The sequence below is a fragment of the Aliisedimentitalea sp. MJ-SS2 genome, from assembly GCF_032586155.1.
Lineage (GTDB): Bacteria > Pseudomonadota > Alphaproteobacteria > Rhodobacterales > Rhodobacteraceae > JAWHTC01.
Map to the genome: position 1 here is coordinate 113,350 of NZ_JAWHTC010000002.1, position 111,946 is coordinate 225,295.

The 111,946-nt window shown below is 61.1% G+C and carries 112 protein-coding genes and 2 tRNA genes (2 of these 114 running past the window's edge); 59 read left to right on the forward strand and 55 right to left on the reverse strand.

The window, feature by feature from the left end:
* Positions 1-437: the beginning of a tripartite tricarboxylate transporter substrate-binding protein gene (locus tag RXV86_RS06970; RefSeq protein ID WP_316298660.1), read on the reverse strand. The gene continues 511 nt to the left of window position 1, outside the view; only the first 437 of its 948 coding nucleotides appear in the window; its start codon is at positions 435-437; its stop codon lies off the left edge, out of view.
* A 121-nt stretch (positions 438-558) separates the two neighbouring features.
* Here RXV86_RS06970 and RXV86_RS06975 point away from each other — a divergent pair, with 121 nt between their 5' ends.
* The 3 genes from RXV86_RS06975 to RXV86_RS06985 are packed head-to-tail and all read left to right on the forward strand — an operon-like array spanning position 559 to position 3,315.
* The gene (locus RXV86_RS06975; RefSeq protein ID WP_316298662.1) at positions 559-1,023 is read left to right on the forward strand and encodes a MarR family transcriptional regulator; all 465 of its coding nucleotides are present in this window, start codon (positions 559-561) and stop codon (positions 1,021-1,023) included.
* Between the two features lie 7 nt (positions 1,024-1,030).
* Positions 1,031-2,470 (forward strand): sulfatase-like hydrolase/transferase, encoded by a 1,440-nt coding sequence (locus RXV86_RS06980; RefSeq protein ID WP_316298663.1) that lies wholly within the window; start codon positions 1,031-1,033, stop codon positions 2,468-2,470.
* On the forward strand, positions 2,467-3,315 hold the full coding sequence (locus tag RXV86_RS06985) for an MBL fold metallo-hydrolase (protein WP_316298665.1): 849 nt from the start codon (positions 2,467-2,469) through the stop codon (positions 3,313-3,315). Before RXV86_RS06980 ends, RXV86_RS06985 begins: the two co-directional genes overlap by 4 nt.
* Before the next feature lie 308 nt (positions 3,316-3,623).
* Here RXV86_RS06985 and RXV86_RS06990 read toward each other — a convergent pair whose 3' ends face one another.
* Positions 3,624-4,328, reverse strand: a complete 705-nt coding sequence (locus tag RXV86_RS06990) for an HAD family hydrolase (protein WP_316298667.1) — start codon at positions 4,326-4,328, stop codon at positions 3,624-3,626.
* A gap of 20 nt (positions 4,329-4,348) precedes the next feature.
* Entirely contained in the window at positions 4,349-4,633 is a 285-nt protein-coding gene (locus RXV86_RS06995) for a DUF3572 domain-containing protein (protein WP_316298668.1), read from the reverse strand.
* Between the two features lie 105 nt (positions 4,634-4,738).
* On the opposite strand from RXV86_RS06995, the gene RXV86_RS07000 reads away from it, so the two are divergent.
* A complete protein-coding gene (locus RXV86_RS07000) occupies positions 4,739-6,157 on the forward strand; it encodes a diguanylate cyclase (RefSeq protein ID WP_316298669.1) in 1,419 nt (472 codons plus the stop codon).
* Between the two features lie 42 nt (positions 6,158-6,199).
* Here the strand turns inward: RXV86_RS07000 and RXV86_RS07005 are convergent, their stop codons facing one another.
* The 4 genes from RXV86_RS07005 to RXV86_RS07020 form a co-directional block, all read right to left on the reverse strand.
* Positions 6,200-6,721 carry a periplasmic heavy metal sensor gene (locus RXV86_RS07005; protein WP_316298670.1) on the reverse strand — a complete coding sequence of 174 codons (522 nt, stop codon included), beginning with the start codon at positions 6,719-6,721 and terminating at the stop codon, positions 6,200-6,202.
* Entirely contained in the window at positions 6,718-7,101 is a 384-nt protein-coding gene (locus RXV86_RS07010) for a hypothetical protein (RefSeq protein WP_316298671.1), read from the reverse strand. Before RXV86_RS07010 ends, RXV86_RS07005 begins: the two co-directional genes overlap by 4 nt.
* The gene (locus RXV86_RS07015; protein ID WP_316298672.1) at positions 7,094-7,696 is read right to left on the reverse strand and encodes an RNA polymerase sigma factor; all 603 of its coding nucleotides are present in this window, start codon (positions 7,694-7,696) and stop codon (positions 7,094-7,096) included. Before RXV86_RS07015 ends, RXV86_RS07010 begins: the two co-directional genes overlap by 8 nt.
* Before the next feature lie 119 nt (positions 7,697-7,815).
* Positions 7,816-8,313 carry an EF-hand domain-containing protein gene (locus tag RXV86_RS07020; protein WP_316298673.1) on the reverse strand — a complete coding sequence of 166 codons (498 nt, stop codon included), beginning with the start codon at positions 8,311-8,313 and terminating at the stop codon, positions 7,816-7,818.
* A gap of 234 nt (positions 8,314-8,547) precedes the next feature.
* On the opposite strand from RXV86_RS07020, the gene RXV86_RS07025 reads away from it, so the two are divergent.
* From RXV86_RS07025 to RXV86_RS07035, 3 genes are all read left to right on the forward strand, one after another.
* The gene (locus RXV86_RS07025) at positions 8,548-9,006 is read left to right on the forward strand and encodes a DUF983 domain-containing protein (protein ID WP_316298675.1); all 459 of its coding nucleotides are present in this window, start codon (positions 8,548-8,550) and stop codon (positions 9,004-9,006) included.
* A 36-nt stretch (positions 9,007-9,042) separates the two neighbouring features.
* The gene (locus tag RXV86_RS07030; protein ID WP_316298676.1) at positions 9,043-9,780 is read left to right on the forward strand and encodes an NUDIX hydrolase; all 738 of its coding nucleotides are present in this window, start codon (positions 9,043-9,045) and stop codon (positions 9,778-9,780) included.
* Positions 9,781-9,951: 171 nt separating this feature from the next.
* A complete protein-coding gene (locus RXV86_RS07035; protein ID WP_316298677.1) occupies positions 9,952-10,284 on the forward strand; it encodes a hypothetical protein in 333 nt (110 codons plus the stop codon).
* A 35-nt stretch (positions 10,285-10,319) separates the two neighbouring features.
* Here RXV86_RS07035 and RXV86_RS07040 read toward each other — a convergent pair whose 3' ends face one another.
* From RXV86_RS07040 to RXV86_RS07050, 3 genes are read right to left on the reverse strand one after another with little or no spacing between them, the layout of a single operon-like run.
* On the reverse strand, positions 10,320-11,216 hold the full coding sequence (locus tag RXV86_RS07040) for a DMT family transporter (protein WP_316300198.1): 897 nt from the start codon (positions 11,214-11,216) through the stop codon (positions 10,320-10,322).
* 13 nt (positions 11,217-11,229) lie between these two features.
* Positions 11,230-12,129, reverse strand: coding sequence for a fatty acid desaturase (locus tag RXV86_RS07045; protein ID WP_316298679.1), 900 nt, complete (start codon positions 12,127-12,129; stop codon positions 11,230-11,232).
* Complete coding sequence (locus RXV86_RS07050) at positions 12,122-12,325, reverse strand: DUF2061 domain-containing protein (RefSeq protein WP_316298680.1); 204 nt, start codon at positions 12,323-12,325, stop codon at positions 12,122-12,124. Before RXV86_RS07050 ends, RXV86_RS07045 begins: the two co-directional genes overlap by 8 nt.
* A 104-nt stretch (positions 12,326-12,429) precedes the next feature.
* On the opposite strand from RXV86_RS07050, the gene RXV86_RS07055 reads away from it, so the two are divergent.
* Positions 12,430-13,293, forward strand: coding sequence for a helix-turn-helix transcriptional regulator (locus RXV86_RS07055; protein ID WP_316298681.1), 864 nt, complete (start codon positions 12,430-12,432; stop codon positions 13,291-13,293).
* Positions 13,294-13,409: 116 nt separating this feature from the next.
* Here the strand turns inward: RXV86_RS07055 and RXV86_RS07060 are convergent, their stop codons facing one another.
* Entirely contained in the window at positions 13,410-13,607 is a 198-nt protein-coding gene (locus tag RXV86_RS07060; protein WP_316298684.1) for a heavy metal-associated domain-containing protein, read from the reverse strand.
* Between the two features lie 129 nt (positions 13,608-13,736).
* Between RXV86_RS07060 and RXV86_RS07065 the strand changes: the two genes are divergently transcribed.
* The 3 genes from RXV86_RS07065 (at position 13,737) to glpD (ending at position 18,251) form a co-directional block, all read left to right on the forward strand.
* Positions 13,737-16,205 (forward strand): heavy metal translocating P-type ATPase, encoded by a 2,469-nt coding sequence (locus tag RXV86_RS07065; protein WP_316298686.1) that lies wholly within the window; start codon positions 13,737-13,739, stop codon positions 16,203-16,205.
* Positions 16,202-16,597 (forward strand): Cu(I)-responsive transcriptional regulator, encoded by a 396-nt coding sequence (gene cueR, locus RXV86_RS07070; protein ID WP_316298688.1) that lies wholly within the window; start codon positions 16,202-16,204, stop codon positions 16,595-16,597. Before RXV86_RS07065 ends, cueR begins: the two co-directional genes overlap by 4 nt.
* Positions 16,598-16,712: 115 nt before the next feature.
* Entirely contained in the window at positions 16,713-18,251 is a 1,539-nt protein-coding gene (glpD, locus tag RXV86_RS07075) for a glycerol-3-phosphate dehydrogenase (protein WP_316298690.1), read from the forward strand.
* A gap of 21 nt (positions 18,252-18,272) precedes the next feature.
* On the opposite strand, the gene RXV86_RS07080 is transcribed toward glpD, so the two are convergent.
* A complete protein-coding gene (locus RXV86_RS07080; RefSeq protein WP_316298691.1) occupies positions 18,273-19,577 on the reverse strand; it encodes an FAD-dependent oxidoreductase in 1,305 nt (434 codons plus the stop codon).
* Positions 19,578-19,836: 259 nt separating this feature from the next.
* On the opposite strand from RXV86_RS07080, the gene RXV86_RS07085 reads away from it, so the two are divergent.
* On the forward strand, positions 19,837-20,562 hold the full coding sequence (locus RXV86_RS07085; protein ID WP_316298692.1) for a Crp/Fnr family transcriptional regulator: 726 nt from the start codon (positions 19,837-19,839) through the stop codon (positions 20,560-20,562).
* 5 nt (positions 20,563-20,567) lie between these two features.
* Here the strand turns inward: RXV86_RS07085 and RXV86_RS07090 are convergent, their stop codons facing one another.
* Both RXV86_RS07090 and RXV86_RS07095 read right to left on the reverse strand, forming a co-directional pair.
* On the reverse strand, positions 20,568-20,948 hold the full coding sequence (locus tag RXV86_RS07090; protein WP_316298694.1) for a hypothetical protein: 381 nt from the start codon (positions 20,946-20,948) through the stop codon (positions 20,568-20,570).
* A gap of 155 nt (positions 20,949-21,103) precedes the next feature.
* Positions 21,104-22,990: an acyl-CoA synthetase gene (locus tag RXV86_RS07095; RefSeq protein WP_316298696.1), complete on the reverse strand. Its 1,887-nt coding sequence runs from the start codon at positions 22,988-22,990 to the stop codon at positions 21,104-21,106.
* 526 nt (positions 22,991-23,516) lie between these two features.
* On the opposite strand from RXV86_RS07095, the gene infA reads away from it, so the two are divergent.
* The 5 genes from infA to RXV86_RS07120 all read left to right on the forward strand — a co-directional run bounded on the left by infA (position 23,517) and on the right by RXV86_RS07120 (position 25,693).
* The gene (infA, locus tag RXV86_RS07100; protein WP_008186030.1) at positions 23,517-23,735 is read left to right on the forward strand and encodes a translation initiation factor IF-1; all 219 of its coding nucleotides are present in this window, start codon (positions 23,517-23,519) and stop codon (positions 23,733-23,735) included.
* 12 nt (positions 23,736-23,747) lie between these two features.
* A complete protein-coding gene (locus RXV86_RS07105) occupies positions 23,748-24,323 on the forward strand; it encodes a nucleoside triphosphate pyrophosphatase (RefSeq protein ID WP_316298702.1) in 576 nt (191 codons plus the stop codon).
* The gene (locus RXV86_RS07110) at positions 24,320-25,342 is read left to right on the forward strand and encodes a ribonuclease E/G (protein WP_316298703.1); all 1,023 of its coding nucleotides are present in this window, start codon (positions 24,320-24,322) and stop codon (positions 25,340-25,342) included. The genes RXV86_RS07105 and RXV86_RS07110 overlap by 4 nt, the downstream gene beginning before the upstream one ends.
* On the forward strand, positions 25,339-25,533 hold the full coding sequence (locus tag RXV86_RS07115; protein ID WP_316298704.1) for a DNA gyrase inhibitor YacG: 195 nt from the start codon (positions 25,339-25,341) through the stop codon (positions 25,531-25,533). The genes RXV86_RS07110 and RXV86_RS07115 overlap by 4 nt, the downstream gene beginning before the upstream one ends.
* An 85-nt stretch (positions 25,534-25,618) precedes the next feature.
* Positions 25,619-25,693, forward strand: a tRNA-Phe gene (locus tag RXV86_RS07120).
* Positions 25,694-25,839: 146 nt separating this feature from the next.
* On the opposite strand, the gene RXV86_RS07125 is transcribed toward RXV86_RS07120, so the two are convergent.
* The 3 genes from RXV86_RS07125 to RXV86_RS07135 all read right to left on the reverse strand — a co-directional run bounded on the left by RXV86_RS07125 (position 25,840) and on the right by RXV86_RS07135 (position 27,890).
* Positions 25,840-26,730, reverse strand: a complete 891-nt coding sequence (locus RXV86_RS07125; protein WP_316298705.1) for a DNA/RNA non-specific endonuclease — start codon at positions 26,728-26,730, stop codon at positions 25,840-25,842.
* Positions 26,731-27,143: 413 nt separating this feature from the next.
* On the reverse strand, positions 27,144-27,569 hold the full coding sequence (locus RXV86_RS07130; RefSeq protein ID WP_316298707.1) for a hypothetical protein: 426 nt from the start codon (positions 27,567-27,569) through the stop codon (positions 27,144-27,146).
* Between the two features lie 246 nt (positions 27,570-27,815).
* Positions 27,816-27,890, reverse strand: a tRNA-Thr gene (locus RXV86_RS07135).
* 112 nt (positions 27,891-28,002) lie between these two features.
* On the opposite strand from RXV86_RS07135, the gene RXV86_RS07140 reads away from it, so the two are divergent.
* Genes RXV86_RS07140 through RXV86_RS07150 form a run of 3 tightly spaced genes read left to right on the forward strand, consistent with a single transcriptional unit; the run spans position 28,003 to position 29,901 of the window.
* Positions 28,003-28,161, forward strand: coding sequence for a hypothetical protein (locus RXV86_RS07140; protein WP_316298709.1), 159 nt, complete (start codon positions 28,003-28,005; stop codon positions 28,159-28,161).
* Positions 28,162-28,165: 4 nt separating this feature from the next.
* On the forward strand, positions 28,166-29,434 hold the full coding sequence (murA, locus tag RXV86_RS07145) for a UDP-N-acetylglucosamine 1-carboxyvinyltransferase (RefSeq protein ID WP_316298710.1): 1,269 nt from the start codon (positions 28,166-28,168) through the stop codon (positions 29,432-29,434).
* Positions 29,431-29,901: a DUF2948 family protein gene (locus tag RXV86_RS07150; protein ID WP_316298713.1), complete on the forward strand. Its 471-nt coding sequence runs from the start codon at positions 29,431-29,433 to the stop codon at positions 29,899-29,901. The genes murA and RXV86_RS07150 overlap by 4 nt, the downstream gene beginning before the upstream one ends.
* Before the next feature lie 119 nt (positions 29,902-30,020).
* On the opposite strand, the gene RXV86_RS07155 is transcribed toward RXV86_RS07150, so the two are convergent.
* The gene (locus RXV86_RS07155; protein WP_316298715.1) at positions 30,021-30,341 is read right to left on the reverse strand and encodes an antibiotic biosynthesis monooxygenase family protein; all 321 of its coding nucleotides are present in this window, start codon (positions 30,339-30,341) and stop codon (positions 30,021-30,023) included.
* 171 nt (positions 30,342-30,512) lie between these two features.
* On the opposite strand from RXV86_RS07155, the gene RXV86_RS07160 reads away from it, so the two are divergent.
* On the forward strand, positions 30,513-31,223 hold the full coding sequence (locus RXV86_RS07160; protein ID WP_316298716.1) for a hypothetical protein: 711 nt from the start codon (positions 30,513-30,515) through the stop codon (positions 31,221-31,223).
* A gap of 63 nt (positions 31,224-31,286) precedes the next feature.
* Here the strand turns inward: RXV86_RS07160 and RXV86_RS07165 are convergent, their stop codons facing one another.
* Both RXV86_RS07165 and RXV86_RS07170 read right to left on the reverse strand, forming a co-directional pair.
* Entirely contained in the window at positions 31,287-33,569 is a 2,283-nt protein-coding gene (locus RXV86_RS07165) for a glycosyl hydrolase family 28-related protein (RefSeq protein ID WP_316298717.1), read from the reverse strand.
* Between the two features lie 338 nt (positions 33,570-33,907).
* Positions 33,908-34,369, reverse strand: a complete 462-nt coding sequence (locus tag RXV86_RS07170; RefSeq protein WP_316298719.1) for a GatB/YqeY domain-containing protein — start codon at positions 34,367-34,369, stop codon at positions 33,908-33,910.
* A 408-nt stretch (positions 34,370-34,777) separates the two neighbouring features.
* Between RXV86_RS07170 and carA the strand changes: the two genes are divergently transcribed.
* Together carA and RXV86_RS07180 are read left to right on the forward strand one after the other, a co-directional pair.
* Positions 34,778-35,938: a glutamine-hydrolyzing carbamoyl-phosphate synthase small subunit gene (gene carA / locus RXV86_RS07175; RefSeq protein WP_316298721.1), complete on the forward strand. Its 1,161-nt coding sequence runs from the start codon at positions 34,778-34,780 to the stop codon at positions 35,936-35,938.
* 201 nt (positions 35,939-36,139) lie between these two features.
* On the forward strand, positions 36,140-38,098 hold the full coding sequence (locus tag RXV86_RS07180) for a glycosyltransferase family 2 protein (RefSeq protein ID WP_316298724.1): 1,959 nt from the start codon (positions 36,140-36,142) through the stop codon (positions 38,096-38,098).
* On the opposite strand, the gene RXV86_RS07185 is transcribed toward RXV86_RS07180, so the two are convergent.
* Positions 38,045-38,692 (reverse strand): GntR family transcriptional regulator, encoded by a 648-nt coding sequence (locus tag RXV86_RS07185; RefSeq protein ID WP_316298726.1) that lies wholly within the window; start codon positions 38,690-38,692, stop codon positions 38,045-38,047. The two genes, RXV86_RS07180 and RXV86_RS07185, sit on opposite strands and share 54 nt — an antisense overlap.
* Positions 38,693-38,806: 114 nt before the next feature.
* Here RXV86_RS07185 and RXV86_RS07190 point away from each other — a divergent pair, with 114 nt between their 5' ends.
* From RXV86_RS07190 to RXV86_RS07200, 3 genes are all read left to right on the forward strand, one after another.
* Positions 38,807-39,454, forward strand: a complete 648-nt coding sequence (locus tag RXV86_RS07190; RefSeq protein ID WP_316298728.1) for a pyrimidine 5'-nucleotidase — start codon at positions 38,807-38,809, stop codon at positions 39,452-39,454.
* Positions 39,455-39,571: 117 nt separating this feature from the next.
* The gene (locus tag RXV86_RS07195; protein ID WP_316298729.1) at positions 39,572-39,787 is read left to right on the forward strand and encodes a hypothetical protein; all 216 of its coding nucleotides are present in this window, start codon (positions 39,572-39,574) and stop codon (positions 39,785-39,787) included.
* A gap of 83 nt (positions 39,788-39,870) precedes the next feature.
* Entirely contained in the window at positions 39,871-41,073 is a 1,203-nt protein-coding gene (locus RXV86_RS07200; protein WP_316298731.1) for a UbiH/UbiF family hydroxylase, read from the forward strand.
* Positions 41,074-41,097: 24 nt separating this feature from the next.
* Here the strand turns inward: RXV86_RS07200 and RXV86_RS07205 are convergent, their stop codons facing one another.
* Positions 41,098-42,225 carry an aminotransferase class V-fold PLP-dependent enzyme gene (locus tag RXV86_RS07205; RefSeq protein WP_316298733.1) on the reverse strand — a complete coding sequence of 376 codons (1,128 nt, stop codon included), beginning with the start codon at positions 42,223-42,225 and terminating at the stop codon, positions 41,098-41,100.
* Between the two features lie 202 nt (positions 42,226-42,427).
* Between RXV86_RS07205 and RXV86_RS07210 the strand changes: the two genes are divergently transcribed.
* Positions 42,428-43,516, forward strand: a complete 1,089-nt coding sequence (locus RXV86_RS07210; RefSeq protein WP_316298735.1) for a Hint domain-containing protein — start codon at positions 42,428-42,430, stop codon at positions 43,514-43,516.
* Positions 43,517-43,519: 3 nt separating this feature from the next.
* On the opposite strand, the gene RXV86_RS07215 is transcribed toward RXV86_RS07210, so the two are convergent.
* Entirely contained in the window at positions 43,520-43,978 is a 459-nt protein-coding gene (locus RXV86_RS07215) for an Lrp/AsnC family transcriptional regulator (protein WP_316298736.1), read from the reverse strand.
* A complete protein-coding gene (locus tag RXV86_RS07220; RefSeq protein ID WP_316298738.1) occupies positions 43,975-44,430 on the reverse strand; it encodes an Lrp/AsnC family transcriptional regulator in 456 nt (151 codons plus the stop codon). Before RXV86_RS07220 ends, RXV86_RS07215 begins: the two co-directional genes overlap by 4 nt.
* Before the next feature lie 130 nt (positions 44,431-44,560).
* Between RXV86_RS07220 and ilvC the strand changes: the two genes are divergently transcribed.
* Positions 44,561-45,583, forward strand: a complete 1,023-nt coding sequence (gene ilvC / locus RXV86_RS07225) for a ketol-acid reductoisomerase (protein ID WP_316298740.1) — start codon at positions 44,561-44,563, stop codon at positions 45,581-45,583.
* Between the two features lie 99 nt (positions 45,584-45,682).
* Positions 45,683-46,600, forward strand: a complete 918-nt coding sequence (locus RXV86_RS07230) for a DMT family transporter (protein ID WP_316298741.1) — start codon at positions 45,683-45,685, stop codon at positions 46,598-46,600.
* 23 nt (positions 46,601-46,623) lie between these two features.
* On the opposite strand, the gene RXV86_RS07235 is transcribed toward RXV86_RS07230, so the two are convergent.
* Positions 46,624-47,127, reverse strand: coding sequence for a hypothetical protein (locus RXV86_RS07235; protein WP_316298742.1), 504 nt, complete (start codon positions 47,125-47,127; stop codon positions 46,624-46,626).
* A 194-nt stretch (positions 47,128-47,321) separates the two neighbouring features.
* Here RXV86_RS07235 and RXV86_RS07240 point away from each other — a divergent pair, with 194 nt between their 5' ends.
* The gene (locus tag RXV86_RS07240) at positions 47,322-47,585 is read left to right on the forward strand and encodes a hypothetical protein (protein ID WP_316298744.1); all 264 of its coding nucleotides are present in this window, start codon (positions 47,322-47,324) and stop codon (positions 47,583-47,585) included.
* Between the two features lie 269 nt (positions 47,586-47,854).
* Here the strand turns inward: RXV86_RS07240 and glmM are convergent, their stop codons facing one another.
* From glmM to RXV86_RS07280, 8 genes are all read right to left on the reverse strand, one after another.
* A complete protein-coding gene (gene glmM / locus RXV86_RS07245) occupies positions 47,855-49,204 on the reverse strand; it encodes a phosphoglucosamine mutase (protein WP_316298746.1) in 1,350 nt (449 codons plus the stop codon).
* Positions 49,201-50,244 (reverse strand): dihydropteroate synthase, encoded by a 1,044-nt coding sequence (folP, locus tag RXV86_RS07250; RefSeq protein WP_316298747.1) that lies wholly within the window; start codon positions 50,242-50,244, stop codon positions 49,201-49,203. Before folP ends, glmM begins: the two co-directional genes overlap by 4 nt.
* Before the next feature lie 38 nt (positions 50,245-50,282).
* A complete protein-coding gene (locus tag RXV86_RS07255) occupies positions 50,283-51,215 on the reverse strand; it encodes a dihydroneopterin aldolase (protein ID WP_316298748.1) in 933 nt (310 codons plus the stop codon).
* A gap of 92 nt (positions 51,216-51,307) precedes the next feature.
* Positions 51,308-52,102 (reverse strand): extensin family protein, encoded by a 795-nt coding sequence (locus RXV86_RS07260; RefSeq protein WP_316298750.1) that lies wholly within the window; start codon positions 52,100-52,102, stop codon positions 51,308-51,310.
* Positions 52,099-53,016 carry a prephenate/arogenate dehydrogenase family protein gene (locus RXV86_RS07265; RefSeq protein ID WP_316298752.1) on the reverse strand — a complete coding sequence of 306 codons (918 nt, stop codon included), beginning with the start codon at positions 53,014-53,016 and terminating at the stop codon, positions 52,099-52,101. Before RXV86_RS07265 ends, RXV86_RS07260 begins: the two co-directional genes overlap by 4 nt.
* Positions 53,016-54,098: a histidinol-phosphate transaminase gene (gene hisC / locus RXV86_RS07270; protein WP_316298754.1), complete on the reverse strand. Its 1,083-nt coding sequence runs from the start codon at positions 54,096-54,098 to the stop codon at positions 53,016-53,018. Before hisC ends, RXV86_RS07265 begins: the two co-directional genes overlap by 1 nt.
* Before the next feature lie 95 nt (positions 54,099-54,193).
* Positions 54,194-54,814: a 30S ribosomal protein S4 gene (gene rpsD, locus RXV86_RS07275; RefSeq protein ID WP_316298756.1), complete on the reverse strand. Its 621-nt coding sequence runs from the start codon at positions 54,812-54,814 to the stop codon at positions 54,194-54,196.
* A gap of 164 nt (positions 54,815-54,978) precedes the next feature.
* On the reverse strand, positions 54,979-55,563 hold the full coding sequence (locus tag RXV86_RS07280) for a TetR/AcrR family transcriptional regulator (RefSeq protein ID WP_316298757.1): 585 nt from the start codon (positions 55,561-55,563) through the stop codon (positions 54,979-54,981).
* Positions 55,564-55,674: 111 nt separating this feature from the next.
* Between RXV86_RS07280 and RXV86_RS07285 the strand changes: the two genes are divergently transcribed.
* The gene (locus tag RXV86_RS07285) at positions 55,675-56,136 is read left to right on the forward strand and encodes an antibiotic biosynthesis monooxygenase (protein WP_316298759.1); all 462 of its coding nucleotides are present in this window, start codon (positions 55,675-55,677) and stop codon (positions 56,134-56,136) included.
* A gap of 83 nt (positions 56,137-56,219) precedes the next feature.
* Here RXV86_RS07285 and RXV86_RS07290 read toward each other — a convergent pair whose 3' ends face one another.
* Complete coding sequence (locus RXV86_RS07290) at positions 56,220-57,284, reverse strand: Hint domain-containing protein (protein WP_316298761.1); 1,065 nt, start codon at positions 57,282-57,284, stop codon at positions 56,220-56,222.
* 512 nt (positions 57,285-57,796) lie between these two features.
* Entirely contained in the window at positions 57,797-59,032 is a 1,236-nt protein-coding gene (locus RXV86_RS07295; RefSeq protein ID WP_316298763.1) for an NnrS family protein, read from the reverse strand.
* A gap of 176 nt (positions 59,033-59,208) precedes the next feature.
* Between RXV86_RS07295 and RXV86_RS07300 the strand changes: the two genes are divergently transcribed.
* From RXV86_RS07300 to RXV86_RS07350, 11 genes are all read left to right on the forward strand, one after another.
* Positions 59,209-60,840, forward strand: coding sequence for a cytochrome D1 domain-containing protein (locus RXV86_RS07300; RefSeq protein ID WP_316298764.1), 1,632 nt, complete (start codon positions 59,209-59,211; stop codon positions 60,838-60,840).
* Positions 60,841-60,938: 98 nt separating this feature from the next.
* Positions 60,939-62,744: a NapC/NirT family cytochrome c gene (locus RXV86_RS07305; protein ID WP_316298766.1), complete on the forward strand. Its 1,806-nt coding sequence runs from the start codon at positions 60,939-60,941 to the stop codon at positions 62,742-62,744.
* Positions 62,745-62,829: 85 nt separating this feature from the next.
* The gene (locus tag RXV86_RS07310) at positions 62,830-63,246 is read left to right on the forward strand and encodes a plastocyanin/azurin family copper-binding protein (RefSeq protein WP_316298768.1); all 417 of its coding nucleotides are present in this window, start codon (positions 62,830-62,832) and stop codon (positions 63,244-63,246) included.
* A gap of 205 nt (positions 63,247-63,451) precedes the next feature.
* The gene (gene cobA / locus RXV86_RS07315; protein WP_316298770.1) at positions 63,452-64,237 is read left to right on the forward strand and encodes a uroporphyrinogen-III C-methyltransferase; all 786 of its coding nucleotides are present in this window, start codon (positions 63,452-63,454) and stop codon (positions 64,235-64,237) included.
* Positions 64,230-64,634, forward strand: coding sequence for a cytochrome c (locus tag RXV86_RS07320; protein ID WP_316298772.1), 405 nt, complete (start codon positions 64,230-64,232; stop codon positions 64,632-64,634). Before cobA ends, RXV86_RS07320 begins: the two co-directional genes overlap by 8 nt.
* Entirely contained in the window at positions 64,631-65,785 is a 1,155-nt protein-coding gene (locus RXV86_RS07325; protein ID WP_316298774.1) for a cytochrome D1 domain-containing protein, read from the forward strand. Before RXV86_RS07320 ends, RXV86_RS07325 begins: the two co-directional genes overlap by 4 nt.
* A 3-nt stretch (positions 65,786-65,788) precedes the next feature.
* On the forward strand, positions 65,789-66,787 hold the full coding sequence (locus RXV86_RS07330) for an Lrp/AsnC family transcriptional regulator (protein WP_316298776.1): 999 nt from the start codon (positions 65,789-65,791) through the stop codon (positions 66,785-66,787).
* Positions 66,784-67,236: an AsnC family transcriptional regulator gene (locus RXV86_RS07335; protein ID WP_316298778.1), complete on the forward strand. Its 453-nt coding sequence runs from the start codon at positions 66,784-66,786 to the stop codon at positions 67,234-67,236. The genes RXV86_RS07330 and RXV86_RS07335 overlap by 4 nt, the downstream gene beginning before the upstream one ends.
* The gene (locus RXV86_RS07340) at positions 67,233-67,718 is read left to right on the forward strand and encodes an Lrp/AsnC family transcriptional regulator (RefSeq protein WP_316298780.1); all 486 of its coding nucleotides are present in this window, start codon (positions 67,233-67,235) and stop codon (positions 67,716-67,718) included. Before RXV86_RS07335 ends, RXV86_RS07340 begins: the two co-directional genes overlap by 4 nt.
* A gap of 5 nt (positions 67,719-67,723) precedes the next feature.
* Complete coding sequence (gene nirJ / locus RXV86_RS07345) at positions 67,724-68,938, forward strand: heme d1 biosynthesis radical SAM protein NirJ (protein ID WP_316298781.1); 1,215 nt, start codon at positions 67,724-67,726, stop codon at positions 68,936-68,938.
* A complete protein-coding gene (locus RXV86_RS07350; RefSeq protein WP_316298782.1) occupies positions 68,913-70,469 on the forward strand; it encodes a cytochrome D1 domain-containing protein in 1,557 nt (518 codons plus the stop codon). Before nirJ ends, RXV86_RS07350 begins: the two co-directional genes overlap by 26 nt.
* A 296-nt stretch (positions 70,470-70,765) precedes the next feature.
* Here RXV86_RS07350 and RXV86_RS07355 read toward each other — a convergent pair whose 3' ends face one another.
* Positions 70,766-71,617 (reverse strand): bile acid:sodium symporter, encoded by an 852-nt coding sequence (locus tag RXV86_RS07355; protein ID WP_316298784.1) that lies wholly within the window; start codon positions 71,615-71,617, stop codon positions 70,766-70,768.
* 122 nt (positions 71,618-71,739) lie between these two features.
* Between RXV86_RS07355 and RXV86_RS07360 the strand changes: the two genes are divergently transcribed.
* Complete coding sequence (locus RXV86_RS07360) at positions 71,740-72,354, forward strand: SCO family protein (RefSeq protein ID WP_316298786.1); 615 nt, start codon at positions 71,740-71,742, stop codon at positions 72,352-72,354.
* The gene (locus RXV86_RS07365; RefSeq protein ID WP_316298788.1) at positions 72,351-72,884 is read left to right on the forward strand and encodes a TlpA disulfide reductase family protein; all 534 of its coding nucleotides are present in this window, start codon (positions 72,351-72,353) and stop codon (positions 72,882-72,884) included. The genes RXV86_RS07360 and RXV86_RS07365 overlap by 4 nt, the downstream gene beginning before the upstream one ends.
* A gap of 234 nt (positions 72,885-73,118) precedes the next feature.
* Here RXV86_RS07365 and RXV86_RS07370 read toward each other — a convergent pair whose 3' ends face one another.
* The 8 genes from RXV86_RS07370 to RXV86_RS07405 all read right to left on the reverse strand — a co-directional run bounded on the left by RXV86_RS07370 (position 73,119) and on the right by RXV86_RS07405 (position 84,267).
* On the reverse strand, positions 73,119-75,536 hold the full coding sequence (locus RXV86_RS07370) for an FAD-dependent oxidoreductase (RefSeq protein WP_316298790.1): 2,418 nt from the start codon (positions 75,534-75,536) through the stop codon (positions 73,119-73,121).
* 26 nt (positions 75,537-75,562) lie between these two features.
* Positions 75,563-77,164: a trimethylamine methyltransferase family protein gene (locus RXV86_RS07375; protein ID WP_316298791.1), complete on the reverse strand. Its 1,602-nt coding sequence runs from the start codon at positions 77,162-77,164 to the stop codon at positions 75,563-75,565.
* A gap of 44 nt (positions 77,165-77,208) precedes the next feature.
* Complete coding sequence (gene gcvA / locus RXV86_RS07380) at positions 77,209-78,126, reverse strand: transcriptional regulator GcvA (RefSeq protein WP_316298793.1); 918 nt, start codon at positions 78,124-78,126, stop codon at positions 77,209-77,211.
* A gap of 187 nt (positions 78,127-78,313) precedes the next feature.
* Positions 78,314-79,813, reverse strand: a complete 1,500-nt coding sequence (locus tag RXV86_RS07385) for an AMP-binding protein (protein WP_316298794.1) — start codon at positions 79,811-79,813, stop codon at positions 78,314-78,316.
* On the reverse strand, positions 79,810-81,213 hold the full coding sequence (locus tag RXV86_RS07390; protein WP_316298796.1) for an aldehyde dehydrogenase family protein: 1,404 nt from the start codon (positions 81,211-81,213) through the stop codon (positions 79,810-79,812). The genes RXV86_RS07385 and RXV86_RS07390 overlap by 4 nt, the downstream gene beginning before the upstream one ends.
* A gap of 60 nt (positions 81,214-81,273) precedes the next feature.
* Positions 81,274-82,236, reverse strand: a complete 963-nt coding sequence (locus RXV86_RS07395) for a tripartite tricarboxylate transporter substrate binding protein (RefSeq protein WP_316298797.1) — start codon at positions 82,234-82,236, stop codon at positions 81,274-81,276.
* 52 nt (positions 82,237-82,288) lie between these two features.
* A complete protein-coding gene (locus tag RXV86_RS07400) occupies positions 82,289-82,759 on the reverse strand; it encodes a tripartite tricarboxylate transporter TctB family protein (protein WP_316298798.1) in 471 nt (156 codons plus the stop codon).
* Positions 82,756-84,267 carry a tripartite tricarboxylate transporter permease gene (locus tag RXV86_RS07405; protein ID WP_316300200.1) on the reverse strand — a complete coding sequence of 504 codons (1,512 nt, stop codon included), beginning with the start codon at positions 84,265-84,267 and terminating at the stop codon, positions 82,756-82,758. Before RXV86_RS07405 ends, RXV86_RS07400 begins: the two co-directional genes overlap by 4 nt.
* A 99-nt stretch (positions 84,268-84,366) precedes the next feature.
* Between RXV86_RS07405 and RXV86_RS07410 the strand changes: the two genes are divergently transcribed.
* The 3 genes from RXV86_RS07410 (at position 84,367) to RXV86_RS07420 (ending at position 88,355) form a co-directional block, all read left to right on the forward strand.
* Entirely contained in the window at positions 84,367-85,401 is a 1,035-nt protein-coding gene (locus tag RXV86_RS07410; protein ID WP_316298799.1) for a LacI family DNA-binding transcriptional regulator, read from the forward strand.
* A gap of 574 nt (positions 85,402-85,975) precedes the next feature.
* The gene (locus RXV86_RS07415) at positions 85,976-87,649 is read left to right on the forward strand and encodes a sulfatase-like hydrolase/transferase (protein WP_316298801.1); all 1,674 of its coding nucleotides are present in this window, start codon (positions 85,976-85,978) and stop codon (positions 87,647-87,649) included.
* Positions 87,650-87,755: 106 nt separating this feature from the next.
* Positions 87,756-88,355, forward strand: a complete 600-nt coding sequence (locus RXV86_RS07420; protein ID WP_316298802.1) for a hypothetical protein — start codon at positions 87,756-87,758, stop codon at positions 88,353-88,355.
* A 119-nt stretch (positions 88,356-88,474) separates the two neighbouring features.
* Here the strand turns inward: RXV86_RS07420 and RXV86_RS07425 are convergent, their stop codons facing one another.
* The 9 genes from RXV86_RS07425 to RXV86_RS07465 all read right to left on the reverse strand — a co-directional run bounded on the left by RXV86_RS07425 (position 88,475) and on the right by RXV86_RS07465 (position 96,539).
* Positions 88,475-89,998, reverse strand: coding sequence for a malonyl-CoA synthase (locus RXV86_RS07425; protein WP_316298803.1), 1,524 nt, complete (start codon positions 89,996-89,998; stop codon positions 88,475-88,477).
* An 11-nt stretch (positions 89,999-90,009) separates the two neighbouring features.
* Complete coding sequence (locus RXV86_RS07430) at positions 90,010-91,278, reverse strand: malonyl-CoA decarboxylase (protein WP_316298804.1); 1,269 nt, start codon at positions 91,276-91,278, stop codon at positions 90,010-90,012.
* Positions 91,279-91,415: 137 nt separating this feature from the next.
* On the reverse strand, positions 91,416-91,805 hold the full coding sequence (locus RXV86_RS07435; protein ID WP_316298806.1) for a carboxymuconolactone decarboxylase family protein: 390 nt from the start codon (positions 91,803-91,805) through the stop codon (positions 91,416-91,418).
* Positions 91,802-92,518 carry a glutathione S-transferase family protein gene (locus RXV86_RS07440; protein WP_316298808.1) on the reverse strand — a complete coding sequence of 239 codons (717 nt, stop codon included), beginning with the start codon at positions 92,516-92,518 and terminating at the stop codon, positions 91,802-91,804. The genes RXV86_RS07435 and RXV86_RS07440 overlap by 4 nt, the downstream gene beginning before the upstream one ends.
* Before the next feature lie 6 nt (positions 92,519-92,524).
* Positions 92,525-93,265, reverse strand: a complete 741-nt coding sequence (locus tag RXV86_RS07445; protein ID WP_316298809.1) for a sulfotransferase family protein — start codon at positions 93,263-93,265, stop codon at positions 92,525-92,527.
* Between the two features lie 24 nt (positions 93,266-93,289).
* Positions 93,290-94,126 (reverse strand): hypothetical protein, encoded by an 837-nt coding sequence (locus RXV86_RS07450; protein WP_316298810.1) that lies wholly within the window; start codon positions 94,124-94,126, stop codon positions 93,290-93,292.
* A gap of 4 nt (positions 94,127-94,130) precedes the next feature.
* Positions 94,131-94,529, reverse strand: coding sequence for a GFA family protein (locus RXV86_RS07455; RefSeq protein ID WP_316298811.1), 399 nt, complete (start codon positions 94,527-94,529; stop codon positions 94,131-94,133).
* A 34-nt stretch (positions 94,530-94,563) separates the two neighbouring features.
* Complete coding sequence (locus RXV86_RS07460) at positions 94,564-95,655, reverse strand: aromatic ring-hydroxylating dioxygenase subunit alpha (RefSeq protein ID WP_316298813.1); 1,092 nt, start codon at positions 95,653-95,655, stop codon at positions 94,564-94,566.
* Positions 95,652-96,539, reverse strand: coding sequence for a MurR/RpiR family transcriptional regulator (locus RXV86_RS07465; RefSeq protein ID WP_316298814.1), 888 nt, complete (start codon positions 96,537-96,539; stop codon positions 95,652-95,654). Before RXV86_RS07465 ends, RXV86_RS07460 begins: the two co-directional genes overlap by 4 nt.
* A 141-nt stretch (positions 96,540-96,680) precedes the next feature.
* Between RXV86_RS07465 and RXV86_RS07470 the strand changes: the two genes are divergently transcribed.
* From RXV86_RS07470 to RXV86_RS07490, 5 genes are all read left to right on the forward strand, one after another.
* Complete coding sequence (locus tag RXV86_RS07470; protein ID WP_316298816.1) at positions 96,681-99,125, forward strand: FAD-dependent oxidoreductase; 2,445 nt, start codon at positions 96,681-96,683, stop codon at positions 99,123-99,125.
* Between the two features lie 68 nt (positions 99,126-99,193).
* A complete protein-coding gene (locus RXV86_RS07475; protein WP_316298818.1) occupies positions 99,194-100,276 on the forward strand; it encodes an alcohol dehydrogenase family protein in 1,083 nt (360 codons plus the stop codon).
* Positions 100,273-101,022: a hypothetical protein gene (locus RXV86_RS07480; RefSeq protein WP_316298820.1), complete on the forward strand. Its 750-nt coding sequence runs from the start codon at positions 100,273-100,275 to the stop codon at positions 101,020-101,022. Before RXV86_RS07475 ends, RXV86_RS07480 begins: the two co-directional genes overlap by 4 nt.
* Positions 101,019-101,618, forward strand: coding sequence for a dimethylsulfonioproprionate lyase family protein (locus RXV86_RS07485; RefSeq protein WP_316298822.1), 600 nt, complete (start codon positions 101,019-101,021; stop codon positions 101,616-101,618). The genes RXV86_RS07480 and RXV86_RS07485 overlap by 4 nt, the downstream gene beginning before the upstream one ends.
* Before the next feature lie 130 nt (positions 101,619-101,748).
* Positions 101,749-102,858 (forward strand): enolase C-terminal domain-like protein, encoded by a 1,110-nt coding sequence (locus RXV86_RS07490; protein ID WP_316298823.1) that lies wholly within the window; start codon positions 101,749-101,751, stop codon positions 102,856-102,858.
* A gap of 89 nt (positions 102,859-102,947) precedes the next feature.
* Here the strand turns inward: RXV86_RS07490 and RXV86_RS07495 are convergent, their stop codons facing one another.
* Together RXV86_RS07495 and RXV86_RS07500 are read right to left on the reverse strand one after the other, a co-directional pair.
* Positions 102,948-103,391 (reverse strand): hypothetical protein, encoded by a 444-nt coding sequence (locus tag RXV86_RS07495; RefSeq protein WP_316298825.1) that lies wholly within the window; start codon positions 103,389-103,391, stop codon positions 102,948-102,950.
* Positions 103,388-103,711, reverse strand: a complete 324-nt coding sequence (locus tag RXV86_RS07500) for a hypothetical protein (RefSeq protein WP_316298827.1) — start codon at positions 103,709-103,711, stop codon at positions 103,388-103,390. Before RXV86_RS07500 ends, RXV86_RS07495 begins: the two co-directional genes overlap by 4 nt.
* A gap of 160 nt (positions 103,712-103,871) precedes the next feature.
* Here RXV86_RS07500 and RXV86_RS07505 point away from each other — a divergent pair, with 160 nt between their 5' ends.
* From RXV86_RS07505 to RXV86_RS07535, 7 genes are all read left to right on the forward strand, one after another.
* Entirely contained in the window at positions 103,872-104,984 is a 1,113-nt protein-coding gene (locus tag RXV86_RS07505) for a mandelate racemase/muconate lactonizing enzyme family protein (protein ID WP_316298829.1), read from the forward strand.
* Positions 104,985-105,024: 40 nt separating this feature from the next.
* Complete coding sequence (locus tag RXV86_RS07510) at positions 105,025-106,128, forward strand: mandelate racemase/muconate lactonizing enzyme family protein (RefSeq protein WP_316298831.1); 1,104 nt, start codon at positions 105,025-105,027, stop codon at positions 106,126-106,128.
* 55 nt (positions 106,129-106,183) lie between these two features.
* A complete protein-coding gene (locus RXV86_RS07515; protein ID WP_316298833.1) occupies positions 106,184-107,458 on the forward strand; it encodes an aminotransferase class III-fold pyridoxal phosphate-dependent enzyme in 1,275 nt (424 codons plus the stop codon).
* A 120-nt stretch (positions 107,459-107,578) separates the two neighbouring features.
* A complete protein-coding gene (iorA, locus tag RXV86_RS07520; RefSeq protein ID WP_316298835.1) occupies positions 107,579-109,402 on the forward strand; it encodes an indolepyruvate ferredoxin oxidoreductase subunit alpha in 1,824 nt (607 codons plus the stop codon).
* On the forward strand, positions 109,399-110,307 hold the full coding sequence (locus tag RXV86_RS07525; RefSeq protein ID WP_316298837.1) for a 2-oxoacid:acceptor oxidoreductase family protein: 909 nt from the start codon (positions 109,399-109,401) through the stop codon (positions 110,305-110,307). The genes iorA and RXV86_RS07525 overlap by 4 nt, the downstream gene beginning before the upstream one ends.
* Positions 110,304-111,443 (forward strand): 2-oxoacid:acceptor oxidoreductase subunit alpha, encoded by a 1,140-nt coding sequence (locus RXV86_RS07530; RefSeq protein ID WP_316298838.1) that lies wholly within the window; start codon positions 110,304-110,306, stop codon positions 111,441-111,443. Before RXV86_RS07525 ends, RXV86_RS07530 begins: the two co-directional genes overlap by 4 nt.
* On the forward strand, positions 111,440-111,946 hold the 5' portion of the coding sequence (locus RXV86_RS07535; protein ID WP_316298840.1) for a thiamine pyrophosphate-dependent enzyme. 339 nt of this gene lie beyond the right edge of the window; the window shows 507 of its 846 coding nt (coding positions 1-507); it begins with the start codon at positions 111,440-111,442; its stop codon lies beyond the right edge, outside the window. Before RXV86_RS07530 ends, RXV86_RS07535 begins: the two co-directional genes overlap by 4 nt.

Genomic DNA, 111,946 nt, shown 5'->3' on the forward strand with positions numbered 1-111,946 from the left:
CTGGCTGCGGCGATCATTTCGTCAAAGGTTTTCCAGCCCTTTTCACTGCGTGACACAACACCCATCTGGAACCCGGCAGTGGTGGTGATGGCGGTGAAGTCCGACGGGGTTACACCCGCATTTGCCACCTTCATGTTGTAACCAAGGGTTTCGGTCACGACCATGCCGATCACGCTACCATCGTTGGGCTGATCCTTGATCGCCATGGCAAGGTTCATGCCGCCCTTGCCAGTCACCTGCTCGGGGATGAACTTCCAACCCATCTTGGCCTCGAGGTCTTCGGCGATCAGCCGTGCCTGGGTATCTGCCCCGCCGCCTGCCTTGAACGCGATCATCAGCTTGATCGGGCCCGGCGGGGTCCAATCGGATGCGAAGGCCGAGCCGGCCAGAACGACCGCGGCAGCCGTGGATATGGCGGTTTTGAAAATGCGTTTCATGGTGTGTCCTCCCTGTTTGCGTGCTTGGCCTCATGGAACGATAAATATAGTTGACCGGTCAACAAAAAAGTTGACCTATCAACTAAATTCATGCAGCGATAGGCTGTAGGAGGACCCGAAAATGAGCGCCAATCCCGCCCCGAAACCCGGCATTTACGACGTGCCGCTGCGGCAGATGCTGACCTACAGGCTGACCCGCCTGAATGCCAAGATGAATGCCCAAGCCATTCGAGTCCTTGGTGAAAATGGTGGCCTGTCGCAGACGCAATGGCGCGTTCTGGTGCTGATCGACTACCTTGGACCGACAACGCCGGCGCGTGTCGGGCGCGAGATCGTGATGGACAAGGGACAGCTGAGCCGCGCCATCAAGACGATGTCGGCCAGAGGGTTGATTCGTGTCGAGGCCAGCGAATCGGATCACCGCGCCCATATCGTCAGCATGACCGATGAGGGGCGCGAGATGTTCGAACGTGCGCGGCCCGCGATGCGCCAGAGGCAGCTGGATTTCTCCGAGGGGCTGACCGCGCAGGAACGCGAGGTCCTGTTCCGGGCGATGGACAAGCTTGAACAACTGGCGGAACGGTAGGTCCGCAATGACGCAACCCAACCTCCTGATCATCATGTCCGACGAACACCAGGCGCGCGCCATGGGCTGTGCCGGGCATCCCTTCGTGCAAACGCCCAATCTGGATGCGCTGGCGGCGCGCGGCATGCGCTTTACCGACGCCTATACGCCGTCGCCGATCTGTGTGCCGGCAAGGGCGGCGTTTGCCTCGGGGCGCTATGTGCATGTGAACCGGCTGTGGGACAACGCGATGCCCTATACCGGCGAACCCAAAGGTTGGGGTCACAGGCTTCAGGATGCGGGCGTGCCGGTGGAGAGCATCGGCAAGCTGCACTACCGGCATCACGAAGATCCGGCGGGGTTTGATACCGAACATATCCCGATGCAGGTTGTGAATGGCGTCGGCATGGTCTGGGCCTCGATCCGCAAGGAGGATGAACGGGTCGGCCCACCCGGAGGTGGCCGGATGCTGGGCGAATACATCGGGCCGGGACAGTCGAAATACACCGAATACGATGCCGCCGTGACCGAACGCACCGGGCAATGGTTTGCCCAGCGTGCCGCATCGGGGGATGACCGCCCGTGGTGTCTTTATGTCGGTCTGGTCGCGCCACATTTCCCGTTGATCGTGCCGCAGGAATTCTATGACCTCTACCCGCTGGACCGCCTGCCACCGGTCAAACTGCACCCTGACGCGGGCCATGCCCGCCACCCTTGGGTTGAGAAGCAGAACGTCATGATGGACAGCGAAACCCGGTTCAAGGATACCGAAGAACGTCTTTCGGCGATGGCGTCCTACTATGGGCTGTGCAGTTGGCTTGATCACAATGTTGGCCAGGTCATTGGGGCGCTGGGCGCTGCGGGGTTTGGTGACAACACCACGGTGATCTACACCTCGGATCATGGCGACAATGTCGGTGCACGCGGGCTTTGGGGAAAATCGAACCTTTACCAGGAGAGCGTTGCGGTTCCATTGATTATGGCCGGACCGGGAATTGCGCCGGGGACATGCGAGACACCGGTATCGCTGCTCGACATTTCGGCCACGGTACCGGATCATTTTGGGTTGAAGTTCGAAGGGGATGGGGTTTCGCTGGCAAGGATTGCAGAGGCAGAGGACGACCCAGAGCGCCCGATCCTGAGCGAATACCACGCGGCGGGTGCGGTGTCGGGCGCGTTCATGCTGCGCAAGGGGCGTTGGAAGCTGAACTACTATGTCGGCTTTGCCTCCGAGCTTTACGATATGCGGGACGATCCAGAAGAGCTGACCGATCTGGCGGCTGATCCGATCCATGCCGAAACGCTGACCGAGATGGAGACTGCTTTGCGCGCCATTCTCGATCCCGAAGCCGTCGATGCCCAGGCCTTTGCTGATCAGGCTGAATTGATTGCCAGCCATGGCGGGCGCGAGGCGGCATTGAAACTTGGCGCGCCGGGGGCGACGCCACCACCGGAGGCCAAATCATGAAATTGACCATTCTCGGATCGGGATCCCCCGAGGCCTACGCTCGGCGCGCGTCGTCGGGGTACTTGCTGGAAATCGGCGACGATGTGATCCTGTTCGATTGCGGTGGCGGGGTGTTCGACAACCTCGTGCGGTCGGGGCGAACCCCGTCGGATATCACGCACCTGTTCTTTACCCACTATCACACCGATCACATGATGGATTACGCCCGTCTGGTCCATGCCGCGTGGGATGAGGGGGCGGCGCCGATGAAAGTGTTTGGTCCCAAACCGCTGATAGACATCACCGAGGGGTATTTCGGTCGCAATGGGGTGCTGAACAACGACCTGCGCGCCCGCACCGAACTGCCGCAGAGTCAGCAGGTCTGGGTTGCACGTGGCGGGACCTTGCCGCGCCCGTGGCCCGCGCCGGAAGTGACCGAAATCGAACCAGGATTCACGTATCAGGGCAATGGCTGGCAGTTGTCATCGGCGCGCGCCACCCACGCACAGCCGATCTTGGAATGCCTGGGCTTTGCGGTCGAGACCGCGGGGCGAAAGTTCGTCTACTCCGGCGATACGGGCATCAACCCCGAGATTGCCGAGTTGTGCCGCGACGCGGATTTCCTGTTGCACTGGTGCTATCGCGGGTCAGGCGAGGAGCTGCACCCCGCCCTAATGGCCTTTAGCCCGGACCCGGGTCAGGTGGCGGACATGGCAGAAAGTGCAGGTGTCAAACGGCTCTTCCTTAGCCATTTTCGAATTCACATGGATAGCGAGGACGGACATGCAAAGGCCCACGCCGACCTGACTGCGCGCTTCAGCGGCGAGACCGGCATTGTCGAAGACCTGCAAACATACGAGATTTGATTTTGATTGATTGGTTTGAAACACAAACCTACCGACCAGTTGCACGGAAATACCCGACCAGCCGATTTCTCTGCCTGGGGACTTGTCCTGTCTGCATTGGGCTCCACCCGGACCCTCACTGCACATGAGCGGTATGGCTGCTTTGGGTCCATTGTCTCTGCGAACGCCACGTTAACTTAACAACCGCTTAAAACCATACGCATGCGAATGCCCGACGGATAGCCGACAGGTACCAGACGGATACCAGCACCGCAGTGGTATTCCCGAACGTCATGATTAACCGCTTGGGCCGTTGCGCATACCCGGCGTTAACTCAACCCGAGCAACTCGGGAATATGCCCGATATCCGGCAGAACCACATCCGCCAACCCTTCGAGATCGGCCCATTGCGCCATGCCCGTCAGCACCGCGATGGTGCGCATCCCCGCCCGCCGCCCGGCCTCGAGGTCATGGGTACTGTCGCCGACCATCGCCACCCGCTCGGCTGCCAGTCCCGTGGTCTCGAGGAACGCATTCAACTGCCCCGGCGCGGGCTTGCCACCAAAACCGCTGTCGAACCCGGCGACGAATTCGAAAAGCCCGTCCACCCCGGCCTTGCCCAAATGGGCTTTGGCCGGCATTTCCGCATCATTGGTCGCCACGCCCAGCCGTAATCCGGCTTGCTTCAAACGCTCAAGGTAGGGTACCAGCGGCACCGCCTCGGCCTGTGGCGCCTGGGCCGCTTCCTCGTTCAGGATGGTCAACAACCCGCCCTTCTCCACCCCCGGCAACCCCGGCAAAAGCGCGTCGGCGATTTCTCCGGCGGTGCCGGCGATCACGATACTGTCGGTTGCAAAGCGTTGATTTTCAAAATCAAAGCCGATCAGCGTGCCCAACTCGCGGGCCCGGTCCCGATCCCCGCCACAGGCCCGGCTCAGAAACGCTGCCGCCCAGGCCTCCCAGGTGGCGGCGAACTCGAATAGGGTCCCGTCCTTGTCGAAAATCAGCCCGTCCAGCTCCATGCGCGTCCCCATCCGCTACCGCCCCGGACCGTTCAGGTCCAATAGACCTTCTTGCCGCCGGGCAGCACCGCCCGGGCCATCATCGGCATCTCGTAACTCAACCCCGCCGTGTCGCAGAACTGCGTCACCCAGGCGTCGTCCATCATCACGAAATCCAGTATCGATCCCAGGAAATCCGCGTCCCCTACCCGTTCGCGCAGGTCATCCACCACCGCGCCGGTCGAGCCCAGGAAAACCGGCAACAAATCCGCGTTGCCGGCCAGCCAGCCCAGCGCCTGCAGTGCGATCGTTTCGGCAGCTTCCTGCGACATCGACATTTTGATTGGTCCCGGAAAGGATTTGTTAACCACTGTGGTGGAATGATGTGCCGGACACAAGAGACACGTAACTGAGCAAAGATCAAGCACGGAGGAGAACTGTCGATGCCGGGAAAGGTTCTCATCGTCGACACAATCGCGACCAATCGGGTCGTGATGAAGGTCAAGCTGGCCAAAGCATGTTACCAGGTCGTGCAAGCCACGACCGGTGTGTCCGGGCTGCAAGCGGCACGACAACTGCGCCCGGACCTGGTGATCTGTGCCGGGCATCTGCCCGACATGACCGCGGCCGAATTTGCAGCCGCCTTGCGCCAGAATTCGCAAACGCGGGCAACCTCCCTGCTCGTCGAAACCGTCGAACGCGACCCCGATTTTCGCTATGGCATCCTGGCGGCAGGGGCAGATGACATCCTGCTGAAACCCTATGCCAACCACCTGCTTTTGGCCCGCATGCGCAGCCTTCTGCGACACCGGGAAACCGCCGAAGACCTTACGCTTCGGGAAGGCGCCAACCGCGCCCTTGGCCTGTCCGAGGACCCCGAACAGTTTGCCCACCCTGACCGCGTCGCCGTAATCGGGCCCAATGCACGATGCGCCGTTGCCTGGCGCTACAAGCTGGAGCGGGCTTTGCCGGGTGCGTTCACTGCATTGCATTTCAAGGATGCATTGCGACACTTGGCCGAAGCCCCGCCGCCTGAAGCCGTGGCGCTGATCCTGTCGCCGGACACGGTCGAACCCGGCCTACAGCTTCTGGCCGACCTTCGGGCCAAACCCGATACCCGCCATGCCGGTATCCTGGTGCTGATCGAGGAGGGCTCCGTGGCGCCCGAGAAGATCGAACGGCTGGCTTCGGACGCGCTCGACCGAGGCGCCAGCGGGGTCATGACCGAAGGGTTCCAACCGCGCGAAATTGCCTTGCGCCTGCACCGGCAGGTCACCCGCAAACGCACGCTTGAACGATTGCGCGCGGATATGCGCGACGGGCTGCGCGCGGCGTTGACCGATCCGCTGACCGGATTATACAACCGCCGCCATGCGATGCCGCACATGCGGGCCATTGCAGACCGCGCCGCGCAAACCGGAAGCGATTTTGCCGCAATGGTGATCGACGTGGACTATTTCAAGGCAATCAATGACCGCTTTGGCCATGCCGCCGGGGACACTGTTCTGATGCGGCTGGCTCGGCTCCTGGAAAAATCTGCCGGCCGCGATGATCTCGTCGCCCGGATCGGTGGGGAGGAATTCCTGATCGTCATGCCCGATACCACACGCAGCGCCGCCCAGATGGCCGCCAAGCGGATCTGCCGCGCTGTCCGTGATACCGGATTTCCTGTCAACACCCACGCCCAACCGTTGCGGGTCACGGTCAGTATCGGTGTGGCGCTGGCCTCGGATCTCGCGGCGGGCGCGACCGTTCCTGCGCTGCATCAGCGGGTGCTCGACCAGGCCGACAAAGCGCTTTACGGTGCCAAGGCCCATGGTCGCAACCAAGTCACACTCTCTGACGCACGTTCGGCGGCCTGACCCTTTCGGGGATCAGGCCTATCTTTTGATTTCGAATGAATGTCAGTCCCGATGACCGCCCGGCTTGCCCCACTCTCGGCGTGGGCCGCGTTCCAGAACCTCGCGCAATCGCTGGGCATAGGCCTTGCGTTCCTCGAGGCTCATCGCCTCCAGCCGCGCCAGCAATTTGTCGCGGCCCATCTCGGCGCGATCCTGTAACCGTCGGATCGGGATATCTACCGCTGCACGAACCACGTCCGGTTCATAGGGGTCCGCCGTCAGCGCCGCAATCACCGCGTTGTAATCAATCCTCTTGGCTCCATCCTGCCCCCGCGCGTCGCGCAGGCTCCGGCGCATTTCCTTACCCAGCGCCCGGCGCTCTTGGCGGTCGAGCGCGGCAATCATTGCGCCGCCCGGCCGGTCGAAATGCCCCCCGCGCCCATCCGGGCCAAAGCGGTGTTTCATTCCGGCGCCCACCACCAGACCCACGACCAGAAGGTTCAGCGCCAGCGATACAAAGAGAACCACCCGCAGCTTGCGGCTCAGTTTCGGCTTCGCACCGTTGTCTTGCGATTTTTCACTCATCCCGCATCCCCTTCTTCAAAGGCAAAATCATAGCCGGTGGCATAATCGCCGAACAAGGTATCGGTGCTTTGCACCCCCAACGCGGTGTTGACCGCATCGCCCAGGCCCAACGCCGGGCTGAACCCGATCCACAGGCCCGCTACCGCCGCCGTGCCAAGGCCCGCCATCGCCGGCCATCCGCCCAGCGCGGCAAACAGCCCGGTGAACACACCCGTCCGACCGCCCCGCGACGGGACACCTGCCGGGGCCGCGTTTTCCGCCTGCACTGCCAGAGCATCCTGCATCACCCGCGCCATCAGCGCCTCGGATGCCGGAGCCTGTGCGCTTTGCGCTGCCTGAAAGAAATCGTCCAAGTCGTGTTTGTCGTTCATCTCAGTCATCCCCATACCCCAGTTCGTCTCGTCGCCCGGCCAGTGCCGCACTCAAGCTCCGTTTGCCCCGTGCGGTCAGGCTTTCCACTGCCTCGGTGCTGATCGCCATGACCTCGGCAATCTCCGGATTGCCCAAACCCTCAATATGGCGCAGCACCACCGCCTGGCGTTGCCGTTCGGGCAGCTTGTCCAGCGCGCCCTGCAATGCATCGGCCCTGGCTTGCGTCTGCAAGCGCTCCTCGGCACTCATTGCCCCGTCAACCGGTTCGGGCACGTCATCCAGCGCCGGGCCATGACCATCCGCGCCGCGCCCGCGTTTGCGCAATCGATCGGTGGCCAGGTTCGCCACCACGCGATAGAGCCAGGTTGTCACCTTTGCCTCGCCGCGCCGCCACTCGGGGGCGATCTTCCATAACCTTAACATGGTCTCCTGCGCCACGTCTTCGGCCTCGGCCCGGTCGCCAAGCAACCGAAAGGCATGGGCCATGACCACCGGCGTGAACCGATGTGTCAACGCCTGCGCCGCCGCCCCGTCACCATTGGCGAACAGCGTCAGCAGCGCCTCGTCGGGCACGTCAGCATGAGTGTCAAGCGGCATTGTCATTCCAACCGTGACGTATCCCGTTCCCCGCCTTCCCGCAATTGCCCGTCATGAACAGCCGCGGCCAACTCTACCCCGGGCCAGCCCCATGCCGGCCCGGAACCCTGTCTCGATCACCTGGGTCAGTTGCAGTTCTTGCGCAGTTGCTGCTTGCCGCGCTTGCCCATCTTGCCGCCCATATCGGCCATCTCGTCCTTGGTGATGGCACCATCACCGTCGGCATCGGCCCGGTCGAACATCTTGCCGGCGCGATCACCCTGACCCGGCATTTCCTCAAAGCTCAGCGCGCCATCGCCATCAGTGTCGAACTTCTCCAGCATCCGCGTCTGACGCTTGGCCATGCGTTCCGCCTTGCGGGTTTCGGCGGCGGCAGTCATTTCCTCGGTCGACAGCTTGCCGTCACCGTTTGTGTCGGCCTTGTCGAACATGGCCTTGCGATGCGCCTGCATTTCTTCCTTGGTCACCTTGCCATCGGCGTTGGTGTCAAGCTCTTCAAAGCTCGGCATCATGCCACGCGGGCCCATGCGCTCGCCGCCCTTGTTGCCAAAGGCCGTTGCCATACCTGCGGTTGCGATCAGGCTTGCTGCTGCCACACCGGCGATCAGGATATTGCTTTTCATGTCTCAATTCTCCAACTTCGTTTGTTGTGTTCGCCCCTCGGGCTCGGATCGGGTTTTCCACCCGCTTGCATGGACTTCTACGGAAGCAGGCAGGGTTTCCGTCGCGAACATCGCAACTTTTTTCACGGCCATTGGACGGGCGAGGGTTTTGCGACATCGCGACGCAAGGACAATCCGCAGCCTTCTCAGACGCGCATTTTCCCGCCATTGGTTCATTCAAACGCGAGGACACCCATGATTGATCACACCCAACCAGCCCGCGAAACCGGGCCGGATGGCCCGCCAGGAAATGACGACGGCGCCACCAAAATCTACACCCGTCCGCTTGGCCCCGCCCTGCGGCGCGGCTGGCGTCGGCGCTGTCCCAATTGCGGCGCTGGCCCGCTGCTCAAGGGTTATCTCAAGGTGCATGACGATTGCTCGGTCTGCCGTCAGGAGCTGCACCACCAGCGCGCCGACGACGGCCCGGCCTATCTGACCATCCTGATCGTCGGCCACCTGATGGCGCCGATGCTGCATTTCGTCTTTTCCACGTGGCGGCCCGAGCCGCTGACGCTTTTCACCATCTTCGCTATTGGATGTATCACGCTCTCGCTATACCTTCTGCCCAGACTGAAAGGCGCGATGATCGGGTTCCAATGGGCCCGCGAAATGCACGGGTTCGGCAAGGGCGACGCTGACGACTTCGCCTGATCTGCCCCTTCGCGCAAGAGCAAGCGAGACACGGGCATGAGCAATACCCTCGGGGTAACCACAACTGACAGATCGGCGATCCGCAACGCCGCCACCGTGATCGTGCTGCGCGACCGGCTGACCACCCCGCGCGTGCTGATGGGCCAGCGCGGGGCAAAGGCTGCTTTCATGCCCAACAAGTTCGTCTTCCCCGGCGGCGCGGTCGACCACGACGACGATGGTGTGCCGCTGGCGCGGCGCATGCCACAGGTCTGCCGCGAACGTCTGCTGCAGGATGCGCCCTTGGATTACACCCACGCCCTTGCCACCGCCGCTATTCGCGAGCTGTGGGAGGAAACCGGGTTGATCCTGGGCCAAAAGCGCAGCTGGGACAGTCCCCCACCGGTGGACTGGCAGGGCTTTGCCGATCTGGGCTACCTGCCTGATGCGCACCCGCTGCAATTCGTCTTCCGCGCCATCACCCCCAAAGGCCGCCCGCGCCGGTTCGATGCGCGTTTCTTCCTGGTGGACGCAGACGAGATCGCCAACGACCTCGATGATTTCTCCGCCGCCCATGACGAGCTTAGCCACCTGCAATGGATCGGCCTCGACCAGGCGCGCGATTTCGACCTGCCCTTCATCACCGAAGTGGTGTTGGCCGAGGTTGCGGCGCGCGCCCATAACACCGAACCACCGATGAACGTTCCCTTCTTCAACAACGCGCAAGAGGAAAGCCTGTTTCAGCGCCTCAAGGGCCGCGGGCCCCTATCGGGCAAGGAAATTTCCCACGACTGATAAAAGGTGGGGTTTCGCCACTCTCCGGAGCACCGCCACTTCTGTCTCGATACTCCCAGATATCCTGACCTAGCCTGGTCATGCCGATATCTGCCCGGACTTCCACGAAAGGTGCCTGGATGATATAATTCGCGCACTTTTGTGCTGAATTATTTTTGAGAGGAGTAATCTATGGTTGCCGGACCTTGGGACGATCCAACAATTCAAGCCTATGTCAGAGAATGGCGTGCCAACCTTCAGCGTTGCGTAAAAGCTGTTCATCCACGCTGCAACGTCGATCAATACGGCCGGATGTACGGAACCACAAATTCAGGTGGGCGCATCGATCTGAACTACGAACCCGACAATATCGCCGCATCTGTCGCCCCGCCGTCCAGAGAATACTATTACTGCCTACTCAACACGCCGTTGGGAAATCAGTTTTATCCGCTAACGGAACAGCAATATGTGGAGCAGCGGCAAGCGGGTGTAAGCCCTGCGTTTCTTACCGCCTGCACGCCCTAGCGCGGGCAAACGGCGGTGACGCGTCGTCCATCGCCTCACCCCAAAATCACCAACGCCAGGATGCTGAAGGTCAACAGCCCGATGCCGAGGTATTCCTTGCGCGCAATTTTCTCACCGAAGAACAGCACGCTGGCTGCAATCGAAAACACCACTTCGATCTGCCCGACCACGAACACATAGGCCGCGTTCTGCAGCGTAAACGCTGTGAACCAGCAGATCGACCCGGCCATGCCGGTGATCCCCATCCACACCGCCGTGCGCCGCGCCGCGATCACCCGTCCCATCTCACCCGGTTCCCGCCAGATCAGCCAGACCGTGAGCCCGATTGTCTGACTCACCGTCACTGCGGCAAGCGCCAGAACCGCACGCAGGAACGGATCTTCACTGCCAATTTCCAGGGTCGCCCCGCGATAACCCACCGCCGAGACGGCAAAGAACAACCCCGAAAGCAGCCCCAACCCGGCGGCCCGGTTGAAAAACCGCTGCAGACCACCGCCGCCCGTCCCATCCGACAGAACCAGAACGCCCACCAGCCCCAATAGGATCGCCACCATTCCGGCGCTCGACACCATGTCCCCCAGCACGATGAATCCAATTATTGCGGTCTGGATCACCTCGGTCTTCTTGAAGGTGATCCCCACGGCAAAATTGCGATGGGCAAACAGTGCCACCACACACCAGGTCGCCAGGATCTGCGCCAACCCGCCGGTCAACGCGTAGGTCCAGAAAAGCCTTGAATAGCCTGGCCACTCGACCCCGGACCAGAGCCAGTACCCCGCGGCCAGAGTCGCCACGAAAGGCGCCGAGTAGAAAAACCGCGCCAATGTCGCACCGCCCGCCGACAATCTCCCCATGCTCAGGGTCTTTTGCAGCATGAAACGCAGCGTTTGAAACGCCGCCGCCGCAATTGATAGGAAGATCCAGGCCATCAGGCCCTATCGCATGTCACTCGCCCGCACGAAAGAGCGGATGCGGCACCGGGTCCTTGGCATGCCAGAAATAGCGCCGGAAAATCTGCGCATACGAGCGGTAGTAATACCCCTTGTTGCGCTCCAGATACGCCTCGCGATCCGCCTCATACCGGGCTGGCAGTTCGTACCACGCCATGCCCGGATGGGCATGGTGCACCACGTGGTAATTGTTGTTGAGAAAGATCAGCGAGAGCGGCCCGCGATCCTCGATGATCACCGTGCGCCCCTTGGCGCTCGGGTGCGCCCGATGCTCCAGGTAGGTGCGGATTTTCAGGATCGACAGAGCCGCATAACTGCTCAGCAGAAATGCCCACACCGGCATCTGTCCGAACCGCGCCACCCACCAGATCACCACCGCCACCGCCGGGACATGCCACATCCACCCGGCAAGGATCACCCGGTCGCCCGCGCGAATGGCCCGCCAGTCAGCGCGCATGAACACCCCCTGCGCAATCGCCGGGCCCAGCACCATGCGCCCGGCCAGCGTGTTATTGATCCGCAGGATCAGCCTGGTCCACCCCGGCAGGCTTTCCCAGACCGCCGGATCCTGGAAGTTGGTTTCCGGATCATCATAGGGATCGGTCAGAATCTCGTCATTGTGATGCGCGATATGGGTGTCACGGAATCGCTGATACGGGATCAGAAGGCTTAGTGCCGGAAACACCAGCGCCTCGTTCACCCGGGCCCAGCGTGTCGGATGCCCGTGCAGCGCCTCATGGCACAACGAGCTGTGCTGCGCCGCGCTCAGGGTGACCAGCACCATGCTCAGCGGCAACCACGCACCAGCCGCCCATGTCGTGCCCAGCGCCCAGACCAGGTAGGTCAGCGCCAACAGCACCCATGTCGGCCATTCAAAGCGTCCGGTCCTAAACATGGCGGCCCCACCCGATCCGCGCCCAAAGCCGCTCGTAGAACAGGTACAGGGTAAATCCCAGAGCCGTGTTGATCACCGCCATGGCACCGCCAATAGCCATCGACCCGGTCATCGCCAGCCCGACAAGGCTCATCGAGACAAAACCCAAAAGGTTCCAGCACAGGGCTTTAACAATACTGCGTCGCGGGCTGTCCATGAGGTCTCCATGCGGTTGGTCACAAAACCGTTACTACCCCGCAGCCACGCCGCCCATTCGGGAAATGATTAACATTTCTCTGCATTGGTGATAAATATCACCATATGATACCAAAACTCGACAAACGCATACGGGCCAGCCAGTTTCGCAACCGCCTCGCTCAGGCCATGCAGCATTCCGGCACCTCGCAAAGTGCTCTGGCTCGCGCCGTCGGCGTTGATCGCTCAACCATCTCGCAACTGCTCAAAGGCGACGGCGCCCGCCTGCCCAACGCGCAGGTGGTCGGCGAATGCGCCAGCGCTCTTGGCGTCTCGGCAGACTGGTTGCTGTCACTCTCTGACCGGCCCGAAACCGCCGCCGACCTTCTGGCGACCTCACTCACCCTGACCCAGGCCGAACGCGCGCTCGTCGATGAACAGATCTTTGACTGGCACGAAGAAGCGGCCGGTATGAAGATCCGCCATGTTCCTGCTGCGCTCCCGGACATGCTGAAAACCCGCGCCATGCTGGAATGGGAGTATTCACCCCACCTTGGCCGCACCACTGATCAGGCCATCCGCGCCTCGCAGGACCGGCTCGACTGGATGCGCAATTCACAATCCGACTATGAAATCGCCCTGCCCCTGCACGAGATGATCAGCTTCGCCAACGGCGAGGGTTATTACCGCGACCTCTCCGTCGATCTTCGCCTCGCGCAGCTCAGCCATTTCGCCGACTTGCATGATCAGCTTTATCCACGCCTGCGGCTCTATCTTTTCGATGCCCGCCGCCTGTTTTCCGCGCCGATCACGGTTTTCGGCACCCAGCTCGCGGTGCTTTACATGGGGCGCAATTATCTCGCCTTCCGCGACACCGAACGGGTCACGGCCTTCACGACGCATTTCGACCAGCTGGTACGCCAGGCCATCATTCCGGCCCGCGACCTGCCGGGCTACCTCTCGCGCCTGGCCATTCCACTGACAGGATAACGCCACCGCGAAAGGGCCGGTCCAAACGCCGCCTCTGCATCTGACCATCAGAGCCCGCAGGGTCTTGGGGGCCATCCCCCAGTCGGTCGGATCGACCCCGCCGATCTGAAGCACGCTTAGACTGCGCTGGCCTCGAAGCCGGCCTCTTTGATCGCGGCCAGTTCGCCTGCTTCATCCAGCACGCTTTCAATCACGACGGTGCGGGTTTCCAGATCAAACTGGATTTCGGCCCCCTCATCGGCGTCCAGCACCTTGTCCTCGATCGAAGCGGTGCAATGGCCACAACTCATTTTCGGAACACTGTATTTCGCCATGTCTTGGCCTCCTCATTCCACTTGTCACTGTCTTGGGCCATTACCGCACAAAACGTCAAGTCGCCCCCTTGACCTTCCCGTGACTGGAGGGTTTATATCCATTCCAACACGTTACCCAAAGGCCACAAAATGACCATACATACCGACCTCCACCTGTCCATTCAGGGCATGTCCTGCGCCGTCTGCGTTGGCAGCGCCACCAAGGCACTGGAAGAACTCGACGGTGTCACCGAGGTCAAGGTCAACCTCGCCACCGAAAGCGCCGACCTGCAATTGGCTACACCGGCCACCCCGGGCAGCGTGGCCATCGCGCTGGATCGCGCCGGGTTCCCCGCCCGCACGTCCCGCGCCGTGCTGGAAATCGAAGGCATGACCTGCGCCTCTTGTGTTGGCCGTGTTGATCTGGCCCTCGCCGCCCTGCCCGGCGTGACCGAGGTCAATGTCAATCTCGCCTCCGAAACGGCCACCGTGCACTATTTCGACGGCATGATTACCCCTGCCGACTTGCTCGCCGCGACCGCCTCCACCGGCTACACCGCCCATCTGCGCGATGCCTCCGCCCCGCCCGACATGGGGGCCCGCAAAGAGGCCGAGGCCGCAACCCTGCGCCGCGACGTGATGATCGCCGCCGCGCTGACGCTGCCGGTGTTCCTAATCGAAATGGGTGGCCACCTCTACCCGCCGCTGCATCACTGGGTTGCCGCCACGATCGGGCAACAGGTGTCATGGATGCTGCAATTTCTGCTCACTGCCCTTGTCCTCACCTTCCCTGGCCGCCGTTTCTTTACCAAGGGTATTCCCGCCCTTTTGCGGCGCGTCCCCGACATGAACTCGCTCGTCGCCATGGGCAGCGGCGCGGCCTTCCTGTTTTCCACCGTGGTCACCTTCTTCCCGGCACTCCTGCCCGCTGCCAGCCGCGCGGTCTATTTCGAATCCGCCGCCGTGATCGTCACCCTGATCCTTGTTGGCCGCTATCTTGAGGCCCGCGCCAAGGGCCGCACCGGTCAGGCCATCGCCCGGCTGATCGACCTTGCCCCGAAAACCGCCCGGGTTCTGCGCGACGGAATCGAGCGGGAAATCCCCGCCGACGAACTTGTGCTCGATGACATCGTGCTCATTCCCCCCGGCGCCCGTATCCCCGCCGACGGCGTCGTGACCGAAGGCAGCAGCCATATTGACGAATCCATGATCACCGGCGAACCCCTGCCGGTTGCAAAAACCCAGGACGACCCCGTCACCGGCGGCACCGTCAACGGCACCGGCGCCTTGCGCATCCGCACCTCCGCCGTCGGCCGTGACACCACGCTGTCACAGATCGTGCGCATGGTGCAGGACGCCCAGGGCGCGCGCCTGCCGATTCAAAGCCTGGTCGACGGCATCACATTGTGGTTCGTGCCCGTTGTGATGGGCTTCGCCACGCTGACCTTGCTGATCTGGCTCGCCGTCGGCCCCGCCCCGGCACTGACCCATGCGCTGGTGGCCGGCGTTGCCGTGCTGATCATTGCCTGCCCCTGCGCCATGGGCCTGGCGACGCCCACGTCGATCATGGTCGGCACCGGCCGTGCCGCCGATCTGGGAGTGCTGTTCCGCAAGGGCGATGCGCTGCAGGCGCTGCAATCCGCCACCATCATCGCGTTTGACAAGACCGGCACGCTGACCCTGGGCAAACCCACCCTGACCGACCTGCATCTTGCCGACGGGTTCGACCGGGCGAACCTGCTGCGCCTTGTCGGCGCGGTCGAGGCCCAGTCCGAACACCCCATCGCCCACGCCATCGAAGCCACGGCCCGCGCCGAATGCGGTCCGCTGCCCAACGCGCAGGACTTTCGCGCCCAACCCGGTTTCGGCATCCGCGCCACGGTCGACGGCCACAGCGTGATTGTCGGCGCCGCCCGTCTGATGGCCCGTGAAAAAATTGCACTTGGCGAACTGGAAGATCAGGCCGCCACCCTCGCCGTAGACGGAAAAACACCCCTCTATGCCGCAATCGACGGCGAAATCGCTGCGCTTATCGCCGTGGCCGACCCTCTGAAACCCACCACCCGCGCCGCCGTCGCCGCGTTGCACGACATGGGCCTCAAAACCGCGATGATCACCGGCGATGCCGCGCCCACCGCCCATGCCATCGCCCGCGAAGCCGGGATCGACCATGTCGAGGCCGAGCTTCTGCCGCGCGGCAAGGTCAAGGCGCTGGCCGCCCTCAACACGGATACCGAAACACTGGCCTTCGTCGGTGACGGCATCAACGACGCCCCGGCGCTGGCCTCTGCCGATATCGGCATCGCCATCGGCACCGGCACCGACATCGCGGTCGAAGCCGCCGACGTGGTCTTGATGCGCGGCGATCTGACCGGCGTGGTCAACGCCATCGCGATCAGCCGCGCCACCATGCGCAACATCCGCCAGAACCTGTTCTGGGCCTTTGCCTATAACACCGCGCTGATCCCCGTGGCGGCGGGTCTCTTGTACCCGCTCTTTGGCCTGCAACTGTCTCCCATGCTCGCCGCTGGCGCCATGGCGCTCAGCTCGGTCTTCGTCGTTTCCAACGCCCTGCGCCTGCGCAACGCCAAATCCCCCATTCAGAAGGACGCCACATGAATATCGGAGAGGTCTCAAACGCCTGCGGTCTGCCCGCCAAAACCATCCGCTACTACGAGGATATCGGTCTCGTCGCGCCAAACCGCTCTGCCAATGGCTACCGGCGCTTCCGAGACACCGACCTGCACAAGCTTTCCTTCCTGGGCCGCGCCCGCTCACTTGGCTTCTCGATTGACGATTGCCGCACCCTGATGACGCTCTACGAGGATCAGACCCGTGCGTCGGCCGATGTCAAATCCCTCGCTCAGGCTCATCTCACTTCGATCGAATCCAAGATCGCCGAGTTGAACGAGATGCATGCCACCCTGTCCCATCTCGTCGACGCCTGCGCCGGCGATCACCGCCCCGACTGCCCCATCCTTGCCGACCTCGCCACCCCGACACAAACCTGATCCCCAGCTTCGTCTGACAAGAAAACATCCTGGCGAAATTACGGGGCTGGCCCCTTAATCCAGCCCTTGCCACCCCCACCCGGCTCGCCTATCTCGAACAGGCGAGGGACGTAAAATGAACGACACGGTCGATCTCCTGATCATCGGCGGCGGCATCAATGGCGTCGGCATCGCCCGCGACGCCGCGGGCCGTGGTCTGTCGGTCGTCCTGGCCGAACAGAACGACCTTGCCTCCTCGACCTCCTCGGCCTCGACCAAGCTGTTCCATGGTGGTCTCAGATATCTTGAGTATTTCGAGATCGGCCTGGTGCGCAAAGCCCTGATCGAACGCGAAGTCCTGCTCAGCGCCATGCCCCATATCAGCTGGCCAATGCGGTTTGTCCTGCCCCTCTCGCCCGACATGCGCTTCGACAGCGATACACTCACCTCGCGCTTGCTGCGTTTCACCATGCCCTGGCTCAGGGGCCGCCGTCCGGCGTGGCTGATCCGCCTTGGCCTGTTCCTCTATGACCACCTGGGTGGGCGCAAGATCCTGCCCGGCACCACCCGGCTGAACCTCACAAAAACCCCCGAGGGCACGCCGCTCAAACCGCATCTGACCCGGGCCTACGAATATTCCGATTGCTGGGTCCAGGATTCCCGTCTGGTGGTACTCAACGCGCGCGACGCGCAAAACCGCGGTGCCCATATCCGGCCCCGCACCCGCGTTGTCGCTGCGACCCCCGGTGAGAATGGCTGGCAGGTCACCCTGCAAAGCAGCGATGAGGTCCGCATCGTCCACGCCCGCGCCGTTGTCAACGCGGCCGGCCCCTGGGTTGCAGACGTCATCGCGAACGTTCTGAACCAACCGACCCGCAACGCCATCCGCCTGGTACGCGGCTCGCATATCATCACCCGGCGCCTCTACGATCACGACAAATGCTACTTTTTCCAGGGCCCCGACGGGCGCATCGTCTTCGCCATTCCCTACGAACAGGACTTCACCCTGATCGGCACCACCGATGTCGACCACCCCGACCCCGACACGCCCCCGCGCTGTTCCGAGGATGAAATCGACTACCTGTGCGACTTCACCGCCCGGTATTTCGCCCAGCCAGTCACCCCCGATGACGTGGTCTCGACCTATTCCGGCACCCGGCCCCTGTTTGACGATGGCGCAAGTTCCGCCTCAGCCGCCACCCGCGATTACGTGCTGGACTTCAATGAAAGCACCGGCGCACCGCTGCTCAACGTCTTTGGCGGCAAGATCACCACTTACCGCAAGCTCGCCGAAGAGGCGCTTGACGCCCTCAAACCCATTTTCCCCGCCCTGCCGGGTGATTGGACCGCGGGTGTGCCCCTGCCTGGCGGCGATTTCCCGGTGAACGGCGTGGACAGGCTCATCGCCGATTTCCGCGCCGCCAACCCCTGGGCCGACGCCAAGACTGCCCAGCGCCTGATCCGCGCCTATGGCACCGAGGCCCAAACAATCTTCGTGGACGGCCCCGGCAACCATTTCGGCCACGGCCTCTACGAGGCCGAGATCAACTGGCTGATCGCACGGGAATGGGTGCAAACCACCGACGACCTTCTCTGGCGCCGCACCAAGCTCGGCTTGCGCTTCACAGAAGATGAAACCAAGGCCCTGGCCAACTACATCACGGCGCGTCGGTAGGGCGGGCAACCTGCCCACCGTTCACCCCAGAACCGAGAAACTCGAGTCCTGATTGATCTCCCGCTTGCGCGAATAGAACCCCACGTCGATCTGACGCCTGATATAGGGCAGCGTGTATTGCAGCGGCTTGGCGTCGTGATCGTTCCCAGCCTCGCAGTATTCGACCAGCGCCGCCATCATCCGGCCCGCGATGGGTGCGTTCTTGTACTGGTTCCCGCTCGACCCGCAGGCCATGTAGAACCCCGGAAGCGACGACTTATCATAGATCGGGATCCAGTCGGTCGACGCGTCGTAAAGCTCCACAACCCCCCGTGTCCGATTTGGAATACCAAGGCTCGGCACCCTTTGGGCATAGCGCATTGCCTGCGTCGTCCATTGATCGGTGAAATCACGATTGAACTCGACATCCGAGTCCGCCCACTGATGCTCATCGCATTCCGGGTCTTCGCTGCCTATCAGGATGTGATTGCCATGCTCGGGGCGGCAATAGCAGGAAATGTCACTGTCGCTGACGATCATCCCGTCGATCTCAAAGCTAAACCCTTCGGGGCTTGGTACATGCACCACTTCCTGGCGCAGTGGCCGGGTTTCGATCGTCATGTCGCCGGTCACGCCAGCCATCTCGTTCACCACCCGCGATCCCGGTCCGGCCACGTTGATAACCACCGGTGCCTCGATCTCCTCGCCACCTACAAGCCGGACGCCGCGCACGCGCCCGTCCGCTTGCAACACGGCCTCAACTTCGACTCCCAGCCGAAACTCGGCCCCTGCCTTGCGCGCCGCCGCAGCCAAGTTCTGCGCCGACAGCGCCGGATCGTTCACGTAACCGCCGTTGGGCCAATAAACCGCCCCGTTGATCTTGCCTCCTGTCGGCTCGCCGAAACCGTCCTGATCCATCCGCTTTGCGGGGGCGTGACAGTCCAGAGCATAGACCGGTAACTTTGCCATGATCTGCTCTCCATCCCATTCTTCCATCGGGATGCCAAGCGCCCGCGAGGTTTCGATATGCTTGGCCATGAAATCATTGGCCTCCGTCTTCATCACCAGGCAGCCGCATTCGCGGAACTCGGCAAGCGCCTCACCTTCGGGCAGGTCCAGGTACTCGGCCCAATCGCGCCAGTAATGATACCCCTCCCAGGCAAAAGCAGTGCCATCCAGCGTCGAATAGTGCATCCGGATGATGGCGCAGGACCCTGCGGTTGACCCATGCCCCTCGGCCTTGTGCCGATCAAGGCTCAGCGTCTTCCATCCCTTGCGCGCCAGTTCCAATGCCACTGCGGCTCCGATCACGCCCGCCCCGATGATGATTGCGTCCGGTTTTTCCATGTCCACCTCTCCCAATTTTCGTTCACCAAGCCGCCCGCTCCACAGGCCGGTTCACCCTGGAATGCCATGCCGAATGATTGCACTTTCGACCATGGCACGCATGCAAGAATTCGACCGCATTTGCCCGGATCTCCGGCCTCACGCTCCTGCGGCACCCCTGTAGCAACCTTGATCTACATCAAACTGGAACCATGATCTGCGTCAATTCGTATCAACCTGTTTGCCTATAAGGTCGAATCTTCGAACAGGAGATCAAAACATGCTTGATGGTGGAATGGTTCGAGCAACGAGTACGGATTTGTTAGATCACCTCCCGGAGAAGCTGCGTGCCAAGCTCCGGCGCAATACACGTGTCGTCAGCTATGCGCCCGGCAGCACCATTTGCCTTCAGGGCGACGGCCCGACCACGCTCAAGATCGTTCAGGAAGGCTGGGTCAAGCTCTACAGAATCTCGCCGGAGGGCGAAGAAGCAGTGATCACCACGCTGAGCGCCGGAAGCAGCTTTGACGAAGTAGCAGCCCTGCTGGGGGGCAATTGCGGCGCCACCGTCGACGCGGTCACCGCCTGCCGCGTACAGCATATCGACCTGCGCGGTGTCTGTGATTGTGACGATTGTTACCGCGTGCTCAGCACCGCGATCATGGCCGCCGCCGCGAGCCATATGCACGCCATGATCAACCATGTCGAACAGCTCAAGACCAGTTCATCGTGGGAACGCCTGGCCGATTTCCTTCTGTGCCTGGCATCCGAAAACGAAGCGGATTGCGATACCGGCAATTGTTGCGTGGACCTCCCGTTCGAACGCAAATTGATTGCCGGTGTTCTCGGCATCAAGCCTGAAAGCCTGTCTCGCGCATTCAACAGGCTCAAACCTTACGGCGTAACCTCGCCCAGCCACCGGATTGTTCACATCGACGATCTGGACCGGCTGCGCGACCTGCGCAACGATGGCGACTTCCCCGAAACCACCGGCAAGGCGGCCTGAACGCCCTACCGATACAGTAACGCACAACTCATTTTTCGTCCCTTGCCGTCATAATAGTCGTGCCGCTGCACGATCCGGTATTTCAGCTCGGGACGTGATTTCAGCCGCAATGCGCCGATAACATCACCCAACTTGCTGGCCGCGCCATGGACCCATTGCCAGCGATGAAATGGCGGCGTGCCGTCAAACTTGCGCTTGGTCATGCGAAACACCGCCTTGCCGCGTGTCTCGGAACATTCAATGACCACGCCATAGGCCTTGCCACCACTCATCTGGCCGGCAACATGCTGGTGCAGCTGTTTTTCGGTCATCCATTTCGTTTGCGTGTCGGCCAATGCCGGGTCGGCGACCAGCATCAACACAAGTGCTCCGATCAATCGTTGCAAACAAACCTCCCGATAACCGCATGATTACTTTGACACGATACCACGCGTTCGCGGCATGGTCTCAACCGATCTCCTCGAGCGATCGACCCCCACGAAATGCCAAGCCCCGCCGGATTACTCCGGCGGGGCTTTTGATTTCACTTTCCAGGCGCGTTTCAAACCGCGTCCCAAGGCCGTGTAAACGACCCTAGAACACCGCCGACATCCGCCTCGCCTGCGCCGTTCATCTCGACCTGGGCCACCAGCCCGCGCTTCTTGTCGTCGATCACCGCGACAACCCGTGCCGCAACACCGGCCTTGTCCAGCGCCGCGTTATAAACCCGCGTGATCGCAGATTTGCGCAGATCCGGCTTGAACACCTTGCCCACCGCGGTTTTCGGCAGCTCGCCCAGAACCTCGACATGTTTCGGGAAGGCGGCGCGCTCGTGGATATGTACCTTGGCATGTTCCAACAGAGCCTCGGCATCCACCGTCGCCCCTTCAACCAGTTCGACAAAGGCGCAAGGCACCTCGCCTGCATGGCTGTCCGGCTGTCCGATGGCCCCGGCAAAGGCCACGTCCTTATGCGCCAAAAGCGCGTCCTCGATCTCGGCCGGGTCGATGTTGTGCCCGCCGCGAATGATCAGGTCCTTGGCCCGGCCCGTGATCCACAGATAGCCATCCGCGTCCACACGGCCCAAGTCACCCGTGCGCAGATACTGGCGATTGCCGATCGTGTGATAAAGATCGCGGTTCTTCGCCGCCTCAGTATAGGTGTTGCCCTCGTAAACCCCCGGGTTCGAGACACAGATCTCACCCACCACATCGGTGGCCATTTCCACCGGACCCTCGTCACCATCTTCCATGATGCGAATGTCGGTATAGGGGAACGGAATCCCAACCGAGCCCACCTTCTTTTCACCGTCGACCGGGTTACAGCTGACCAGAACCGTTGCCTCGGTCAGACCATAGCCTTCGATGATGTTGATGCCCGTGGAAGACGTGAACCGGTTGAAAAGCTCCAGCGGCATCGGCGCCGAGCCGCTGAACGCGTTTTTCACCGTCGACACATCGCCATCCACCGGCTTCTGCATCAGCGCCGACACGGCGGTCGGCACGGTGATGATAAAGGTGGTCTTCCAGCGCTCGCACAGCTTCCAGAAATTATCGAATACCCCATCGCCGCGATAACCCGCCGGCGTCGGGAACACCACATGCGCGCCGGACTTGATCACCGCCATCAGGATCACGTGACAGGCAAACACGTGGAACAGGGGCAGCGGACACATCACGCTGTCTTCCTCGGTATAAAGCAGCGTATCGCCAATCCAGCCCTGGTAGATGATGCCGGAATTGAGGTGCTGCGCCACCTTGGGCATGCCGGTGGTGCCACCGGTGTGGAAATACGCCGCCACCCGGTCCTCGCTCACGTCCTCGAAGCTCAGCGTCTTCGGCTGCTTGGCGATCTCGGCATTGAAGCGCAGCACGTCCGCGTGGTGATCCTTTTCCACCTTGGGCCGGATCAGCGGTACGATGAACTTCTTCAAACCGGTCAGATAGCGGTTCAGATCCACGGTCAGGATCGTGTTCACGCCTGGCGCGTGCTGCACCGCCTCGGCGGTCTTCTGGGCAATGTCGGTTTTCGGGAAGGCATGCAGCGTCACCACCACCTTGGCCTTGGTCTCGCGCAGGATCGCGCCGATCTGTTCGGGCTCCAAGAGCGGATTGATCGGGTTGGCAATCCCCGCGATCATCGCGCCCAGCATCGCCACCGCCGTTTCGGTCGTGTTCGGCATGACCAGCGCAACAACGTCGTCCTTTTTCACTTTCAGCGAGCGGAACAGGTTCGCCGCCTGGCAAACCTGGTCATGAAACTCCTGCCACGTCAGCGTCTCGGACGGATCGTCTGGCCCCGACATCAACTGATAGCTGAGCGCAGAGCGGTTGGGGAATTTCTTCGTCGTCTCCGCCAACATCTGGTAGATCGTGGTCGGAACCTCGCGCTCCTCCCACGGCATTTCGTTGGTCATGTCGAGCGTGTCTTGCAGCGTGGCGAATGTCATCCGGTTCTCTCCCCTTGCCGGGGCCGGTTTGTCGGCCCCGTCTGTTTTCCCTTGGAGCGTATTCTGAAAGGCTTTGCCTGTTGGCGCAAGGGTGGGGGCGTGACGTCACCCTGGCCCGCATTTTCAGACTTTTCACCGTGCGGCGCATTAACCCGTTTCCCAAGATATCCCTGCACCACCGGACGCCAGACAGATACCCGACAAAAAGCAGACGGATACCAGCACCCCGGGTTTTTCGCGAAAAACTGTGTTAACCCCCTGGAACGCTGGAACAACTCTCCATTAACCTCCCGTGCCCCGCCCGGAACCCGCTTATTGCCGCGCCCACGCAGAATTCCCTTGAAAATCAGCGCAAAAAGGCCCATCTAGGCCGCGCCTGCAAAACTGGCAGGCTATGCAAAGCGTTTTGCCTTTAATATGAGAAGCATAGAAAAGACAAAACGCTCACAACGACTAAGATGAAGTGGGCCTTTTCCGCCTTTCCCGTCAGGGGAAATTCGAAAAAGGCTTTAACCAAGGAGATAACATGGCCAAGGAAGAACTGCTCGAATTCCCCGGTGTCGTGAAGGAACTCCTGCCCAATGCGACATTCCTGGTCGAGCTGGAAAACGGCCATACCATCATCGCACACACGGCAGGCAAGATGCGCAAGAACCGCATCCGCGTTCTGGCTGGCGACAAGGTCCAGGTTGAGATGACGCCTTACGATCTGACCAAGGGTCGGATCAACTACCGCTTCAAGTAAGCGACTGTAATCATGCAATTTATCCTCGGATCGGGAAGCCCGCGCCGGGTTGAACTGCTTGCACAGATCGGGGTGGTGGCGGATGACATCCGCCCACCCGAGATCGACGAAACGCCCCATAAATCCGAACTGCCGCGCCCCTATTGCGCCCGCATGGCGCGTGAAAAGGTGGCGGCTGTTCTCGCCGAGACGGATGACATCGTGCTCTGCGCCGACACCACCGTCGCCCTTGGCCGCCGCATCATGGGCAAGCCCGAAGACGCGGGTGAAGCCCGCGACTTCCTGCGCGCCATGTCCGGCCGCCGTCACCGGGTGATAACCGCTGTTGCCGTGAAACACGGTGACCGCGTCTGGGAACGCGACGTGGTCACTCTGGTCAAAATGAAAACCCTGTCCGATCAGGAGCTTGACGGCTACATCGCCACCGGCGACTGGCAGGGTAAGGCTGGCGGCTATGGTATCCAGGGGCCCGCGGGTGCGCTGATTCCTTGGATCCAGGGATCCTTCACTGCCGTTGTCGGCCTCCCCCTGGCCGAAACCGCGGGCCTGTTGCAGGCCGCAGGCTACCCACTTTGGAGACAGTCATGAAAGGTCGCCAAATCATCCTCGACCATATCAATGGCCACGAGGCCGCTGCCCTGATGGTCGATGGCCAACTTTCCGATTTCCTGTTCGACACCGACGCCCCGCGCCCCGGCACCATCTACCGCGCGCAGGCGTTAAAGCCCGTTAAGGGTCAGGGGGGTATCTTCCTCTCCACGCCCGACGGCAACGCGTTCCTGCGCCAGGTCAAGGGCATCGCCCCTGGCCAGACGCTTCTGGTGCAATTGACCGGATACGCCGAGCCCGGCAAGGCGCTCCCGGTGACACAAAAGCTCTTGTTCAAGAGCCGCTTTGCCATTGTCACGCCTGACGCGCCGGGCCTGAACATCTCGCGCTCGATCCGTGACGATGCGCGGCGCGATGCCCTGCACCTGATCGCAAAGTCCGAAATGGGCGAAAGCAACATGGGCCTCATCCTGCGCTCGGCCTGCGAGACGGCGGGCGACGACGAGATCGCCGAGGATATCCGCGCCATGGCCGATCTGGCGGCCGCGGTTCTGGCCGATGCCACAGGCGCGCCCGAGGCCTTGACCGAAGGCGACAGCCCCCATCTTCTGGCCTGGCGCGACTGGGTCGAACCCGCTGATATCGTTACGGAACCCGGCGGTTTCGAGGCCTGCGGCGTGCTCGATGCTCTCGATATGCTGCAAAATCCGGAAGCCCCCCTGCCCGGCGGTGGCTCGCTCATCATCGAACCCACCCGCGCCCTTGTCGCCGTGGACGTCAACACCGGCAATGACAGCTCCCTGGCGGCCGGCCTCAAAGCCAACTTCGCTTGCAGCAAGGACCTGCCCCGCCAACTCCGCCTGCGTGGTCTCGGCGGTCAGATCGTGATCGACCTCGCCCCCATGCCCAAGAAAGACCGCCGCGGTTTCGAAGCCGCGCTGCGCAAGTCGCTCCGCGCCGACGGCATTGACACGGTGCTTGCCGGTTTCACCCCGCTGGGCCACTATGAACTGCAACGCAAACGTGCCCGCCAACCTCTGTCCGAGCTCTTCTCATGACCTGCCCGATCTGCGCCTCTGACACCGACCCCAAGTACCGCCCGTTCTGCTCCAAACGCTGCGCCGACCTGGACCTGGCGAAATGGCTGAACGGCACATATTCGATCGCTTCCACCTCTCCCGAGGATCAGGCGGAAGCGCTCGATGAGCTCGAAAAGCACCACATCGACTCGCAATCAAAACCCCATTGAGATTTTTGCGAAATCCCTCTGGACAGCGCCCCTGCTCTCTTCTAGAACCCCCCCACCCAGCGGCGAGCGTCTCGCCCGAACCCGTGCCCGGGTAGCTCAGGGGTAGAGCAGTGGATTGAAAATCCTCGTGTCGGTGGTTCGATTCCGCCCCCGGGCACCACAAAAACCCAAGAAAACAAAGACTTACAAGATAATCAGCGTGGGTGTAGTGTCTGAAAATCGACTTACACTATCCGTCGTCAGAGTTTTTGGGCCAGTTGGCGGTCTGATCTAAGAGAGGATCTACGAGGAACACCATTCGCTTCTTTACGAAGCTAGAATTTTCTCGATCGTATCCGACTTCCGGTCATCCACGGACGCATCCAGCCCTCTCATGATAGCGATATCGACCACAAGCTCTTCCCTCAGCGCCGACAGTTTTGCCTGGGTCCACGGCCCCAGCATTTCTTCTTTTCTCATCCACATCTCCCCTTTTACCTCCTTGTGATTATGCAGATCGCCACCGGACACCCGACCCCAAAACCGGCCGCCGACGTATTGTTCAACGTCATAGGTTTTCTCCAAGAAGGTGCTCAGATCGGCGTTTTGCTCTTCATTGTCGATTTTGAAGGTCAACAGAATGAATTCGCCACTCCTCTTTTCCGCAAGGACGCTTTTGACAAAGGCATGGGGAATGGGAATATCGATCCCGTACTTGTTGTCTTTGTCTCCGATGACCTCGATCTTTTTGTCAAAATCAAAGACTGGCGCCGTGAGAACATAGGTTTCCAGCACACTGTGATACTCATTTAGTTCGCGGACGGCAATTTCCAGGTCACGCCAGATCTTTCGGTTAAATTCGGGCAGCTGCGGGGACATGTTGGAGAGCAGAAACGTCTCACTGTTTTGGATATCAGTCTCGTTTAAATTGGCACTGGCGGCGAGATGACCTCGGTCAAATCCACTGCCCTTATAAGCCTCCAGGCTCGCTCGGAACCGTCTCGGAATGCGTTGATCAGGACGGAAGTTATCGAGCCGTTCTCCATCTGCATATTCGATGTCTAACAAGGACTCATTGGGTCTGATGATCTCTAATACCCATTTGGCCTGACGGAAATACCAAGAATACCCAATGGTGAAATGCCGCCCCGTCAAAACCTGATCGCAGACGGGTGCGCCATAACGAAGCTCCCTTTGTATTTGAAATGGATCGTCCATCATACCCTCCCGACACCACAACGCGCCCTGAGGCTCAGTGAGAAAGGGCGGCGGTACTGATGATATGCCGATTCCAGTGATTTGAACAAATGAAGATTGAGTGAAGGGAAATTGTTTCGCGCTCCCCGAGAGGTGCGCCGATGCAGAAGTCGAAGGAGGTTAAGCATCAACACGCCCCATCCTTACTGCGGCCGATGTGCGAGGTGACCCCGTCTTAACAATCTTTTACTGCGCGGCGAATGTCCGGTCTCGTCCCTGTCCGCTTTACCGACTTCGGGCAACGCGTCGATCTCGCGGGCGCAACGAATGGCCAGTTCGGTGAAGCTGCACTGCGGCGTGGCCTGACACGATGAATGGCTGGTAAGGGCCGTGCACGTCGGTCGGCTTGTTCGGCGTAGATGAGATGCAGCGCCTCAACCGGAAAAACTTACAAGTGCCAGCACTAGGGCGATCAGCCCCGACAGATTTGCCATCAGGCTGAGTGGGGCTATTCGGGCCTCGTCTGGTGCGCTACCGCTTCGGTTTGCCTGCGCAACCGTTCGTTTTATCAGGATCAGGCAAACCGATAGAACCAGCACGGCCGCCACTTTGACCCAGAACAAACTGGGAAGCCCCGACCAGCCGCCCCAGGACAGGTAGACAAGCGCAATTCCGGTCAGCCAGAGTAGCAAAACAGCGATCGCGACCAGCCTGCCGATCATATCGGCAATCCCAGCAAGATTTCGTTGCAGTGCCTCATCAGCCTGGCCAATGCGCTTTCCGATGATCATGTTTGTGATACCGCCGCCGATGCCGAAGCTGAAGGCAATGAAATGAATGATTGTCAGTGTCAAAGCCATGCTTTCCCCTCCCAATAATTGGGAATTGGTAACGCAAATTACGTGTTAAGTATACGTTCTGCCAAGGCGACATTCATCCAACGGCAACTCAGCTCCACATCGCCGTCATTGCCTGGATGGAGAATGCTGCGCGGCGCACGAACGGCAGAAATACGAAAGCTGCGGCGCAGCGTCAGACCCTTGGATCAAGGACCGCTCGGGGCCGAAATGAGCCAAACTTAAAGTTTAGAGATTTGCTGGGATGGATGGTGCTGCAGGGGAGGATTGAACTCCCGACCTCTCCCTTACCAAGGGAGTGCTCTACCACTGAGCTACTGCAGCGCCGGGTGCGTCGGGTCGGTGCCCGTCGCGTGTGGGCGGGTGATTAGACGCAAATCATCTCCAGCGCAAGCGCAATCTGGACTGTTTTTGCCACCTCCTTTAAGAGGTGATCATGAGCAGCAAAACACCCGCTAAAAAGCCCGGCGAGAACCAAGAGAGCCGCGACGACCGGCTCAAGGCCGCGCTCAAGGCCAACATGGCTCGGCGCAAGGCCCAGGCCCGGGCGCGCACGGCACCCAAGTCGGACGCGAAAAACAAAGAGGACGAGTAGGCACATGGATCAGATCATCGTCACCGGCAATGGTGAGCTTTCCGGCGAAATCCCCATCGCGGGGGCCAAGAACGCCTGTTTGACCCTCATGCCCGCCACCCTGCTCAGCGACGAGCCGCTGACGCTGACCAACGCGCCGCGGCTTTCCGACATCAAGACCATGACCGAGCTGCTGTCGTCCTTGGGTGCTGAGGTTACCTCGCTGCAGGACGGGCAGGTGCTGGCCATGTCGAGCCACGACATCAACAACCACGTCGCCGACTATGACATCGTGCGCAAGATGCGCGCCTCCAACCTGGTTCTGGGCCCGATGCTGGCGCGTCTGGGTCACGCGGTCGTCTCGCTGCCCGGCGGCTGTGCCATCGGCGCGCGCCCGATGGACCTGCATATTCACGGTCTCGAAGCGATGGGCGCCGAGATCGAACTCAAGGACGGCTACCTCCATGCCAAGGCTCCCGGCGGTCTCAAGGGGGCGACGATCGAGTTTTCCTTTGCCTCGGTCGGTGCCACTGAAAACGTGTTGATGGCCGCCACCCTGGCCAAGGGCACCACGGTCCTGAAAAACGCCGCCCGCGAGCCCGAGATCGTCGATCTCGCCACCTGCCTGCGCTCGATGGGCGCGCAGATCGAGGGCGACGGCACCTCGACCATCACCATCCAGGGCGTTGACCGGCTGCACGGCGCGACCCACCCGGTTGTCACCGACCGGATCGAACTTGGCACCTACATGTTGGCCCCGGCCATTGCCGGTGGCGAGGTCGAATGCCTCGGCGGCAAGCTGTCGCTGGTGCAAAGCTTTGTCGACAAGCTGGAACAGGCCGGTGTCGAAGTCACCGAAACCGAACGCGGCCTCAAGGTCGCCCGCCGCAATGGCCGGATCAAGGCGGTGGATGTCACAACCGAGCCCTTCCCCGGCTTCCCCACCGATCTGCAGGCCCAGATGATGGCGCTGCTCTGCACCGCCGATGGCACCAGCGTGCTGGAAGAGAAGATCTTTGAAAACCGATTTATGCACGCCCCGGAACTGACCCGGATGGGCGCCAGCATTGATGTCCAGGGCGGCACCGCCACCGTGCACGGGGTTGACCAGCTCAAAGGGGCGCCGGTGATGGCGACCGACCTGCGGGCCTCCGTTTCGCTGATCCTGGCCGGGCTGGCGGCCGAAGGCGAAACCATGGTCAGCCGGGTCTATCACCTGGACCGTGGCTATGAACACGTTGTGCGCAAGCTCGAGGGCGTCGGCGCCAAGATCGAACGGATCAAAGGCTCATGAGTGACGACGCCACATTTGAAGACAGCCACGACAAGCCGGTCAATATCGGTGCGCTCGATGCGGACGACCTCCAGGTCATTTCGGCGCTGTGTCAGGACGCGGTGTTCCCGATCACCGAAATGCGCTGGCAGGCCAAGGCGCAACGCTTCGCGCTGCTGTTGAACCGGTTCCGCTGGGAAGACCCGGGCCAGGATCGCCATGGCCCCGAACGGGTGCAATCTCTTCTGGTGTTCGACAATGTGCTCGGAGTCGCGAGCCAGGGCATTGATCGGTCTCAGTCCGACATGGTGCTGTCGCTGCTGTCAATCGCCTGGAACACCGGTGACGACGGCGCCGGCGAGATCCGCCTGACCCTCGCCGGTGATGGCGCGATCCGCCTGAAGGCCGAGGCCATTGAGGCCGGGTTGCGCGATGTCACCCGCCCCTACCGCGCGCCCTCGCGCAGCGCCCCGGATCACCCGGCCTGAAAGGGGCTTGGCCCGGATGGCTTGCAATCCGGTTCCGGACCGAAGCAGTCATTTGCCTAGAAGCGCCCTTAGGCGTTCCCGCAGTGTCCGCTTGAGACCCCAAGCGCCGTTCCACCGCCTTAGCCGAACGCCTCGACCACATCATACATCACCGGCTCAAAGCTCTTGCACATCCCGGCAAACTTGCGGTTGCGTTCACGCATTTCCGGGGTGCGCAGCATGGCCTGGAAATCCTCGCGCCTTTCCCATTGCGAATAATTTGCGATTCTGGTCTGCGCATCATTGATATGCAGCCCCGCCCCGATGAACCCCGGCTGTTTCGAAATGAACTCGGCATAAGCATCGGTCAGCGCCTCCATCAGGTCGTGCGCCGTGCCCGGGGTCATCTCGAACGTGGTGATCACCGTCTGAAAGTCATTGTCTTTGGCGATGCTTGGCATGGTCTGTCTCCTCGGGCTGGCGCGTTGCCCCAAGGTTAGCGGCTTTGCCCGCCCCGTCAATGCTGCGCCGTGTTTTGCGGCGGCATCTCGGCCCCACGCCCGACCTGCGTTAACCCATTGTTTACCCTGCTTAACCAATACTTGCGCCCGCAACCAGCGACAGGCAACACCATGGGAGTGATCAACGCCAGCCAACGATATCCAACCCCCATCCGGGCTTTGGCCCGGCTCGGGCTGGCGCTATGCCTGATTGCCGGGCCGATCCACCCTGCCAGCGCCGGGGCCTGGCCGCGCGACAAGCGCAGCGGCTTCGTCTCGGTCGCGTCACGGGTCTCGGCAACCTCGTGGGCCGGACCTCACAACGTCTATTCAACCGTCTATCTCGAATACGGGCTGGGCCGGAACCTCACCGCCGGAGTCGACATCGGCCATGGCATATCCGGCACCGGCAAGGCGGTGTTCTTCCTGCGCAAATCCCTGCCGCCCACCCCGAACGGCCATATCTTTGCCGGCGAACTGGGCCTCGGCCTGATCGCGGGTGAGCCCGCGATCCGCCCCGGCCTGTCCTATGGCAAAGACTTGTCCCGGCGCGGTGGCCGCACGGGTTGGCTCTCGCTCGAAACCACCGCCGAAATCCGCCTGGACAGCGGTCAGACCGACTTCAAGGCCGATGTCACCCTTGGTCTCAATCATGGGGACCGGTTCAAATCCATGCTTCAAGTGCAGACCGGCATCCGCCATGGCGATCCCGGTTTTGTACGTGCTGCACCGTCCGTCGCAATCAAGGTGGGCAAGAAAACCCATCTGGAACTTGGCGGCACCGCCGGTCTGATCGGCGACAAGAGTTACGGGTTCAAAATCGGATTCTGGCGCAGCTTCTGAGCCGCGCACGGGCAAACGGCCCACCAGATCGGCGGGCCGCCGTCGGTTGCCATTCAACCGGACTCAATCCACCCGGATTTTCACCGCCACCTCACCGTGCACCGGTTCGCTCCAGTGGATCTCGACCTGACCGTTGTTGATCCCGGTCGCGAGGTTGACGAAAGGTTGTTCGCGATTGGGTGTGCCCGCTGCGTTGCGGATTGCCCCGATAGGTTGCACGCTTTCAACATTTCTGGCTCGCCCGCCAAATGGCAGTTTCGGCGCGCCATCCACGGTCCAGATCTGGGCATCGCAGGCCTCGACATGATTGATCAACAGCGGGCTTTCGGTTGCCACATCAACCAGATTGTACATGTTGCCCGCGAAACTCACGTTCTTGAACTTGGCATAATCGAGATCGGCAAAGCTGGTATCGACCCGCTCGACCCGCTCGATACCGCCGCCGATGGTGCGGAAACTGTTGCCCTGCACCACCACGTGGTTCAGGGAATGACCGCTGCCATGCGGTTTGACGACGATAAAGCTGAACCGCGGCACGGTATCGCTACACAGGAAGACGTTGTCGGTGATGTTGAGTTGGCTGAAGGGCAGCTCCGACTCGATGGTTGGCTGCTTGCCGTATTCGTTTGTCCATTCGAGGAAGCAGTTGTCAATATGGTTGCCATCGACCTTCGCTCGCGCAATTGCCTCGCCAATCACGATTCCGGCGGTGCGCCGCGCCTGGGTGGCGTTGTCGCTCTGAGAGAGGTGGTTTCCGGTGATCACCGGACCGGTCCCGCCCAAAACCGCGAAATGCCGGAACCGGGTCGCGTGGTTGTCGCGCAGCTTCACATCGTTGCCCGCCGCATTCAGCACGATCGACACCCGGTCCTGGGCGAGAACGTCGTTTTCGTTCGACAGGAAATGGCAGCGGTCCACCAGCAGTCCCTGACAGCCCTCGCCGGGCGAGGTGATGGCACGCTGCAACGGGCGGGTGAAGAAACAATCGCGCAGCGCAAAACCCACCCCGCCGGGCGCCAGGCAGATGCCGCTCGACTTGCTGTTGCAACGGAACTTGATGTCGGCCAGCGCGAAGCTGCCCAGCCGGTCAAAACCGCTGAAATCCAACAAGTATTTGAACCGGGTGAAGGTGAATGTCTGGGTGCCCTCCGCATCATAAAGTTCACGGTTGAGCTCGACCTCCTGGGTCGCCACGTTGACCGCACGGACATAGATTTCGCGCCCCACCCCACTGCCGGTAACAAGCGACCCGACCGCGATACTTGCCACGTTGACCACCCCGGTCAGCGTCTTGCTGTCATTCACCGAATAGGTCGCCTGGCTGGTTACGACGTCACTGTGCCACACCGCATCGCCCTTGGCCTCGAACTGGCCGTTGCGGATCATTCGGCGGGTGGCATAAGTCGTCCGGTTAGGCGTGGCCGCCTGCATATCGACCGGCGCGGTCACCTCGACCCGCAACCCGCCCATGTCGAGCGTTTCATGCCCCTCCCCGTTCAGAAGCACCTGAAACGCCTTCTTGAAGGCCAGTTCCTCACTGCCGAACGCATCGAGATAGGCCGGCAGGTGAAAGTCCCGGGTCAGGTCGAGAATGGCCGCGTCCGGCATCGTGACTGTGCCTTCGAACCGGACCTCGTTTTCGAAACTCATGCTGTCGCCAAGGTGATAAATCCCTGCGGGCACCACCACCCGACGGCCATCTGCATCGGCGTCCGCCGCCTCGAACGCGGCCAAGTCATCACTTGTGCCGTCGCCAATCGCGCCATAGTCGCGCACATCGACCCAGCCCATCATGTCGCGCAGGACCACATGGGTGACGTCCTCGATCACGATATCGTCGACCCGTACGATCCCGCCGGAGGGTCCTCTCAGGTCGATGCCAAAATGGCCGTAAAGAGGTTCGCGACCCCAGGCCATGTCGACGCCGCAACGCGCGCCCGCGCCGACAATGGCGCTCACTTCGACCACCTCGCCATGTTGGGTCAGCGCCGTGGTCGGACCCCGTTCGGTCAACCCACCCACATGCTGTCCCCCCGCCCCACCCGCCCAGGCCGCCACCCGCACCCCCGGCAGGTCACCGCTCACGGCCTTCACCCGGGCGGTGATGCGCAGGTAGCAGCCCGGCAACAGCGGCGTCTCGCCCATGTAACGCAGCTTTTGGGTCGCATCGACTTTCTGCAATTCCAGGCAGCCGCCGAAATCCTGGTCCGCCGGGACCAGCGCCGCATTGAGCGCGTTTTCATAGGTGTCCTGCCCGGGGGTGCCGTCCTGACTCGACCACATGTCCAGCCCGCCGGCGAATGCGGGCGGCATAAAGACCGCGCCATCGGTAATTGCCTTGTTCATCAGATTCCCTCTCGGCATCCGCACGGACCACCTGCCCGAATGCCGCTTGCTACACTGGATGTCACATGCCACGGACCACATGGGCCCGGCAGGAAAGGGAGGTATCAACAGTCTCTTAATACGGCCTGAGGCCACCGCACGGTGGCGCGCACCCCCACCGCGCGCGCAACACCACCGTGCGCCACGTCAAGCTTTGGTGCCGTTAACCGGTTCATGAAAAAATGCCCGACAGGTACCCGACAGATACCCGACAGGTTCCAGCCCCCTTTCCGGGGACCGCACGGTGTCGTTAACGATTAGCCTGGCGTGGATTTCACCGCACCATTCGGGGCATGGGTTTAGCCGCTCAGACGATCCTTGATCATCGGGCCAACCGCACCGAAATCCATCTGCCCGGTGAACTGCGCCTTAAGCGCTCCCATCACCTTGCCCATATCACGGATCGAACTCGCTTCGGTTGCAGTGATGGTCTCGTTGATCGCTGCCTCAACCTCGTCCGCATTCAGCTGACGGGGCAGAAAATCCTCGATCACACCAATCTCGGCCAGCTCGCGTTCGGCAAGGTCCAGCCGCCCACCTTCTTCATAGGCACGCGCGCTTTCCTGGCGCTGCTTCACCATCTTGCCAAGGATGGCCAGGACCTCGGCGTCGCCAACACCCTCGTCATTGCCCTCGCCACGCGCGGCAATATCACGATCCTTGATCGCCGCGTTGATCAGGCGCAACGTCGACAGCCGCTCGGCCGCCTTGTCCTTCATCGCCTGTTTCAGCGCTGCGGTTACTCGCTCTCTCAGTTCCATGTTCCCATCCAACAAGGCCCGTCCGAGCCCATCCCCATTGCTCACATGAACTCGGACCTTTAATGGTTAGCGCTGACAGTTGCAAGGTTTCAGACATCTCGCCAAGGGCGGCGAAACACCCTCGAAGGCGCGTGTCACGCAATTTCGAAATCGCGCTCCAACCCGCCTCGCAAACCGGGTGGCCATGGCTTTTCGAAAAGCCTTCTTCCCCGCCAATACCCCCGTTATCCCCTTGACGCTGCAGCGCCGCAACACTAAAGCGTTTCGAAATCGGCAGGGGGACAATGCTGATTTCGAAACGCCTACAACGCTGCGATGTTTCGCGCGCTTCGAGAAAAAATCGCGCTTCTATTTTTTCTCGAAACGCTTTAGTTTCCCGCCAATTTGCCCAGCCGTGAGACTCGCCCCATGCCGCTTGATACCCAACCCCACCCAACCGCCTGCCTCGCCCTTGCCGATGGCACCCTGTTCTACGGATACGGGTTCGGCGCCACCGGGCAGACCACGGCCGAGCTCTGCTTCAACACGGCGATGACCGGATACCAGGAAATCATGACCGATCCGTCCTACGCAGGCCAGGTTGTAACCTTCACTTTCCCCCATATCGGCAATACCGGCGTCACCCCCGAGGATGACGAAACCGGCGATCCCGTGGCCCGCGGCATGGTGGTCAAATGGGATCCGACCGAACCTTCGAACTGGCGCGCAACCGAACGTCTGGCCGACTGGCTCGCCGCCCGCGGCCGCATCGCCATCGGCGGAGTCGACACCCGCCGCCTGACCCGCGCCATCCGCCAGCAGGGTGCACCGCACGTGGCACTGGCCCACGACCCCGAGGGCAATTTCGACATCGAAGCCCTGGTGGCCGAGGCCCGCGCCTTTGCCGGGCTCGAAGGCATGGATCTGGCCAAGGAGGTCACCTGCGCCCAAAGCTACCGCTGGGACGAAATGCGCTGGGCCTGGCCCGATGGCTATCCCAAGCTGGAGGATCCGAAATTCAAGGTTGTCGCCGTCGACTACGGCGCCAAGCGCAACATCCTGCGCTGCCTTGCGTCCGTGGGCTGTGACGTCACCGTCCTGCCCGCCACTGCCACCGCCGATGAGGTCCTGGCCCACAATCCCGACGGTGTGTTCCTGTCAAACGGTCCCGGCGACCCGGCAGCCACCGGCGAATATGCCGTTCCGATGATCCAGGACGTTCTGAAAAAGACCGATCTGCCGGTGTTCGGCATCTGCCTCGGTCACCAGATGCTGGCCTTGGCGCTGGGCGCCCAGACCATCAAAATGAACCACGGCCACCACGGCGCCAACCACCCGGTCAAGGACCTCGAAACTGGCAAGGTCGAGATCACCTCGATGAACCATGGCTTTGCCGTCGACAGCCAGACCCTGCCCGAGGGCATCAAGGAAACCCATGTTTCACTTTTTGATGGTAGCAATTGTGGCATCGCCATGACTGATCGCCCGGTCTACTCGGTGCAATACCACCCCGAGGCCAGCCCGGGCCCGCAAGACAGCTTCTACCTGTTCGAGCGTTTCGCGGCAGAAATGGCAAAACGCGCCAGCTGATTGGCGGAAAGGTATGGCAAAACATCTGAATTGAACCGCATTGGCGTCAATTCGTTAACCGGCCATTAATCAATTCACCGGCAAAACCCGGTTAAAACCCATTGAAATTCAACGGGTTTTAACCGAATTTTAACCAAAGTTGCGCAATCCTGAATCCCGGGAAAGCCCCTGCAAGAGGGTGTGACAAGGGTAAGGACTGACATGCGACAGGTTCGGCATCAGACCGGACATAGCCACCCCGGCGAGGATTTCAGCCGCTTCCTTCTGGATGCCGGGCTGGTGTCGGCGCGCGATCTGCTGACAGCACGCAACACCCAAGCGCATTCAAAAAGTTCGCTCGATCGCATTCTCGTTTCCGAAGGGCTGCTGTCGGCCCAATCCATGGTCACCGCCCTGTCACGTTTCCACGGCCTGCCCCGGGTCGACCTGACCACCGCCGCCCCCGACCCCGCCATTGCCAATGAAGTCCCCTTACAACTCTGTCTCAACCATTCGGTCATGCCCTGGCGGCATGTCGGCGGCACGCTACATATTGTGGCCTCGCGGGTTGAGGATTTCACTCATGTTCTCAGCCGTTTGGGCGATGATGCCCCACCTGCACAGCTGGTCTTTGCCCCGGCCTGCGAAATCCAGGCCGCCCTGGCCCGGATGCACCGCGACACCCTAACCGCCCATGCTTCGGCCCGGGTTTGCGAGAGCGAAAGCTGCCGCGGCTGGGGCGCCACCCAACGCAAGCGCTTGGCACTCACGGTACTCGGCCTCACACTTGTCCTTCTGCTCACCTGGGCCAATCCGGTCTTGGTGTTCTCCGGTCTCGCCGCCTGGGCCAGCTTCACGCTCTTTATCGCCGCGGCACTTCGGCTCGCGGCTTACGTGGCGCATATGTCCAATCCCGACACACCGCCGGGCAGCCCGTTTCGCAGCGGCAACGCGGTCGTTGAAGCCCAGGACACCCGGGCAGATGCCCCGGCAAAACTCCTCCGTGTCTCGGTGCTCGTCCCGCTGTTCAAAGAGACCGAGATAACTCGTCATCTCATAGCGCGGCTCAACCAGCTGACCTATCCCAAGTCGCTCCTCGACATCGTGCTGGTGCTCGAAGAGAACGACAATCTGACCCGCGACACCATCGCCCAGTGCACCTTGCCCCCGTGGATGCGGGTGATCGAGGTGCCCGAAGGCATCCCAAAGACCAAGCCGCGGGCGATGAACTATGCGCTCGATTTTTGCGACGGAGACATTATCGGTATCTGGGATGCCGAGGATGCACCGGAGCCCGACCAGATCAGCCGCGTGGTCGAGCGCTTCAACCAGTTGCCCGGAAATGTCGCCTGCCTTCAGGGGATTCTGGATTACTACAATAGCCGCCAAAACTGGCTGGCACGCTGTTTCACGGTGGAATACGCCGCCTGGTTCCGGCTGATCCTGCCCGGCATGGCGCGGATGGGTCTGGCCATTCCACTGGGTGGAACCACTTGTTTTTTTCGTCGCGAGTCGCTGGAAAAGCTCGGCGGATGGGACGCCCATAACGTGACCGAGGATGCCGATCTGGGCTTTCGCCTGGCGCGTCACGGCTATGAAACGCGGGTCATCGCCACCGCCACCGGAGAAGAGGCAAACTGCCACGTCTGGCCGTGGATTCGGCAACGTTCACGCTGGCTCAAGGGGTACATGGTGACCTACCTCGTGCACATGCGCCGCCCGCTCCTGTTCTACCGGCAGATGGGTGCGTGGAAATTCTGGGGTTTCCAGGCGCATTTCGTCACCGCCCTGTCGCAGTTCGTGCTGGCCCCGTTTCTGTGGTCCTTCTGGCTGGTGCTGCTGGGCCTGCCGCACCCGCTCGACCCGCTTCTACCGCGCGGAGTGCTGCTGAATGTGGGCTTGGCGTTCCTGATGGTCGAGGTGATCACCATTCTGATCAATGCCACCGCCGTGACCGGACCTCGGCACCGCCATCTCCTAGCCTGGGTGCCGACACTGCATTTTTATTATCCGCTGGGCGCAATTGCCGCCTACAAGGCGCTCTACGAATTGATCGCAGTGCCGTTCTACTGGGATAAGACCCAGCATGGTCATTCCCTGACCAATACGAAGCCCGAGTGCGACCCGCTAACCTTCCGCACCACCCGCATCAAGCTTGAGCCGGGTCACAAAAGCCTGTGAGATGTGATCCTTGAGCGCCGCCTGTGCCGCGTCGCCATCATCGGCCTCAAGCGCGGCAACGATCGCCTCGTGCTCGGCCAGCGCCACCTCGCCGCGGCCTTCCACCGCCAATGACGTGGTATCCATCAGCGCCATCGACTGGTGCACAAGGTTCAACTGCTGCACCAGGAACCGGTTATGCGAAGCCAGGTGCAACTGCCGGTGAAACCGCCGGTTGGTTCGCGCCAGTGCCACCGGATCGTCGACCCGTTTGCGGTCCTCTTCGACCATCTCACGCAGCACCTTCAGCTCTTCGTCGGTGGCGTGTTTTGCCGCCAATCGCGCCGCCAGCCCCTCCAGCTCGGCGCGCACCACGTAAAGCTCTGCCAACTGGTTATGATCCAGTGACGCCACCATCAAGCTGCGCCCGTCGCGGGTCAAAAGCTGCTGGGTCTCCAACCGTTGCAATGCCTCACGGATCGGTGTGCGGCTAACCCCGAACTTCTCGGCCAAATCGCTTTCCACAAGCCGATCGCCGGGGCGGAATTCCCCCAGATCGATGGCGTTGAGCAATAGCGAATAGGCATCCTTCTGGGCGGTTTTCGCCTCTTTCATCTTGCGTCCCTCGTGTTCCCGAGACCAAGTAGAGCCGCAAATCGTCTACGCATCAAGCTTTGCATTCCACCGCATGCCATTGCGCGACACTACGGCGCGGCTTATGAACGGTTCATGCCAAAGGAGCTCTTCTCTCACGTCGCCTATTGGGTGTTCGATCTCGACAACACGCTCTACCCGCCTCAGGCGCGGCTGTTTGACCAGATCGAAGTCAAGATGACCCAATACGTCATGGACTCGCTGGGGGTCGATCGCCCCCGCGCCAATCACCTGCGCAAGCATTACTGGCATACCTATGGAACCACGCTTGCGGGGCTGATGCAGGAACACGGCGTCGATCCGGCCCCATACCTGACCGATGTGCACGACATCTCGCTCGAACATCTCGAATCCGATCCACGCCTGCGCAGCGGAATCGAGGCCCTGCCCGGGCGCAAGATCGTCTATACCAACGGCTCGGCCCCCTATGCCGAACGGGTGATCGAGGCGCGCGGCCTGTCGGGTGTTTTCGACGCGATCTACGGCGTAGAGCATGCCGATTTTCACCCCAAGCCCGATCCACGCGCTTTTGCCCGTGTGTTCGAACGCGACGGGCTGGCCCCCGAACAGGGCGCAATGTTCGAAGACGACGCCCGAAATCTCGCCGTTCCACACGACCTCGGCATGCGCACCGTACATGTCGCCCCCGAACGCGACGAAGGTGAACATGTGCATCATCACACCATTAACCTCGCCGATTTCATCGCTCGCCTGACCGATTGATTTCAAAAGATTTTTTGAAAGGCGGCAAAGCGTCGCCCTGCGGCAATCCGCACATAGAATCCATATTTCCGAATGCTAAAAGGCAGCCCTCAACATCCAGCCACGAGAGGTTTCCCTATGGCCCTTGCCGACACCCAGATCACCGACCATGCCAACGCCCCCGCCGACAAGAGCGAAACCTCGACAGCGTTGAAGCTCATCATCACCGTTCTGGTCGCCCTTGTGGCTTGGGGCCTGTCGTTTTTTACCTGGGGCGTCCCAGGTCTCTACATCCCCGCCGTTGCCGCGGTTCCGGTGATGTACCTGCTGCTGGTCATCATGGCCCGGGGCTGACATAGGCTTGGACACGGGGGACAGGATGCCGCTTGGCATTCCCCCCTCCCCGACAGTAGGGTGCGCCCCAGGAGGCCACCCTCATGACGATTACCGAGATTGATATCCTTGTATCCGGCGGCGGCGTCGCCGGCCTCTCCGCGGCGGCAGTCTTTGGAACCGCGGGGTTTTCCGTACTCTGCGTCGATCCAACCCCACCCATTACCGAGCGTGACGCCAAAGGCTCGGATTTGCGCACAACCGCATTCCTGCAACCTGCTCAGCAACTCCTGGACTACGCCGGGCTGTGGCAACATCTCGACTCTCATGCTGCAGACCTGCAGATCATGCGCATCGTCGATGCCGGCGGCGAAACGCCAGAGCCTCGCCTGACCCGTGATTTCAATGCCTCGGACATCTCGGACCGGCCATTTGGCTGGAATCTGCCCAATTGGCTGTTACGTCGCGAAATGGTCGCCCGATTGGAGGAAATGCCAAATGTGGAGTTCCGCCCCGGCACCGGAACCAAAAATTTGTTCACCCGCGAGGCCGAGGCCCGTGTGACCCTAACCGACGGCACCCAGGTCCGCGCCCGGCTGGTGGTCGCCGCCGATGGCCGCAACTCACCCATGCGTGAGGCGGCCGGGATCAACGTGAAAACCACCCGCTACGGGCAGAAAGCGCTGGCCTTTGCCGTTACCCACCCGATTCCGCATGAAAATGTCTCGACCGAGATTCACCGCTCGGGCGGTCCGTTCACACTGGTGCCTCTGCCGGATCACAACGGCCTACCCTCCTCGGCCATTGTCTGGATGGAGCGGGGCGCGGAAGTCAAACGCCTGGCCGCACTTGACACGGCCGATTTCGAGGCGGCGATGAACGAACGCTCCTGCCAGCTCTTCGGCCCTCTGACTTTGGCCTCGCGCCGCACGGTCTGGCCGATCATTACTCAGGTGGCCGAACGTATGAACGGCGAGCGACTGGCGCTTGTGGCAGAAGCCGCCCATGTCGTGCCCCCGATCGGTGCGCAGGGGCTTAACATGTCATTGGGCGACATGCGGGTGCTGCTGGAACTGGCCCAAGCCAACCCTGAACGGCTGGGCGACCGTGACATGCTGGAATCCTATCATCGACGCCGTCACGCCGAGGTGCGCGCCCGCGCCACGGGCATCGATCTTCTCAATCGCGCCTCGATGATCGAAGCCCGCCCCCTACGCGACCTGCGCGCCATGGGGCTGGGCGCGATCTATTCACTGGCTCCGGTTCGCAAGACCATGATGCAAATGGGGTTGGGCGCACGCGGCTAAGGCCCTTTTACGGGCCTTAGCCTCTTACAAAACCTTATCAAGCACTGCTTCCAGACGGCCCAGCGTTGCGGGAACGTCGTAAAGCTTGTCCAGTCCGAACAACCCCAACCGGAACGTGCTGAACCCTTCCGGCTCGTCGCATTGCAGCGGAACACCGGCAGCGATCTGGACTCCTTCAGCGGCAAACTTCTTACCACTCTGGATGCCCGCGTCGTCAGTATAGCTCACCACTACACCCGGCGCACCGAACCCCTCAGCCGCGACCGAAGAAATCCCCCGCTCCGCCAGCATCGCCCGCACGCCATCGCCCAACGCCCATTGCGCGTCGCACAGCCTGTCGAACCCGTATTCCTTTGTTTCCAGCATGGTGTCGCGGAAGGCGCGCAGCGCATCCGTCGGCATAGTGGCGTGGTAAGCATGGCCGCCATCTTCATAGGCCTGCATGATCGAGCGCCATTTCTTCAAATCAATGGCAAAGCTGTCGGAATCGGTCTTCTCCAACCGATCCAGAGCGCGGTCCGACATCATCACCAGCCCCGCCGACGGCGACGCTGACCAGCCCTTCTGCGGTGCCGAGATCAGCACGTCGACCCCGGTGGCCTTCATGTCGACCCAGACTGCTCCCGACGCAATGCAGTCCAGCACCATCAGCGCGCCCACCTCATGGGCCGCCGCAGCCAGTGCCGTGACATATTCATCTGGCAGGATCAGCCCGGCCGAAGTCTCCACATGCGGAGCAAACACCACATCCGGCTTGGCCTCTCGAATGGCCGCCGTAACCTCTTCGATCGGCGCCGGTGCAAACGGCGCGCGCGCGTTATTGCCAGTCTGGCGCGCCTTGAACACCGTGGTTTCGCGGGTGAAATCGCCCGCTTCGAAAATCTGGCTCCAACGGAACGAGAACCAGCCGTTGCGCACAATCATCGCATGGGCGTCATGGCCGAACTGCCTCGCCACGGCCTCCATCCCATAGGTACCGCCACCGGGTACCAAGGCCACGCCATCGGCGTTGTAGACCTCTTTCAACATTCCCGAGATATCGCGCATCACCTGTTGAAAGGCGGCCGACATGTGGTTCAACGACCGGTCGGTGAACACCACCGAAAACTCCAACATGCCATCGGGGTCAACTGTATCAAGCAAAGCGGTCATCATGTCTCTCCTCATTCGCGCGTTTGTTCAGTTCTGCCCTGTCCCATGGCCCAATTACAATCGAAATGACTGGGTAGAATTGCCACAGCCCGACCGCGGCGCAACCAAAGCGCGATAAAGTTATTTCAAACTTGCAAAAAATCAGTCAGTTTGTTGGCGAGGCAATCAATCAGACCGGACAATCCGGCGAAAACGAGCAGTCATGGCCGATACAACTCTGTTGTTGAACGGTTTCAGTATTATTGGTGACCCCCAGACCAACTCCAACGCCTCAGGCGGCGGAGAACTCATGATCCACGATGGCGAAGCCGTCTTCGAGGAGGACGATATCGTTGTGATCCACGTCACGAACGTCGATCCCGATGGAACACTGAACGACAATTCGGTCGTCACCAGCATCGTCATCTATGACAACGCCTCGGACTACTACAATGATATCCCACTCTATACTTACACAGGCACCGCCGACATCGACGCCGGCCGCAACAACATGGGCGACCGTTATCTCGAATTCGACGCATCCGGTCTGACCTCGACAGACAGCGGCGCGCCGGTGCTGGATGAACTGGCAATGGTCGCAGGTGTGAATATCCTGGACGCTCTCGCCAGCCAGAACGGGCCGTTCGAAGTTCCGACCAACGAAGACATCGACCTGGATGGTGACGGGATCATCTCGCCAGAGGAACAGGCCGATGGCTCTTTCTCCAGCGAACTCAACATCCTTGCTTTAATCTGTTTCTGTGCCGGCACTCTGATCGAAACCCCGACCGGACCGCAGGCGATCGAGACGTTGAAAGAGGGGGACCTGGTCAACACACTGGATGCTGGGGCGCAACCCATCCGTTGGATCGGCGGCAACTCGACCGAGGCCACCGGCCCGAACGCACCGGTCTGGATCCGCGCCGGTGCCCTGGGCAACGTTCGCGACCTCTGGGTGTCACAGAACCATCGCATGCTGCTGACCGGTGCCCAGGCCGAGTTGCTGTTCGGTCAGTCGCAGGTTCTTGTCGCGGCAAAACATCTGGTCAATGACAAGACGATCCACATCGTACCGGGGGGCGAGGTGGAGTACTGGCATTTCCTGCTCGACGATCACCAGATCGTCTTTGCCGAAGCCTGCCCGTCCGAAAGTCTTTTTCCCGGCCAACAGGCCCTCAAGAGCGTGCCCGATCAAGAGCGCGATGAGATCGTCACCCTGTTCCCGGAACTGGCCGAAAACGACGCGCCCGGCCCGCTGGCCCGCTACGCGCTGAAAGCCTACGAGGCGCGGCTTTTCGCGGTGTCCGCCTGACATTCATTCAATCGGTCCCGGCAACCGCTCCTCGCTCAACAGCACATTGGCCTCGACGTCGCCGGCCCCGGGCAGGGTCATGACTCGGCGGCGCAGCACCCGCTCGAAATCGGGAATGTCGCGCGCCACCACCTTGAGACGGTAATCATAGAGCCCCAGCACATGCTCGACCGTTTGCACCTCGGGGATGGCGGTGACGGCGCGCTCGAAATCATCGAGGGAAACTCGCCCCTTTGTAGCCAGCTTGACACCCAGAAACACCGTCACGCCAAAGCCCAGCTTCTCGGGGTTCAGGTCCAGCCGCCGCCCTTTCAACACTCCCAATTTTTCCAACCGTCTGATCCGCCGCCAGGCCGCTGGCTGGCTGAGCCCGCACAACCGTCCCAAAGCCCCTGCCGATTGGGTCGCATCCTCGGCCAAGGCGCGCAAAAAAAGGTGGTCGATGTCATCCAGTTCGATCATAGCGGCAACCCCTGCTGCGCCTTGACCTGCGCCACGTGCACCAACGCCTCGATATCGGCGATATGCGGCAGGGCGAGGATGCGGTCGCGATAGATCTTCTGGTAATGCGCCATGTCACGAGCGATGATCGCCAGCCGCACATCGACCTTGCCCAGGAAGGTCTGAATCTCAGTCACCTGCGGAATCTCGCGCGCCGCCGCTAGAAACAGGTCGAACGCATCGCGTTGTGTCTTGTCCAGCGTGACGCGCAACGATACCTCGACTTCGTAGCCCAGCATCCGCCAGTCGATTACCCCGCGCAGCCCCTTGACCACCCCGGCCTCGCGCAGCTTGTCGATCCGGCGCGACGCGCGCGAGGGGGTGATTCCCGCAGCCTCCGCCAACTCGGGCAGGTTCAGCTCGGGGCTGGCTTGCCATAGGCGTAAAAGACGTCGGTCGAGATCATCAAGCATGATTTTCCCAGAATTTTTAAAATTCACGCATGAATATCTCGAATTCAGGAAAAAAAGAAATGCTTTCCTTCTCGCATATCGGAAAATCATCGCTATGGTCGCGCTCAGATTTCTAACTGGAGGGACCGATATGCGCGTCTACTATGATCGCGATTGCGACATCAACCTGATCAAAGACATGAAAGTGGCCATCCTGGGCTACGGCAGCCAGGGCCACGCCCACGCCCTGAACCTGCGCGACAGCGGCGCCAAGAACGTCGTCGTTGCCCTGCGCGAAGGCTCGGCCTCGGCCGCAAAAGCCGAAGGCGAAGGCCTCAAGGTCATGGGCATCGCCGAAGCGGCGGCCTGGTGCGACCTGATCATGTTCACCATGCCCGATGAACTGCAGGCTGAAACCTACAAGAAATACGTCCACGACAACCTGCGTGAAGGCGCGGCGATTGCCTTCGCCCACGGCCTGAACGTGCACTTCGGCCTAATCGAGCCGAAAGCAGGCGTCGACGTGATCATGATGGCCCCCAAGGGCCCGGGCCACACCGTACGCGGCGAATACACCAAGGGCGGCGGCGTGCCCTGCCTGGTTGCCGTTGACAACGACGCTACCGGCAAGGCGCTGGAAATCGGCCTCAGCTACTGCTCGGCCATCGGTGGCGGCCGCTCGGGCATCATCGAGACCAACTTCCGCGAAGAATGCGAAACCGACCTCTTCGGCGAACAGGCCGTTCTCTGCGGTGGCCTGGTCGAGCTGATCCGCATGGGCTTTGAAACCCTGGTCGAGGCCGGCTACGCGCCGGAAATGGCCTATTTCGAATGCCTGCACGAAGTGAAGCTGATCGTCGACCTGATTTACGAAGGCGGCATCGCCAACATGAACTACTCGATCTCGAACACCGCCGAATATGGCGAGTATGTCTCGGGTCCGCGCATCCTGCCTTACGAGAAGACCAAGAAGGCGATGAAAGAGGTTCTGACCGATATCCAGACCGGCAAGTTCGTGCGCGACTTCATGCTGGAAAACGCTGTTGGCCAACCGTCGTTCAAGGCCACCCGCCGCATCAACGACGAGCACCAGATCGAAGCTACCGGCGAGAAACTGCGCGGCATGATGCCGTGGATTTCCGCCGGCAAGATGGTCGACAAGTCGAAAAACTAAGAGTGGTGGGGTAACACCCACCCTACGGTTTCGACCGAAGCGATTGAGATTGACCCCGGCCCTGCGCCGGGGTCAATTCGTTTCGGAAGGCAGGACAGCATGAACGATACACCCGAAATCACGGCCAGAAGCTGGCTGATGATCTTAACCCTCGGGTTGGTCTGGGGTGGCACGTTCATGTTCCAGAGCCTGGCCCTTCGTACCACCCCACCCTTCTGGGTCGCCACTGCGCGGATCGGCTTTGCCATGGTGCTGACCTTCTTGGTCTGGCGCTGGCGTGGCGGGCGGTTGTTCACCACCGCCAACACCGATTACCCCCGCCTGATCGCGGTCTCGGTTCTGTCCTCCGCCATTCCCTTCATGTTCCTCAGCTGGGGCCAGCAATATGTCACCTCGGCCTTTGCCGGCGTGTCGATGGCAACCGTGGCGCTTTTTGTCCTGCCGCTGGCGCATGTCCTGGTGCCGGGTGAACGCATGACCCTACGACGCAGCCTTGGTTTTGTCATGGGGTTTGCCGGTGTCCTTATTCTGCTCGGCCCCGAGGTGTTCCAAAGTTCCGGCGACGACAGGGAAGTCTGGGGGCGACTGGCCTGTTTCTCAGCGGCGTTCTGTTACGCGATCAGCTCGATCATGATCCGCCGCTTGCCGCCAATCGACCCGTTCGGATTAACCTTTGCCACGCTGGGGTTTGGCCTGCTTTTGGTGCTGCCTGTCGCCACGCTCGCTCACGGGGCACCACCCAATCCCGGCAGCCAAGGTCTGATGATCCTTGCCCTCCTTGGGCTGGTCCCCACGGCAGGTGCCAACCTGCTCAGAATCCTGACAATCCGCAGCGCCGGACCGGTATTCATGAGTCTGACAAACTACCTCGTCCCGCTCTTTGCCGTGCTTCTCGGTGCCACTTTCCTGTCAGAACCTTTACCTAACAGTCTGATTACCGCCATGGCGTTGATCCTGTGTGGCGTGGGGCTCAGCCAATTTGGGGCCCTCCGGCGCCTGTTTGCGGGGCGGACCTGACCCGCCCCGCACAATTCGTCAGGTCAGTAGCGGCCAATCGACAGGTTGCGGACCTTGTCCAACACCTTGCCATTGGCGTCGACCGCCTTCAAATCCACGGTGTAGCGGTTGCCTTTCCCGCCGGAACAAGGCGGCAGATACCCGTTCGATTTGTACTTACCGGTGCTGCGCGCCGGTTTGATCAGGCGGGCGCCCCCCGGCAGTTTCGACTTCATGCCAGGCACCGCAAACAACTTGGTCTTGGTGCCTTTCACCGGCCATGCGACAATCCCATGCCCACCGCGCGAAGACAGCGGCGAATAGCTCTTGTCATTGAACTCGGCGATGATCCACTTGGCTCCCTTGGGAATACCGGTGACCATCATGGGCGGTGTCGCCCCTTTGCCGCCGAACAGGCTGCACTGTTGTCCCGCAGGAACTTTCTTGCCGTCCCAAGGTGGCAGAACACCCGCCGCCATGTCGGCCAATGCCACCGTTGGCGCTAGCAAAACCGCAAGCCCTAAACCTAATCTCAATATCGTTTTCATAACCCCCTCCAACGCCTTCTCCACGCGGTTCCTCATTTTCAATAATAGCATTTTAAACCTGCGCCAGGCAGATGACCCAGAGCCGCAACCACGCAGACGTGATGGCACCAAGGTGTCAACTGAGTATCAAACCCGTCAGTTTTTCGAAAACCCTGACGTGATGTGCATTTTCAGCATTGGAAGAGAGATTTGACATGACTGAGTTTGAAAGAAGAGATGTTGTTAAACTGTTGACCGCCGTGATGATTACCGGCGCACTTGCCAAACCAGACAAATCCAAGGCAGATGGTGGCGGCCTTGACTTAAGCGTCTTACTAATTGTTCTGACGATCCTTATCGTGGTCGCGATCCTGGCCCTTCCCACCGTTGCCTTCAGTGCCAACATGAAGACGGCAAAAGCCGTCAAGGACGGCAGTGGCAACATGCCCACGCCAAAGCAACGCCTGCGCAACGGTTGAACAGCACGGAACCAAGCTTTTTGCTAGGATGAGCAAGAAATGTTCGCAAACTCTTGCAAAAAACGGTCCGCAAAGATCACTGTTTCGATTCCCGGCGAGGGTGTCAGCATTCAGGCCACCGCCCGCCGCCAGAACGCGGCGGCAAGTCAGAAAACCCTTGCGCGCGGCCAAAACCCAGGGAAAAAACGTCGGAACGATCCGGCTGGACAAATGCGGCGTCATCTTCGACATCAAAAGCGCCCGGCTGGGCTAAGCGCAAATGACGCGTTTCAGCTCGAAACCACCGCGCTCACTGCATCAACGATGCTATCCACGGTACGTTCCAGAAGCGCGGGATCTTCGCACTCGGCCATCACCCTGATCAGCGGTTCAGTGCCGGATTTGCGTATCAACAGCCGCCCCTTGCCATTCAATTGCACCTCGGCATCTGAAATCGCAGTCTTCACGCTGGCCTCTTCTAGCGGTGCCTGCACGTCCGCATAACGGACGTTCTTGAGCAACTGCGGCACCTTCTCGAAAGAATGCACCAGTTCTGACGCCTTGTGATCCGTCCGTACCATCTCGGCCAGGAATTGCAGCCCCGCCATGAGCCCGTCCCCGGTGGTGGCGTAATCCGTCATCACGATATGGCCCGATTGCTCACCACCCAGGTTGAACCCACCCCGGCGCATCCTTTCAACCACGTACCGGTCGCCCACCCCGGTGCGTTCCAGCCGCAAACCCTTGCTCTCCATGAACCGTTCAAGTCCAAGGTTCGACATCACCGTGGCCACAAGCGCACCTCCCGCCAGCCGACCCTCGTCGGCCCAGCGCGCCGCCAGAAGCGCCATGATCTGGTCGCCGTCGGCAACGTGGCCGGTCTCGTCGATCAGGATCACCCGGTCGGCGTCACCGTCCAGACAGATGCCTACGTCTGCGCCATGGGCCAACACAGTGTCCGCCGCGACCTGCGGCTTGGTTGAGCCACATTCCTCGTTGATATTATGGCCATCCGGGGCCACACCCACCGGGATCACTTCGGCACCCAGTTCCCACAGCACCTCTGGCGCGGCGCGATAGCCCGCGCCATTGGCGCAATCGATCACAACCTTGATCCCGTCCAGACGCATCCCCTGCGGAAAAGTCGATTTCACCCGCTCGACATAGCGGAACCGGCCATCGTCGATCCGCTTGGCCCGACCGATGCTGCCCGCCTTGACCGGTTCGACCCCGCTCTCGATCAGCTTCTCAATCTCAAGCTCGACTTCGTCCGAAAGCTTGAACCCGTCAGGGCCAAAAAACTTTATGCCGTTATCATGCGCGTGGTTGTGCGAAGCCGAGATCATCACTCCCAGATCGGCCCGCATCGACGGCGTCAGCAATCCTACGGCAGGTGTCGGCACCGGCCCCAAGAGCAGCACGTTCATCCCTGTGCTGGTCAGCCCGGCAGTCAGCGCGTTTTCGAACATGTAGCCCGACAGGCGCGTGTCCTTGCCGATCACCACCCGGTGCGCCACTGACTTGTCCTGCCGGAAGTACCGCCCGACCGCTGCGCCAATACGCAGCGCCATTTCCGCGGTCATGGGATAGGTGTTTGCGGTGCCTCGCACCCCGTCAGTTCCGAAAAGCTTGCGTGTCATGGCTGCCCCTCAAATGTCCCCTTGGTGACTGCGCTCCAAAGCGCCAGCCCCTGACTGGTTTCCCTTACATCATGAACCCGCAGGATTTGCACCCCCTGCGCCACCGCCGTAAGGGCCACGGCAAGCGAGCCCGGCATGCGATCCTTGATGCCCGGCTCCACGCCATCCTGGGTGACGCCGATCGTGCGAATGAACCCTTTGCGCGACGCCCCAAGCAGAATGGGACATCCGAGCCCGTGAAACAGACTTATTCCGTTCAAAAGCCGCAAGCTATGTTCGATCCGTTTGCCGAAACCGATACCCGGGTCGACGATGATCTTCTTTCGCGGAATGCCCAAATCGCCCAGCATGATGACCTGCGCCGCCAGAAAATCGTAAACGTCCAGCAGCGCATCATCATAGCGCGGGTTTTCCTGCATGGTTTCCGGGTCGCCCTGCGCATGCATGACACAAACCGGCAGGTCCTGTTCGGCACAATACGGTGCGAGATCCCTGTCAAAGGTGAAGCCGGAAACATCGTTGACAATGTCCGCCCCAGCCCGTTTCGCCTCCTGCGCCACCAGTTTTTTCCGGGTGTCGATCGAGATCGGAAGATCCAGTCCGGCCCGGATCGCAGCAATCACCGGCACGGTGCGGGCAATCTCGGCCTCGGTGGGAACCTCCAGCGCGCCGGGCCGCGTGCTTTCGCCCCCCACATCGATCAGGTCCGCCCCGTCTCCAACCATGTGCTTTGCGTGGGCCAGCGCCTGTGCGGGCGCGCTGTGATCCCCACCATCCGAGAAACTGTCCGGCGTGACGTTGAGAACACCCATGATCAGTGGGCGGCTGAAATCAAGCCCGGCAATCGATGCCCGCGGAACAGTCAACCGGTCAAGCTGCTCTTGTGGGATATCCCGCGCCGGGATGATCCGACTGCCGCCATCGCGGGTGATTTCTTCGGCCTGCGTGAACCAGCACGCACCGCCAGCAAGCGACAAAGCCGCGTCAGGTCGGATCACGCCAGTCTGAACCAGAGGCCGAAAATACTTCAAACTACTCATGTCCGTTCAATGGGTGATTGCTGCCTGCTTGGCAAGCGTCACAATTGTACCCGGTCCGCTGCCACCGCACGGCAGGGCAGATCACACTCGGGTTTCGGCAAAGGCCCGCCGATCGAGAGGAACCCGGAGGCCTCCATTTCCCGGGCAAACCAGATTGCCAGGGCCACCGCGTCAGCCTCTTGAACCGATGGTCCGTCCACCGCATCCAGCACGATCTTCGACGGGGCCCAGACACTGATCCGACCATGTTTCATCGCCCAGTCTAGCTCGGTCCTTGTTTCAACCACGACACAGCGGTCGTCCTGCGCCGCCAAAACCCAGGCATTCTGCTCCATCGCCAGCAGATCAACTCTCCGCTGGGTCATGGAATGGCCGGTCTGCGGTGCCGGTAGATTCGCCGGACCGACACAGAGAAGCACCGGCGCCGCATCCACCTCCAACTGGTCCAGCCAGCCACCCAAATGGGGCGCGGCTATCGCTTCGTTCGACAGGAACACCACCTGCGGGTGCGGCCCGTCGCCTGGCTCGGGCGGCGCGGCAAACACCACTGGATCATCCTTGCCACGAACGATCTCAACCCCAAGCGCGCCGGGCCCGCGATCCAGTTTCTCGATCCGCACGAAAACCCGTTCGGCTTGCGGCTCCAAAAGGATGCGCTCGGCAATGCGTTCGGCCAGTGTTTCCAACAGGTTCAGTCGTTCGGCGGCCAGTTCCGTGGCAATCGCCTCGGTCACCTTGTCATAGCTGAGGATACGATCGACATCGTCGTCGATTCGCGTGTCCAAGGGGCGCACCTCGACCACAATGTTGAAACAAACCCGCTGGGTCGTGCCGCGTTCCTGCTGGAACGCACCTATCTCGACCTCGACGATATGGTCACGCAGGCTAATCCGATCCAGAGGATGCGTGCCACCCGTGGCACGCGAACGGGCGTCGGGATGCTCGAAAGCTAGGGCGATTTCATTGCTCATGACCGTGTTCCTTGAGGGTCCGGGCGTCGATCATAAAGGATTGTGATGCAACTGAACAGTTGGCTGCGGCGCAGAGCACGCCAAATGCGGCATCACTTGCAATAAGAACCCGAGCGATACCGCGCCGTGTCGAAGTGGAAATGATCGCGGTGGTACCTGTCGGCATTCGGTCCAAGAACGGTACCAAATGGACCACAGGCTACTTTGTGCATTTTCTTCAGAGCCTTACCGCGCCAGCCCTGGCCCCAGTGTTTTAGCACCGAAAGCTCGGATCCGTCAGCAAGGTAGACGGCCGAAATGTCAATTGCGCGCCCCTTGCCATGCTCGGAAATGCGCGCACCTTTCTTGTTGTTGCGGGTCCGGCAGGAATAGTGCGCCGCCACCTTGATCTTCGCCGCGCCGCCACCACGGCGGCCCACCGCTGGTTTCAAACCACCGTCGACCCAGCGTTTAAGCGCCTTGGCGGTACCACAATCCATCACCGATCGCTGGCTCAACGCCACACCCGAAACCGAACGCAGCTTGATCGCATCGGCCACACCGCAACCCGAAATCTTGCCTGGAACATGGCCCACCGGTTCTCCCTGCAAAGCGGTGTCACCACAGACCGCGCCACGCGCCAACTCGCGTTTCTTCTTCGATGCAAAAAGCCCGACTTTCTTGCTGCGCTTCTTCGGTCGCAGCGCCCGGAACAACCCCTTGCGCTGCTTCTTCTTCGCACTCTTCTCAGTGGAAACCTCTTGCGTGGTGTCAGGCTGGACTGCAACCACCGGCTCACTCCCGGCCCGCACCACCGGACGCAACGACTGGTCTGGCGCATTGGCCTGCCCTGCCCCGGCCCAAAGCCCAAGACAGATGGCAAGCGATATGCCCCCGCCGCTTCTCACCGTTTCGGCCCCCGGCCAAAGTCGGGCGCATCGGTGTCCTGACCAGCCTCGATGATGCCGCGGCGGATATCGCGGGTGTGGGTGAAATAGTCGAACAGATGGTCGCCATCGCCGGTGCGAATGGCCCGTTGCAGCGCGAACAATTCTTCGGTGAACCGGCCCAGAATCTCCAGCGTCGCCGTCTTGTTGTTCAGAAACACGTCGCGCCACATGGTCGGGTCGGACGCGGCAATCCGGGTGAAATCCCGAAATCCCGCAGCCGAGAACTTGATCACTTCCTGCTCGCTCACCCGGCGGAAATCGTCGGCCACGCCCACCATCGTATAGGCGATCATGTGGGGGATATGGCTGACCACAGCGCAAACGAGGTCATGATGCTCCACATCCATCCGCTCGCAATTGGCGCCCAGTGCGTGCCAGAAATCCTCCAGACGATCCACCGCCGCCGGGTCGGTCCCCTCCTCCGGAACCACCAGGCACCAGCGATTGTCGAACAGTTCGGCAAAACCGGCCTCAGGGCCGGAATGCTCGGTCCCTGCCATCGGGTGGGTCGGCACGAAATGCACGCCTTCGGGCAGGTGCGGCGCCATGGCGTCAATCACCGCCTGCTTGACCGATCCCACATCCGATACCGTCGCCCCGGGCTTCAAGACCGGCCCGATTTCCTCGGCCACGGCGCCCATTGCGCCAACCGGCACGCAGAGCACCACAAGATCGGCTCCTTCGGCCGCTTCGGCGGCATTGTCGCAGATCCGGTCCACCAACCCCAACCGGGCAGCGGTTTCGCGGGTTTTCTCTGTTCTGGCATAGCCGGTGATTTCACCGGTCACTCCGGCGCGTTTCATCGCCAGCCCCATCGAGCCGGCAATCAGCCCCAGCCCGATCAGGGCAACACGGTCATAGATCACAGCCATCATGCCCCCTCGCGCCAGCGGTTCAGTGCGGCGATCACCCGGCCTGTCATCGCCTCGTCGCCAATGGTGATGCGCAATCCTTCGGGGAAACCATAGCCCCCCACCCGGCGCACGATGATGCCATCATCCTGCAAGGCCGCATCCGCCGCAAGCGCCTCGGCTTCGCTGGCGAACCGGGCCAGCACGAAATTGCCGAAACTGTCGTCACAGGCGATTCCCAGCTGACGCAGCGCCCCGGTCAGACGCGCCCGCTGATCGGCATTGAGACGCGCACATTCGTGCACCCAATCCTGATCCCGCACCGCCGCCTCACCCGCCGCCAGTTGCACCACCGACAGGTTGAAGGGTTGGCGAATACGGTTCAGCACGTCGATCAACTCCTTGGCGCCGTAGCCCCAGCCAATGCGCAAACCGCCCAGCCCATAGATCTTTGAAAAGGTCCTCGTCATCAACACGTTGGGTCGAGTGTCTGCAAGCGTCACACCGCCATCATGGCCATCAGCGAACTCTGTATAGGCCCCGTCGAGCACCACGATCACATGCTCAGGCACCGCTGCGACCAACCGTTCCAACGCTCCATCCGGCAGTATCGTTCCGGTGGGGTTGCCCGGATTGGTTATGAAAATCACCCGCGTCCGGTCGGTTATCGCGGCCAGAACCAAATCCACATCCACCACCCTGTTTCGTTCCGGCACCTTGATTGGTGTTGCACCAGCCATATGCGCCAGGATCGGGTACATCGAGAACCCGTGCTCGGTATGGATTATCTCGTCACCCGGCCCGGCATAGGCCTGGCAGACGAATTGCAACACCTCGTCGGATCCTACCCCACAAATGATCCGCTCCGGGTCCAATCCATGCACTTCGCCAATTGCAGCACGCAACTCGGCATGATCGGTTGACGGATAGCGATGCGCCCCGCTTGCCGCAGCCACAAGCGCATCGAGCGCCACGGGCGACGGGCCCAGCGGGTTTTCGTTCGAGCTGAGCTTGAGCACATCGTCGCGACCCGCGATGGATGATTTCCCCCCGACATAGAGATCGATCTCCATGATGCCGGGCTGAGGCGTGATCTGTGGCATTTTCTTCTCCCTGACAGGGTTTTACCGCAAGGGTACGAAAAGAAAAGGCCGCGGCGGGGTCCCGTCGCGGCCTTTCGGATTGGATACGGCGAAGATCAGTTCTTCGCGTAGAATTCCACGACGAGGTTCGGTTCCATCATCACCGGATACGGCACATCGCCCAAGCTCGGGGTGCGCACGAAGGTGGCGGTCATTTTCGAGTGATCCGCATCGATGTAATCGGGAACGTCACGCTCGGGCAGTTGCACGGCTTCCAGCAGAACGGCCAGTTGCTTGGAACGGTCACGCACTTCGATCACGTCACCCTCTTTCACGCGGTAGGAGGGGATGTTGACCTTCTTGCCGTTCACACGGACGTGGCCGTGGTTGACGAACTGACGCGCGGCAAACACGGTTGCAACGAACTTGGCGCGATAGACAACCGCGTCCAGGCGGCGTTCCAGCAGACCGATCAGGTTTTCACCGGTGTCGCCTTTGACACGCTCGGCTTCACCATAGATGCGGCGGAATTGCTTCTCGGTCAGATCGCCGTAGTAGCCTTTCAGCTTCTGCTTGGCGCGCAGCTGCAGACCGAAGTCGCTGAGTTTGCCCTTGCGACGCTGACCATGCTGGCCGGGGCCATATTCACGACGGTTGACCGGGGATTTCGGACGACCCCAGATGTTTTCGCCCATCCGGCGGTCGATTTTGTACTTGGCAGCAGTTCTTTTTGTCATCTGCTGATCTCCTTCGTTCAGGTTTTCGAAGGGCGTTGTCCTCTCCCCGGATTTGGCCGGGACGACAGGGTTCCCCTTGCGGGGTCCACCAACACCAATGAAGCCGCGCTTATAGACGAGTTCGCATAGGAGTCAAGCCGCGCCTGATGCCGCAAAACACTGGGTCAGTTCAACACCATCTTCGTGGCTGCACGACAGGCTGCGTGCACTTGATCCGAAGGAGCCTTTGCCCGAATCAAGGCCGACACCCCGACGACCGACATCGCCAACATGGCGGCCGTTTCGTCGATCTTCACTCCGTCGCGCAAATCGCCCATCGCATCTGCATTAGAAAGCGCGTTTGTGAACCCGACGTTGAGCCGTTTCAGGTAGTCATCCACGTACCGCGCGCATCCCGGATCAAGCGCAGCACGTTCCACTGCCGAGTTCGCCATCAAGCAGCCCAGCCCATTGAATGCACCCTCGCTTGCAGAGGCATAGCTGTCGAACGCAGTTCGGATCGCATCTGCACTGGCGTCCGGGTGCTCGATCGGGGCCAGCACACGTGTCAGGTTCACGTCGCTATAGCGTTCCAGCGCGGCCTCGAACAGCTCCTGTTTGGAGCCGAACTCGGCATACATGCTCTTACGGTTGACACCCAATGCCTCAACCAACTCGGCCGTGCTGGTTCCCGCATACCCCTGCCGCCGGAACAACTCGATGGCCCGGTCCAACAGGTCTTCGCGATCGTATTTCTTTGCCCCCGCCATTTCGCTCCTCACAAAGGTGTTGACAGCAAGGTAACCATTCAGTTACCCATGTCAAGGTAACCGATCAGTTACCTTTGAGCATGATCGGCAACCACGACAAGGAGAGCCAGAATGACATTCTCGAAACTCAAATCCGCAATCGCTGTAACAACCGTCACCAGCGCCCTCGCGCTTTCAAATGCAAACCAGCTTCACGCTGACACGCAGTCCATGCAAATCGACCTGACATATGTCTGGACGGCCCATCCCGGCATGGAGAAACGGCTTGTCGCCACCTATGGCGCGGTCGGCGAGGTTCTCCAGGCAAATGAACCCGGCCTGCTTACGTACGAAATCGCAGTTTCGGAAACCGGGAACCAAATCGTCATTCACGAGGTATTCAAGGACGGCGAAGCGCTTGCCTTTCACCTGTCGGAAACAGCCGCACAGTTCTTCCCACAGCTGGTCGAGTTTGCGACCCCCGGCCCCTTCATCTTTCGTGGCGACGTGCCGGAAGACCTGAAAGCTGCTGCATACCAGATGAACATGGGAGCAATCTTCACCGCCGATTGGTCCGGATTCGAGCGCAACTGACTGGCACCGTCTACGCAAAAGAAACCGGCGACAGAGTTTGTCTCTGTCGCCGGTTTTTTTGGAACCTCTACCTTAGCTGTATTTCAAGCCGCCTCGTGCATCAGGATCGCTGCTTCGGACGCGGTCAGGTTGCGCCGCGCCGCCGGACCATAGCTCTGCGGGTTGGCGCCAAACTCAGGATGATCGTGCAACAATCGCTGCCGGTCACCATTGTCCAGTGTCGAAAGCGCAGTGCTGGCTGGATGGAAACTCTCAGTTTCCACGCCGTTGGCCCAGACAACCTGGTGCGACGGCAACAGGAGATGCACATATGTCACCTCGCGCAGTTGGCTGTCGACGGAAATGGTGCGCCCGTTGACCAGATCGCGCGCCTGCACCAGCACCTCGTCGGTGTTAAACAGTGACTGCGCCACCCGACCTTTGATCAGCATCCGGTGTTCCGGGCTGACAATCAGTTCATCATCGGGTCGGTCCGTACCCAGGGCGCCTGCGCGGAACCGGATTGGTCGCAGCCGCGGCATCGCGAAAAGCCGCGCCCCGGTCATCCTCCGAGCGCCGATCCACTGGATTTCCTGTGCGCCATTGTCCTTGGTTCGCACCAGGTCCCCTTCGCGCAGTTCCTCGATGCACCGCAGCCCACCCGGCGTTTCGATCCGAGTACCGGGCGTGAAACAGATCACCCCGCCGGCATCGGGGCCCTGCGGGTCATATTGCGGGGTTTTGTATGTTTGGTGCACCACCCATAGCGCGGTGTTCTTCGGCGGGATTTCATCCACGAACATCAACAACGGCGGCTGCCCGGGTCCCACTTCGATCAGGGTCACGGTGTAGCTTTGCGATCCGTCGGTGACGACAAAACTGTCGTCGCGCTCAGTCGGGTCGATTTCGACGTCTTCCAGCCGTGCCGTATTGGTTACCGCCGCCCCGACAAGACGCCGCACCAAACGTGCCGCTCGATTGCGAATCTGCCTCTTCCCGTCCGTTCTTTCCAGCCGCAACAGTTCACTCGGACCATCCACACGCACTGCATTACCTTGCCAGAGCCACGAAGCCCCAACGTGCAACGCCATAACCGGGGCGGCGTTCAAGCCGTCCACTTCCGTTTGCGACCAGGAGATGACGAACGTGCCCCGAAAGCCCGTTCCCATTGCCTGTATGCCTGCCTTGTTCTTTTTTTATTGTCAAAAGGGTAACAAAGGTGATTCGCCCGGCCAAGCGGTAAATAGGCTGACTCTACGTAAGTGTTGCAAAAAACCTGACGCTGTAGCGCATCAAGCACATTCGCCAAGAGGTTGATACCCCTTCAAATTTCCCACCTAAGGGTATTTCAAAGCTAAGGACGCCCCCGTCATTTTCGCGCGCCAATCCCAATCAGCGAACGGCCCAGGGCCGGGAGTTAAAGACCAGCCGCCCGCCGCCCCCTGAAAAGAGAGCAACCCCGGCCTCGACACGCGCGCGATGCGTGCGTGCAGGCGGCTGGCCTAAGGGTCGCGTGACCCGGTTCGATCCGTTTCGCCGTGGCCTCACCCAAGAACACCGACGAAAGATCATGAGGCCGTGTTTCAAGAATACGGTTCGCCACGAACGAAAACTCGCTGCGGGCGTGGGTGGGCCATGAACGCAGCCTGTCACGACCGGCGCGGGCAGTTCTTAACCAACGTCAAGCCTTCGACGATTTCCCGGCGGGTCTCTCATCCGGCACAGGCGGCACCGGCGCACGTGGCGGCCGCGGTTGCGTCAGGGCACCGGCCAGCGAAAAAAGGAAAAGCGCAAAGGCCAGAACCCAAAGCCCGCCCGTTAAAAACAGCAGCGTATAATAATAGTCGCCGTCCATTCCTCCGCCGCCGCCTAGCCAACGCGCGATGGCTGCGACGGCCATCATGACATATCCCCACGCGATCGGACCAGGCGCATGCAGCGGCCGCCCGGTATGTCCCAGCGTGGCGCGGCTCATCACCGCCAGTGTCATGACACCTACTGCGCCAACCCCCAGGAAATGCATCGCGGCGATTTCATCTCCCAGCCCCCATTTTGCCAGCGCCCACAACGTCAGGCCAATCACCAACATCCCCTGCCCCAGATGCAGCGACCATAGGATCGGCTTGTCCAACGTCCAGCGCCCACGCCATCCAACGAGCCGCGCGCCCTGCACCAAAGCCAACAACGCTGCTACCGGTGCCGCCAAATTCGTCCATACCGCAGCCCAGGGTAGCGCGACAGCCAGAACCATGCTGGCCTTGTCCAGCCGCGGCGTAGTCGCTGGAAAGCGGGTTTCCGCCAAACCGGCCCGGTTCATGGCATTGCGGGTAAAGGCCGGCGTCACCCGACCACCCAGGACGGCAATCATGCCGCACAGCGCCAAAAGCCCCATCCTCAAACCGTCCCCGGCCCCGCCAGGAAGCTTGTCGTGCCAGTCCAGATGCACCAACAGGTTGGCAATAAAAAGCGCCAGCAGGAACAAGAGGAAAATCATGTTCTGCGGCTTGGGCCGCTTCAACAGCTGCATTAAAATTCGCAGCGCCAGAATTGGCACGAACGCCAAGTCGATCAGCGACACGAAGATAAGCGGCACAAACCCCGAGAACCACAGTGCCACGCGGGCGGCCAGCCACGCGCCAACCGCAAGTGCGATAAACCGTTCACGTACAGCCGGGCTGCCGGTCCAGTTCGGGACTGCGGTCAGGAAGAACCCGCCGATCGCCGCTGTGCCATACCCGAATATCATCTCGTGCCCATGCCACAAATGCGGTGCCATTGACGGCCCGGACAGACTCAGTCCGTCGCCCGACATCTGCGCAATCAACGCGATCAACCAGATGATTCCCGAAATCATACCCCAAAGCGCGGCCGCCAGAAAAAACGCTCGAAAACCCTCGCCGAAGACTCTTTTCAACATGTTTGCGCAGTCCTTGTTCGCCTTTTTTTCAGGCTAGGCGCGACAACCGATGCCAATCTTGATGAAAGTCAAGAAAGCGTTGCATGTCCCGACGTATCGTCCCCCTGCCTCACCAGCAAATTCGGAGAGTGATCATGTCACTTGGAAATACAACTACAAAGACACGCTCGCTGAGCATGGCGCTCGCCTTTCTGCTCGGCACAGCTGCGGGCCCTGTGTTTGCAGAAGGCCCTAGTCTGAGCGAAGAAGCCTTCGAGGCTTCCAAGCAACTTTACTTTGAGCGCTGCGCCGGGTGTCACGGCGTTCTGCGTAAGGGCGCAACGGGCAAAAGCCTTGAGCCGATCGTGAAGAAAAAGAACGCGGACGGCACAGTCACCGAAAGCGGTACTTTGAAACTCGGTCAGGAGCGTCTTGAAAAGATTATCTCCTGGGGGACCGAAGGCGGCATGAACAACTTCTCGGACATCATGACCGAGCAGGAAATCAAGGACATGGCGACCTACATCATGATGGAGCCGCCGAAGCCCCCGGAAATGTCGCTCGCCCAGATGAAAGAGACCCGCAAGGTCTATGTCGAAGAAGCCGACTACCCGACCGAGCCGCTGCACGGCCGCAACTGGGAAAACTTCTTCGTGGTCATCGAGCGTGACGTAGGCAAAGTGGCCGTGATCGACGGCGACACCAAAGAAGTTCTGGCGCACATCCCAACCGGCTATGCCGTGCACGTGCTTAAGGCCTCGGAACACCACAAGCTGAACGAGCCTGAAAACCCGGGCCGCTTCTGGTACACCATGGGCCGCGACGGCAAGATGACCAAGATCGACCTCTGGCAAACGCCGGACAAGATGCTGGTTTCGGAAGTTTCGATTGGCTATGACGCCCGCGACGTGGCCGTGTCCGGCGACGGCAAATACGTCATCGGCGGCGCCTACTGGCCTCCGCACTTCGCAATTGTTGATGCGCAGACCATGGAGCCACTGAAAGTGGTTTCGACACGTGGTGTGAACGTCGATGGTGACTATGTCGAAGAAAGCCGCGTGGCTGCCATCTACACCACCCCGAACGAGCCGACCTGGATCGTCGCGGTGAAGGAGTTGGGCCAACTGTGGCAGGTCGACTATTCCGACCTCGACAACCTGCGGATCGACAAGATCAACTCGGCCAAGTTCCTGCACGACGGGTTCTTTGATCCGACCGGTCGCTACTTCCAGATCGCTGCAAACGCATCGAACAAAATGGTTGTGGTCGACACCAAGGATCACAAGCTTGAAGCGATGATCGACACCGCTGCCCTGCCGCACCCCGGCCCGGGCGCTAACTGGATCGACCCGAACTGTGGCCCGGTGGCCGGTACCACGCACCTTGGTGTGGGCACCGTGACCGTCTGGGGTAACGACCCCGAAGGCCATCCGGATAACGCATGGAAAACCTGCTACGAGGTCGAAACCGACGGCGCAGGCCTGTTCATCCGGACGCACCCGAACTCGGACTACATCTGGGCTGACCAGACTAAACACCCCGATGTCGAAGTGCAGCAATCGGTTCAGGTCATCTCGAAAGAAACCGGTGAAATCGTGAAAACGATCCAGATCACGGAAGAAGAAGGCAACGTTGCGGTTCACTTCGAGTTCAACAAAGACGGTACCGAAGTTTGGGTCTCCAAATGGAACCGTGCGACCTCGAAAGAGCCGAATGGTGAAATGGTGATCTTCGACGCCAAGACGCTGGAAGAAATCGGTCGCGTGAAAGGGCTCTATGCCCCGACCGGCAAGTTCAACGTCTACAACCGTTCGAACCACGTTACCTAATGTAACCGGCTGAAAAACCACCGAAAGGGCGGGCCAAGCGCCCGCCCTTTTTAGATGACTGACGTCTACGACGCACAACACATCAACGGAGCCAGCAAATGACCCAGGACAGCGGTCAAGAACCGAAAAAACCGATCTGGCGGCGCTCACTATTCTGGGGCATGCCGATTGCCGGAGTTGCAGGCGTCTTCGTCGCCGGCATCATCTTCTGGGGCGGGTTCAACACCGCCATGGAAGCCACGAACACGAAAGAGTTCTGCATCTCCTGTCACGAGATGAGAGACTTTGTTTACGAGGAATACAAAGGCACGATCCACGATGTGAACCGTTCGGGCGTGGGCGCGAAATGTTCCGACTGCCACGTCCCCAAAGCCTGGACGCCAAAGATCATCCGCAAAATCAAGGCCTCCAAGGAGGTCTGGGGCAAGATCACCGGCAAGATCAGCACCGAAGAAAAATTCGAACACCACCGCCTGCAGTTGGCGATGAACGAATGGGAACGGATGAAGGCCACCGATTCGATCGAATGCCGAAATTGCCACGACTTCGAATCGATGATGCCTGAATTCCAGGCCCCGCGCGCCCGTCAACAACACCTCAATGCTATGAAAACCGGTCAGACCTGCATCGACTGTCACAAGGGCATCGCCCACAGCGATCTGCGTGACCGTGCCGACGAAGAGTATCTGGAGACACTGGAAGCGCCAAACCCGAACTTCGTTCGCGAGGTGCCACAAGCCTATCTCGACAGTCTCGCACGTGTAGAAACGCAGGAGGCTGAAGCGGCTGCCGCCGCCAAGGCCGAGCAAGACGCCCAGCGCGAAGCGGTCCAAGCCCAAATCGCGGCCGCGGTCGAAGCTGCGCGTGAAGAGGAACGCGCCCTGGCTGCTGGGAATACCACCGCAACCACCGGCAATGCCGAGGGCGGCACCGTTGCGGCAGGTATCGACTGGAGCGCCATTCCCAGCGCCGATCTGACCCTGTTCTACCCGGGGCAGGCGAGCTTCGAATGGGTCCAGAACGGCAAACAGCACGGCGGCGCACGTCCCCTGACCAAAGGCGGTGACAAATGCACCACCTGCCACGCCAAGGAACTGGACATGATCGGCAACAAGATCGTCAAGGGCGGCGGAGGCAAGAACGAAGATGTCGAGCCCACCCCGATCCCCGGCAAGCGCGGTCTGATCGGTGCCACAGTCCAGGCGGCCCATGACGCGGACAATCTCTATGTCCGTCTGCAATGGCCGGATGCCCCGCACGCGCCGGCTCCGTTTGTCGATGGCGGCAAGATGGATCCCGACAACCAGATCAAGGTTGCCATGATGATCACCGGTACCGGCATCGAAATGGGTGAACAGGTCGGCTGCTGGGCTTCGTGCCACGCCGACAACACCTTCATGCCGTTTGATCCGGGCGCGGATGCGATCGCTGCGAATGCAGACGTGGCAGGCCAGCTCGAGGCCAGCACCACGATCACCAAGTATCTCAGCGAAAGCCGCACCAAGATCGAGGTCAAAGGCCGCCGCGGCAAGGCCCAGGGAGGCTGGGACAAGCTGAAACCGGCCGAAGAGATCGAACAGTATCTCAAGGACGGCACCTATCTCGACCTGTTGCGCGTCTATGCCGACGGCAGCGCCAGCAACGGCTATCTGCTGGATCGTCGGGTCGAGAATGGTGGCGAGATCGCCGGCGAGGCCAATCTATCCGGTGGCATGTGGACCGTGGTCTTCTCGCGGCCGCTGGCAGGCGCCGAAGGCGACGTTGCTCTGGAAGCAGGCAAGACCTACACGGTCGGCTTTGCCATCCACGATGACTTCGCTGCAGCCCGCTTCCACCATGTGACGTTGGATACGACCCTTGCGCTCGACGACGAAAACGCCACAATCAACGTGACCGGGCAATAAACAAACCAATCAAGGCGGCCGGGCAGAACTCCCCGGCCGCTTTTCTTTTCGGCCCCCAAGTTTTTCCAATGAAGGAGACCCGTCCATGAAGACCCGTCTGCTTATCCCAACCCTGGCGCTTTCTCTCGCGACGGCGTCTTCTGTTCAAGCTGCTGACGACAAGACCACCGCAATCTGCGCCAAAGCCGAGGAACGTTATGTCGAGATGTATGGCCACCCCTCGTCGGAAGAAGAGGGCGTGACCGTCGTCACAATGTATAAATACAATTTCTGCCCGCGTGAAATCACCGTTCCGGTGGGCACCACCGTGCGTTGGGTCAATGTCGACAAGCGCACCAGCCACAGCGTGATCGTCAAGGGCGAACCCGAAAGCGACCGCGCCTTTCCGGAAGAGCATATCGAGTTCACATTCCTCACCGCCGACGACCCGCAGGAATATCTGTGCGGCCCGCATTGGGAAAGCCATGATATGATCGGCATGGTCACGGTGACCGACGAATAAAACTCTGAAAATAAGCCACAAATACAAAGTTCACCGAATGGTGCATCGATTGTGATGCACCATTTTTTCTTTGCTTGACTGAAGTCAAGGAAGCTTTGGCTGCAACGCGGCACGATGGACCCAAGCGAACCGGACACCTATCTGCAGAAATCAGTTTCGCACCTTCGGGTATCCGGCACAGGAAGTTGGAAGATCGAGGCTATTGATGACCGGAAAAGTGTTCCTGATCGGCGCGGGCCCAGGCGACCCCGAGTTGATGACGATGCGGGCCGTACGGATGTTGGGCGCGGCCGACGTGGTTGTCTATGACCGCCTGGTCTCGGACGATATCATGGCTATGGTGCCGGAAGGCGCGCGACTGATTGGCGTGGGCAAGGCCCCGCAGTTTCATTCCGTGCCTCAAGACCGGATCAACGAAATCCTGTTAGAAGAGGCCCTTGCAGGCTATGTGGTGGCCCGGCTCAAAGGGGGCGACCCGCTGATCTTCGGGCGCGGCTCGGAAGAGGCGGCCTATCTGGCGGCCCACGGGGTTGAAACCGAATACGCCCCCGGCATCACCGCCGCCCAGGGCGTGGCAAGCGCCACTGGCGTGCCGCTCACCCATCGCGGGCTGGCAACATCGGTGCAATATGTCACCGGCCACCGCCAGGCCGACCAACCACTCGATCTCGACTGGAAGCGCCTCGCCAATCCCGACACAACCCTCGTCGTATACATGGGCGTCGCCAACATTGGCCAGATCGCCGTCGGCCTGATGACCGAAGGCCTGCCCGAATCCACGCCCGTGATGGCCGTGGCCGAGTCCACCACGCCGCGCGAAAAACGCCTGATCTCGCGACTCGACAGCATCGCTGCGGATGTGCGCGACGCTGGGCTGCAAGCGCCGGTCCTGTTCTTTATCGGCAAGGTCGTCTCAATGTATCGGGATCAACTGAGCACCGAACACGTGCCGCAGATGGCACCCGAACTTGCGGTGGCCGCCCATGGCTAGAACCCGGCACAACACCTTGAACCAGTTGCCCCCTCCCTCGACCGTTGGGGCGTCCTCGTGGCGCCCCCTGTCATGGTGGGCCGCGGCTGCATTCCTGACCCTGATCCTCTCCTTGGCCCCCTTCCTGCCGGTTTCGGCAATGGCCGATCAACCCGATGCCAAAGCCCTGCAACGGCTGGTGCACCAGGATTGCGGCTCGTGCCACGGGTTGCGTCTCAAAGGGGGTCTTGGCCCCGACCTGCGCGTCGAATCGATCGAACATTATGACGTCGAAGGGTTGCGCATGGTTATCCTCGACGGGATCGAAGGCACGGCCATGCCACCCTGGCGCCCGCTGATGAGCGAGGAAGAGGCCACCTGGATCGCGAATTACCTCCTGAAAGGGGATTACGAATGAAAAAGCCCCTGCTTGGTCTGATGGCCGCGCTGATGATCTCGGCCGCCCCGGTCGCCAATGCCGAAACCATCGCCACCGGCGACTTGGGCCTGATCATCGAACGCGCCAAGGGCTCGGTCCTGCTGGTCGATCAGTCTGAGCGCGCCGCCCTGGCCCGGATCGAAGGTCTGGGCGATCTCAGCCATGCCTCGCTGGTCTATTCGCCCGATCAACGTTTTGCCTATGTCTTTGGCCGCGATGGCGGTCTGACCAAGGTCGACATCGTCAAACGCGAGATCGCAGGCCGCGTCGTGCAGGCGGGCAATGCCATCGGCGGCGCCATCTCGGATGATGGCGATCTGGTGGCGGTATCGAACTATGAACCCGGCGGCGTGCGTATCTTTGATGCCGACACACTGGAAATGGTCGCCGACATCCCCACCGACAGCAAGACCATCGGCCTTGTCGATGCCCCTGGTGACCGCTTCGTCTTCACCATGTGGGATACCGGCGAGACCTGGATTGCCGACATGTCCTCGGGCAAACCCGAAATCACCAAGATCACCGATATGGGCGAAAACCCCTATGACGCGCTGATCACCGGCAATGGCCGCACTTATATTACCGGCCTGTTTGGCGAGGACGGGTTGACCGCGCTTGACCTGTGGTCCGACAATCCCGAGCCGATCCGCGTTCTGCCGAACTATGGCCGCGGCCAAGAGGAAATGCCGGTCTACAAAATGCCCCACCTCGAAGGCTGGGCCTTGGCTGGCGGCGAGTTCGTTCTCCCCGCCGTTGGCCACCACGAGGTGCTGTGGATCGACGCCGACACATTGAAAGAGACCGGGCGCACCAAGACCCACGGTCAGCCGGTCTTTGCCATGGCCCGTCCCGACGGGCGGCAGGTCTGGGTCAACTTTGCCCACCCCCTGAATGACACCATCCAGGTGATCGACACCGTGACCAAAGAAATCGTACACGAGTTCAAACCCGGACCGGCGGTGCTCCACATGGAGTTCACCCCGCGCGGCCACGAGGTCTGGCTCTCGGTGCGCGACGCCGGAAAGGTCATGATCTACGACACCCAAACCTTTGAAAAACTGCGCGAGATCGACGCCGACAGCCCGTCCGGCATCTTCTTTACCTCCCGCGCCCACCGCACGGGATTGTAAGCGATGAAACTGGTGGCCGACCCGACAAACCGACATCTGCTGGACGATTGGCAGCGTGATTTTCCCGTCATCTCACGGCCCTTCAAGGTGCTGGCCGAAGATACCGGTCTGTCCGAGGACGAAGTCATTGCCCGCCTGTCCCATTTGCAAAGGAATGGTACCATCACCCGGGTTGGCGGTACATGCGCACCCAATACACTTTCGGCCTCGACGCTCGCCGCCGTCGCCGCCCCGATCGACGAAATCGACCGCTACGCCCAGATCATCAACGAAGAACTCGGGGTAAACCATAGCTATGAACGCGAAGATGACTGGAACATCTGGTTCGTCGTCACCGGCCCCGACCGCGAACATGTCAACCAGGCGCTTGCCCGGATCGAACGGCGCACCGGCAGCCGTGTTCTCGACCTCCGGCTGGTGCGGCCTTTCAATGTTGATCTCGGGTTCCGCATGACCGGCACCACTGCGCCGAAAAACACCTTTATCCCCAAACCCGCCGACATGTCTGCAATCATCGCCGGCGACCGGGAGGTGATGCACGCCCTGACCCGCGGCCTCGAAATCGTGGCCGAACCTTATGCCGCGCTGTCCGCTGCGTTGGGCCGCTCGGAAGAAGACATCCTTACTCGCATCACCGCCCTCTCGGACGCAGGCATCCTGTCGCGCCTAGGCGTGATCGTACGCCACCGTGCCCTTGGCTGGCGCTCGAACGCCATGGTGGTCTGGGACATCGATCACGACCGCATCACCGAAGCCGGACCGCAACTCGCCACCCTGCCCGGCGTGACACTCTGCTATGAACGCCAGCCGGTGAACGGCACCTGGCCCTACCGGCTCTACTCGATGATCCACGCCAAATCGCGCGAGGATGCACAGGCTGTTTTGGCGAGCGCCGCCAATCTACCGGGCCTTCGGGACGTGCCACACAAGGCACTGTTTTCCACCCGCTGCTTCCGCCAGACCGGCGCAATGATCGCCGCCAACAAGGTGGCCGCCGAATGAGCACCCTTGATGACATCGACCGCGCGTTGATCAACGCATTGCAGGACGACCTACCGCTGACCCACCGCCCTTTTGCGCCGCTGGCCGAACGCCTTGGCCTGACCGAAGAGGCCCTGTTGACCCGCGTCAAAGCCTTGCGTGAAAGTGGGGTTCTCACCCGTTTCGGCCCGTTTTTCGACGCTGCCGCCATGGGTGGGGCGTTTTGCCTCTGCGCCATGGCTGTGCCGGCAGAAGATTTCGAAAAGGTCATGACCCAGGTCAATGCACATGAAGAGGTCGCCCATAATTATGAGCGCCAGCACCGGCTGAACATGTGGTTCGTCCTGGCGACGGAAACGCCAGAGGGGATCACCCAGACCGCCGATGCCATCGAACAGGAAACGGGGCTTATCGTGCACCGCTTTCCCAAGCTGCAAGAGTTCTACATCGGGTTCCGGGTGGCCGCATGAATGGCAAGGTAACAGACCGCGAGATCATCGCCGCCCTGCAAGGCGGGCTGCCACTGGTGCCCACACCTTATGCCGCTGTGGCAGATCAACTGGGCATCCCCGAAGAGGGGCTGATGACGCGGCTTGAAGCGATGAAACAAAGCGGCGTCATCCGCCGCATCGCCGCCGCGCCCAACCATTACAAACTGGGCATGACTGCCAATGGCATGACCGTTTGGGATGTTGACGATGCGGCACTCAGCGAGCTTGGCCCCCTCGTCGGTGCACTCGACTTCGTCAGCCATTGCTATGAACGCCCCCGCGCCCTGCCCGATTGGCCCTATAACCTCTTTGCCATGGTTCATGGCAGTTCAGCTGAAGAGGTCGAGGAAAAACGCGCCCGCATCACCGTCCTTCTGGGCGACGCCTTACGCGGTGCCGATATCCTCTATTCCAGCAGGATCCTGAAAAAAACGGGGCTTAGGCTCCGCAAGAAAGGCTAAGCCCCATGTTCCGCCTCACCGAATACATGCAGCAGCTTGTCAATCCGACCCCCGTACGCCGCCGTACGGACCCGGCCAAAGTGAAACCGGTGATCATCTGGAACCTGACCCGGCGCTGCAACCTGAAATGCCGCCATTGCTACACTGTCTCAGCTGATGTCGATTTCCCCGGCGAGCTGAACCAGCAACAGGCGATGGCCACGCTCGAAGATATCGGCCAATACAAGGCACCCGCCCTGATCCTGTCGGGGGGTGAACCACTGGACAGCCCTTACCTCTTCCCCTTGGCCGAGCGCGCCCGCCAACTGGTCCGCGTGCTGGCGCTTTCGACCAATGGCACCAAGATCCACGGAGAGATGGCGGATCGGGTGGCCGATATCGGTTTTGATTATGTCGGCATCTCGATCGACGGAATCGGCGAAACCAACGACTGGTTTCGCGGCGTCGATGGGGCCTACAATAATGCTCTGCGTGGCGTGCGTGAACTCAAGAAGCGCGGCGTCAAGGTCGGCCTGCGCTTCTGCCTGACCGAAGGCACCAAGCATCACCTGCCGGACCTGCTGAAGCTTTGCGACGACGAAGGTATCGACAAGTTCTACCTCAGCCACCTCGTCTATGCCGGGCGTGGCGACAAGAACCGGGGCGAAGATGCGGAACACGCCCGCACCCGCCACGCCATGGACCTGCTGATCGACCGGGCCTGGATCGCGGCGAGCGAAAACATGCCCCTTGATATCGTCACCGGCAACAACGACGCCGACGCGGGCTATCTTCTGCAATGGGTTCGGCGCAATTTCGATGCCAACCGCGAGGCGCACCTGCGCGAACATCTCGAAGCCTGGGGCGGAAATTCCAGCGGACTGGGTGTCGCCAATATCGACTTCCTCGGCGATGTACACCCCGACACCTATTGGTCCGACTACACCGTCGGCAACGTCAAACAGGCACCGTTCTCCAAACTCTGGACCGGTGACGACCCGATGCTCGCCACACTCAGAACCCGCCCACGCCCGCTCAAGGGCCGCTGCGGAGCCTGCAATCTGCGCGATGTATGTGGTGGCAACACCCGCATCCGCGCACTGCAACTGACCGGTGATCCATGGGCCGAAGACCCGGCATGCTATCTCACCAACGCTGAGATCGGCCTTGATGAGTCCGAGCGACTCTCCGTCACACCTTTCCGGGGGAAAAGCCATGACCCGAAACACCAGTTCTTCTAAACTCGCATTCGCCCTGACGATCGCTCTTGCAGCGCCCGCGCTGGCCGATCCCGTGACGGACTATCAGGAATTCTGCGCCGAATGCCACGCCGATCACCGCCTTGGCGGTACCGGTCCGGCGCTGATCCCGCAGACCCTGAAACGGATGCGCGGACCCAAGGTGGCCGCCGTCATCCGCGACGGGCGCGTCGCCACCCAGATGCCCGGCTTTGCCGAAGACCTGGATGAAGACCGGATCGCAGCGTTGGCCGAGTACCTGAAAACTCCTCTGGAAACGATCCCGCCCTGGGGCACCGAGGAAATCATGGCCAGCCGCGAGATGGACGAGGATTACGTTGCTGCCGACGCTCCTGTTTGGGCCGCCGATCCGATGAACATCACGCTGGCAGTTGAAACCAGCGACCACCATATCAGCGTCCTGAACGGCGATACGTTCGAAGTGCTCGACCGGTTTGAAACCCCGTTCGCAGTCCATGGCGGACCGAAATTCAGCCCCGATGGCCGCTATGTCTTCGTCATGTCGCGCGATGGCTGGGTGCAGAAATACGACATCTGGTCGCTGCAACAGGTCGGGCGCATCCGCGCCGGCCTCAACAGCCGCAACATCGCAATGTCCGGTGATGGCAAGTGGGTCGCCGTGGCCAACTATCTGCCCAACACACTGACCATCCTGTCAACCGAAGACCTGTCGGTTGCAGAGGTCCACGAGGTCAAGGGCAAGGACGGAACGCCCAGCCGTGTTTCGGCGGTCTACCAGGCCCCACCGCGTGAAAGCTTCGTTCTGGCGCTGAAAGATGTGCCCGAAATCTGGGAAGTTTCCTATGCCAAATACCCAGACATGAATTACTTCGCCGGCGGCCTTGCTCATGACTGGAAGATCGAAGGCCCGGTAAAGCAGGACACGGCGTTTCCGATCCGCAAAATCACCACGCCCGACTACCTGGACGATTTCTTCTTCAGCCAGGATTACGAATACGTCATGGGCGCCTCACGCAAAGGCGAGGACGGGTTGGTGATCGACCTTGTGATTGGTCAAAAGGTTGCTGATCTTGAATTGCCCGGCATGCCACACCTTGGCTCGGGCATCACCTGGGCCTGGGGTGACACCACGGTCATGGCAACGCCGCACCTCAAGGAAGGTACGATCTCGGTCATCGACATGAAGACCTGGAAAACGGTGAAACGCATTCCGACCGAAGGCCCCGGCTTCTTCATGCGCAGCCACGAGAATTCGAAATATGTCTGGGCGGACGTGTTCTTTGGTCCCAACAAGGACGCGATGCACGTGATCGACAAGCAAAGCCTTGAGATCGTCAAAACCCTGCGCCCCGAACCTGGCGCCACGGTGGCCCATGTCGAATTCACCAAGGACGGCAAGCACGCGTTGGTCTCGATCTGGGAAGATGATGGCGCAGTTATCGTCTATGACGCCGAAACGCTGGAAGAGGTCCGCCGCCTGCCGATGCGCAAACCCTCGGGCAAATACAACGTCTGGAACAAGATCACATTCTCGGAAGGGACGAGCCACTAGGACAAAACAGAAGTTTTGGCAGCGGCCTCGGCTTCCAGCCAGAATCTGTCATGTGTCATAGAGTGCCTGTGCGGAATCAAAGCGAAGCCGCCGCGCAATCGCCAGACCACCCGCAGGGCTGGCGATATCGTGGGGTTGTGCAACGCAATGAGTTTCTCGGGGATAAACGGGCAATCACACATGTTGGGTCGCCATGCCACGGCCTGGCGGTTGCGCGGCTTATCATTTGATTGACCACTCGCACCCAAATCCAATGAATCCAATGCCGGTACTATAGAAGCACTGCCTACCGCCCCTTACACGGCCCGAACCACCTCACGCCGCCCGGAAAAAATCTGCGCCAGGGCCGAAACATTCATGATCATCGCATAGATCAGCGCCGGCACCGAAAGCACCGGATCCTGCAACACCGACCCGGCCACGAACAGCGCCACGGCAACGTTTTGCAACGAGGCCTCGACCATGATCGCGCGGGTCTGTTCACCCTCAAGCCGCAACGCCCGCCCGGCCACCGCCGCAAGCCCCAGGGCGCCAAGGTTCAGTAGAACGACCGCCGCACCGACTGCGCCCAGATGGGCCATCATCGCATCCCAGTTCTGAATGAAGGTCGCCAGCACCATGGCGGCGAAAATCACCTTGGACGCAGGTTCCAACCCCTTCAGCATCCATCCGGCAACCTTCGGCACCCACGTGCTCAGGACCAGACCCAGGATCACCGGCCCAACCACAACGACGCTCATCTTGGCGCTGATCGAGAAAAGGCTCGCCCCCTCAGGCAACGACGCCGCCCCGGTCAGGGTCAGCCCCAATGGAATCGTGATCCCCGCCAGCGCAGTGGTGACAAGCGTCATCGCCGTTGACAGGGCCAGATCGGCCCGCGCCAAGTGGGCAATATAGTTCGACGTCACCCCTCCAGGTGCCAACGCAATCAAAACGAGCCCGGCCCAGACCGGTCCCGGCAGGTCAAGGGCAGTCCCCAATGCTACTGCAATCAGTGGCAGGCCCAACCACTGCACCGCCAAACCGGTCAGCAAACCGCGAGGTTGGGAAAAAACTCCGGATAGGCGGCGCCCTTCCAAACGCAGCCCGACCACGAACATCAGCAGTACCAGCCCCAAGGGCAGCAGCTTGGCCAGAATTTCGGTCATCGCGGTCTCCGTTCACTAGATTGGCATTGATCTACAGCACGGCTTTGCGCCGCGGGCTGACATAAATCAAGTCACCCGCGCCGTCTCGCAGGTATGTCACAGGCAAGCAACGGAGACCCGCGATGCAAAACAGACGTGCCTTTCTGACCACATCGACCCTGGCCCTGATGGCAGGTACCCTGCCCGGATTTGCCCAGCATAGCGATCTTCAACCCGAACCCGGATCCGACGACCAACCGGTCCGGCGGCGTTACCTGATGGAAGACACCTATGGCAACGTCGTCACCGACGAAAGCCTGCAAGGCCGGTTCGTGCTGATCTACTTCGGCTACATGAGCTGCCCCGATGTCTGCCCGACGTCGCTCTCGACCATCGCCGACGTTTTGGAACAACTCGGCCAACAGGCAGATGGCCTGACCGTGTTGTTCGTTACAGTCGATCCCAAGCGCGACACTGCCAAGAACCTACGTGAATACATCCATTTCTTCGACAAACGCATCATCGGGCTGCGCGGGCCCAAAGCCTATACCGATCATATGGTAAAGACATTCAACGCCCGTTACGAGTTCCACTACCCCGACCCTGCGGACCCCGCGGAATACTCGGTCGATCACACCGCCTCGATCGCCTTTGTCGGCCCCGATGGCCACCTGATCCGCCGTTTCCCCCATGGCATGCCGGCGGACGAGATCACCGCCGATATCAGCGCCACGATCACATCCGCGAGAATCGAGTGAGGCTGACCCGTCGTCAGATACTGGCAGGGCTGGCGCTGACCGCGTCGCCGCTGCGGGCCGCAGGAAACGTTCCGCCGGCGGCGTCGCTTGTGCGCCCGGTCGATAGGCCACGCGACGTCTCCGCGCTCAAGATCAAGGATGAAGACGGCAACACGGTATCGCTCACCGACTGGAAGGGCCGCTGGCGTCTGGTGAACATGTGGTCGCCGTGGTGCTTGCCCTGCCAGCGCGAGATGCCCTCACTCATGCGCCTGTCCCGGGCGCTGGACCCCGCCAAAACGCTTGTCCTGCCGCTCGCCTTCGACTGGCGCGGCCCGGTCTGGGTGCGCAAGTTCTACCGCGACGAAGGCATCACCGGCCTACCGGTTCTGATGGGCGACGGTGAAAACGCCCATGCCGTGCTTGGCCTGTCCAATCTCCCCTCCACCGCCGTGATCACCCCACTGGGGCAACTGGTACAGACCGTCGAGGGCGAAGCCACCTGGGACGACCCCGCAACACTTGCCTGGCTGGGCGGGTTATCGGCCTAACACAAAAACAAATGCTTTTGGCAACCACGGTCCAGTTGCACATTGTGATCGGTTTTGGCCTGATCCAACCGTCGGAAAACTGATTGCAAAAACGTGTGATTTCCAGACTGTGGGGTGGCGATATCAGGCTGGCCAAGGCCCATGTTTTCGCACAAACATTGCTTGGCCAAAGACAGCTCCAGACCAGAAACCGCCGTCTGGCCCCTTTGGCAAACCTCGAAATCTACAGTTGCTTCAAGCCTTCTGCCGCGCGTTGGTCGGGTCCCAGGCGGGTTCTGCTACAAGGGTGAGCCCACGACGTTCACCGAGGATCACCACTTCGAGCCTTTCGCCGTTTTCGGCCACATCGGGGTCGACATAGGCAAAGCCCAGCGACTTGCCTGTTGCATGACCATAGCCGCCAGAGGTGCAGACGCCGACAACCTTGTCACCCTGCATCACGGCCTCGCCGCCATAGATGTCGCAATCGGCAGCGGCAACTTCGCCGTAAACCAATATGGTCGTGATGCCCTGTTGACGGGCATTTTCGGTGGCGGCGCACCCGTTGAACTCGCCTTTGTCGGGGGCATAGAAGCGGGTGCTGTTGGCCTCAATAAGGGTAATTTCGTTGGTCAGTTCGGCGCCCATGCCGCAATAGCGTTTTTCCATCCGAAGCGAGTTGATCGCGTGGCCACCGAAATCGGCGATGCCGTGGGCTTCGCCTGACGCCCAGATCGCATCATAAAGTGTAACAAGCTCGGACATCGGGGCGTGGAGTTCCCACCCCAACTCCCCAACGTAGTTCACCCGAAGGGCGCGCAGCCCGACACCGGCAATGGTGATTTCCTGCCCCGATAGCCAGCGGAAGGCCGGGGTGCTGAGATCGGCATCGGTCAGGGGCTGCAGTACATCGCGCGCCTTGGGACCGGCGACAACCAGCATGCCGTATTCGTCAGTCACGTTGGTAACGGTGACATCGTCGCCTGCCGCGCTGAAATGATCCAGCACCTGCAATTCGGCGCCCGCCCCGGTCAGCACGTAGAACCGGTCATCGGCCAACCTGGTGATGGTCCATTCTCCCTCGATCCGGCCACCCGCGGAAAGCACGTGGGTCAGGTTGATACCACCCGCTTTCTTGGGCAGTTTGTTGGCGGTCAAGCGATCCAGAAGCGCCTCGGCCCCCGGTCCGGAGACGTCGAACTTGGCAAAGCTCGACAGGTCGCAGATGCCGACCCGTTCGCGCACAGCGCGGCATTCCTCGGCCACGATGTCGAAAGTGTTGTTTCGGCGGAACTGCAGGTCCTCGACAAAGCCCTCGGGGGCAAAATACTTGGGCCGTTCCCAACCGAAAACCGAGGTATAGGCCGCGCCTTTGGCCTTGAGCTTGTCATAAAGCGGCGTCACCCGGGCCTTGCGCCCGGCAGCCGCCTCGCGTCCCGGCATCGGCGTCACGAACATCTCGTGATAGTCTTCGAAACTTTTCGCGCGGGTATAGTCCTGATCGGCGTAAGCGCCAAAGCGGCGCGGGTCGACACAGGCCATGTTGATCTCGGACTCGCCATGCACCATCCACTGTGCAAGGTATTTGCCGACGCCCGCCCCTTGGGCAATGCCGATGGACGAGCCGCAACACTGCCAGAAATTGTGCAGCCCCGGCGCCGGCCCTGCCAACGGATTGCCATCGGGCGAATGCGGGATGGCACCATTGATGATGCGCTTGATCCCGACATTGGCAAAGATCGGCATCCGTTCGAACGCCTGTTCCAGCCAGGGTGCGATCCGGTCGATGTCACCATCAAACAGCTCGTTTTCGCTCTCCCACTCGGGCCAGCCGCCGCGGTGATCCCAGGCTTCCTTGGCGCCGTAATGCTCGTAAATTCCGACAAGGCCGGATTTCTGTTCCTGACGGTAATAACCGGCGGTGGCCGGGTCGCGCATCACGGGCAATTCGCCGTCCCAGTTCTTGAACTCATCCAGCGCCTCGGTCACCAGGAAATGGTGCTCCATGTTGGTGATCGGCGTGTCGAGCCCGACCCAGAGGCCAACCTCGCGCGCGTAGCAGCCCCCGGCATTGACCACGTGTTCGCAGGTGATGTTGCCTTGCTCGGTCACAACCTCCCAATCGCCCGAGGGGCGCTGATTGATGTCGGTCACCCGGTTGCGGCGGATGATGGTCACGCCCATCTGTCGCGCGCCTGCGGCCATGGCGTTGCAGGCGCTGGACGGATCGACATGGCCGTCCATATTGGTATAGGCGCCGGCAAGGATGCCGTCAGTTTCCAGCCAGGGGTTCAGCTCCTTGATCCGGTCCGGGCCGATCACCTCCATGTGGAAGCCGACATTGGCCGCGAAACCGGCGACATAGTTGAACCAATCAACCTCTTCCTGGGTCGTGGCCAGGCGGATGCCGCCACAGCCGTGCCAACCGGCGGGCTGGCCGGTGATCTCTTCCAGGCGCGGGTAGAGCGTGTTGGAATAGTGATGGATCTTGGCCATGTTGTAATTGCCGATGAAGCTGGGGCATTGGCCCGCCGCGTGCCAGGTCGAGCCGGAGGTCAGCTCGCCCTTCTCGATCAGCACCACGTCTTTCCAACCCTCTTCGGCCAGGTGATAGGCAAGCCCCACGCCCATCATGCCACCGCCGACGATCACCACTTTTGCCTGAGTTTGCATGTGCTTGGTTCCTTTCTTCTTTGCCCTTACCAAGTGCCGTTGCCGCGGCGCATCCGGGTGGCGGGCAGGATGATGTTGTAATTGTCGCGCAAGACCCGATCGGTTTCCGGTGCGATATGAGAGGGGTAGTGATCAGCCAGGATACGGCGGACCTTGTCGCGGGCCACGTCCCTGGCGTCCGGCGCGCCGGCTTCTTCCCATTCGCTGATCGACAGCCGGCAAGCGATTTCCGGATAGACGTAGTCGGATTTCATCCGGTTGAAGGTCTGGGGATGGCCGAGGTAATGCCCTTCGCCCATGACCACGTCGCGGATCACGTCAAAGGATAGCGCGTCTTCAGTCACCTCGACCCCACGCACAGTGCGCAGGATCGCGCCCAGCAAGTCGTTGTCCATCACGTAGGCCTCGAAATTGGTGCCCATGAGCGAGCCCTGCATGCCCGCGCATTCGTGGATCATCGAGGCCCCGGCATGGGCGGCCAGCGCAACGGTATAGCCCTTTTCGCCACCCGCCTGTTTGTCGGGCAGCTTACTATCGGTCATGCCTGCGGGCACCGAGTTGGGCAGGTCATAGAACCCGGCCATCTGGGCGCAGGCCGCCGAGAGAAGTGCCTGTTCGCCCGAGCCGCCCGACATCGCCCCGGTGCGAAGGTCAGATACAAAAGGCCAGGCGGCAAAGATCGCCCGGCAATTGGGGTCTATGATGTTGCACAGGACCAGCCCGGCCAGAACCTCGGCGCAGGCCTGCGCCACGGCTCCGGCAAGGGCGGCGGGCGCGGTGGCCCCGGCTTGACCTGCGGCAACCAGGAGAATGGGCATTCCAGCCTCGACCGCGGCCTCCAGCGCGTCGCAGCTTTCCGTGGCAAAGCGCATCGGCGGGACCACGTGGCAGCAGACCGCAGTGCAGAATGGACGGGTGCGGAAATTGCCCTCGCCCCCGGCCACCGCGTCGAGCATCGGCATCACTGCACGGACGCTGTCGGCGTCCGTATAGCTGACGGCGATGGATTTCGATGTGCCCGAAAGGCAGGCATATGTAGTGTTGATATCGAGATCGAGCGTGTTTTGGGCATCGCGCGCCACAACCGAGCGGTGATACCAATGGATATTGTCGAGCTTATCGACAAGACGCGCCACGTCATAAAGGTCGGCCACCGTGCTTTCGCGGTATTTGCCGGTCTCGAAATCCATGATCGTCGGGGCAGCGCCGCCTGTGCCTGCGTGCACGCGGCGGCCTCCGACCTCGATGTCATGGGTCGGGTCAATGCCATGCAGGACAAACTTGCGCCGCGTGTTGGCGATGACATCCTCGACCAAAGCGCGAGGGAAGCGCAAACGTCCGTCCGGGTCCACGTGACAGCCTGCGGCGACGGCGCGGGCTTCGAGGCTGGGCGTGACCTGGGAAAGGCCAAGATCGGCCAGCAGTTGCAGCACCAGCTCATGGATGCGGATCATTTCGGCATCGCTCATCGGGCGGTAATGGCCGCCAACCATTCCAGGCAGGACCGGAGGTGGCGGAGCGGCAACGGATTTACCCCGGCTGCGGCGGGACGAACGGCGTGCTTCCTGGGACGTCATCGGCGTGACTTTCGTAGCGGTCTCATGCGCGACATTTGGCGAGAAAACCATTCGCTGTTCAAACGATCATTTCGAATGCATGGCATTCCCTGAGGTCATGGAAAACTTAGATTCTCGCCGATTTCATCCTTGATCCACTGCATGAACCCGGCAACTGATGGGTCAGTCATGCGATTCGAAGATGCGCCTATGTAATAGGAATTACGGGTTTCCAGAGGCTCTCCAACCGGGCAGACCAAGCGACCCTTTTCAACCATCGGATCGGTGACATAGGACCAACCCAGTGCCACCCCGCGCCCGGCCTCCGCAGCCTGCAGAACCATCGGGTAGGAATTGAGCCTGATGCCACGACGCACCGGCGGCACCGTGACACCCTGATGTCTGAGCCATGCGCGCCAGTCGACCGCCCCCCAGATATTGCCGCCGCCATCAAGATGCACCAGCGTCTGATCCAGAAGGTCCGAGGCCCGCACCAGCTCGGGGTGGTCGGTCATGAAACCGGGGCTGCAGACCGGATAGACCCGCTCGCCAAAGAGATGCTGGACCTCGACCCCTTGCCAATTGTTCTCACCATAAAGCACGGCAACATCAACATCGTCCTTGCGCGGGTCGACCATCTGGTCGGTGGCCAGCACCCGCAAGTCGATATCCGGGAAGCGTGCGCCGAACCGTTCCAGCCGCGGCATCAGCCAGTAGTAAGAAAACGCTACCGAAGCAGCGACGGTGATCTGCGGTGTGTCGCCTTCGTTGCGCAGGCGGGCGACGCAGGCGTTGATTTCATCAAGGCCCGCGCTGACCGAGGCAAAAAGCTGCCGCCCGGCGATGGTGAGTTCGATGGCGCGGTGCTTACGACGAAACAGTGGGCGGCCCAGCGCCTCTTCCAATGACTTGATTTGACGGCTGACCGCGCTTTGGGTCAGGCACAGCTCCTCGGCGGCACGGGTAAAGCTCTGATGCCGGGCGACCACCTCGAAAGAATGCAACAGTGTCAGGGATGGCAGAGTGTTTCTCATGGGATGGGCATTCCGACCGCGCCTCGTGGTTTGACCCAATCAGGGAAGGCAAGCGGTGCTGGAAAGTCAAAGGAAATTGGCGCCAACCGGGCAGACATGTGCCCATGAAACCATCATGTACCGACGATGAGGCCCTACGAGACGGCATCACCGGGGTAGGCCACCCACTACCTGGGTGCCGGATGCGCTATCGCGTCACGTCAGGCAGTTTGATCCTTTGGATTTTCCCGGACGGCCCTTTTGGCAGGTCTTCCAGAACAAACACCGTATCTGGCGATTTGAATGCCCCCACCTTGGCAACGCATATCTCGATGAGTTGTTGCGGCGTCAGATCAGATCCGTTCCGCAATTTCACCGCGGCCTCAACCCGTTCGCCATAAGAGGCACAGGGCCGGGCAAACGCAGCGGCCTCGATCACATCGGGATGAGAATACAGCGCCTCGTCGATCTCGCGCGGCGCAATGTTTTCGCCGCCCTTAATGATCAGTTCCTTCAAACGACCGGTAACAAAGAAATAGCCGTCCTCATCCACATGACCCAGATCGCCGGTCCTGAGCCACCCTTCCGGGGCGAAGGTGCCGCGCGTGGCTTCGGGATTCTTGAGATATTCGCGCATCACGTTGGGGCCGCGCACCGCGATTTCACCCTGGGTATAGGGCGGGAGCGGTATGAGGTCGGGTGACAGGATACAGGCTTCGTTGCCATAGGCACGACCAGGCGAGCCAATCTTGCGCACGCCCGGTGGCAGCGGATTCGACAGAATCTGCGCCGCGGTTTCCGTCAGCCCCATGGTTTCAACGATGGGAACCTCGAAACGCGTTTCGAAAGCAGTTTGAACATCAGGGGCCAATGCTGACGAAGCCGAGCGGCCAAAGCGCAGGCGGGCGCGGGTTTCGGGGCTGGGTGACAGATCGGAATGCAGCAAATGCGAGATAATCGTGGGCACCACCGAGAACCACGTGGCCTGCGCTTCTTCGCATTGATCCCAGAACCGGCTGGCCGAGAATTTCTCGGCCACGGCCAGGGTGCCGCCGGTGATCAGCGTGCTCATCACTGTCACGCATAACCCGTTGATGTGGTAGATCGGCAGAACGCAGAACCCGCAGTCCTCAGAGGTCAGCTCATGGGCGACTGCCGGGGTCCACCCCCCTGCAAGGAGGCTGGCATGAGAATGAACCACGCCCTTCGGGCGGCCGGTCGTGCCCGAGGTGTACATCAGCAGGGCATCGTCATCGGCCGCCAGCGGATGCAGCTTGATCTCGTCTGCCTGCCCACTCACAGGCAGCCGGGTCAGCCCATCCGGGCACACCCGATCGAACATCTCCTGTTGCGCGGGCCCCACCAGCGCAAACCGCGCCTCGCTGTGCTCCAGCGCGTAGGAAATCGCGTCATCCCCGGCCACAAGGTTGATCACGGTGGCGCGAAACCCACCATATAGCGTGGCATAGAGCCATTCGATCGCTTCACGCCCATTGGGATGCAGGATCGCGACGCTTTCTCCCTTTTGTGCTCCTTGTGCAGTCAACTGTCCGGCCAAAACTCGGGCCCTGTTGCGCAACTCTTCCCAACGCAGCGGCTCAACGCCATCAAAAAAAAGGTACGCGACCCGGTCGGGGCACTGGTCGGCGCGGAGGTCAACCCAGTCGCGCACCGTGCCTTGCGGTGGCTTGTGGGTGTCAACCGTCATTTGCCGGCATCCGCCCAGTAATCGGCGAAAATGTCGTCGACAGCAGGTTCGTTCGCGGGGATTTCACGGATGACTTTGGTGGTCTGCAGAAAATGCTTCCAATGCAGATTGTCGTCGATGGCATTGCCGCCCCAGCTACCGCATCCCATCGACAGCGAAAACGGCATGCCATTGGTGAAGGATCCACCGGTGGCAAAGGTATGGGCCTGGTTGACGATCACCCGGCAGGTAGGCATCGCCGCCCCCAGGGCCACGGCGCGGGCATCGTCCGCAGTATGGATGCCGATGGAATGTCCTGCGCCCTGAAAGGTCAGGATACGTTCTGCGATGGCTTGCGCCTCGTCATAGTCACGGGCGCGGTACAGCGCGGCGACACGGCTCAGCTTTTCACCGGACAGGGGGTGTTCGGCACCTATGCCATCCGTTTCCACCGCCAGGAACTTGGTGTCCTCGGGCACGTCACCGGTCATACCCAACGCGGCGATCATCTTGTCCGCATCCTGCGCGATCACCGACCGGTTGAGATGGCCGTCGGGCCAGAGCTTGGCCACGATCGCAGTCTCGTCCCGCACCAGCGCGCCACCCTCCTTGGCCAGCGCGGCGACGAAATCGTCATAGACCGCATCAACCACGATCATAGAGTTTTCCGAGGAACAGGATGTGGCGTTGTCAAAGGTCTTGGAGGCGGTGATCTTTGCCGCCGCCGCCGGCAAATCGGCGGTTTCATCGACAATTACAGTGACATTGCCTGCACCCACCGCCACTGCGGGCGTGCCACAGGTCTGGGCCCGGACTACGTTGTTTTGTGATCCGGTGCATACCACCCGATCCGAAAGCTCCATCATGGCCTGTGTCTTGGCCTTGGATCCCGGCGCCGGGATCATCTGAACAAGATCGTGATCCAACCCGACCTTGTCGAATTCGGTGTAAATGTATTGCAACAGCAACTCGCAACTGGCCACACCCTTGGGTGAGGGGGCCACGACGACGGCATTGCCGCATTTAAGCGCATTGATGATGTTGTTGGCGGGTGTTGCCGCCGGGTTGGTCGACGGCACCACCGCGCCGACAACGCCAACAGGACGGGCAATCTCGGTTATGCCGGTTGCCGCGTCGTCACTGATGATCCCTTGGGTTCTTACACCCTTGATATCGCGCATCAGACCCAGCGTCTTGCGGTGGTTTTTGGTAATCTTATCGGGCACGTTGCCCAGTCCGGTGGTCTCAACCGCCAGTTCGGCCAGCGCCCGGTTGCGGGACGGCTCCATGATGGCCCAGGCCGCAGCGTCGGCCGCGCGGTCGTAGTGCTCTTGCGTGGCGTCGGTTTCAAAAACCTTCTGCGCCACCCGGGCACGGGCCACGATCGCTTCGACCTGGGCAATGTCATCATGTGCGTTCATCGCGATGTTCCTTGGTTGAAGTTGACCGGGGCAGGTCTGCCCCGGCCTATGGCTTGGGGTTCAGAGACCTGCAAGCAGTTCCTTGAGGGTTTCTTCACGCGCGGCCCACATCGCCTTGACCTCGTCACGGGTCATGATGTGCATCGGCGAACCACCGGCTTTCATTTTTTTGGCAACGCGACCGTTCTTGAACATTTCTGGCACGGTGGCGGCCAGCTTGTCGATCACATCTTGCGGGGTGCCTTTGGGCACCATGATGCCGCGAAAGTTGACCGAGGCATTGTCCACCTCGAACCCTTGTTCCTTGAGGGTTGGCACGTCCGGCATGAAGTCGTTGCGCTCTAGGTCAAAAACGCCAAGGATCTTGACGTTGCCTGCCTCACGGGCACGGAACGCATCGCTGAGGTTATTGACGCCACCGATAACTTCACCGGCGATCACGGCCTTCATTGCCGCCGCACCGCCACCCTTGGTCGGGATATATGCCATTTTCACGCCTGCCGCCTTTTCAAGCTGCAACGCCGCGATGTGGTGTCCCACGAACAGGCCGGCACCCGAGAAAGTCAGCTTGCCGGGGTTTTCCTTGGCATAGGCCACCACGTCGGCCATCGAGTTCATCGGGCTGTCCTTGGCCACGACGAACACCGCCGGGTCAGCGCCCCAGTTGGCGATCGGCTCGAAGCTGTCGGCCGAGTATTGCACACCGCCCTTGATCGACTGGGCGATGAAATGCGGGATGTTGTAGGCGCCCATTGTATAGCCATCGGCCTCGGCCTGGGTTGCAAACCAGTTCCATCCGACACGGCCACCTGCGCCGGGCTTGTTGATGATGGCAATCGGCATGCCAAGCGCATCTTCGTTGCCAGCGGTCATGGTCACGATCCGCGCCTGGAAGTCGGTTGCCCCGCCCGCACCATAGCTGACCATCAGCATCACCGGACGGTCCGGGTAATCCCCTGCGACGGCTGCGCCGCCGGTCAGGGCCATCAGCGCCATTGCGGCGCCTGCCAGTAGTTTTCTCATGTTTAGTCCTCCCTTTAGTTTCTTGGATGCCGCTTGCTGCGGCGGTCTTTCCTCAGAAAAAGATTTCGCGGGGTGTGTAGACCTTCAACAGCTTGGCAAAGAGGCCATACATCACCACCAGGAACCCGGCGGTGATGATCACCCGCTTGATCCAGGTCTTGGCCCGGTGATGCGAGGCCGGGTCATAGAAGCTGAGCAGGATGAAGAACGCGATGGTGCCAGCTGTGTAAAAGCCCAACGCTTTGGCAGCCCAGAAGATATAGATCAGCGCCACGATCAGCCCCGGTGCCAGCCAGGTTAGATCGCGCCCTGAAAGGCCATGACCAACCTTGGTCCAGCCCATCACCGCCTTGACGAAGGTCCAGAGCGCCAGTACCACGAAAACGGTCGATATCAGGCGCGGGAACAGGAAGGCCTCGGACGGTTGCTGAGTATAGCTGATATAGGCCACCCAGATCCCGACGGCGGCAATCACCCCCGAAGCAAGACAGTGCTGAAAACGGGGGAGGCTGTGATCACTCATGCCATGATCTCCTCTTTCGAGATGTAGCGACGGCTGCGCAGCTCCATCCATACGGAATAGGCAATCGAGGCGATCACTGCAGCGATCAAAACGATGTTGAGCACGCCGGAAATAAAATACGTACCCATACCGTCGGTGGCGTTGGCGATCATGGAACCTTGGATGAAGTTTGCCTCGGCAATCGGGCCAAGGATCAGGCCCAGAACCAGCGGCGCTGCCGAAAAGCCGAAGCGCTCAAGGAAATACATCATCACGCCCAGGGTGGCCATGACATAGACATCGCCCATGCTGGACTGGACCGAATAGCTGCCAAACACCGCCAGCCCAAGGACCACCGCCGCCATCACGCTTTGCGGCACCTGCGCAACCCGGGCCGCCAATCCCGCGACATACAGTCCAAAGATGCACATCAGGACCTGACCGATCAGCATCGAGTTGATGAAGGTCCAGGCCACGTCCGGGTGGTTGTCAAAAAGGTCCGTGCCCGGGAAAATCCCATGGATCAACAGCCCACCCAGCAACACAGCAGCGGTGGGTGAGCCGGGGATCGATAGGGTCAGCAGCGGCACCAGAGATGGGCCCACCATGGCGTTGTTGGCGCTTTCGGCGGCGATCACCCCTTCGCTGTGACCTTTGCCGAATTTGTCGCGTTCGGGGCTGAATTTCTTGGCCTGGTCATAGGCAACAAGACCGGCAATCTGCCCCCCCACGCCCGGGATCAGCCCGATGATCGAGCCGGTAATGGTACCGATCCCAAGCGCCCTTGGGCGACGCATGATTTCGCGCGCCGCATCGCCGATGGCGTGTTTCTCGACTTCAATCACCTCGGCATTGGTGCTCTTGCGCCCCTTGGCGAACATGGTCAGCACTTGCGGAATGGCAAACAGTCCGATCAACGCCGCGATGATGTTGATCCCACCCCCCAGCGCCGGATGGAAAATGAAGCGCTGCGCGCCCATGATGTCGTCGAACCCAATGGTCGCGAGCCACAGCCCGATACAGCCCGACAACAATCCCTTGACCACCGACTCGCTGTCGAGCGAGCCGATCACTGTCACCCCGAGGATCGCCAGCCAGAACAGATGGCTCGGCCCGAAGGCAAGCGCCCATTTCGCCAGAACAGGGGTCAGGAAAATCAGCAGCAGCACACCAAAAATGCCCCCGACCGCCGAGGCCAGGAAGCTCAGTTGCAAGGCGCGTGTCCCCTTGCCCTGTTTTGCCATGGTGTGACCATCGAGCGTGGTGGCGATGTTTGCCGGGGCACCGGGAATCTTCAGCAGGATCGCACTTACCGCCCCCCCGGCCACGGTCGAGGTATAGGCCGCGCCCAGAAGGATCAGACCCTGAACCGGCTGAAGGTGGAATGTGAAGGGGATCAAAAGAGCAACAGCCATGGTTGGCGACAAGCCCGGAGTGGCGCCCAGGATCAGGCCGCCGATTGTACCAAACAGAAGCAAGGCAAAGGAAACCGGCGTGAACACGTCCCCGAAGTAATAAATGAATTCCAAACCGCCACCCTGTTCGTTTCTACGCGTTGACATAACAGCCTAGAAAATGAAAATAGTTTTGCAAACGTTTTCATTTAAACCCTGGGAAAGCCATGTTTTATGTCTTTAAATCATAAAGATAAGCCCGATATCATCGATGTCGCAAAGGCGGCAAGGGTCTCGATTTCTACGGTATCGCGCAGCTTCAACCATCCCGATCTGGTCAAACCGGCGACTCGGAAGCGGATCGACCGCGCGGTTCAGAAACTGGGCTACATCCGCAATCGCGCGGCGCAGGTGATGCATGGCAAACGCAGCGGCACTATCGGTCTCGTGGTGCCCACGATCGACAACGCCATCTTTGCCGAACTGATCCAATCCTTCTCGGACGAGCTCGACCGGCGCGGCTTTACCATGCTGATCGCATCGCACGGGTTCGATCTTGAACGCGAGTATCTGATGCTGCGAAAACTGATGGAACATCGTGTCGACGGGTTGGCCTTTATAGGCCTTGAGCATTCCGACGCCGCCTACGCCCTGATCGAGCAACAAGGTGTGCCGACAGTGGCAATCTGGAACTACGCAGCTGATGCGCGGGTGTCCTGCGTCGGCGTGGAAAACGCCGAGGCTGGCCGCTTGGCGGCGCGTCACCTGCTTGATCTGGGCCACAAGGATGTTGGCCTTATCTTTCCGAATCCGACGGGCAATGACCGCGCGCATGACCGATTACAGGGCACACTCGAGGAATTGGACAGTAATGGGATCGAGATCCCGCAAAACTGGAGACTGGAGGCACCTTACAGCATTGCGGACGCCAAACGCGCCTGCATGTCATTACTGGATCAACCACGGCGCCCGACCGCCATTCTGTGCGGCAACGACATCATCGCCCAGGGCGTGATCTATGCCGCCAAACACCTTGGGCTGAAAATTCCGCAGGATCTGTCGATCATGGGTATTGGTGATTTCAAGGGCTCAGGCGAAATCGAGCCGTCGCTTTCGACGATCCGGATTCCGGCCAAGAGCATCGGTTTGCAGGCAGCTGCCCATATCGTGGATAGTGTCACAGGCCAATCAAACGGCGTCAGTGCAACCAAGTGCGCACTGAGTTTGCTTGAAAGGGATTCCACAGCAGCGCCCTCACGGCTTGAATGAAATTTGCAGTTTGATACCCAACGCGACAGCAATCTGCGGCTTTCGGCCATTGCTTCGCGAGGGGGAGGAACAAAAAACACCCGTACCGGAACCGGCCCGGCAATTGGCCTCATGACAAATGACGCGTTTCTCAGAAGGGTCCGATCGGGCCAAGACGAGACCTTCTACACCGTGCGGACCGGCACGCTTGCGGTACACCTCCGGCAAGAAATCCAAGCATCGCAACCACGCCGACAGCCCCGACAATTGACAACGGATACCACGGATCGAGACCGGCACTTGAGTCTCGGCAACGATCCAGCGATTTGGTTCAGAACACCGCAATCCCCGGCGCCTTGTTGCGATCGAGGAACCACACCGGGGAGCAACTGGGGCGAACGCGGGGGCAGCACGCGTAACAACCCAATGGCAAATCGACCCAAAATCGACAAAACAAGTTTGCCTTTTGCCCGCCCACACGGATACTTCACAACGCAAGAACCTCTGCACAGGTTTTCCGATTACCCGTCAGTCCACCTCCACCCAAAAGGTGTGTCGGCAAGCGGGGGGCGGGCCGACGAAAGGGAGCACACGGGTGAAAAAAGCCAAGAACATCCTGTTCATCATGTTCGACCAACTGCGGTGGGATTACCTGAGCTGCTATGGTCACAAGACCCTGTCGACCCCCAATATCGACCGACTAGCCTCAATGGGGGTGAGGTTCGATCGCGCCTTTATCCAGTCTCCGATCTGCGGATCGTCGCGGATGAGCTTTTACACCGGACGCTACGTGCATTCCCATGGGGCCAGCTGGAACGGCATCCCTCTCAAGGTGGGAGAGATGACCATGGGCGACCATCTGCGCAAGGCCGGAATGGGGTGCTATCTGGTGGGCAAAACCCATATGCGCGCCGATGTGGAGGGCATGGCCCGGTTGGGGCTCGAGCCGGATTCGATTATCGGGGCACGGGTGTCCGAATGCGGCTTCGATGTGTATGAGCGCGATGACGGGCTGCTGCCCGAAGGACCGGATGGGCCCTATGATCCGGATGGCGCAAAGGAATACAACAAATGGCTCAAGGAAAAGGGCTACGAGAGCGACAACCCGTGGCACGACTTTGCCAATTCAGGCCTTGATGACGACGGTAACGTGCAATCCGGCTGGTTCCTGAAAAATTCGATCGAACCCGCGAATATCGCCGAAGAGCACAGCGAGACCCCCTACCTGACCGGGCGCGGCATGGATTTCATGGCAGACCAGGACGGTCCGTGGTGCATGCATCTCAGCTATATCAAACCGCACTGGCCCTATATCGTGCCCGAGCCCTATGCCAGCATGTACGGCCCGGAAGACGTGCAGCCGGTAGTGCGCAGCGATAGCGAACGCCAGAGCGCACACCCGATTTTCAAGGCCTTCATGGACACCAAGATCGGCGAGGCATTCTCGCGTCAGGACGTGCGCGAGGCGGTGATTCCGGCCTATATGGGCCTGATCAAGCAGGCCGACGACCAGATGGGCCGCCTGTTTCAATGGCTGGAGGACACCGGGCGGATTGAGGACACGATGATCGTTCTGACCTCGGACCATGGCGATTTCCTGGGCGATCACTGGATGGGGGAAAAGACCTTTTTCCACGATGCCTCGATCCGCATCCCGCTGATAATCTATGATCCCAGCGAAGCGGCCGATGCCACCCGCGGCACGGTCTGCGATACGCTGGTGGAAAGCATCGACCTTGTGCCGACCTTCCTTGAGGTTGCCGGCGGCGAACCGGCGGGCCACATCCTGGAAGGTGAAAGCCTGATGCCGATCCTGCACGGGGAGCGCAGCGCGACCGAACGCGACTATGTAATCTGCGAATACGATTTCTCGGCCACGCCGGTGGCGCATCTGGCCGACCTGTCGGTGCGCGACGCGGTGATGTTCATGGTGGCCGACAAGCGCTGGAAGCTCATTCATTTCGAAGGCGGCCATCGCCCGATGCTGTTCGACAAGGAAAGCGACCCGGATGAACTGAACGACCTGGGCCTTAGCGCCGAGCATGAAGAGGTGATCGACGCCATGTATGCGCGGCTGTTCGAATGGACCCGCCGCCAATCGCAGCGCACCACACGCAGCGAGTCGCAATTGGTCGAGATGCGCACCAAGTCGCGCAAACGCGGTGTTGTCCTGGGCGTCTACGATGAAAACGACACGCAACTCGAACTGACCGTGAAGTACAGAGGGCGCAAGGCGCGACCCTACAAGGATTATCTCAAGGACAGCTGACACAACCCGGGCATAGCCCCGATTGCCCTGCGTCATGGCGGAGACATGTTGCGGGGTTTCTTATTTTCGAATTGAGAACAAATCAAGAACATACTATCCTTACCAGATGACCGCCCTGGCTTCCGCCCCCCTGTCACGCCGCCAGCACAGAACCGGACCCGTTCTGTCGCTGGCTCCCGACATCACCCTGCCGCTCGCCCGGCTGCACGAGGGCTGCGGCGCGGCCCGGCGCAGCTTTGCCGTCTGGGTCGCGGGGCGGATGGCGGGGCCGGTGTTCTGGATCGCGCCGAAATGGGAACCGGCCCGGCTGCACCCCGACGGGCTTGCCCGGTTTGCCGAACCGGGGCGTTTCACCTTCATCACCCCCGAGCGTCCCATCGACATCCTGTGGTGCATGGAGGAGTCCTTGCGCAGCGGGCTGGTACCACTGGTGGTGGCTGACCTGCCCGAACCGCCGGGCCTGACCCCGGTGCGGCGGCTGCACCTGGCGGCGGAAACCGGTGCGCGCGAGGGGGCGCATGCGCCGCTGGGCCTGATCCTGACACCCGGTTCGGGCGGCGCCGCGGGGGTGGAAAGCCGCTGGCAGATGGAGCCCGCGCATGAGGCCACGGCACAGGGCTGGCAGCTCAGACGCCTGCGCGCCCGCACCGCGCCGATCAGGAAGTGGCGCGTGAGACGGGGGAAAAGCGGCTTCGAAGCCGCTTGATACGCATTTTGAAAAATGCGTGACAAGGCCGTTCGAACGGCCTTGCAACCGGTTTCGAAACCGGTTTCCACGCGCATTCGAATGCGCGTCCGGGACACATCACAAACGGCTTGCCCGCCTCAGCTCAACAACCCCGCGTACTCGTCGCGCAACACGTTCTTCTGCACCTTGCCCATGGTGTTGCGCGGCAACTCGTCCAGGATCACCACCTGTTTGGGCTGCTTGAACTTGGCCAGCTTGTCGCCGATCCCCGCCATCACATCCTCGGCCGCAACAGATGCCCCCTTCTCGGGCACCACCACGGCCACCACACCTTCACCGAAATCGGGATGCGGCACACCGATCACGGCGCTTTCGTTCACGCCCGGCAGATCATCGATCACCCCTTCGATCTCTTTCGGATAGACGTTGAACCCGCCTGAAATGATCAAGTCCTTGCCGCGCCCGACAATATGGACATAGCCGTCATCATCGATCTGGCCCAAATCCCCGGTAATGAACCAGCCGTTTTCGCGCAACTCTTCGGCCGTCTTCTCGGGCATCTGCCAGTAACCGGCAAACACGTTCGGTCCGCGCACTTCGATCACGCCAATCTCGCCCTGCTCCAGCGCCTCGCCAGTGGACGGATCGCAGATTTTCAACTCCACCCCCGGCAACGGGAAGCCTACGGTGCCCGGACGACGTTCGCCGTCATAGGGATTCGAGGTGTTCATGTTGGTTTCGGTCATGCCATAGCGTTCAAGGATTGCGTGACCGGTCACGGCGCTCCAGCGCTCGTGGGTTTCCGCCAAGAGCGGCGCAGAGCCGGACACGAACAAACGCATCCCCTTGGACACATCGGCCAGCACGGGCTGATCCAGCAGGCGGGTATAGAACGTCGGCACCCCCATTAGGGCCGTGGCGCTCGGCATCAGCTCGATCACCTTGTCGGCCTTGAACCCCGGCAGGAACAGGCAGGACGAGCCCGCCATCAATGTCACGTTGGTCGCCACGAACAGCCCGTGAGTGTGAAAGATCGGCAGCGCATGGATCAGCACGTCATCGCGGGTGAATTGCCAGTAGTCGCGCAGGGTTTCCGAGTTCGACGCCAGCGCCTTGTGAGTCAGCATCGCACCCTTCGAGCGCCCGGTGGTGCCCGACGTGTAAAGGATCGCGGCCAGATCGTCGGCGTCACGCGGCACGGCAACAAAGCCCGCCGGGATCGTCTCTTGCGCTGTAATCAGCGTGCCGCTCTCGTCCGCCGCCAAAGTCAACACTTTGGTCACACCGGCACGCGCCGCAATTGGTTCCATCGCCCCGAACCGCGACGGGTCGCAGACAAACACACGGGGCGCAGCATCGGTCAGGAAATACTCAATCTCGGCCGGAGTATAGGCTGTGTTCAAGGGCAGGAAAACGCCCCCCGCCAGCACTGTACCCACATAAAGCTCCAGCATCGCCACGGTCTTGTCGGCCTGCACCGCCACCCGGTCGCCCGGCTGCAACCCCACCTGGACAAGCAACGCTGCCATCTTTTCGGCCCCGGCCCAGAACTCATCATAGGTGATCTTTTGCCCCGTCAGACCGTGCTCCAGAAACAGCGCATCCCCGCGCCCATCGGATGCCTTCGAAATCGCCTCGCCCAGATAGTTCCCCTGATACATCTGTGTTCCCCTCACTTGCGCGCCAGGCTGCGCATCTTGGATGACATCGCGACCACGCCGTCATTGGCATAGGCGTGGTGATTGGTTTCGGTCTTCGCTGGATCATAAAGGTAATTCACCATGACTCCCCACGAATTGCTTTGTCCCGTATCCGACAGGTCGGCGGCACCATGTGCATCGTGGAACTCCGCCCCGTTCGACAGGTGGAAATGCGCCACCGGGTCGTAGGCCGTACCACCCTTGCGTTTGGCCTGGGTCAGGTATTTCGCTGCCAGTTTCCGTGCCGCATCAGGCGCAGGCCCGCCCTCTTGCGGCAGTTCGAATCCCTCAAGCACCGGATCACCCTCTTCGGCGCTTTCTGCATAGCGGCGCAGCCCCGGCACCGGCGACAGCGTTACGAAAGTATCGAACCCAGGCAATTCCTGGGCAATATCGGCTACCACCTGTTTGATCAGGAAATTGCCGAAGGAAATTCCACGCAGCCCCTTCTGGCAGTTCGAGATCGAATAAAACACGGCCACCTTGGCGTCTTCGGGTGCGATCATCTCGCGCTCGGGGTTGATGATGTCATGGATCGCGCCTGGGATCTTCACCATCAGGGCAACCTCGACGAAAATCAGCGGCTCGCCCGGCATCGCGGGATGGAAAAAACCAAATAGCTTGCGGTCGGGATCTCCCACTCGCTGACGCAGGTCATCCCAACCGGCAATCTCGTGCACGGCCTCGTAGGCGATGACCTTCTCCAAAACCGACGCCGGCGTCGACCATCCGATCCGCTGCATTTCGAGAAAGCCACGGTTGAACCAGCTGGAAAACAGATGTCGGAAATCGGTGTCGAGCCCGCGCAAATCGGGACGATCCGGTAAAATCGCCAGCAGATCGGCCCGCATCCGGACCAGCTGCGCCGTTGCCCCCGGCACCCGGTTCAGCACACGGATCAACTCCTGGGTCTGCGGCTCGGCTGCGAAATGCAGCCGCCGCGCGGCATCCACCACACCATCTTCGGACGCATGTTCCCAATCGGCCACCGCCGTGGTCAGCGCTTCGCGATCCACGCCGAAACTCCGCGCCAGCGCCTCGAAAAACGTCACCTTGGCCGCGTCATCCGAGATTTCATAGCGATCGAGAATTTCACGTGCCAAAATCAACCCCGAGGCCTCGCTACGTTCGCTCAGTAACTCATGGCACATGCTGGCCAAATCGGCTTCGCGGCTGCTGTCGCGCCACGGTGCCACCGACACGCGCCGAAGGATATCACTGAGAAAGCTCGACTCGGCCATCTGGTTTCTCCCGGTAAGACCGCTCACGGTTAGCAAAATCCTCTTCCGTCCCCAAGCGGAAAACCGGCAACACGAGGCTCAGAATACACAACACATGAATCAAGTAAGCAGCCAGAACGGCACCGGCTGATGACGCACTACAACTGTCCTGTCTCTTCCAGCACCTTGCGCGCCACCCGAAAGCATTCCAACCCCTGCGGCACCCCGCAATAGATTGCCACGACATGAACGATGGCGCGGATTTCCTCCTTGGAGACCCCGTTGTTAAGCGCCCCGCGGCAGTGAATCTCCCACTCGTGCATCTTGCCCAAAGCTCCGATCATGGCAAGGTTCATCATCGAGCGGGTCTTGGGTTCGATCACGTCATCACCCCAGCCAAATCCCCAGCACCACGCCGTCATCGCCTCCTGGAAGGGCCGCGTGAACTCATCGGCTGCGGCCAGGTTCTTCTCGACATATTCCGCCCCCAGGGTCCCCTTGCGCTGTTCCAGCCCTTTCAGGAATAGGTCTTCGTCGAATGTGCTCATGTGTCATCTTCCCTTTTCAACATTTCACGCAGCGAGACCTCGATCTCACCGCCGCAGTAGGCGTTGCCCCAAAGCGCATCTAACCGGGCCCGCATCTCACGAATCCGTGCCAGATCGGCAATCTGATATGACAGGGCATGTATTTCTGGCGCATGGGCGCGCACCACCGCATCCAGTTCGGGCATCTTGTCGCAAATCGTGTGCCACAAGGCAGCCGTTGCCAGATCCGCCAGCGACGGTTCGCTCGTCCCCAGCAGGAACACGCCCTTTCGATCCATCCGGTGCGCCCGCGCCGTGGCCTCGAATACCTCCAGCCAACGCGGCAACCTGTTGTTGTGAAAACTGGCCCAGCTTTCGGCGTTCCACATCCGGGCACCGCAGTCACAGGTGATCTCTTCCAACACATCATTGCAATCGGCAATCACCTTTTGAACCTGCGCCTCACCCTCGGGCAGGGCAGGCATCAGCAGGTGGGTTTTGCCGAGATAGGTCAGGATTGCCGGCAATTGCGCCAGCCAGACGTCCTCGATGCGGTGATGCAACATCGGAGGCGCCATAAACGGATAAGGCTGATCCTGCACAGGCAGCGCCTTCAGACGCAGCACCTCGTCATGTCCCGGCTCTTCCCAGTCAACGCCCACATAAGCCAGAACATATCGGATGAAATGACCGCGAAACGGAATCGGGTGATAGTAGAGCGCGTATTCGGTCATCGGACCTCACAAGACGATACGGTGCTGATAGAGTCGATCGTAATGCGGTTTCATCCGGCGGTACACCTGTTGCACCCGGGGCGACTGGTCCTCGATCTCGATATAGCGCCGGTCCTGCGGGCTCAACCCGGTGGACCTTGCCAGATTGGCGTGAAACGACCCGCCATCCCACCAGCTATGCGCCGACGGATCGCCGCCCGGTTCCCAGCTCAGTGCATCCTCAATGAAGGGGATACCCACGGCGCTGCAAAATGCCTCGACCATCTGGTGCGGGCGTTCCAAAAGATCATCACTGTCGATCACCGGCGGCGGGCTGCCGGCCAGCGCCCAAAGCAGGTCGAACAGCGCCCGTTGTTCGGGGAATCCCACCTCACCCTCGTGGAAATCCGGCCACTTGTCATACATCGAGGTAACCGTCTTGGCCGGGTCGCGGATCAGGAAAGCATGGTTGAAATGCGACAGGAACTCCGCATCCCACATGTGGCTGACGTAATGCGGAAAATCCTTGAGAAAGACCGGACAGTTGTCAGCCCGTGACCGGATGTCCTTCCACACGCTGTCCAAAGTCAGCCCCGGCGTCGTCACCTCTCCGGGCTGAAACCGGTGCCACAACGGGGCTTCACCCTGGTACCACGCCTCACCAAAAGGTTCATGCAGGCAGTCCAGATCACCCCTCTGCCGCATCATCCATTCAAATGCGGTCGAGGTCGACCTCGGCACCGCCCAAAGCGCAACAATCTTGTGCATAGGCTCCTCCCCTGGGCTGCGCATTCACTGCGCACCATCCTGCTGCAATGACGACAACAACCGACCCTGTGACCCAACCGGCCCGATGCCAAGCGACTTGAATATCCGCCAGTAAAGTGCCGTGTCATGGCCGATCACCGGCTTGCCCAACCGCTGTTCCAGCTTTCGGGTCAGATGCACCGGTCTTTGTGGCCGACCATCCGGTCCGGTACGAAAATTGCACATGCCGTTGATCAGGTAGGCATCCGCTTCAGGCGCCTGTTCTGCCACGTAATCAAATGATTTCACCGCCAGATCACCGTCAAACACCCAGCGGCAGTCATTCACCGCCTCCTGACTGTCAAACCATCCCTGATCGTGAAAATTACCCGCCCAGATCACATCAAACCCGGCCTCACTCAGGAACCCAGCCGTCCCCTTCCACCATTCCGGCCAGTGATAGGCAGCATTAAGCGCAACCTTTTCGACATTCATCGCTTGCAACGCTTCGACCATGGCATAGCCCGCCATGTGAAACACCACACCGTATTGGTCACTCAACCTCTCGCAATGGGCCCGAATACCCTCCACGCCCAACCCACTGGCATGAACCCAGTTCGACCCCACCTGCCCAGCCACATCCACGCCGTTGCGGGCGCAGACGTGAACGAAATCCTCCATCATGCCGAAATTCTGTTTCCGCTGATCCAACCCGTGCACGTAATCGGGCACGTGCAACATCCAGCCATGAACCCCCACGCTTTCCGGTGCCATCCGCAGGAAATCGCTGGGTGCTGCGTCATAATCGAACGGCGGACAGGTGAAACCGACCTGATGCGGAAAAAGCTTGTGCTCAGGCCGCCATTCCTCGGGCATCAACATGGGCTCACTCCCCAGCCGTCCGTTCATGGCGTGGCAGATCGTCCACGACGTTCAGCCACTCCAAATGCTCTCCATGATGGCAATGCAATTGCGGCACGTAATTCTCGGGATCATCGCGCGACACACCATAGAGATGAATTTCCCCCGGCCAGCGTGTGCTTTCAAAACTCATCTGTGTGCCACAGGTCGGGCAGAACCCGCGCGTCGCAATCTCGGACGAGCGATAAAACTTCCTCTCCCCGCTCCAGGCAACATCCTCGGGCGCAAACCCCATCCATGCCACCACCGGGGCCGAAGCCGACCGCCGGCAGCTTTCGCAATGGCAGAGCGCCGTCCATTTCGGTTCTGTCCGCGCGACATAGCGCACCTCTCCACACAGACACCGGCCAGAAATCTCGCCCATCGCTCCTCCTCACGCTACCAAGAATTTTGCCCGCTCACCCCTCGACCGCCTCGCGCATCCATTGCTGCAACTTGGCGATCGAGTGCTCCGACATCACCCCGCAACCGGGATCCAGAACCAGAGGTCCCGGCACATAGCCCTTCGATTTCAATCCGCGCTGTACCGATTCCACCAGCCGGATATCCTCTTCAACGGTGGTCTCACGATCCTGCACCGCCAGCCCGCGGATCACCTCGCTCTCTTCACCACCCTCGGTGTACCAGCCACGCCAAACCGTGCACTTTTCCACGTCATCCACGCGCCAGTGATAGGTGTTCAGCACATTGCCCGGATAGCATTGGAACGAAAACATCGGCCACAGGAACCAGCTTTTATAATCGCCGCCATGAGGGATGTTGACGTCGATTGGATAAGTCATCTTGTCGAGCGATTGGCATTCGGTAACATGGCGCAGAACATACCCCCCCGTATTGTCTGGCTGAATGTCATAAGTTTCGGGTTTGATCACCCCTTCGGCAAAGGTCGGGTGATTGCTGGGACAGTGATAGCATTCCGAGTAGTTTTCGACCGAGACTTTCCAGTTGCATTTTTCCGGGCATTCCACCCATTCCAACGGCGCTAACACATCCAAATGCGGCACGTATTCGGCAATCTCGTCGCGAACGCCCGGGTACCACTCGTCCATCGGTGCCGCATCGTCATCCAGATTGACGAAAAGGAAACCGTGGAAATCTTCGCAGCGCACTTCGGTCAGGCAGATCTTTTCGCGGTCGAATCCCGGCACAGATTTGATATTTGGTCCGGCCCGCAGCCCCCCGGTCAACTCGTAAGTCCATTGGTGATAAGGGCAGACTACCACACGCGTGTTGCCGGAGCCCTCGACCATCTCGTGTGCGCGGTGCTGACACACATTGTAGAACACGCGCACCACCTCGTCGCGCCCGCGAATGGCAAACAGGCTTTGCCCGGCGATTTCAAAGGCCTGATAATCACCCGCACTTGCGATCTGGCTGACATGCAGGGCAAACTGCCATGTCCGCATCATGAGCCCCTGCATCTCGGCCTCGTAAATCTCCGGGTCGGTATAGTATTTCGCGTCCAAAGAATGGGTCAGCGGTGCGTTCATCTCCCGTCCTCCTCGTAGATGCCCAGATCATGGCGGCGCTTGTGGAACCGCTCCACCCGCGCCACGATTTCATCGCTTGCCACAGCAATCACGAAACTCAGCAGGGTTTCGAGTACGGCAATGGTTGAGACCGAGCTGGGAAAGAACTGCGGCGTATCCGCGGCGACGACAAACCCATGGTCGGCGCCCAAAATGATCGGGCTGGCCGGGCTGTCGGAAATGGCCACCACGCGGATGCCCTGTTCCTTCGCAATCCTGACCGCCTCGACCACCTCGCGGCGATAGGGCTGACAGGTCATCGCGATCAGCACGTCGCGCCCGTCGGCCCAAGCCAGATCGTCCACCGGGGTCGAACCGGGGCGCGGGATGGCATGGAAGTCCTTCATCCCCGTGGACGCCAGGTAGGTGAAGTTGCGCGCGTTCGAGTTGTTCACCCCCACACCCAGCACATAGACATTTCGCGATCCCCAGATCGTTTCCGCCGCCGCCTTCAACTCCTCTGCAGTGATCGCGGCAAAGGTCTCTTCGATGTTTCGAATGGCCGCGCCCACCATGTCGGCATAAAGTCCACCCAGCGCACCCTCGCGGCCAATGCTCTGCAACCACCTGGCTCTGTCAGGGAAGCTCGCTTGGCCCGCTCGGATCGCCTCGCGAAACGGTGCGCGGAAATCGTCATAGCCGTCAAACCCCACCTGCCGCGCCATGCGCACCACCGTGTTTGGTTTGACCTGCGCGGCTTGGGCAATCTCACGCACCGTAGACACCCCCACGTCCAGCGGGTTTTCCAGCACGTAACGTGCCGCCTTCTGCGCCTCGGGGGTCAGCGCCCCCCATTCGTCACTCAGCCGGTCGAGAATCGATTGTGATACATTTGTGCCATTCATGATTGACGATGGTACATTTGAGTGACTAGCCTGTCGAGAGGAAACACGACTCAGGGCCAACCCTCAATCGGCACGCAACCCAGATCCCGCGAGACGCGCACGCAAGGGCGTGGCAAGCATCGCCCACAAAGGACCTCCCCCATGCAAACCCTCCCTTCCCATGCCCGTGTTGTCATCGTCGGCGGCGGCGTTATGGGGGTCGGCCTCGCCTATCACCTCGCCCATGAGGGTTGGGGAGCGGATACCGTTCTTCTGGAAAAGGCCGAACTGACCTCCGGCTCCACCTGGCACGCGGCGGGGCAGATCACCCATTCGACCTCGAGCTTCAGCCTTGGCAAATGCGTCGACTACAACATCGGCCTCTATTCCGGCGCGCTTGAGGAAGAGACCGGTCAGTTTGTCACCTGGCACGGTTGCGGATCATTCCGCCTGGCTTATGACGAGGATGAAATGGACTGGCTCCGCCACACCCTTTCCGTGGCCCGGTCCCTTGGTTTCAATATCGACCTCGTCGGTCCCGAGGAGATCGCCAAGCTACACCCGTTCTACAATCTCGACGGCGTCATCGGCGCGCTGCACACCCCTGATGACGGCCATGTCGACCCTTCAGGCGTGACCATGGCCATGGCCGTAGGCGCCCGCGCCAAGGGGGTTAAGATCATCCGCCATTGCCGCGCCACCAACATTGCGAAGCATGGCCACGAATGGGTGGTCGAAACCGATCAAGGCACCATCACCTGCGAACACGTGGTCAACGCCGGCGGCACCTACGCCCGCCAGATGGGCGACTGGTCCGGACTGCAACTGCCGATGACCTCGATGACGCACCACTATTTCGTCACCGAACCGGTGCCGGAATTCGAAAACCTCGACCGCGAACTCCCTGTGATCCGCGATGACAAGAAGGTCTCGGGCTACATCCGCATGGAGCAAAAACGCGGGTTGATCGGCATCTATGAAAAGGCCGAACCAAACGCCGTTTGGCTCGATGAATGCCCGTGGGACTATGAAAACTGGCTGTTCCCGGCAGATTACGACCGCGTCATGCCGTGGCTCGAAGAGTCATTGAATCGCATGCCCATCTTCGCCGAACTGGGCATCCAGCGCGAAGTCCACGGTGCCATTTCGCACCCGCCGGACGGCAACCCGCTGATCGGCCCGGCGCCAGGGGTCGATAACTACTGGTGCTGCTGCGGCACCCAGATTGGTATCGGCTGGGGCCCGGGTCTCACCCGCGAACTGGCCCGCTGGATCGTCCATGGCGCCGCCGACATTTCAATGCGCGACTATGACCCGCGCCGTTTCGGCGCCTATGCCACTCCGGAATGGCAGGTGATCAAGGCGAAAGAGGATTACTGCCTGCGCCACGAAATCCCCTTCCCGCATTTCAACCGCCTCGCCGGGCGCCCGGTGAAACCCTCTCCGCTTTACGAGACCCTCAAAGCCAAAGGTGCCGTCTACGAAGAAAACTACGGCTTCGAGCGCCCCCGCTGGTTTGCCCGCAACGGCGTGGAACAACGCGATCACTATTCCTTCAAACGCACACCGGTACATGACATGGTCGCCGCCGAGTGCCAGGCCGTGCGCGAGGCGGCGGGCATCATGGACGTCACCGCTTTTACCAAAGTGATGGTCGATGGCCCCGATGCCTATGCCCTGCTCAACCGCCTCACCGCCAACCGTATGCCGCAGAAAGTCGGTTCGATAACGCTGACCCATATGCTCAACCGCCGCGGCCGGATCGAACTGGAAACCACCATTGTGCGGATGGCCGAAGACAAGTTCTACCTCGTCTGCGCCGCCTTCTTCGAACAACGCCTTCTGGATCACCTCAACCACCAGCGTGCCGAAGAAGACGTCACCATCACCGCCCTTTCCGCGGACTGGTCTGCCCTCTCCCTCAACGGTCCTCGGTCGCGCGACATCCTCGCGCAATGCACCGACACCCCCCTCGACAACGCCTCGTTCCGCTGGCTCTCAACCCGGGAAATCACCGTCGCAGGCCACACCGTCTGGGCCTTCCGCATGTCCTATGCCGGGGAACTCGGCTGGGAATTCCACATGCCCAATGCCGCCCTCGTTGACGTCTACGCCGCCCTCTGGTCAGCCGGAGAACCCCACGGCCTGACAGATTATGGCTCTTTCGCCATGAATGCACTCCGCATGGAAAAGGCCTTCCCCGGCGCGGGCGAACTCACCAACGAGGTCACCCTGGCCGAAGCAAATGTCACCCGCTTCGCGCGCACCGACAAAGATTACCTCGGAAAGGAAAAAACCCTCAACCAAGTCCTACCCTGGCTCTGCACCTACCTCGCGATAGAGCCCGACGGCACCCATGACGGCCATGGCGGCGAAGCTGTCCTGCAAAACGGCAAGGTCGTCGGCTCCACTGCCTCGGTCGCCTTCGGCCCCACGGTGAACAAGATCCTCGCCTTCGCCTATCTCAAACCCGAGGCCACGACCCCGGGCACAGCACTCGAAGTCGTCATTGCAGGCACCCCCCGCCGCGCAACAGTCCTTGCCGAACCCGCCTATGACCCGCAAAGTCTCAAACCACGAACCGACGCCCCCTCTTCCTCTTGCTGAAAATATCCCGGGGGTGCGGGGGCTGGCCCCCGCTCCTGTCCGCGACGCAAACACAAAGGCCCGCAATCATGAAGATCCCCGAAACCATGCACGCGATGATCCTCACCGGCCACGGTGATCTCGACATGTATGACTACCGCACCGACTGGCCCACGCCGCAACCCGCCCCCGGCGAAGTCCTGATCAAGGTTGGCGCCTGCGGCCTCAACAATACCGACGTCAACACCCGCTCGGGCTGGTATTCCAAGGCCGTGGATGATGCCACCACCGGTGGCGCTTTCGAAATGGTCGACGAAGATGACCCCACCTGGGGCGGTGCGCCTCTGACCTTTCCGCGCATCCAGGGTGCCGATACCTGCGGCACCATCGTGGCCGTGGGTGACGGCGTCGATCCGACCCGCCTTGGCGAGCGCGTCATCACCGACAATTGGCTGCGCGATACCGACGACCCGACCAACAAGGACAAAACCGGCTATTTCGGCTCGGAATGCGATGGCGGGTTCGCGCAGTTCACAACAATCCCCGCGACCAATGCCATCGCCGTCCAATCCAAGCTCTCCGACGCCGAGCTCGCCACCTTCTCCTGTTCCTATTCCACCGCCGAAGGCATGCTCACCCGTGCAAACGTGAGCGACCGTGACACCGTCCTCGTCCCCGGCGCCTCGGGCGGCGTTGGCGGTGCGCTGGTCCAGCTTGCCAAGCGTCGCGGCGCCCGGGTGATCGCGCTGGCCTCCGAGGCCAAACACGCCGAGGTCGCCACATTGGGACCCGACCGCATCTTGCCCCGCGCCCCGGAAAATCTGCGCGCAACGCTGGGCGACGAGAAGATCACCGTCGTTGCCGATGTTGTCGGCGGCCCCTACTGGCCCAACCTGATCGACATCCTGGAACGCGGCGGGCGCTATACCTGTTCCGGTGCCATCGCCGGGCCGATAGTCAATTTCGACCTGCGCACTTTCTACCTGCGCGATCTCACCTTCACCGGCTCCACCGTGATCGACCCGCAGGTTACCAGGAACCTGGTCAAATACATCGAAGCGGGCGAGATCAAACCGGCGCTGGCCGCCACCTACCCGCTCAAACAATTGCGCGAGGCGCAGGCGGCCTTCATTGCCAAACAACACACCGGAAATATCGTGGTCACACCATGATGTGTTTTCCCCGCGCCATATCCGCCCTGTTTGTGGGTGCACTCCTCTGGACTCAATCAGCCGTGGCCACCCCATCGCCTTCCGTCATCTCCACCGACAGCCTGTTCGCCGCCAACTTTGATTCCTTCTTCGTAATGCGAACCGTCATCATCCAGCCCGGCAGCTATTACCGCCAGATCCAGCGGCTGGAATTCGTCGCGATATCGATCCACGACGGTTCGACCCGAAATACCTGCACCATGCTCGAACTGCTTCTCACCAAGGATGCCGAAAACCCCGACGCAGATTGGGTTGAGACCGAGGAAATTAAACACCCCTGCGATATACCGCAACTTCTGGCCGAGGCTGGCATCACCCAACCCGGCACACTCTCACCGGGCCTTCCAGCCCCACCGATGCAGCTCACCAACAACGCAATCATCGTCGCCCATGGACCCGGCGCATCTGCCACGGCCCTGCGCGATTGGGAAGACGTCCACACCCTTGCCCGAACCATGGGCCAGATCGAAAATGTTAGCTGGCAATGGCAGCAGGCAAACGGTGAAGTTAACTGCCCCTATTGCGAGGCCACCTCCGGCCTCACCCCGAAAGAAGCCTGCACCATCAAGCCACAGGCCTTTCAAACCCCGCCCACCCCGTGGGTGTTTGCTCAGCTGACCTGCTGGGCGGGCACCGACGACACACCGGGGGCGACCTTCTTCATCCCCATCAGCCTCAGCACCTATAACAAGGCCATAGCCAAATGACCCCCGATGACGCACTCGCTACCCTGCTTCTAGCCACCCGCAACCTAGTCTCGACCCGACCCGAGATTGCCGACTTCGTGGGCGACAGGCTCGAGCATCTCGGCTACACCCGGCCAGACCCACGCGACCTGCCCATCACTGATCGCCTGATGGATCTGATGCCCCAGGCCGGGCCCGACACCACCGAGCTCACTTTTGCCGTGCTTGCAGCCGCACCGCATCTCGAGTGGCAGCAAAGCTACGACCAGGATCAAGTCGGCGCGGATTTTCTCAACGGTTATGGCTGGTTCAACCTGGTCTCGCCCGACGGACCATATTCCACCGACTCCTTGCGCATTTCGGTTGGCTATTGGGAACAGAATCTCACCTACCCGCCACACCGCCACGCAGCCGAAGAGCTCTACTGCACCCTTGCGGGTTCCGCCCGTTTCGAAACCGAGGGGCGCGACCCGCTGATCGCCACCCCTGGCACCCTGATCCACCACTCATCAAACCAGTTGCACAGCTTTTCCATGCCGGACGCGCCGCTCCTCGCCATGGCCTTCTGGCGCGGCGACAATCTCACCGCTCCATCGCTCCTGGACACCACGCCATGATCTTTCTTCTTGCCCAAAACTCTCATGGACCGCCCTTGGCCGTGCCCATAATGCAGGCAAACCCCGCCATTCGTTTCGGCGAGACGCGCACGCACGTGAGCGGCAATCGGCCTCGCCCAAGGCTTATGCGATGAAAATCACCCGCATCCACATCTACCAAACCGAACTGCCTTATGTGGGCGGCCGCTATGGTTGGGGCGCGGGGAACGCGATCGATACCGCCATTGCCTCGGTCGTGGTGATCGACACCGATGCCGGCTTACAGGGCTGTGGCGAATTCACGCCGTGCGGCGAAAACTACATGGTCGCCCATTCAAACGGCGTGCCCGCCATCGCTCCACTGCTTGCACCGCATCTGCTGGGCCGGGACCCGCGACAGGTCGCCCGGATCGAACAGATCATGGATCATGCTATCCAGGGCCACGGCTATGCCAAGGCGCCCTTTGATGCCGCCTGCTGGGACATCCTCGGCCAGGCCTGTGATCAACCCGTCTGGATGCTCTTGGGCGGAAAACTCACCGACGGCGCACCGATGTACCGTGTCGCTCCGCAAAAGCCCATCGACGAAACAATCGCGGAACTGAACCGGCATCGCGCTGCCGGCTACCGCCAGTTCCAGATCAAGGTCGGCAGCGACTGGACCGCAGATATCGACCGCATCCGCGCTACTGTGCCCCTGCTGGAACCGGACGAGATAGCCATGGCCGACGCCAACCAGGGCTGGCGCGTCGACGATGCCATCCGCGTCGCCCGCGCCACAAGCGATCTCGATTACATTCTTGAGCAACCCTGCCGCACTTACGAAGAATGCCAACAGGTCCGCCGCGTCGCCCGGCAGCCGATGAAACTCGACGAGTGCATCACCGGTATCCGCGCCGCCCAGCGCATTGTCGCCGACCGCGGTTCCGAAATCTGCTGCCTGAAAATCTCCAATCTCGGCGGCCTCTCAAAGGCCCGCCGGGTGCGCGACTATCTGGTCGACAACCGCCTCGCAGTGGTGGCCGAGGACACCTGGGGCGGTGAAATCGCCTCGGCCACGCTATCGCATTTCGCCGCCTCCACGCCCGAAGAGTATTTGCAGAACACCACTGACCTGATGAACTACAACACCCGTTCCACCGGGATCGGCGGCCCGGTCGCAGCCAACGGCAAACTGTTTGCCCCTGACACACCCGGCCTCGGCGTCACCGCCGATTTCAAAAGTCTCGGCAGCCCGGTTGCAGAGTGGAACACTCCATGACTCCGCGCAAACGCCTCAACCCCTTCGGACCCGGCGCAATGCAGGAGGCCGCGCGTCACATCACGGGGCCAAAAATGCCGGCACGTGGCTCAATCTTCGGCCACCGCCATCTCGGCGTCGGGCTGAGCAATCCGGAACAGAGGGTCTTCCTCGTCCGTCACCTGCGTGACAACCTGCGGGCAGCGGCCACACGCCGAGGCGCCCTCTTGAACGTACCAGCGGCAGGTCTTGCGAATGGCACAAGGCGGCAGCTTGTCAACCGTGGGCGCAAGACCCGCGGCAATCCGCACGGCCAATTGGCACTTGCTGCCATCGAAATGCTTGCACTTGCTTTCCACACAAGGCGCTGCAAACCGGTAGATCAACGTCGGCGGCACCTCGCCCGTGGCGGCCAGAACCTCGTCGGTTACCGGCACATGGGCGTTGACATAGGACAACGCAGGCCCATCGGCGCCGCGTTCAACGACTCCCAGAACCTGTGCCCCCTCCTGATCCGGCTGCGACGACGGACAGGTCCGGTTGTCACTGGTCAAAACAAACGCTCTGCGATGATTGGTTCAACCGGGAAATACCCTGCGGTCGCGCCACCCTTGAAGATATGCGCACCAACCCTGGCATCACCTGCAACACTGCGCATCTCGGACGCCATCTTGGCCGAGATGTCCAACAGATCGACGGCTTTCAGGACGTCGAAATTCGGTTCGTCCCAGATCAGCCCGACAATCCCGATATCCGGGAAATACCCGACGGTGCAACCGCCGCCCATACGCTCGACGTCCTTCAGGACGCTGCGTGCGGCCGCAACCGCGACCTTGTTCAACTCGTCGGAAGAGATGGTTTTTGCTCGTGACATGACGTGCTCCTTTGAAAATGTATCGGTTCAATATTGGCGAGCGCAGCGCGTGAAAAATGTAGGTGTGCAGTGCCGATCGCCCCGCCACCGTACATTAAACGGGTTGAATTTAGAAGGATGAGCGCCCGCTCAGGGCGAAATACGAGGAATCTTGCCGACCATGAAAATCACCCGCATCACCGTCTTCCAGCGCGACCTGCCCCTTGAACATCCTTACTGGCTCTCCGGCGGTCGCCTGAAATTCGAAGTGCTCGATGCCACTTTCGTGCGCATTGACACCGACGAAGGGCTCATCGGCTGGGGCGAGGGTACGCCGTGGGGTCACACCTACGTTCCCGCCCACGGCCCGGGCATCCGCGCCGGGATCGAGACCATGGCTCCCTTCGTCCTTGGCCTCGATCCGCGCCGATATCTCGACGTCGAGCGCGCCATGGATCTCGCCCTGCCCGGCCATCTCTATGCTAAATCCCCCATAGACATGGCCTGCTGGGACATCGCCGGTCAGGCGGCCGGCCTCCCCATCGCCGACCTGATGGGTGGTGGCTCGCGCGCGCCCCGTCCCATCGCGTCCTCGGTCGGTGCCAAAACCGTCGAGGAAACCCGCGAGGTCATGGACCGCTATCGCCAACGCGGCTATATCGCCCATTCGGTCAAGATCGGCGGCGACGTGACCCGCGACATCGGGCGCATCCGCGATGTCGAAGAAAACCGCGCCGAAAATGAAATCATCCTCTACGACGTCAACCGCGGCTGGACTCGACAACAGGCCTTGCGCGTCATGTCCGCCACCGAAGACCTCAACGTCCTCTTCGAACAGCCCGGCGAAACGCTGGACGATATCGCCGCCCTGCGTGCCAAACACGCCAGCCCGGTGAGCCTCGATGAATGCCTCGTCACCCTGCAGGACGCCACTCGCGCGGCCCGCGACGGGCTGGCCGAAATCTTCGGCATCAAGCTCAATCGCGTCGGGGGTCTGACCAAGGCCGCCCGCATTCGCGATGTGGCGCTGGCCCATGGCATCGACATGTTCGTCATGGCCACCGGTGGCTCGGTGCTGGCCGATACCGAGGCACTGCACCTCGCCGCAACCGTTCCGGATGCCAATTGTCACGCCGTCTGGGCCTGTCAGGATATGCTCACCGTCGATATCGCCGGGGGTCGCGGCCCACGCAATCAAAACGGACACCTGTCATTGCCGGAAACGCCCGGCCTCGGGGTGCACCCCGACGAGGACACCCTCGGCCCGCCCGTCGCCACATACCAAACCTCCTGATGCTTCATCTTGCCCCAAATACTCATATCCGAGGTCAAACATGGAAATCACCCGTCTCAGCCTCTGGCATATCCCGCTGACCAGCCATGACACCTACTACATGGCCGATGGCAAGACCTGCGACACGGTCGAAACCGTACTGATCGCACTCGATACCGATTCCGGCCTCACCGGCTGGGGCGAGGTTTGCCCGATCCCGCATTACCTGCCCGCCTATGCCCGCGGCGTCGCCCCGGCGCTTACCGAAATTGCCCCGGTTCTCATCGGTGCCGACCCACGCGGACCCGAGGCCCTAATGGCGCGGGCCGACACCCATCTCCTGGGCCACATCTATGCCAAATCCGCACTCGACATCGCACTCTGGGACATCACGGGTCAGGCCGCTAACCTGCCACTTTATACCCTTCTCGGTGGCAGACAGGTCGAGACCATGCCCCTCTACCACTCGATCACCTGTATCGCCCCCGACGAAATGGCCCGCATCGCCCGCAATGCCCAGGAAACCGGCATCACTCAGTTCCAGGTCAAGCTCGGCGCGGACGCCAACAACGAGGCCGACATCGCCCGCCTGACCCAGGTGCGCGAGGCTGTGGGCCACGGCCCATTGGTCTATGGTGATTGGAATTGTGGCGCCACTTCGCTTGATGCTACCCGGGTGGGCCGTGCCGTAGCCCATCTCGACATCATGCTCGAACAACCCTGCCCGACGATTTCTGACTGCACCCGCGTCCGCGCGGCCACGGGTCTGCCAATGAAGCTCGATGAAAACGCCCACGACACTGCCTCGCTGCTCGAAGCCCACACAGCGGGGTGCATGGATGCCGTCGCCTTGAAGCTCGCGAAATTCGGCGGCCTGTCCGCCACCCGCCAGGCCCGCGACCTCTGCCTTCACCTCGGCGCCAAGATGTGTGTCGAGGACACCTGGGGCTCCGACATCACCACCGCCGCCCTGCTGCACCTCGCCGCCTCCACGCCACCCTCGCGACTTCTGAACACCTGCGACCTCTCCAGCTATGTCGCCCCCCGCCTCGCACCCGACGCCCCGACAAGAAAAAACGGTCGCATTGCCCCACCTGACGGCCCCGGGCTCGGCGTCACCCCTGACCGCACCGCCCTCGGCAAACCGGACCTCATCCTCGACTGACCCCGCCGGACGCCCACGCAAGGGCGCGGCGAGCAGCCCTGTAAAGGAGCAAGACATGCAAAAACTCACCTCCCAATCCGAATGGATCGCCCGCGCGCAAAAAGTCCTGCCTGCTGGCGGCTTCGGCAATTTCGACCCCTCCATCGTCATCCGTTCCGGCCACGGCGCCCGGGTCGCAGATGAGGATGGCAACGAATATGTCGACTACCTGATCGGCTCCGGCCCAATGCTTCTGGGCCACGGCCATCCCGAGGTGCTTGAAACCGTCCTCGAACAAATCCCCCGTGGCATGACCTTCTTCGCCAACAACGCCCCGGGCATCGAATTGGCCGAGGAAATCTGCCGCGCCGTGCCCTGCGCCGAGCAGCTGCGTTACGTCTCCTCCGGCGGCGAGGCCGACATGTACGCCATCCGTGCCGCCCGCGCCTTCACCGGGCGCGACAAGATCGTCAAATTCGAAGGCGGCTATCATGGCATGTCCGCCGAGGCGCAGATGTCGCTGGCCCCCGCCGAGCGGGTGAACTTTCCACAGGCCCAGCCCGACAGCGCCGGCATCCCGCAATCCGTTGCCGACGAGATGCTGATCGCCCCGTTCAACGATTTCGACTACATCCGCTCACTTCTGGCCGAACATGGGGATCAGATCGCCGGGATCATCGTCGAACCCCTGCAACGCATCATCCCACCGCTGCCCGGCTTTCTCCAGCTTCTGCGCGATGAGGCCGACAAATACGGCATCGTTCTGATCTTTGACGAAGTTGTCACCGGCTTCCGCTTTTCCTATGGCGGCGCGCAGGAGCATTATGGCGTCACCCCAGACATCTGCACGCTGGGCAAGGTCATCGGTGGCGGCTTCCCGCTGGCTGCGATCGTGGGCCGGGCAGATATCATGGATCATTTTGACAAATCCAAGGTTGGCGCCGGAAAATGGCTGATGCAGCTCGGCACCCTTTCGGGCAACCCGGTCGCCGCCGTGGCAGGCCTCAAGACCCTCGAAATCCTGCGCCGCGACGGTCAATTCGACCGGCTGCGGTCCTTGGGCGAACAGGTCCAATCCATCGCCCGCACCGCGCTCGACCCCACCGGCATCCCCTACCAGATCGTCGGGGACGCCACGCTATTTGATTTCGTCTTCGCCAACAGTGCGCCACGCGACTATCGTGACGTTCAATCAGGCGATGCCAACCGCAACACTCGTTTCAACGATGTTTTACGCGCCAATGGCATCTTCAAATCTGCAGGCAAAACCTATCCCTGCCTTGCCTTGAGTGATGCCGATCTGGAACTGACCGAGGTCGCGTTCCAGGCCGCCGCCAGGGCACTCGAATAGCCTCGGCAGGGCCGTCGCTCAGGCTGTTGCATTTGTAACCCTGCGACAATCGGCGCATTTGTTACAAATTAATGCCAACAATAGGCTTCTCGTAACATATTCTTGCGCGAAGGACACGGCATGCCTGATACTCTGCTCCGCCCGGAAGCCCCTCAGGCCGCCCGGCCCCACCCCCTAACCGGGAACGAGGCCATTGCCCGCGGCGTATGGGAGGCCGGAGCCCGCGTCGCCGCCGCCTATCCCGGCACCCCCTCGACCGAGATCATGGAAAACATCGGCACCTACCCCGAGGCCGACATCCACGCCCAGTGGGCCACCAACGAAAAAACCTCGCTCGATACCGTGATCGGGGCCTCATTTGCCGGGGTCCGGGCCTTCTCGGCGATGAAACATGTGGGGCTCAACGTGGCCGCCGATGCGCTGATGTCGTTTTCCTACATCGGGGTGAATGCCGGTCTGGTGATCGCCGTCTGTGACGACCCCGGCATCCACTCGTCCCAGAACGAGCAGGACACCCGCATCTTTGGCCGTTTCGCCCACGTCCCGGTGATGGAGCCCAGCGACGGGCAGGAAGCGCTCGAATTCACGCGGCTCGCATTCGATCTGTCCGAAGAGTTCGACACGCCGGTGATCCTGCGCTCGACCACGCGGCTCAGCCACACCCGCAGCGGCGTCAAGGTTGGCGAACGGACCGAGGTCGCCTCGGTCGACTTCCAGGAAACCCCGTCCAAGAACGTGATGATCCCCGCCCATGCCCGCGGCCGCCACCCGGTGGTGCTGGAGCGTGAGAAGCGGCTGGCGGACTACCTTGAGAACAACCCGCTCAACCGGGTCGAGATGGGCGACACCAGTATCGGCATCGTCACCTCGGGCATCACCTACACTTACGTCAAGGAATGCCTGCCGGATGCCTCCGTACTGAAGCTCGGTGTCAGCCACCCACTGGCCGAAAACAAGATCCGCGCGTTCTGTGCCTCGGTCGACCGCGTCATCGTGGTCGAAGAGCTGGAACCGGTTCTGGAAAACAGCCTCAAGGTCATGGGGATCGACTGCGAAGGCAAATCCATCTTCCCGCGCACCGGTGAGTTCTCGCCGGAAGTGCTGCGCGAATGCCTGGCCGCTGCCGGGTTGATGAAGGCCCCGAAGCACAGTCAGAAGTTCGAATTCGCCCCGATGATCCGCCCGCCGGTGCTCTGCGCTGGCTGCCCACACACAAGCTGTTTCATGGCGCTGCGGGCGCTCGATGCCCGTGTCGCCGGTGACATCGGCTGCTACACGCTGGCCGTGGTCGAACCGCTCAAATCCATGGACACCTGCGTCGCCATGGGGTCCTCCATCGCCAACGCCGTTGGCATGGCGATGGCAGGCACCGAAACCCGTCCCATCGTCGCCACCATCGGTGACAGTACCTTCCTGCATTCCGGCATCCCGCCGCTGATTGACGCGGTCTACAACAATGCCAACATCACCATCTTCCTCTTGGACAACCACATCACCGCCATGACCGGCGGACAGGACCACCCCGGCACCGGCCGTACCCTGCGTGGTGATCCGGCCCCGCGCGTCGACTACATCGAACTGATCAAGTCGCTGGGCGTCGAATGGGTCAAGCAGGTCGATAGCTACGACATGGCCCAGCTTCAACAGCAGCTGCGCGAGGCGATCGAATACAAGGGCGTCTCGGTTGTCATCTCGGATCGACCCTGTGTGCTTGATCCGGTCAAGATCAAGGGCCCGGCGATGTATGTCGATCAGGACAGCTGCATCGCCTGCCAGGGCTGCATGAACCTTGGCTGCCCGGCGATGACCTGGAGTGACGAATGGTTCGAAGGCCGCCACAAGGTCAAGATTGACGAAGCCGCCTGCATCGGCTGCTCGCTTTGTGCCCAGATCTGTACCTCGGATTCGATCCGTCCGCTTGTGAAGCCGGAGGGCAGTGCATGAGCGATGTATCAAACCTCGGGCCAAAGAATGTCCTGATCGTTGGCGTCGGCGGTCAGGGGGTCATCATGGTCTCGAAGGTGCTGGCGCAGCTCTGCCAGAACCACGGTTATGAGGTAAAACAATCCGAGGTTCACGGTATGGCCAAACGCGGCGGGGCAGTGTTCAGCCACGTCCGTTTCGGCCCCAAGGTCTGGTCGCCCACCATCCCCGAGGGCGAGGCCGACATCCTCGTTGCGCTGGAATGGGCCGAGGGCCTGCGCTGGATCAACTACCTAAAACCCGAAACCGGCACCTTCATCGCCGATTGCCAGCGCATCGTGCCGCCCTTCGCCTGCCGCAACCGCTTCCGCGGGGCCGAGGCCAGCTATGCCCCGCAAACCCCCGAAGAGATCATCGAACAGGTCCATGCGGGCTATGCCATCGACGCCACCACCATGGCCGGCAACCTTGGCAACGACAAGGCGGCCAACACCGTGCTTCTGGGCGCGCTGTCGACCGGGCTCGAATTCCCGGTCGAGGACTGGCTTGAGGTCATCGCCGAATCCGTCCCGCCTAATTCCATCGAGATCAACAAACAGGCCTTTCTCGAAGGCCGCGACTGGGCCCTTGCCGGCGAAAAACGCGTCGATGAGACCGCCAACGGCCTGCACGTGGCCCACACGGAAATCCACCATCCGCAGGTCGATACCGTGGTCGAAATCACCGAGGACTGGTGCAAGGGCTGCGACATCTGCGTCAAGATGTGCCCGGAACGCTGCCTGCGCCTGAATGACAAGCTGATTGCCGAACTGGCCCTGCCGGACCTCTGCACCGGCTGTCACATGTGCGAATGGCTCTGCCCCGACTTTGCCATCACCGTCACCAACACGCCCGTCCCGGCGCCCGACATGGAGCCCGCCCGATGACCCAGAGACGCAACCTTCAGGGCAACCACGCCTGCGCCCTTGGCGCGATCCGCGCCGGCTGCCGGTTCTTTGCCGGTTATCCGATCACGCCAAGCTCGGAAGTGGCCGAGGCCATGGCCGCCGAACTGCCGAAGGTCGGTGGCACCTTCATCCAGATGGAGGACGAGATTGCCTCGATGGGCGCGGTCATCGGCGCCTCGATGGGCGGGGTGAAATCCATGACCGCCACCTCCGGCCCCGGTTTCTCGCTGAAACAGGAAAACCTCGGTTATGCCTGCGGCGCCGAAATCCCCTGCGTCATCGTCAACGTGATGCGCGGCGGACCGTCGACCGGCATGCCCACCCGCCCTTCGCAGGGCGACATCATGCAGGCCCGCTGGGGCACCCATGGCGATCACGCGATCATCGTGCTGGCCCCCGCTTCTGTGGCCGAAGCCTATTCCGAGACCATCCGCGCCGTGAACCTGTCGGAACAGCTGCGCGTGCCCGTGGTGGTGCTGATCGATGAGGTGATCGGTCATCTGGTGGAAACCGTCGATCTCGATGACGTGCCCGACGAGGCTGAGGTCTGGCGCAAATGGGCCACCGGCCCGGCCGTCGATCACCAGCCCTACGCAGTGACCGAAGACAAGGTCCCGCCCATGGCCTACCCGGGCGAAGGCTATCGCACCCACACCACCGGGTTGACCCACGCGCCGGGGGGCTTCCCCACGCAGGACCCGGAACTGGCCACCGCTGCCATCACCCGGCTCAGCGACAAGTTAGAGCTGCACCGCGACACAATCGACAGCTACCGCACACTTGAATGCGACGATGCCGACGTGCTGATTGCCGCCATCGGTATCTCGGCCCGCGCCGCGCGCCAATCGGTCGCCGATTTGCGGGCACAGGGCATCAAGGCGGGCCTCTTCCGCCCGGTCACGCTCTGGCCCTTCCCCGGCGACGCCCTGAAGGCAACGGTCGAAAAATCCGGTGCCCACACCGTGATCGTGCCTGAAATGAACCAGGGCCAGATGGTGCTCGAGGTCGAACGCGTTCTCAAGGACGCGGCATCGGTCAAATCCCTCACCCGGATTGATGGTGAGGCGGTCACACCGGATGACATCACCGCCATGGCACAGGAGGCGGCGCAATGAAGGACGTGCAAAACGAGACCCCGTTCGAGATCAACGATTACATCCGTCTCGGCCAGATGCCGCACTTCCTTTGCCCCGGTTGCGGTCATGGCATCGCCCTGCGCGCCCTACTCTGGGCCGTGCATGAGCTGGGCTGGGACAAGGACAAGCTGGCCGTCGTGTCAGGCATCGGCTGCTCGGGCCGCTTGTCGGCTTACGTGGATGCCAACACATTCCACACCACCCACGGCCGGCCTTTGGCCTTTGCCACCGGCCTCGCGCTGGCCCGGCCCGACCTGCACGTCATCGTCATCACCGGCGATGGCGACAGCCTTGCCATTGGTGGCAACCACCTGATCCACGCCTGCCGGCGCAACCTCAACATGACCTGCATGATGCTCAATAATGAGATCTACGGCATGACCGGTGGCCAGGTCTCGCCCACCACCTCGGGCGACCGCTTCACCACCACCACGCCAGCCGGCAACACCGAACCGGTGTTTGACGCCTGCGCGCTGGCTACT

Excerpts from the sequence above, each read along its gene's own strand:
- RXV86_RS07295 (WP_316298763.1), bottom strand. The coding sequence starts at position 59,032 with ATGTTGAAAAGAGTCTTCGGCGAGGGTTTTCGAGCGTTTTTTCTGGCG.
- ilvC (WP_316298740.1), top strand. The coding sequence starts at position 44,561 with ATGCGCGTCTACTATGATCGCGATTGCGACATCAACCTGATCAAAGAC.
- RXV86_RS07005 (WP_316298670.1), bottom strand. The coding sequence starts at position 6,721 with ATGAGTGAAAAATCGCAAGACAACGGTGCGAAGCCGAAACTGAGCCGC.
- RXV86_RS07010 (WP_316298671.1), bottom strand. The coding sequence starts at position 7,101 with ATGACTGAGATGAACGACAAACACGACTTGGACGATTTCTTTCAGGCA.
- RXV86_RS07170 (WP_316298719.1), bottom strand. The coding sequence starts at position 34,369 with ATGGAACTGAGAGAGCGAGTAACCGCAGCGCTGAAACAGGCGATGAAG.
- RXV86_RS06980 (WP_316298663.1), top strand. The coding sequence starts at position 1,031 with ATGACGCAACCCAACCTCCTGATCATCATGTCCGACGAACACCAGGCG.
- RXV86_RS07430 (WP_316298804.1), bottom strand. The coding sequence starts at position 91,278 with ATGGCCGAGTCGAGCTTTCTCAGTGATATCCTTCGGCGCGTGTCGGTG.
- RXV86_RS07445 (WP_316298809.1), bottom strand. The coding sequence starts at position 93,265 with ATGCACAAGATTGTTGCGCTTTGGGCGGTGCCGAGGTCGACCTCGACC.
- RXV86_RS07440 (WP_316298808.1), bottom strand. The coding sequence starts at position 92,518 with ATGACCGAATACGCGCTCTACTATCACCCGATTCCGTTTCGCGGTCAT.
- RXV86_RS07420 (WP_316298802.1), top strand. The coding sequence starts at position 87,756 with ATGACCGCCCTGGCTTCCGCCCCCCTGTCACGCCGCCAGCACAGAACC.
- RXV86_RS07050 (WP_316298680.1), bottom strand. The coding sequence starts at position 12,325 with ATGGACAGCCCGCGACGCAGTATTGTTAAAGCCCTGTGCTGGAACCTT.
- murA (WP_316298710.1), top strand. The coding sequence starts at position 28,166 with ATGGATCAGATCATCGTCACCGGCAATGGTGAGCTTTCCGGCGAAATC.
- RXV86_RS07105 (WP_316298702.1), top strand. The coding sequence starts at position 23,748 with ATGCAATTTATCCTCGGATCGGGAAGCCCGCGCCGGGTTGAACTGCTT.
- RXV86_RS07290 (WP_316298761.1), bottom strand. The coding sequence starts at position 57,284 with ATGGGAACGGGCTTTCGGGGCACGTTCGTCATCTCCTGGTCGCAAACG.
- RXV86_RS06985 (WP_316298665.1), top strand. The coding sequence starts at position 2,467 with ATGAAATTGACCATTCTCGGATCGGGATCCCCCGAGGCCTACGCTCGG.
- RXV86_RS07360 (WP_316298786.1), top strand. The coding sequence starts at position 71,740 with ATGCAAAACAGACGTGCCTTTCTGACCACATCGACCCTGGCCCTGATG.
- RXV86_RS07020 (WP_316298673.1), bottom strand. The coding sequence starts at position 8,313 with ATGAAAAGCAATATCCTGATCGCCGGTGTGGCAGCAGCAAGCCTGATC.
- RXV86_RS07160 (WP_316298716.1), top strand. The coding sequence starts at position 30,513 with ATGGGAGTGATCAACGCCAGCCAACGATATCCAACCCCCATCCGGGCT.
- RXV86_RS07150 (WP_316298713.1), top strand. The coding sequence starts at position 29,431 with ATGAGTGACGACGCCACATTTGAAGACAGCCACGACAAGCCGGTCAAT.
- RXV86_RS07015 (WP_316298672.1), bottom strand. The coding sequence starts at position 7,696 with ATGACAATGCCGCTTGACACTCATGCTGACGTGCCCGACGAGGCGCTG.
- RXV86_RS07255 (WP_316298748.1), bottom strand. The coding sequence starts at position 51,215 with ATGAGCAATGAAATCGCCCTAGCTTTCGAGCATCCCGACGCCCGTTCG.
- RXV86_RS07085 (WP_316298692.1), top strand. The coding sequence starts at position 19,837 with ATGCTTGATGGTGGAATGGTTCGAGCAACGAGTACGGATTTGTTAGAT.
- RXV86_RS07530 (WP_316298838.1), top strand. The coding sequence starts at position 110,304 with ATGACCCAGAGACGCAACCTTCAGGGCAACCACGCCTGCGCCCTTGGC.
- RXV86_RS07435 (WP_316298806.1), bottom strand. The coding sequence starts at position 91,805 with ATGAGCACATTCGACGAAGACCTATTCCTGAAAGGGCTGGAACAGCGC.
- folP (WP_316298747.1), bottom strand. The coding sequence starts at position 50,244 with ATGAGTAGTTTGAAGTATTTTCGGCCTCTGGTTCAGACTGGCGTGATC.
- RXV86_RS07190 (WP_316298728.1), top strand. The coding sequence starts at position 38,807 with ATGCCAAAGGAGCTCTTCTCTCACGTCGCCTATTGGGTGTTCGATCTC.
- RXV86_RS07460 (WP_316298813.1), bottom strand. The coding sequence starts at position 95,655 with ATGAACGCACCGCTGACCCATTCTTTGGACGCGAAATACTATACCGAC.
- RXV86_RS07525 (WP_316298837.1), top strand. The coding sequence starts at position 109,399 with ATGAGCGATGTATCAAACCTCGGGCCAAAGAATGTCCTGATCGTTGGC.
- RXV86_RS07265 (WP_316298752.1), bottom strand. The coding sequence starts at position 53,016 with ATGGCTGTGATCTATGACCGTGTTGCCCTGATCGGGCTGGGGCTGATT.
- glpD (WP_316298690.1), top strand. The coding sequence starts at position 16,713 with ATGAACGACACGGTCGATCTCCTGATCATCGGCGGCGGCATCAATGGC.
- RXV86_RS07130 (WP_316298707.1), bottom strand. The coding sequence starts at position 27,569 with ATGGCTTTGACACTGACAATCATTCATTTCATTGCCTTCAGCTTCGGC.
- gcvA (WP_316298793.1), bottom strand. The coding sequence starts at position 78,126 with ATGAGAAACACTCTGCCATCCCTGACACTGTTGCATTCTTTCGAGGTG.
- RXV86_RS07325 (WP_316298774.1), top strand. The coding sequence starts at position 64,631 with ATGAAAAAGCCCCTGCTTGGTCTGATGGCCGCGCTGATGATCTCGGCC.
- RXV86_RS07045 (WP_316298679.1), bottom strand. The coding sequence starts at position 12,129 with ATGTTTAGGACCGGACGCTTTGAATGGCCGACATGGGTGCTGTTGGCG.
- RXV86_RS07095 (WP_316298696.1), bottom strand. The coding sequence starts at position 22,990 with ATGACATTCGCCACGCTGCAAGACACGCTCGACATGACCAACGAAATG.
- RXV86_RS07035 (WP_316298677.1), top strand. The coding sequence starts at position 9,952 with ATGGTTGCCGGACCTTGGGACGATCCAACAATTCAAGCCTATGTCAGA.
- RXV86_RS07230 (WP_316298741.1), top strand. The coding sequence starts at position 45,683 with ATGAACGATACACCCGAAATCACGGCCAGAAGCTGGCTGATGATCTTA.
- RXV86_RS07475 (WP_316298818.1), top strand. The coding sequence starts at position 99,194 with ATGAAGATCCCCGAAACCATGCACGCGATGATCCTCACCGGCCACGGT.
- cobA (WP_316298770.1), top strand. The coding sequence starts at position 63,452 with ATGACCGGAAAAGTGTTCCTGATCGGCGCGGGCCCAGGCGACCCCGAG.
- RXV86_RS07215 (WP_316298736.1), bottom strand. The coding sequence starts at position 43,978 with ATGATCGAACTGGATGACATCGACCACCTTTTTTTGCGCGCCTTGGCC.
- RXV86_RS07390 (WP_316298796.1), bottom strand. The coding sequence starts at position 81,213 with ATGAACGCACATGATGACATTGCCCAGGTCGAAGCGATCGTGGCCCGT.
- RXV86_RS07155 (WP_316298715.1), bottom strand. The coding sequence starts at position 30,341 with ATGCCAAGCATCGCCAAAGACAATGACTTTCAGACGGTGATCACCACG.
- RXV86_RS07470 (WP_316298816.1), top strand. The coding sequence starts at position 96,681 with ATGCAAACCCTCCCTTCCCATGCCCGTGTTGTCATCGTCGGCGGCGGC.
- RXV86_RS07505 (WP_316298829.1), top strand. The coding sequence starts at position 103,872 with ATGAAAATCACCCGCATCACCGTCTTCCAGCGCGACCTGCCCCTTGAA.
- RXV86_RS07375 (WP_316298791.1), bottom strand. The coding sequence starts at position 77,164 with ATGGTTTTCTCGCCAAATGTCGCGCATGAGACCGCTACGAAAGTCACG.
- rpsD (WP_316298756.1), bottom strand. The coding sequence starts at position 54,814 with ATGACAAAAAGAACTGCTGCCAAGTACAAAATCGACCGCCGGATGGGC.
- RXV86_RS07030 (WP_316298676.1), top strand. The coding sequence starts at position 9,043 with ATGAGCAATACCCTCGGGGTAACCACAACTGACAGATCGGCGATCCGC.
- RXV86_RS07210 (WP_316298735.1), top strand. The coding sequence starts at position 42,428 with ATGGCCGATACAACTCTGTTGTTGAACGGTTTCAGTATTATTGGTGAC.
- RXV86_RS07165 (WP_316298717.1), bottom strand. The coding sequence starts at position 33,569 with ATGAACAAGGCAATTACCGATGGCGCGGTCTTTATGCCGCCCGCATTC.
- RXV86_RS07425 (WP_316298803.1), bottom strand. The coding sequence starts at position 89,998 with ATGTATCAGGGGAACTATCTGGGCGAGGCGATTTCGAAGGCATCCGAT.
- RXV86_RS07465 (WP_316298814.1), bottom strand. The coding sequence starts at position 96,539 with ATGAATGGCACAAATGTATCACAATCGATTCTCGACCGGCTGAGTGAC.
- RXV86_RS07450 (WP_316298810.1), bottom strand. The coding sequence starts at position 94,126 with ATGTTGATGCCCGAGGAATGGCGGCCTGAGCACAAGCTTTTTCCGCAT.
- RXV86_RS07195 (WP_316298729.1), top strand. The coding sequence starts at position 39,572 with ATGGCCCTTGCCGACACCCAGATCACCGACCATGCCAACGCCCCCGCC.
- RXV86_RS07285 (WP_316298759.1), top strand. The coding sequence starts at position 55,675 with ATGACATTCTCGAAACTCAAATCCGCAATCGCTGTAACAACCGTCACC.
- RXV86_RS07500 (WP_316298827.1), bottom strand. The coding sequence starts at position 103,711 with ATGTCACGAGCAAAAACCATCTCTTCCGACGAGTTGAACAAGGTCGCG.
- RXV86_RS07355 (WP_316298784.1), bottom strand. The coding sequence starts at position 71,617 with ATGACCGAAATTCTGGCCAAGCTGCTGCCCTTGGGGCTGGTACTGCTG.
- nirJ (WP_316298781.1), top strand. The coding sequence starts at position 67,724 with ATGTTCCGCCTCACCGAATACATGCAGCAGCTTGTCAATCCGACCCCC.
- carA (WP_316298721.1), top strand. The coding sequence starts at position 34,778 with ATGCCGCTTGATACCCAACCCCACCCAACCGCCTGCCTCGCCCTTGCC.
- iorA (WP_316298835.1), top strand. The coding sequence starts at position 107,579 with ATGCCTGATACTCTGCTCCGCCCGGAAGCCCCTCAGGCCGCCCGGCCC.
- RXV86_RS07060 (WP_316298684.1), bottom strand. The coding sequence starts at position 13,607 with ATGGCGAAATACAGTGTTCCGAAAATGAGTTGTGGCCATTGCACCGCT.
- hisC (WP_316298754.1), bottom strand. The coding sequence starts at position 54,098 with ATGCCACAGATCACGCCTCAGCCCGGCATCATGGAGATCGATCTCTAT.
- RXV86_RS07490 (WP_316298823.1), top strand. The coding sequence starts at position 101,749 with ATGAAAATCACCCGCATCCACATCTACCAAACCGAACTGCCTTATGTG.
- RXV86_RS06995 (WP_316298668.1), bottom strand. The coding sequence starts at position 4,633 with ATGTCGATGTCGCAGGAAGCTGCCGAAACGATCGCACTGCAGGCGCTG.
- RXV86_RS07330 (WP_316298776.1), top strand. The coding sequence starts at position 65,789 with ATGAAACTGGTGGCCGACCCGACAAACCGACATCTGCTGGACGATTGG.
- RXV86_RS07200 (WP_316298731.1), top strand. The coding sequence starts at position 39,871 with ATGACGATTACCGAGATTGATATCCTTGTATCCGGCGGCGGCGTCGCC.
- RXV86_RS07350 (WP_316298782.1), top strand. The coding sequence starts at position 68,913 with ATGACCCGAAACACCAGTTCTTCTAAACTCGCATTCGCCCTGACGATC.
- RXV86_RS07125 (WP_316298705.1), bottom strand. The coding sequence starts at position 26,730 with ATGGACGATCCATTTCAAATACAAAGGGAGCTTCGTTATGGCGCACCC.
- RXV86_RS07110 (WP_316298703.1), top strand. The coding sequence starts at position 24,320 with ATGAAAGGTCGCCAAATCATCCTCGACCATATCAATGGCCACGAGGCC.
- RXV86_RS07480 (WP_316298820.1), top strand. The coding sequence starts at position 100,273 with ATGATGTGTTTTCCCCGCGCCATATCCGCCCTGTTTGTGGGTGCACTC.
- RXV86_RS07115 (WP_316298704.1), top strand. The coding sequence starts at position 25,339 with ATGACCTGCCCGATCTGCGCCTCTGACACCGACCCCAAGTACCGCCCG.
- RXV86_RS07065 (WP_316298686.1), top strand. The coding sequence starts at position 13,737 with ATGACCATACATACCGACCTCCACCTGTCCATTCAGGGCATGTCCTGC.
- RXV86_RS07235 (WP_316298742.1), bottom strand. The coding sequence starts at position 47,127 with ATGAAAACGATATTGAGATTAGGTTTAGGGCTTGCGGTTTTGCTAGCG.
- cueR (WP_316298688.1), top strand. The coding sequence starts at position 16,202 with ATGAATATCGGAGAGGTCTCAAACGCCTGCGGTCTGCCCGCCAAAACC.
- RXV86_RS07240 (WP_316298744.1), top strand. The coding sequence starts at position 47,322 with ATGACTGAGTTTGAAAGAAGAGATGTTGTTAAACTGTTGACCGCCGTG.
- RXV86_RS07305 (WP_316298766.1), top strand. The coding sequence starts at position 60,939 with ATGACCCAGGACAGCGGTCAAGAACCGAAAAAACCGATCTGGCGGCGC.
- RXV86_RS07205 (WP_316298733.1), bottom strand. The coding sequence starts at position 42,225 with ATGACCGCTTTGCTTGATACAGTTGACCCCGATGGCATGTTGGAGTTT.
- RXV86_RS07220 (WP_316298738.1), bottom strand. The coding sequence starts at position 44,430 with ATGCTTGATGATCTCGACCGACGTCTTTTACGCCTATGGCAAGCCAGC.
- RXV86_RS07370 (WP_316298790.1), bottom strand. The coding sequence starts at position 75,536 with ATGCAAACTCAGGCAAAAGTGGTGATCGTCGGCGGTGGCATGATGGGC.
- RXV86_RS07485 (WP_316298822.1), top strand. The coding sequence starts at position 101,019 with ATGACCCCCGATGACGCACTCGCTACCCTGCTTCTAGCCACCCGCAAC.
- RXV86_RS07335 (WP_316298778.1), top strand. The coding sequence starts at position 66,784 with ATGAGCACCCTTGATGACATCGACCGCGCGTTGATCAACGCATTGCAG.
- RXV86_RS07340 (WP_316298780.1), top strand. The coding sequence starts at position 67,233 with ATGAATGGCAAGGTAACAGACCGCGAGATCATCGCCGCCCTGCAAGGC.
- RXV86_RS07000 (WP_316298669.1), top strand. The coding sequence starts at position 4,739 with ATGCCGGGAAAGGTTCTCATCGTCGACACAATCGCGACCAATCGGGTC.
- RXV86_RS07180 (WP_316298724.1), top strand. The coding sequence starts at position 36,140 with ATGCGACAGGTTCGGCATCAGACCGGACATAGCCACCCCGGCGAGGAT.
- RXV86_RS07455 (WP_316298811.1), bottom strand. The coding sequence starts at position 94,529 with ATGGGCGAGATTTCTGGCCGGTGTCTGTGTGGAGAGGTGCGCTATGTC.
- infA (WP_008186030.1), top strand. The coding sequence starts at position 23,517 with ATGGCCAAGGAAGAACTGCTCGAATTCCCCGGTGTCGTGAAGGAACTC.
- RXV86_RS07185 (WP_316298726.1), bottom strand. The coding sequence starts at position 38,692 with ATGAAAGAGGCGAAAACCGCCCAGAAGGATGCCTATTCGCTATTGCTC.
- RXV86_RS07400 (WP_316298798.1), bottom strand. The coding sequence starts at position 82,759 with ATGAGTGATCACAGCCTCCCCCGTTTTCAGCACTGTCTTGCTTCGGGG.
- RXV86_RS06990 (WP_316298667.1), bottom strand. The coding sequence starts at position 4,328 with ATGGGGACGCGCATGGAGCTGGACGGGCTGATTTTCGACAAGGACGGG.
- RXV86_RS07385 (WP_316298794.1), bottom strand. The coding sequence starts at position 79,813 with ATGACGGTTGACACCCACAAGCCACCGCAAGGCACGGTGCGCGACTGG.
- glmM (WP_316298746.1), bottom strand. The coding sequence starts at position 49,204 with ATGACACGCAAGCTTTTCGGAACTGACGGGGTGCGAGGCACCGCAAAC.
- RXV86_RS06975 (WP_316298662.1), top strand. The coding sequence starts at position 559 with ATGAGCGCCAATCCCGCCCCGAAACCCGGCATTTACGACGTGCCGCTG.
- RXV86_RS07300 (WP_316298764.1), top strand. The coding sequence starts at position 59,209 with ATGGCGCTCGCCTTTCTGCTCGGCACAGCTGCGGGCCCTGTGTTTGCA.
- RXV86_RS07310 (WP_316298768.1), top strand. The coding sequence starts at position 62,830 with ATGAAGACCCGTCTGCTTATCCCAACCCTGGCGCTTTCTCTCGCGACG.
- RXV86_RS07510 (WP_316298831.1), top strand. The coding sequence starts at position 105,025 with ATGGAAATCACCCGTCTCAGCCTCTGGCATATCCCGCTGACCAGCCAT.
- RXV86_RS07395 (WP_316298797.1), bottom strand. The coding sequence starts at position 82,236 with ATGAGAAAACTACTGGCAGGCGCCGCAATGGCGCTGATGGCCCTGACC.
- RXV86_RS07280 (WP_316298757.1), bottom strand. The coding sequence starts at position 55,563 with ATGGCGGGGGCAAAGAAATACGATCGCGAAGACCTGTTGGACCGGGCC.
- RXV86_RS07055 (WP_316298681.1), top strand. The coding sequence starts at position 12,430 with ATGATACCAAAACTCGACAAACGCATACGGGCCAGCCAGTTTCGCAAC.
- RXV86_RS07080 (WP_316298691.1), bottom strand. The coding sequence starts at position 19,577 with ATGGAAAAACCGGACGCAATCATCATCGGGGCGGGCGTGATCGGAGCC.
- RXV86_RS07025 (WP_316298675.1), top strand. The coding sequence starts at position 8,548 with ATGATTGATCACACCCAACCAGCCCGCGAAACCGGGCCGGATGGCCCG.
- RXV86_RS07515 (WP_316298833.1), top strand. The coding sequence starts at position 106,184 with ATGCAAAAACTCACCTCCCAATCCGAATGGATCGCCCGCGCGCAAAAA.
- RXV86_RS07320 (WP_316298772.1), top strand. The coding sequence starts at position 64,230 with ATGGCTAGAACCCGGCACAACACCTTGAACCAGTTGCCCCCTCCCTCG.
- RXV86_RS07410 (WP_316298799.1), top strand. The coding sequence starts at position 84,367 with ATGTCTTTAAATCATAAAGATAAGCCCGATATCATCGATGTCGCAAAG.
- RXV86_RS07140 (WP_316298709.1), top strand. The coding sequence starts at position 28,003 with ATGAGCAGCAAAACACCCGCTAAAAAGCCCGGCGAGAACCAAGAGAGC.